This window comes from Brevundimonas sp. GW821-FHT02A10 (genome assembly GCF_059422025.1).
In genome coordinates this window covers 1-109499 of sequence record NZ_JBWKWC010000003.1, presented here as the reverse complement: position 1 = coordinate 109499, position 109499 = coordinate 1, and the positions used below count along the sequence as shown (strand labels likewise).

116 protein-coding genes and 1 tRNA gene (1 of these 117 running past the window's edge) are annotated in these 109499 nt (G+C 67.7%); 52 read left to right on the top strand and 65 right to left on the bottom strand.

From position 1 onward, the window contains the following. Together AC07U0_RS10085 and AC07U0_RS10080 are read right to left on the bottom strand one after the other, a co-directional pair. Positions 1-120 carry the 5' portion of a sel1 repeat family protein gene (locus AC07U0_RS10085; RefSeq protein WP_494719890.1) on the bottom strand. The gene continues 195 nt to the left of window position 1, outside the view, so 120 of the gene's 315 nt are visible here — the first part of the coding sequence; the start codon lies at positions 118-120; the stop codon falls past the left edge of the window. 209 nt (positions 121-329) lie between these two features. Continuing rightward, on the bottom strand, positions 330-1052 hold the full coding sequence (locus AC07U0_RS10080) for a glutathione binding-like protein (RefSeq protein WP_494719889.1): 723 nt from the start codon (positions 1050-1052) through the stop codon (positions 330-332). A gap of 190 nt (positions 1053-1242) precedes the next feature. Here AC07U0_RS10080 and AC07U0_RS10075 point away from each other — a divergent pair, with 190 nt between their 5' ends. The 3 genes from AC07U0_RS10075 to AC07U0_RS10065 all read left to right on the top strand — a co-directional run bounded on the left by AC07U0_RS10075 (position 1243) and on the right by AC07U0_RS10065 (position 3665). After that, the gene (locus AC07U0_RS10075; protein ID WP_494719888.1) at positions 1243-1764 is read left to right on the top strand and encodes an RcnB family protein; all 522 of its coding nucleotides are present in this window, start codon (positions 1243-1245) and stop codon (positions 1762-1764) included. A gap of 185 nt (positions 1765-1949) precedes the next feature. Beyond that, on the top strand, positions 1950-3062 hold the full coding sequence (locus tag AC07U0_RS10070) for an RcnB family protein (RefSeq protein ID WP_494719887.1): 1113 nt from the start codon (positions 1950-1952) through the stop codon (positions 3060-3062). A 177-nt stretch (positions 3063-3239) separates the two neighbouring features. Continuing rightward, positions 3240-3665: an RcnB family protein gene (locus AC07U0_RS10065; RefSeq protein WP_494719886.1), complete on the top strand. Its 426-nt coding sequence runs from the start codon at positions 3240-3242 to the stop codon at positions 3663-3665. An 87-nt stretch (positions 3666-3752) separates the two neighbouring features. On the opposite strand, the gene gatB is transcribed toward AC07U0_RS10065, so the two are convergent. Then, entirely contained in the window at positions 3753-5258 is a 1506-nt protein-coding gene (gene gatB, locus AC07U0_RS10060) for an Asp-tRNA(Asn)/Glu-tRNA(Gln) amidotransferase subunit GatB (protein ID WP_494719885.1), read from the bottom strand. Continuing rightward, complete coding sequence (locus tag AC07U0_RS10055; protein ID WP_494719884.1) at positions 5255-5860, bottom strand: hypothetical protein; 606 nt, start codon at positions 5858-5860, stop codon at positions 5255-5257. The genes gatB and AC07U0_RS10055 overlap by 4 nt, the downstream gene beginning before the upstream one ends. A gap of 138 nt (positions 5861-5998) precedes the next feature. Between AC07U0_RS10055 and AC07U0_RS10050 the strand changes: the two genes are divergently transcribed. Next, positions 5999-6328 (top strand): hypothetical protein, encoded by a 330-nt coding sequence (locus tag AC07U0_RS10050; protein ID WP_494719883.1) that lies wholly within the window; start codon positions 5999-6001, stop codon positions 6326-6328. 131 nt (positions 6329-6459) lie between these two features. Further along, positions 6460-7791, top strand: a complete 1332-nt coding sequence (locus AC07U0_RS10045) for a glycoside hydrolase family 1 protein (protein WP_494719882.1) — start codon at positions 6460-6462, stop codon at positions 7789-7791. Position 7792: 1 nt separating this feature from the next. Here the strand turns inward: AC07U0_RS10045 and gatA are convergent, their stop codons facing one another. Further along, entirely contained in the window at positions 7793-9271 is a 1479-nt protein-coding gene (gene gatA, locus AC07U0_RS10040; RefSeq protein ID WP_494719881.1) for an Asp-tRNA(Asn)/Glu-tRNA(Gln) amidotransferase subunit GatA, read from the bottom strand. A gap of 2 nt (positions 9272-9273) precedes the next feature. After that, positions 9274-9561: an Asp-tRNA(Asn)/Glu-tRNA(Gln) amidotransferase subunit GatC gene (gatC, locus tag AC07U0_RS10035; RefSeq protein ID WP_207931788.1), complete on the bottom strand. Its 288-nt coding sequence runs from the start codon at positions 9559-9561 to the stop codon at positions 9274-9276. Between the two features lie 142 nt (positions 9562-9703). On the opposite strand from gatC, the gene AC07U0_RS10030 reads away from it, so the two are divergent. Beyond that, entirely contained in the window at positions 9704-10306 is a 603-nt protein-coding gene (locus AC07U0_RS10030) for a hypothetical protein (protein ID WP_494719880.1), read from the top strand. Here the strand turns inward: AC07U0_RS10030 and AC07U0_RS10025 are convergent. Then, positions 10303-10866, bottom strand: a complete 564-nt coding sequence (locus tag AC07U0_RS10025; RefSeq protein WP_494719879.1) for a hypothetical protein — start codon at positions 10864-10866, stop codon at positions 10303-10305. The two genes, AC07U0_RS10030 and AC07U0_RS10025, sit on opposite strands and share 4 nt — an antisense overlap. A 71-nt stretch (positions 10867-10937) precedes the next feature. Next, positions 10938-11771, bottom strand: a complete 834-nt coding sequence (locus AC07U0_RS10020) for a flagellin (protein ID WP_494719878.1) — start codon at positions 11769-11771, stop codon at positions 10938-10940. A 139-nt stretch (positions 11772-11910) separates the two neighbouring features. Here AC07U0_RS10020 and ruvX point away from each other — a divergent pair, with 139 nt between their 5' ends. From ruvX to pyrC, 4 genes are read left to right on the top strand one after another with little or no spacing between them, the layout of a single operon-like run. Then, on the top strand, positions 11911-12390 hold the full coding sequence (gene ruvX / locus AC07U0_RS10015) for a Holliday junction resolvase RuvX (protein WP_494720275.1): 480 nt from the start codon (positions 11911-11913) through the stop codon (positions 12388-12390). Then, entirely contained in the window at positions 12381-13310 is a 930-nt protein-coding gene (locus AC07U0_RS10010) for an AEC family transporter (protein ID WP_494719877.1), read from the top strand. The genes ruvX and AC07U0_RS10010 overlap by 10 nt, the downstream gene beginning before the upstream one ends. Positions 13311-13333: 23 nt before the next feature. Continuing rightward, the gene (locus tag AC07U0_RS10005; protein WP_494719876.1) at positions 13334-14314 is read left to right on the top strand and encodes an aspartate carbamoyltransferase catalytic subunit; all 981 of its coding nucleotides are present in this window, start codon (positions 13334-13336) and stop codon (positions 14312-14314) included. Continuing rightward, positions 14311-15588 (top strand): dihydroorotase, encoded by a 1278-nt coding sequence (pyrC, locus tag AC07U0_RS10000; RefSeq protein WP_494719875.1) that lies wholly within the window; start codon positions 14311-14313, stop codon positions 15586-15588. The genes AC07U0_RS10005 and pyrC overlap by 4 nt, the downstream gene beginning before the upstream one ends. Here the strand turns inward: pyrC and AC07U0_RS09995 are convergent. Next, positions 15585-16499 carry a glycerophosphodiester phosphodiesterase family protein gene (locus AC07U0_RS09995; protein ID WP_494719874.1) on the bottom strand — a complete coding sequence of 305 codons (915 nt, stop codon included), beginning with the start codon at positions 16497-16499 and terminating at the stop codon, positions 15585-15587. The two genes, pyrC and AC07U0_RS09995, sit on opposite strands and share 4 nt — an antisense overlap. Positions 16500-16644: 145 nt before the next feature. Between AC07U0_RS09995 and plsY the strand changes: the two genes are divergently transcribed. From plsY to AC07U0_RS09980, 3 genes are read left to right on the top strand one after another with little or no spacing between them, the layout of a single operon-like run. Continuing rightward, positions 16645-17283 (top strand): glycerol-3-phosphate 1-O-acyltransferase PlsY, encoded by a 639-nt coding sequence (gene plsY, locus AC07U0_RS09990; protein ID WP_494719873.1) that lies wholly within the window; start codon positions 16645-16647, stop codon positions 17281-17283. Further along, on the top strand, positions 17280-18359 hold the full coding sequence (dprA, locus tag AC07U0_RS09985; RefSeq protein ID WP_494719872.1) for a DNA-processing protein DprA: 1080 nt from the start codon (positions 17280-17282) through the stop codon (positions 18357-18359). Before plsY ends, dprA begins: the two co-directional genes overlap by 4 nt. A 28-nt stretch (positions 18360-18387) precedes the next feature. Further along, positions 18388-18795, top strand: a complete 408-nt coding sequence (locus AC07U0_RS09980; protein WP_494719871.1) for a hypothetical protein — start codon at positions 18388-18390, stop codon at positions 18793-18795. Between the two features lie 3 nt (positions 18796-18798). On the opposite strand, the gene AC07U0_RS09975 is transcribed toward AC07U0_RS09980, so the two are convergent. The 7 genes from AC07U0_RS09975 to pyrE form a co-directional block, all read right to left on the bottom strand. Next, on the bottom strand, positions 18799-20061 hold the full coding sequence (locus tag AC07U0_RS09975) for a serine hydrolase domain-containing protein (protein WP_494719870.1): 1263 nt from the start codon (positions 20059-20061) through the stop codon (positions 18799-18801). Positions 20062-20089: 28 nt separating this feature from the next. Next, positions 20090-21040: a GTPase Era gene (gene era, locus AC07U0_RS09970; RefSeq protein WP_494720274.1), complete on the bottom strand. Its 951-nt coding sequence runs from the start codon at positions 21038-21040 to the stop codon at positions 20090-20092. A 5-nt stretch (positions 21041-21045) separates the two neighbouring features. Further along, entirely contained in the window at positions 21046-21759 is a 714-nt protein-coding gene (gene rnc, locus AC07U0_RS09965) for a ribonuclease III (RefSeq protein WP_494719869.1), read from the bottom strand. Further along, on the bottom strand, positions 21759-22538 hold the full coding sequence (lepB, locus tag AC07U0_RS09960) for a signal peptidase I (protein ID WP_494720273.1): 780 nt from the start codon (positions 22536-22538) through the stop codon (positions 21759-21761). The genes rnc and lepB overlap by 1 nt, the downstream gene beginning before the upstream one ends. A gap of 407 nt (positions 22539-22945) precedes the next feature. Then, positions 22946-23347 carry a holo-ACP synthase gene (gene acpS / locus AC07U0_RS09955; RefSeq protein ID WP_494719868.1) on the bottom strand — a complete coding sequence of 134 codons (402 nt, stop codon included), beginning with the start codon at positions 23345-23347 and terminating at the stop codon, positions 22946-22948. Next, on the bottom strand, positions 23344-24105 hold the full coding sequence (locus AC07U0_RS09950; RefSeq protein ID WP_494719867.1) for a pyridoxine 5'-phosphate synthase: 762 nt from the start codon (positions 24103-24105) through the stop codon (positions 23344-23346). Before AC07U0_RS09950 ends, acpS begins: the two co-directional genes overlap by 4 nt. Before the next feature lie 14 nt (positions 24106-24119). Further along, a complete protein-coding gene (gene pyrE, locus AC07U0_RS09945; RefSeq protein ID WP_492032938.1) occupies positions 24120-24704 on the bottom strand; it encodes an orotate phosphoribosyltransferase in 585 nt (194 codons plus the stop codon). Between the two features lie 95 nt (positions 24705-24799). On the opposite strand from pyrE, the gene AC07U0_RS09940 reads away from it, so the two are divergent. Further along, entirely contained in the window at positions 24800-25300 is a 501-nt protein-coding gene (locus AC07U0_RS09940) for a hypothetical protein (protein ID WP_494719866.1), read from the top strand. A gap of 19 nt (positions 25301-25319) precedes the next feature. Here the strand turns inward: AC07U0_RS09940 and AC07U0_RS09935 are convergent, their stop codons facing one another. From AC07U0_RS09935 to folK, 4 genes are all read right to left on the bottom strand, one after another. Continuing rightward, a complete protein-coding gene (locus AC07U0_RS09935; protein WP_494719865.1) occupies positions 25320-27416 on the bottom strand; it encodes a RelA/SpoT family protein in 2097 nt (698 codons plus the stop codon). Between the two features lie 194 nt (positions 27417-27610). Continuing rightward, positions 27611-27970: a DNA-directed RNA polymerase subunit omega gene (rpoZ, locus tag AC07U0_RS09930; protein ID WP_207931773.1), complete on the bottom strand. Its 360-nt coding sequence runs from the start codon at positions 27968-27970 to the stop codon at positions 27611-27613. Between the two features lie 146 nt (positions 27971-28116). After that, a complete protein-coding gene (locus tag AC07U0_RS09925) occupies positions 28117-28530 on the bottom strand; it encodes a hypothetical protein (RefSeq protein ID WP_494719864.1) in 414 nt (137 codons plus the stop codon). A gap of 113 nt (positions 28531-28643) precedes the next feature. Continuing rightward, positions 28644-29210 (bottom strand): 2-amino-4-hydroxy-6-hydroxymethyldihydropteridine diphosphokinase, encoded by a 567-nt coding sequence (folK, locus tag AC07U0_RS09920; RefSeq protein ID WP_494719863.1) that lies wholly within the window; start codon positions 29208-29210, stop codon positions 28644-28646. Between folK and AC07U0_RS09915 the strand changes: the two genes are divergently transcribed. After that, positions 29209-29772, top strand: a complete 564-nt coding sequence (locus AC07U0_RS09915) for a LabA-like NYN domain-containing protein (RefSeq protein ID WP_494719862.1) — start codon at positions 29209-29211, stop codon at positions 29770-29772. The two genes, folK and AC07U0_RS09915, sit on opposite strands and share 2 nt — an antisense overlap. A gap of 4 nt (positions 29773-29776) precedes the next feature. Here the strand turns inward: AC07U0_RS09915 and AC07U0_RS09910 are convergent, their stop codons facing one another. Then, positions 29777-30067, bottom strand: a complete 291-nt coding sequence (locus AC07U0_RS09910) for a hypothetical protein (protein WP_494719861.1) — start codon at positions 30065-30067, stop codon at positions 29777-29779. A gap of 315 nt (positions 30068-30382) precedes the next feature. On the opposite strand from AC07U0_RS09910, the gene AC07U0_RS09905 reads away from it, so the two are divergent. The 3 genes from AC07U0_RS09905 to AC07U0_RS09895 all read left to right on the top strand — a co-directional run bounded on the left by AC07U0_RS09905 (position 30383) and on the right by AC07U0_RS09895 (position 33935). Next, positions 30383-31957, top strand: coding sequence for a DEAD/DEAH box helicase (locus tag AC07U0_RS09905; RefSeq protein WP_494719860.1), 1575 nt, complete (start codon positions 30383-30385; stop codon positions 31955-31957). A 105-nt stretch (positions 31958-32062) separates the two neighbouring features. Next, a complete protein-coding gene (locus AC07U0_RS09900; protein ID WP_494719859.1) occupies positions 32063-33121 on the top strand; it encodes a GGDEF domain-containing protein in 1059 nt (352 codons plus the stop codon). Positions 33122-33164: 43 nt separating this feature from the next. Next, positions 33165-33935, top strand: coding sequence for a lysophospholipid acyltransferase family protein (locus AC07U0_RS09895; protein ID WP_494719858.1), 771 nt, complete (start codon positions 33165-33167; stop codon positions 33933-33935). Positions 33936-33946: 11 nt separating this feature from the next. Here the strand turns inward: AC07U0_RS09895 and AC07U0_RS09890 are convergent, their stop codons facing one another. The 9 genes from AC07U0_RS09890 to AC07U0_RS09850 are packed head-to-tail and all read right to left on the bottom strand — an operon-like array spanning position 33947 to position 41208. Then, complete coding sequence (locus AC07U0_RS09890; protein WP_494719857.1) at positions 33947-34312, bottom strand: TfoX/Sxy family protein; 366 nt, start codon at positions 34310-34312, stop codon at positions 33947-33949. Continuing rightward, on the bottom strand, positions 34312-34707 hold the full coding sequence (locus tag AC07U0_RS09885) for a HesB/IscA family protein (RefSeq protein ID WP_494719856.1): 396 nt from the start codon (positions 34705-34707) through the stop codon (positions 34312-34314). Before AC07U0_RS09885 ends, AC07U0_RS09890 begins: the two co-directional genes overlap by 1 nt. 10 nt (positions 34708-34717) lie before the next feature. After that, complete coding sequence (locus tag AC07U0_RS09880) at positions 34718-35107, bottom strand: SUF system Fe-S cluster assembly protein (RefSeq protein WP_494719855.1); 390 nt, start codon at positions 35105-35107, stop codon at positions 34718-34720. Then, entirely contained in the window at positions 35107-36351 is a 1245-nt protein-coding gene (locus tag AC07U0_RS09875) for an aminotransferase class V-fold PLP-dependent enzyme (RefSeq protein ID WP_494719854.1), read from the bottom strand. Before AC07U0_RS09875 ends, AC07U0_RS09880 begins: the two co-directional genes overlap by 1 nt. After that, the gene (gene sufD, locus AC07U0_RS09870; protein ID WP_494719853.1) at positions 36330-37352 is read right to left on the bottom strand and encodes a Fe-S cluster assembly protein SufD; all 1023 of its coding nucleotides are present in this window, start codon (positions 37350-37352) and stop codon (positions 36330-36332) included. The genes AC07U0_RS09875 and sufD overlap by 22 nt, the downstream gene beginning before the upstream one ends. A 2-nt stretch (positions 37353-37354) precedes the next feature. After that, positions 37355-38104 (bottom strand): Fe-S cluster assembly ATPase SufC, encoded by a 750-nt coding sequence (gene sufC, locus AC07U0_RS09865; protein WP_494719852.1) that lies wholly within the window; start codon positions 38102-38104, stop codon positions 37355-37357. Positions 38105-38117: 13 nt separating this feature from the next. Then, entirely contained in the window at positions 38118-39584 is a 1467-nt protein-coding gene (sufB, locus tag AC07U0_RS09860) for a Fe-S cluster assembly protein SufB (RefSeq protein WP_494719851.1), read from the bottom strand. After that, positions 39584-40723: a cysteine desulfurase family protein gene (locus AC07U0_RS09855; RefSeq protein WP_494719850.1), complete on the bottom strand. Its 1140-nt coding sequence runs from the start codon at positions 40721-40723 to the stop codon at positions 39584-39586. Before AC07U0_RS09855 ends, sufB begins: the two co-directional genes overlap by 1 nt. Next, on the bottom strand, positions 40720-41208 hold the full coding sequence (locus AC07U0_RS09850) for an Rrf2 family transcriptional regulator (RefSeq protein WP_494719849.1): 489 nt from the start codon (positions 41206-41208) through the stop codon (positions 40720-40722). The genes AC07U0_RS09855 and AC07U0_RS09850 overlap by 4 nt, the downstream gene beginning before the upstream one ends. 158 nt (positions 41209-41366) lie before the next feature. Between AC07U0_RS09850 and AC07U0_RS09845 the strand changes: the two genes are divergently transcribed. Then, the gene (locus AC07U0_RS09845; protein ID WP_207931755.1) at positions 41367-42017 is read left to right on the top strand and encodes an alpha/beta hydrolase; all 651 of its coding nucleotides are present in this window, start codon (positions 41367-41369) and stop codon (positions 42015-42017) included. Between the two features lie 300 nt (positions 42018-42317). Here the strand turns inward: AC07U0_RS09845 and AC07U0_RS09840 are convergent, their stop codons facing one another. From AC07U0_RS09840 to AC07U0_RS09830, 3 genes are read right to left on the bottom strand one after another with little or no spacing between them, the layout of a single operon-like run. Next, the gene (locus AC07U0_RS09840; protein WP_494719848.1) at positions 42318-43268 is read right to left on the bottom strand and encodes a DMT family transporter; all 951 of its coding nucleotides are present in this window, start codon (positions 43266-43268) and stop codon (positions 42318-42320) included. Positions 43269-43278: 10 nt separating this feature from the next. Then, a complete protein-coding gene (locus tag AC07U0_RS09835; RefSeq protein WP_494719847.1) occupies positions 43279-44481 on the bottom strand; it encodes an exo-beta-N-acetylmuramidase NamZ family protein in 1203 nt (400 codons plus the stop codon). Continuing rightward, positions 44478-45038, bottom strand: a complete 561-nt coding sequence (locus AC07U0_RS09830) for a DOMON-like domain-containing protein (protein ID WP_494719846.1) — start codon at positions 45036-45038, stop codon at positions 44478-44480. Before AC07U0_RS09830 ends, AC07U0_RS09835 begins: the two co-directional genes overlap by 4 nt. A 219-nt stretch (positions 45039-45257) precedes the next feature. On the opposite strand from AC07U0_RS09830, the gene tyrS reads away from it, so the two are divergent. The 6 genes from tyrS (at position 45258) to AC07U0_RS09800 (ending at position 50941) form a co-directional block, all read left to right on the top strand. Then, positions 45258-46526, top strand: a complete 1269-nt coding sequence (gene tyrS, locus AC07U0_RS09825; protein WP_494719845.1) for a tyrosine--tRNA ligase — start codon at positions 45258-45260, stop codon at positions 46524-46526. Between the two features lie 17 nt (positions 46527-46543). Further along, positions 46544-47020, top strand: a complete 477-nt coding sequence (gene bcp / locus AC07U0_RS09820; protein WP_494719844.1) for a thioredoxin-dependent thiol peroxidase — start codon at positions 46544-46546, stop codon at positions 47018-47020. A 181-nt stretch (positions 47021-47201) separates the two neighbouring features. Continuing rightward, positions 47202-48356 carry a M23 family metallopeptidase gene (locus tag AC07U0_RS09815; RefSeq protein ID WP_494719843.1) on the top strand — a complete coding sequence of 385 codons (1155 nt, stop codon included), beginning with the start codon at positions 47202-47204 and terminating at the stop codon, positions 48354-48356. Beyond that, positions 48340-48915, top strand: coding sequence for a bactofilin family protein (locus AC07U0_RS09810; protein ID WP_494719842.1), 576 nt, complete (start codon positions 48340-48342; stop codon positions 48913-48915). Before AC07U0_RS09815 ends, AC07U0_RS09810 begins: the two co-directional genes overlap by 17 nt. Positions 48916-49027: 112 nt before the next feature. Beyond that, positions 49028-49216: a hypothetical protein gene (locus tag AC07U0_RS09805; protein WP_494719841.1), complete on the top strand. Its 189-nt coding sequence runs from the start codon at positions 49028-49030 to the stop codon at positions 49214-49216. A gap of 66 nt (positions 49217-49282) precedes the next feature. Then, positions 49283-50941 carry a tetratricopeptide repeat protein gene (locus AC07U0_RS09800; protein WP_494719840.1) on the top strand — a complete coding sequence of 553 codons (1659 nt, stop codon included), beginning with the start codon at positions 49283-49285 and terminating at the stop codon, positions 50939-50941. On the opposite strand, the gene prfB is transcribed toward AC07U0_RS09800, so the two are convergent. The 6 genes from prfB to AC07U0_RS09770 all read right to left on the bottom strand — a co-directional run bounded on the left by prfB (position 50938) and on the right by AC07U0_RS09770 (position 59014). Continuing rightward, positions 50938-52060 (bottom strand): peptide chain release factor 2 gene (prfB, locus tag AC07U0_RS09795; protein WP_492947801.1). Its coding sequence is split into 2 segments (ribosomal slippage): positions 50938-51990 and positions 51992-52060, totalling 1122 coding nucleotides; the frame shifts between segments, so codons are not numbered across the junction. The two genes, AC07U0_RS09800 and prfB, sit on opposite strands and share 4 nt — an antisense overlap. A 73-nt stretch (positions 52061-52133) precedes the next feature. Beyond that, positions 52134-54551, bottom strand: a complete 2418-nt coding sequence (locus AC07U0_RS09790) for a penicillin-binding protein 1A (protein ID WP_494719839.1) — start codon at positions 54549-54551, stop codon at positions 52134-52136. A 90-nt stretch (positions 54552-54641) separates the two neighbouring features. Continuing rightward, on the bottom strand, positions 54642-56456 hold the full coding sequence (locus tag AC07U0_RS09785; protein WP_494719838.1) for a methyl-accepting chemotaxis protein: 1815 nt from the start codon (positions 56454-56456) through the stop codon (positions 54642-54644). 113 nt (positions 56457-56569) lie between these two features. Beyond that, positions 56570-57268: an exonuclease domain-containing protein gene (locus AC07U0_RS09780; RefSeq protein WP_494719837.1), complete on the bottom strand. Its 699-nt coding sequence runs from the start codon at positions 57266-57268 to the stop codon at positions 56570-56572. Between the two features lie 67 nt (positions 57269-57335). Next, on the bottom strand, positions 57336-57746 hold the full coding sequence (locus tag AC07U0_RS09775; RefSeq protein WP_494719836.1) for a hypothetical protein: 411 nt from the start codon (positions 57744-57746) through the stop codon (positions 57336-57338). 41 nt (positions 57747-57787) lie between these two features. Further along, complete coding sequence (locus AC07U0_RS09770; protein WP_494719835.1) at positions 57788-59014, bottom strand: N-acetylmuramoyl-L-alanine amidase family protein; 1227 nt, start codon at positions 59012-59014, stop codon at positions 57788-57790. 468 nt (positions 59015-59482) lie between these two features. Here AC07U0_RS09770 and AC07U0_RS09765 point away from each other — a divergent pair, with 468 nt between their 5' ends. The 3 genes from AC07U0_RS09765 (at position 59483) to AC07U0_RS09755 (ending at position 64552) form a co-directional block, all read left to right on the top strand. Beyond that, positions 59483-62149 (top strand): Rne/Rng family ribonuclease, encoded by a 2667-nt coding sequence (locus AC07U0_RS09765; RefSeq protein ID WP_494719834.1) that lies wholly within the window; start codon positions 59483-59485, stop codon positions 62147-62149. Between the two features lie 122 nt (positions 62150-62271). Continuing rightward, positions 62272-63750 carry a M48 family metalloprotease gene (locus AC07U0_RS09760; protein WP_494719833.1) on the top strand — a complete coding sequence of 493 codons (1479 nt, stop codon included), beginning with the start codon at positions 62272-62274 and terminating at the stop codon, positions 63748-63750. Positions 63751-63769: 19 nt separating this feature from the next. Then, positions 63770-64552 (top strand): thioredoxin domain-containing protein, encoded by a 783-nt coding sequence (locus tag AC07U0_RS09755; RefSeq protein WP_494719832.1) that lies wholly within the window; start codon positions 63770-63772, stop codon positions 64550-64552. A 3-nt stretch (positions 64553-64555) separates the two neighbouring features. On the opposite strand, the gene AC07U0_RS09750 is transcribed toward AC07U0_RS09755, so the two are convergent. Continuing rightward, positions 64556-66253 carry a tetratricopeptide repeat protein gene (locus tag AC07U0_RS09750; RefSeq protein ID WP_494719831.1) on the bottom strand — a complete coding sequence of 566 codons (1698 nt, stop codon included), beginning with the start codon at positions 66251-66253 and terminating at the stop codon, positions 64556-64558. A gap of 74 nt (positions 66254-66327) precedes the next feature. Further along, positions 66328-67119: a thiazole synthase gene (locus tag AC07U0_RS09745; RefSeq protein WP_494719830.1), complete on the bottom strand. Its 792-nt coding sequence runs from the start codon at positions 67117-67119 to the stop codon at positions 66328-66330. 135 nt (positions 67120-67254) lie between these two features. On the opposite strand from AC07U0_RS09745, the gene AC07U0_RS09740 reads away from it, so the two are divergent. Further along, a complete protein-coding gene (locus tag AC07U0_RS09740; protein WP_494719829.1) occupies positions 67255-68625 on the top strand; it encodes a vWA domain-containing protein in 1371 nt (456 codons plus the stop codon). Positions 68626-68664: 39 nt separating this feature from the next. Here AC07U0_RS09740 and thiS read toward each other — a convergent pair whose 3' ends face one another. After that, positions 68665-68862: a sulfur carrier protein ThiS gene (gene thiS, locus AC07U0_RS09735; protein ID WP_494719828.1), complete on the bottom strand. Its 198-nt coding sequence runs from the start codon at positions 68860-68862 to the stop codon at positions 68665-68667. A 107-nt stretch (positions 68863-68969) separates the two neighbouring features. On the opposite strand from thiS, the gene aroQ reads away from it, so the two are divergent. Genes aroQ through aat form a run of 4 tightly spaced genes read left to right on the top strand, consistent with a single transcriptional unit; the run spans position 68970 to position 72013 of the window. Continuing rightward, a complete protein-coding gene (gene aroQ / locus AC07U0_RS09730) occupies positions 68970-69437 on the top strand; it encodes a type II 3-dehydroquinate dehydratase (RefSeq protein ID WP_494719827.1) in 468 nt (155 codons plus the stop codon). A gap of 27 nt (positions 69438-69464) precedes the next feature. Further along, complete coding sequence (gene accB / locus AC07U0_RS09725; RefSeq protein ID WP_494719826.1) at positions 69465-69968, top strand: acetyl-CoA carboxylase biotin carboxyl carrier protein; 504 nt, start codon at positions 69465-69467, stop codon at positions 69966-69968. 3 nt (positions 69969-69971) lie between these two features. Continuing rightward, the gene (gene accC / locus AC07U0_RS09720; RefSeq protein WP_494719825.1) at positions 69972-71324 is read left to right on the top strand and encodes an acetyl-CoA carboxylase biotin carboxylase subunit; all 1353 of its coding nucleotides are present in this window, start codon (positions 69972-69974) and stop codon (positions 71322-71324) included. Beyond that, a complete protein-coding gene (gene aat / locus AC07U0_RS09715) occupies positions 71321-72013 on the top strand; it encodes a leucyl/phenylalanyl-tRNA--protein transferase (protein WP_494720272.1) in 693 nt (230 codons plus the stop codon). Before accC ends, aat begins: the two co-directional genes overlap by 4 nt. Here the strand turns inward: aat and AC07U0_RS09710 are convergent. Both AC07U0_RS09710 and AC07U0_RS09705 read right to left on the bottom strand, forming a co-directional pair. Then, a complete protein-coding gene (locus AC07U0_RS09710; protein WP_494719824.1) occupies positions 71980-72636 on the bottom strand; it encodes a DUF2155 domain-containing protein in 657 nt (218 codons plus the stop codon). The genes aat and AC07U0_RS09710 overlap by 34 nt on opposite strands. Next, the gene (locus tag AC07U0_RS09705; RefSeq protein ID WP_207931735.1) at positions 72636-73028 is read right to left on the bottom strand and encodes an NADH:ubiquinone oxidoreductase subunit NDUFA12; all 393 of its coding nucleotides are present in this window, start codon (positions 73026-73028) and stop codon (positions 72636-72638) included. Before AC07U0_RS09705 ends, AC07U0_RS09710 begins: the two co-directional genes overlap by 1 nt. 207 nt (positions 73029-73235) lie before the next feature. Between AC07U0_RS09705 and AC07U0_RS09700 the strand changes: the two genes are divergently transcribed. From AC07U0_RS09700 to AC07U0_RS09685, 4 genes are all read left to right on the top strand, one after another. Beyond that, on the top strand, positions 73236-75992 hold the full coding sequence (locus AC07U0_RS09700; RefSeq protein WP_494719823.1) for a TSCPD domain-containing protein: 2757 nt from the start codon (positions 73236-73238) through the stop codon (positions 75990-75992). Continuing rightward, positions 75989-76297 carry a hypothetical protein gene (locus tag AC07U0_RS09695; protein WP_494719822.1) on the top strand — a complete coding sequence of 103 codons (309 nt, stop codon included), beginning with the start codon at positions 75989-75991 and terminating at the stop codon, positions 76295-76297. The genes AC07U0_RS09700 and AC07U0_RS09695 overlap by 4 nt, the downstream gene beginning before the upstream one ends. Before the next feature lie 13 nt (positions 76298-76310). After that, entirely contained in the window at positions 76311-76847 is a 537-nt protein-coding gene (locus AC07U0_RS09690) for a pentapeptide repeat-containing protein (protein ID WP_494719821.1), read from the top strand. 62 nt (positions 76848-76909) lie between these two features. Then, a complete protein-coding gene (locus AC07U0_RS09685; RefSeq protein ID WP_494719820.1) occupies positions 76910-77803 on the top strand; it encodes a pentapeptide repeat-containing protein in 894 nt (297 codons plus the stop codon). A 76-nt stretch (positions 77804-77879) separates the two neighbouring features. On the opposite strand, the gene aspS is transcribed toward AC07U0_RS09685, so the two are convergent. Continuing rightward, complete coding sequence (aspS, locus tag AC07U0_RS09680) at positions 77880-79712, bottom strand: aspartate--tRNA ligase (RefSeq protein WP_494719819.1); 1833 nt, start codon at positions 79710-79712, stop codon at positions 77880-77882. Positions 79713-79874: 162 nt separating this feature from the next. On the opposite strand from aspS, the gene AC07U0_RS09675 reads away from it, so the two are divergent. From AC07U0_RS09675 to AC07U0_RS09655, 5 genes are all read left to right on the top strand, one after another. Beyond that, on the top strand, positions 79875-80162 hold the full coding sequence (locus AC07U0_RS09675; protein ID WP_494719818.1) for a YciI family protein: 288 nt from the start codon (positions 79875-79877) through the stop codon (positions 80160-80162). 114 nt (positions 80163-80276) lie between these two features. Continuing rightward, on the top strand, positions 80277-80942 hold the full coding sequence (locus AC07U0_RS09670; RefSeq protein WP_494719817.1) for a P-loop NTPase family protein: 666 nt from the start codon (positions 80277-80279) through the stop codon (positions 80940-80942). Between the two features lie 46 nt (positions 80943-80988). Beyond that, entirely contained in the window at positions 80989-83205 is a 2217-nt protein-coding gene (locus AC07U0_RS09665) for an RNA degradosome polyphosphate kinase (protein ID WP_494719816.1), read from the top strand. 11 nt (positions 83206-83216) lie between these two features. Then, a complete protein-coding gene (locus AC07U0_RS09660) occupies positions 83217-84704 on the top strand; it encodes a Ppx/GppA phosphatase family protein (RefSeq protein WP_494719815.1) in 1488 nt (495 codons plus the stop codon). Between the two features lie 45 nt (positions 84705-84749). Continuing rightward, on the top strand, positions 84750-85106 hold the full coding sequence (locus tag AC07U0_RS09655) for a VOC family protein (protein WP_494719814.1): 357 nt from the start codon (positions 84750-84752) through the stop codon (positions 85104-85106). Between the two features lie 12 nt (positions 85107-85118). Here AC07U0_RS09655 and rnd read toward each other — a convergent pair whose 3' ends face one another. Next, entirely contained in the window at positions 85119-86267 is a 1149-nt protein-coding gene (gene rnd / locus AC07U0_RS09650; protein ID WP_494719813.1) for a ribonuclease D, read from the bottom strand. 78 nt (positions 86268-86345) lie between these two features. Here rnd and purM point away from each other — a divergent pair, with 78 nt between their 5' ends. The 4 genes from purM (at position 86346) to AC07U0_RS09630 (ending at position 91501) form a co-directional block, all read left to right on the top strand. Next, the gene (gene purM, locus AC07U0_RS09645) at positions 86346-87377 is read left to right on the top strand and encodes a phosphoribosylformylglycinamidine cyclo-ligase (RefSeq protein ID WP_494719812.1); all 1032 of its coding nucleotides are present in this window, start codon (positions 86346-86348) and stop codon (positions 87375-87377) included. Between the two features lie 25 nt (positions 87378-87402). Further along, positions 87403-88788 (top strand): M20/M25/M40 family metallo-hydrolase, encoded by a 1386-nt coding sequence (locus AC07U0_RS09640; protein ID WP_494719811.1) that lies wholly within the window; start codon positions 87403-87405, stop codon positions 88786-88788. Beyond that, the gene (gene purN, locus AC07U0_RS09635) at positions 88788-89384 is read left to right on the top strand and encodes a phosphoribosylglycinamide formyltransferase (protein ID WP_494719810.1); all 597 of its coding nucleotides are present in this window, start codon (positions 88788-88790) and stop codon (positions 89382-89384) included. Before AC07U0_RS09640 ends, purN begins: the two co-directional genes overlap by 1 nt. Positions 89385-89467: 83 nt before the next feature. Then, positions 89468-91501 (top strand): M13 family metallopeptidase, encoded by a 2034-nt coding sequence (locus AC07U0_RS09630; protein ID WP_494719809.1) that lies wholly within the window; start codon positions 89468-89470, stop codon positions 91499-91501. A gap of 103 nt (positions 91502-91604) precedes the next feature. Here the strand turns inward: AC07U0_RS09630 and AC07U0_RS09625 are convergent, their stop codons facing one another. Next, positions 91605-91814 carry a YMGG-like glycine zipper-containing protein gene (locus AC07U0_RS09625; RefSeq protein ID WP_494719808.1) on the bottom strand — a complete coding sequence of 70 codons (210 nt, stop codon included), beginning with the start codon at positions 91812-91814 and terminating at the stop codon, positions 91605-91607. A 126-nt stretch (positions 91815-91940) separates the two neighbouring features. Next, positions 91941-92360 carry a nucleoside-diphosphate kinase gene (gene ndk / locus AC07U0_RS09620; protein WP_494719807.1) on the bottom strand — a complete coding sequence of 140 codons (420 nt, stop codon included), beginning with the start codon at positions 92358-92360 and terminating at the stop codon, positions 91941-91943. Between the two features lie 149 nt (positions 92361-92509). Here ndk and AC07U0_RS09615 point away from each other — a divergent pair, with 149 nt between their 5' ends. Together AC07U0_RS09615 and AC07U0_RS09610 are read left to right on the top strand one after the other, a co-directional pair. Continuing rightward, positions 92510-94411: an ABC-F family ATP-binding cassette domain-containing protein gene (locus AC07U0_RS09615; protein WP_494719806.1), complete on the top strand. Its 1902-nt coding sequence runs from the start codon at positions 92510-92512 to the stop codon at positions 94409-94411. Between the two features lies 1 nt (position 94412). After that, positions 94413-94673: a DUF2164 domain-containing protein gene (locus AC07U0_RS09610; protein ID WP_494719805.1), complete on the top strand. Its 261-nt coding sequence runs from the start codon at positions 94413-94415 to the stop codon at positions 94671-94673. 10 nt (positions 94674-94683) lie between these two features. Here AC07U0_RS09610 and AC07U0_RS09605 read toward each other — a convergent pair whose 3' ends face one another. After that, the gene (locus AC07U0_RS09605) at positions 94684-95151 is read right to left on the bottom strand and encodes a hypothetical protein (RefSeq protein WP_494719804.1); all 468 of its coding nucleotides are present in this window, start codon (positions 95149-95151) and stop codon (positions 94684-94686) included. A 60-nt stretch (positions 95152-95211) separates the two neighbouring features. After that, on the bottom strand, positions 95212-95943 hold the full coding sequence (locus AC07U0_RS09600; protein ID WP_494719803.1) for a 2OG-Fe(II) oxygenase: 732 nt from the start codon (positions 95941-95943) through the stop codon (positions 95212-95214). Between the two features lie 156 nt (positions 95944-96099). Between AC07U0_RS09600 and AC07U0_RS09595 the strand changes: the two genes are divergently transcribed. From AC07U0_RS09595 to AC07U0_RS09585, 3 genes are all read left to right on the top strand, one after another. Then, positions 96100-96897 carry a DUF4198 domain-containing protein gene (locus AC07U0_RS09595; RefSeq protein WP_494719802.1) on the top strand — a complete coding sequence of 266 codons (798 nt, stop codon included), beginning with the start codon at positions 96100-96102 and terminating at the stop codon, positions 96895-96897. A gap of 73 nt (positions 96898-96970) precedes the next feature. Beyond that, the gene (locus AC07U0_RS09590) at positions 96971-97387 is read left to right on the top strand and encodes a hypothetical protein (protein WP_494719801.1); all 417 of its coding nucleotides are present in this window, start codon (positions 96971-96973) and stop codon (positions 97385-97387) included. Positions 97388-97470: 83 nt separating this feature from the next. Beyond that, the gene (locus AC07U0_RS09585) at positions 97471-99447 is read left to right on the top strand and encodes a M61 family metallopeptidase (RefSeq protein ID WP_494719800.1); all 1977 of its coding nucleotides are present in this window, start codon (positions 97471-97473) and stop codon (positions 99445-99447) included. A gap of 39 nt (positions 99448-99486) precedes the next feature. On the opposite strand, the gene AC07U0_RS09580 is transcribed toward AC07U0_RS09585, so the two are convergent. From AC07U0_RS09580 to AC07U0_RS09550, 7 genes are all read right to left on the bottom strand, one after another. Continuing rightward, entirely contained in the window at positions 99487-100167 is a 681-nt protein-coding gene (locus AC07U0_RS09580) for a type 1 glutamine amidotransferase domain-containing protein (RefSeq protein ID WP_494719799.1), read from the bottom strand. A gap of 144 nt (positions 100168-100311) precedes the next feature. Next, a complete protein-coding gene (gene rplL, locus AC07U0_RS09575) occupies positions 100312-100698 on the bottom strand; it encodes a 50S ribosomal protein L7/L12 (RefSeq protein ID WP_207931712.1) in 387 nt (128 codons plus the stop codon). Positions 100699-100761: 63 nt separating this feature from the next. Beyond that, positions 100762-101277, bottom strand: a complete 516-nt coding sequence (gene rplJ, locus AC07U0_RS09570) for a 50S ribosomal protein L10 (protein WP_494719798.1) — start codon at positions 101275-101277, stop codon at positions 100762-100764. Positions 101278-101625: 348 nt separating this feature from the next. Further along, positions 101626-102084, bottom strand: a complete 459-nt coding sequence (locus AC07U0_RS09565) for an NUDIX hydrolase (protein WP_494719797.1) — start codon at positions 102082-102084, stop codon at positions 101626-101628. Continuing rightward, positions 102081-103082, bottom strand: a complete 1002-nt coding sequence (locus AC07U0_RS09560) for an inorganic phosphate transporter (RefSeq protein ID WP_494719796.1) — start codon at positions 103080-103082, stop codon at positions 102081-102083. Before AC07U0_RS09560 ends, AC07U0_RS09565 begins: the two co-directional genes overlap by 4 nt. A 1-nt stretch (position 103083) precedes the next feature. After that, entirely contained in the window at positions 103084-103731 is a 648-nt protein-coding gene (locus AC07U0_RS09555) for a DUF47 domain-containing protein (RefSeq protein ID WP_494719795.1), read from the bottom strand. Positions 103732-103822: 91 nt separating this feature from the next. After that, a complete protein-coding gene (locus tag AC07U0_RS09550) occupies positions 103823-104248 on the bottom strand; it encodes a winged helix-turn-helix transcriptional regulator (RefSeq protein ID WP_494719794.1) in 426 nt (141 codons plus the stop codon). Positions 104249-104301: 53 nt separating this feature from the next. Here AC07U0_RS09550 and AC07U0_RS09545 point away from each other — a divergent pair, with 53 nt between their 5' ends. Beyond that, the gene (locus tag AC07U0_RS09545; protein ID WP_494719793.1) at positions 104302-104910 is read left to right on the top strand and encodes an NAD(P)-dependent oxidoreductase; all 609 of its coding nucleotides are present in this window, start codon (positions 104302-104304) and stop codon (positions 104908-104910) included. A gap of 82 nt (positions 104911-104992) precedes the next feature. On the opposite strand, the gene rplA is transcribed toward AC07U0_RS09545, so the two are convergent. The 8 genes from rplA to AC07U0_RS09505 form a co-directional block, all read right to left on the bottom strand. After that, on the bottom strand, positions 104993-105679 hold the full coding sequence (rplA, locus tag AC07U0_RS09540; protein ID WP_494719792.1) for a 50S ribosomal protein L1: 687 nt from the start codon (positions 105677-105679) through the stop codon (positions 104993-104995). Positions 105680-105683: 4 nt separating this feature from the next. Beyond that, positions 105684-106115 (bottom strand): 50S ribosomal protein L11, encoded by a 432-nt coding sequence (gene rplK / locus AC07U0_RS09535; RefSeq protein WP_207931704.1) that lies wholly within the window; start codon positions 106113-106115, stop codon positions 105684-105686. A 184-nt stretch (positions 106116-106299) separates the two neighbouring features. Beyond that, the gene (gene nusG / locus AC07U0_RS09530; RefSeq protein ID WP_207931703.1) at positions 106300-106878 is read right to left on the bottom strand and encodes a transcription termination/antitermination protein NusG; all 579 of its coding nucleotides are present in this window, start codon (positions 106876-106878) and stop codon (positions 106300-106302) included. A 12-nt stretch (positions 106879-106890) separates the two neighbouring features. Then, positions 106891-107196, bottom strand: coding sequence for a preprotein translocase subunit SecE (secE, locus tag AC07U0_RS09525; RefSeq protein ID WP_494719791.1), 306 nt, complete (start codon positions 107194-107196; stop codon positions 106891-106893). Between the two features lie 73 nt (positions 107197-107269). Next, positions 107270-107345: transfer RNA gene (locus tag AC07U0_RS09520), tRNA-Trp, on the bottom strand. A 114-nt stretch (positions 107346-107459) separates the two neighbouring features. After that, on the bottom strand, positions 107460-108794 hold the full coding sequence (locus tag AC07U0_RS09515) for a hemolysin family protein (RefSeq protein WP_494719790.1): 1335 nt from the start codon (positions 108792-108794) through the stop codon (positions 107460-107462). Positions 108795-108952: 158 nt separating this feature from the next. Then, complete coding sequence (locus AC07U0_RS09510; RefSeq protein WP_492947752.1) at positions 108953-109087, bottom strand: hypothetical protein; 135 nt, start codon at positions 109085-109087, stop codon at positions 108953-108955. Between the two features lie 207 nt (positions 109088-109294). After that, positions 109295-109499 (bottom strand): EF-Tu C-terminal domain-related protein (locus AC07U0_RS09505; RefSeq protein WP_494719789.1); only part of this gene is annotated, 205 nt, incomplete at its 5' end.

Sequence of the window (109499 nt, the reverse complement as noted above, 5' to 3'; positions counted from 1 at the left end):
CGAATATTGCATGCCCAGACGGAACAGCATGTCGCCGTCCATGTCGGGGGTCGGCAGCGGCATCATCGCCTCTTCGGCGGCGGCCTCAACAAACTCGGGCGCGGTTTCTTGCGCGGTCATCGTCGTCTTCCTCTAGTGGCTGCCATTCTGGAGCCGTCCTTCGAGGTCACATCAAATACCGCCGGTTTGAAGTTAAAGTTAACAGCAACGGGCCCGAAAAGCCTTTTGTGTAAAGACTTTACCAAAGTTCAGTGACGCGTTCAGACATCATGAACTCGCTGGTAAGCATGCGTTTATCGAGATGCTTTCAAGGTTAACAAAACGGACCTTCAGCGGGCTTTCTGGCCGAACAGGATCTTGCGCGCCTCTTCGGCCGCCGCGCCCGAGGCCGCCAGATTCTTGCGCATCTCATCGCCCAGAGCGCGGCCGGCTTTCACCGCAGGACGCTCCCCGACCCGCTCGACCCAGGCCTTCAGGTTCGGGAAGTCGTCCAGGTTCTGCCCTTGCAGCGTCGGCAGGATCCACGGCCAGGCCGCCATGTCGGCGATCGAATAGTCATTGCCCGCCAGATAGGGCCGATCGGCCAGCCGTTTGTCCATGACGCCGTACAGACGGTTGGTCTCGTTGGTGTAGCGACGGACGCCATAGGCGATCTGGCGCTGGTCCTTGATCATGCTCGGCGCGTATTGCCGGAAATGGTGGGTCTGGCCGGCCATGGGCCCCAGACCGCCGACCTGCCAGAACAGCCACTGGTCGATCTCGGCCTTGTGGCGGCGGTCGGTGGCGTAGAACTGTCCGGTCTTGGCGCCGAGATACTGAAGGATGGCGCCGGACTCAAAGATCGACAGCGGCAGGCCGTCGGGGCCGTCCGGATCGATGATGGCGGGCATCCGGCCGTTGGGGCTGATGGCCTGGAACTGGGGCGTAAACTGCTCGCCCGCGCCGATGTTCACATATTTGACCTCATAGGGCAGGCCCATCTCCTCAAGGGCGATGGAGATCTTCCAGCCGTTGGGCGTGGGCCAGTACCAGAGCTCGATGGGACGGGTCATGCAGCGGCCTCCAGCGGGCCGGATCGCCCCCGAAACCGATCTGGGGCCTGCCGTCGCGAGGCGCAACTGTGTCGCTTCCGAAACCTGACACTCGCGTTCAGGGCGAGTTCATGCGCGCAGCGCGACCGTTAGCCATCTTCAACGGGCCAAGACGGAATGTCCGTCGCGACCCAGAGCAAGGAGCATGAAGATGAACCGACTGATGAAGGCGGCCGTCATGGCCCTGGCCGTCGCGACCACCGCCGCCCCCCTCGCCGCCCAGGCCCAGAGCTACGGCCGTCCGGACTATCGTCAGGATCGCCGTGACGACCGTCGCGATGGCCGCTATGACCGTCGCGACGACCGCCGGGACTGGCGCCAGGACAACCGCTACGACCGTCGCGACTATCGTCAGGACCAGCGCTGGGACCGCAACAATCGCGACTGGTATCGCGGCCGTCAGGACTTCTACGACTACCGCGGCTACCGCAGCGGCTACTGGTACGCGCCGAGCTATGGCTATTACCGCGTCGATCCGCGCTACGCCGGCTATCGCTGGCAGCGGGGCGGCTATCTGCCCTCGGCCTACCGCGGCTATTACGTGCGTGACCCGTACGTCTACGGCCTGCGTCCGGCCCCGCGCGGCTACGCCTATGTCCACGCCGGCAGTGATATCGTGATGATCGCGGTCGCCACCGGCCTGATCGCCAGCGTCCTGGCCAACGTCTACTAGACCTGCCGCCAGATCGAAGAAGAGCCCCGCAGGCCCATGGTCGGCGGGGCTTTTTCGTGTCCGTGAACCGGCGATACATTACGCAGACTTCACTTTGAGGTCCGTTTTCATTCAGACAGGGTTCATGGACGAAATAAGAAATTGACCACGAGCCGCCCATCAGGGGCGTGCGGGGAATAACGACCATGAAACGCACATTGATGGTGTTCGCCGCCATCTCCGCCTTCGCCGTCCCGGCGCTGGCGCCCGTGGCCACCCTGGCCCAGGACCGCGATCGCGGCCAGGAGGACGGCCCGCGGACGCCGCGCAACGACGGCGGCCGTGGCAACCGCGGCGGCGGCGGCGGCCAGAGCGGTGGACAGAGCGGAGCGCAGCAGCAATCCACGCCTCAGCGGGACTCCGGTGGCGATCGCGGCGGCGGTCGCAACGACGGCGGCCGGGGCCGTGACCGGCCTTCGCAGCCCGCGCCGCAGCAAGAGCAATCCCAACCCCAGCAGCAGCCCTCACGTCCTGACCGTCCCTCTGGCGGCCAGAACGGCGGCTGGAACGGCAACGGCCAGGGCGGCGGGCAGAACCGTCCGGACCGACCCGGCAATGGAAATGGCGGCTGGAACGGCGGCCAGAACGGTGGGCAGAACCGCCCGGATCGCCCGGACCAGGGCCGTCCCGACCGTCCGAACAACGGCGGTCAGAACGGGAACGGCGGCTGGAACCCCAACGGTGGCCGCCCCGACCAGGGTCGCCCCGGCAACGGGAACAACAACGGCGGCTGGAACCCCAACGGCGGCCGCCCCGATCAGGGTCGCCCGGATCAGGGCCGTCCCGGCAACGGGAACAACGGCGGCTGGAACGGAAACCAGGGCCGGCCCGGAAACGACGGCGGCTGGAACGGCAATCAGGGCCGTCCGGACAACCGTGACCGCGACCGCCAGCGTCAGGAGTACCGCAACCGCTTCGACTCCAACCGCTGGCAACAGAACTGGAGCCGCAGCCACCGCGACGACTGGTGGCGCAATGACAACCGCTTCCGCGGCTGGAACGGCGTCCGCTTCGGCTTCTATTTCGCCCCGGGCTACGGCTATTACAGCGTGCCGCGCAGCTATTACGGCGTGCAGTACTATGTCGGCCAGTACCTGCCGTCGATCTTCTGGCGCTATAGCATCAACGACTACCGGACCTATGGCCTCGGCTATCCGCCCGAAGGCACCCGCTGGGTCTATGTCGACAACTCGATCTATCTGATCGACGAGTATGACGGATACATCATCGACGTGATCCGCAGCGCCTGGCGTTGGTAGGCTTCACGACATGAGAATGACGACGGCCCCTCCTCTCGGAGGGGCCGTTTTCATATCGGGTAAAACCCTGAACCCTGACAGAGCCGTTCAGGCGCGGTTCAGGCTGGAAAGCCTAATCCTTCACCATGTCGGGTTTTCACGCCGCCCCCGCGGCCGTCTCATAAGGAGAGACACGTCATGACGAAGATCATCAAGCTGGCCGCCCTGGGCGCCGCCGCCCTCGCCGTCGTCGCCACCCCCATGGCCGCTTCCGCCCAGTCGTGGCGCGGCGGCGACCGCGACCACGACGGTCGCTACGAGCGCAACGAGCGCCGCGCCGACCGCAACCGCTACGACGGCGGCCGCTACACCCCGCGCGAACGCTATAACGACGACCGCCGCTACTACGCCGACCAGCGCCGGGACTATCGTCAGGACCAACGCCGCTATTACCGCGGCGGGACCCTGCCGTATCAGTACCGTTCGAACTGGTACATCCGCGACTACAACCGCTACGGCTACGCCCCTCCGCCGCGCGGTTACGGCTACTACCGGACCGACACGGGCGACATCGTCCTGGCGGCCCTGGCGACCGGCGTGATCATCTCGTTGCTCAACAACTAAGGCCTCACACGCCGCATAAGAAAGAGCCCGCCCGGAGCGATCCGGGCGGGCTTTTCATTGAGCCTCTGACTTTTAGTCAGAGGGTGTTCACAGCCCGAGTTTGGCCTTCAGGATCTCATTGACCGAGGCCGGGTTGGCCTTGCCGCCGGTGGCCTTCATGACCTGGCCGACGAACCAGCCGAGGGCTTGGGGCTTCTCGGCGACGGCGGCGGCCTTGTCGGGGTTGGCGGCGATCAGCTCGTCGACGGCCTTTTCGATGGCGCCGGTGTCGTTGACCTGGACCAGACCGCGCGCCTCGACGACAGCGCGGGGCGAACCCTCGCCGTTCCAGACGTGCTCGAACACCTCCTTGGCGATCTTGGAGGAAATGACCCCCTCCTCGATCAGGGCCACCAGTTCGGCGACATGGGCCGCCGGCAGCGGACTGGCGTCGAACTCGAGGTTATCGGCCGACAGACGGGCCGACAGCTCATTGGTCACCCAGTTGGCCACCAGCTTGGCGTCGCGGCCCTTCGCGGCTTCCTCGAAGTAATCCGCCTTGGCCTGATCCGAGATCAGGACCACGGCGTCGTACTGCGACAGGCCGTACTGGCTCATCAGGCGGCGGCGCTTGTCGTCGGGCAGCTCGGGCAGGGCCGACCTGATCTCGTCGATCCAGGCCTGTTCGATCTCCAGCGGCAGCAGGTCGGGGTCGGGGAAGTAGCGATAATCGTTGGCCTCCTCCTTGGACCGCATCGAGCGGGTCTCGTTCTTCGTCGGATCGTAGAGACGGGTCTCCTGATCGATCTTGCCGCCGTCCTCGAGGATCTCGATCTGACGGCGCGCCTCGACCCCGATGGCCTGGGAGATGAAGCGGAACGAGTTGACGTTCTTGATCTCGCAGCGCGTGCCCAGATGCGAGAAGTCGCCCGTCGCCTTGAATTTCTCGTACTGGCCGGGACGGCAGACCGAGACATTGACGTCGGCGCGCAGATTGCCCTTCTCCATGTCGCCGTCGCAGGTGCCCAGATAGATCAGGATGGTGCGGATCTTCTTGACGTAGGCGACCGCCTCTTCCGGCGAGCGGATGTCCGGGCGCGAGACGATCTCCATCAGGGCCGTGCCCGCCCGGTTCAGGTCGACGAAGCTCTCGGTCGGCGACAGGTCGTGGATCAGCTTGCCCGCGTCCTGCTCCAGATGCAGGCGCTCGATGCCGACGTTGAAGAAGGAGCCGTCCTCGGCCTCGACCTCGACCACGCCCTCGCCGACGATGGGGAAATAGAGCTGGGAGATCTGATAGCCGGTCGGCAGGTCGGGGTAGAAATAGTTCTTGCGGTCGAACTGGCTCTTCAGATTGATCTTCGCGCGCAGGCCCAGACCCGTCTTCACGGCCTGTTCGACGCAATAGCCGTTCAGGGTCGGCAGCATGCCGGGGAAGCCGGCGTCGACCAGCGACACCTGCTCGTTCGGGCCCGCGCCGAAGCCCACGGCGGCGCCGGAGAACAGCTTGGCCTTGGAGGCCACCTGGGCGTGGATCTCCAGCCCCATGACGAGTTCCCAGGGACCAGTCCGGCCCTGAATGGTTTTGGCGGTGGAAGTAGTCGTGTCGGTCATTTCGTTTTCTTGTTGAGCACCTGAGTGAGCTCACTGTCTGAAAAGGTCTTATGGAAGGCCTTCGGGGCGAGCGTGCTGGCCAGAAGGAACCTATAGTATCGACCCGGAAGCCGGAAGCCGACAGCATTGCCGATCATCGTCCCGTAGGCCGCGTGATAGCGCTTCTCGAGCGCCCGCACTTCCAGGCCAACCGGGTCGTTGAGCTTGATGTCGCGCTGGTAGGAATGCCAGACGCGGTCCGCCCATACCACGCCCTGCACGAAGTCCGACCGGGGGTCGCCCATCAAGGACACCCAGGCATCGTATTCGTCCTGCAGCCAGCGGCGGTCCATGCCGAAAACGGCGGGGACCGCATCAAGGAAATTGGCCTTCACCAATGCGTCCGTCGGGTAGCCGCGCTGCATCAAGCCCGACCAGTGCTCCATCTTGGCCTTCTCAAGACCCAGAAGCGCATGCCGGAAGATGAAGCCCATACCGAAGGGCGACCGCCAGCTTTCCTTATCCTTCAGCCCCAGACTCGCGGCGGTATCGCGAAGCTGGGTCAGGATGGCGTGTGAGAACTTCGGGGCGTTCTTGTCTCGACCGGCAACGAGGAAACTCACTGCTGCCCGCCCCCGCCGCTGAAGTTCAATTTGTCGGTCATCCGGTCGTCCTAGCGCCGTCGGGCGCGGGGAGAAAGAGCCTGTCTTGAGGTTGTCGCCAAACCGCGCTCAATCTGGCGCGCATTCATGGAGATTCCGATGCTCAAGACCTTCGCCGCCGCCTCTACGGCCGCCCTGCTGATCGCCGGCGGCGCCTCGGCCCAGACCGCCCCTGCCCCGGCTCCGGCGCCCGCCCCGGCGGCGCACGCCGCCCATCCGACCATCGAAAGCTCCATCGAGGCCCTGATGGCCGATCCGGAGACCAAGGCCGTGGTCGAGAAGCACCTGCCGGGCGTCGACAAACACCCCGCCTATGAGCAGTTCAAGACCATGACCTTCCGTCAGGTCGCCCCCTACTCCCAGGGCCACATCACCGATGAGCTGATCGCGGCCATCGACACCGACCTGAAGGCCCTGCCGGCCCACTGAGACCTTCCCCGAACGGTCCGGAGCCGCGACGTTTCGCGCTCCGGACCGGCTTCCGGACTGCTTTACTGACTCTTTGACCAGGATTATCGTCCCGCCTGAGCCGCCCGATCAGAGGCCGCCGGGAGGACGAAATGGACCACAACACCGGTATCGGGCGTCGCCGCCTGCTCAAGACCGGAGGCGCGGGCCTCGTCGCCGCGAGCGCCGCCCCCGCCGTCGCCCAGACCCCGCAGAGACGCCGCAAGCCCGCCCCGCCCGGCTTCCTCTGGGGCACGGCCATCTCGGCCTATCAGAGCGAGGGCAACAACACGAACGCCGACGCCTGGCTGATGGAGAACCTGCAGCCCAGCATGTTCCGCGAACGCTCCGGCGACGCCTGCGACAGCTATCACCGCTTCGACGACGACTTCGCCCTGGCCCAGGCGCTCGGCTTCAACTGCCATCGCTTCGGCGTGGAATGGGCGCGGATCGAGCCCAGTGAGGGCGTCTTCTCCAACGCCGAGCTGGACCACTATTCCCGCACGCTGGACGCCTGCGTGGCGCGCGGGCTGAAGCCGGTCATCACCCTGAACCACTTCACCACGCCGCTGTGGTTCGCGAAGCGCGGCGGGTTCGAGGCGGCGGATTCGCCAAATCTCTTCGCCCGCTATTGCGCGAAGGTGGTCGAGCGGCTGGGCGACCGGATGCACATCGTCACCACCTTCAACGAGGCCAATATCCGCCTGCTGGTGGATATGATGCCCTCGACCCGGGCGGCGAAGGAGACTGTGGCGGCGGCCATCGCGGCGGCGGCGAAGGCGACCGATTCCCCGCGCTTCTCCCGCCTGGCCTTCGCCGATGCGGCGGTGGCCGGGCCTCTGATGCAGGAGGCCCATCGCAAGGCCTATGACGCCATCAAGGCGATCCGCCCCGACCTGCCCGTCGGCATCACCCTGACCACCCAGGACATCCAGTCGCCCGGCCGGCCCGATCTGGTCGAGCGGTATCGTGAAAAGCTCTACGGCGACTGGATCGCCGTGGCGCGCAGCCACGCCGACGTCTTCGGGGTCCAGACCTATACCCGCTTCACGGTCGGCGAGGACGGCGTCCTGCCCCCGCCGCCGGGGGCGGAACTGACGATGTCAGGCTATGAATTCTATCCGCAAGCGCTGGCGAACACGATCCGCTGGGCCCACGCCGCCGTCGGCAAGCCCATCTATGTCACCGAGAGCGGCACGGCCGTCGCCGACGACGCCCGCCGCATCGCCTTCATCGACGCCGCCCTCGACGGGGTGCGCGACTGCCTCGACGAAGGCATCCCGGTGCACAGCTACCTCTACTGGTCGCTGATCGACAATTTCGAATGGACCTCGGGCTATTCCATGCCGTTCGGCCTGTCGGCGGTGGATCGTCAGACGTTCGAACGCAAACCCCGGCCGAGCGCGCTGCATCTCGGCCGGATCGCGAAGGCGAACGTGATCTAGCCTACCACCACTTCTCTGCCTTGCCGGTGAAGCCCGCGGCCTTTTCAAGCGCGGCGCCCACCTGGAAGACCGTGGCCTCGTCGAGCGCCTTGCCGATGACCTGAAGGCCGAGCGGCAGGCCGTTGGCGTCGATGCCCGCGGGCACCGACAGGCCCGGCAGGCCGGCCAGGTTGGTGGTCACGGTGAAGACGTCGTTCAGGTACATGCGGACCGGATCGACTTCCTTGTCGCCGATGGCGAAGGCGGCCGACGGGGTCGACGGCGTCACGATGGCGTCGACCTGACCCCAGACATTGTCGAAGTCCTCGGCGATACGACGGCGGACCTTCAGGGCCCGGACGTAATAGGCGTCGTAGAATCCGGCCGACAGCACATAGGCGCCGATGGTCAGGCGGCGCTGGACCTCCTGGCCGAAGCCCTCGGCGCGCGAGGTCTCATAGAGGTCGGTCAGGCTGGTCGTGTTTTCGGCGCGGTGGCCAAAGCGCATGCCGTCGTAGCGGGCCAGGTTCGAGGAGGCCTCGGCCGGGGCGACGATGTAATAGGCCGGCAGGGCGTACTTCGTGTGCGGCAGGCTGATCGGCACAATCTCGCAGCCGGCGTCCTTCAGCCAGGCGATGCCCTGGTCCCAGAGCGCCTGGATCTCGGCGGGCATGCCGTCGACGACGTATTCCTTTGGCACGCCGATGCGCAGGCCCTTGACCGACTTGCCGACCGACTGGGTCCAGTCGGGGGTCGGGACGTCGAGGCTGGTCGAATCCTTGAGGTCGAACGAGCACATGGAGTTGAGCAGCAGGGCCGCGTCTTCAACGTTTTTCGCGATGGGCCCGGCCTGATCCAGCGAGCTGGCGAAGGCCACCATGCCGAAGCGGCTGGCGCGGCCGTAGGTTGGCTTGATCCCGACCGTGCCGGTGAAGGCGGCGGGCTGGCGGATCGAGCCGCCGGTGTCGGAGGCCGTGGCGGCCAGGCACAGGTCGGCGGCGACGGCCGAGGCCGAACCGCCGGAGGACCCGCCCGGGGTCAGGTCGGCGTTCGAGCCCTTCGACTTCCACGGATTGACCACCGGACCGAAGGCCGAGGTCTCGTTCGACGAGCCCATGGCGAACTCGTCCATGTTCAGCTTGCCCAGCATGACCGCCCCGTCGCGCCACAGATTGGCGGTCACGGTCGATTCATACGGCGGCACGAAGCCGCGCAGCATGTTGGAGCCGGCGGTCGTCTGGACGCCGTCGGTGCAGAACAGGTCCTTGATGCCCAGCGGCGCGCCTTCCAGCACCCCGCCCTCGCCCGCCGCGAGCCGCGCGTCGGAGGCCCTGGCCATGCCGATGGCCTTCTCGCCCGTCACTTCGACATAGGCGTTCAGGGTCGGGTTGGCGGCCTCGATATTGGACAGGAAGGCGCGGGTGATTTCTTCGGACGAGAAGTCTTTGGCCTTCAGGCCGTCGACGGCGCCCTTGAGGGTCAGTTTGGTCAGGTCGCTCATGATTATTCGACCACCTTGGGCACGACATAGAAGCCGTCCGCCGACTTCGGGGCGTTCGACAGGACGGCGTCGACCTTGGCGCCGTCGGTGACGACGTCTTCGCGCAGACGCAGGGGCTGGGCGACGTTCGAGGTCATGGGCTCGACGCCCTCGACGTCGACCTCGTTCAGCTGGTCGATCCAGGCCATGATGCCGTTCAACTGCTGGGCCAGCGGCTCCAGCCGGTCTTCAGGGGTCTTGATGCGGGCGAGGTGGGCGACCTTGCGCACCGTCGCGGCGTCGATGGCCATGCGGCCCTCCGATAGTCAAAGTGCAAGGGGCGGTGACTAGCGGGCCACGGCCGGATGCACAAGGATTCAGGCGGCATCCAAAGGCCGCAAGGGCGCCGCAATCGCAAGCTTAGCCTTGGACGTCCCCACCGGAGTTCCGAGCATGCTGACCGCCCTCGCCTTCGCCGCCGTCCTCCAGACGACGCCCGCGCCTGCTGCGCCTGAGGCCTGCGCCTATGATCGAGAGGCGATGATGACCCTTTCGGCCGACGCCTTCGATCAGGACACCTCCGGCGGCTGGCGGCCTCTGGAGCAGAAGCCGGGCTGCGAGGCGGTCGCCGCCGACCTGCTGGCCGACTGGCGGGAAGCGCACCGCGGCACGCTGAACGCCGCCGAACTGCACATCAACTACTGGCACGAGGGTCAGGTCCGCGCGGGCATTGGCCAGACCGAGCGGGCCGTACGTCTGCTGATGGCGGGTGTGAACCCGACATCGACCGGTGATGGCTTTCAGGAATACGCCCTGGGCACCGTGGCCTTCCTGAACGACGACCGCCCCGCGCTGGAGGCCGCCCGCGCCCGGCTGGCCGCCACGCCCCCGCCTGCGACCTGGGACCAGACCGTCGCCGAGTTCCGCTCGAAATTCGGCGTCGAGGTCAAATGGCCGATGAACCTCGAGGTCCTCGACGGCCTGATCGCCTGTTTCGGCAAACCCTATGACGAGGCCTACAGCCGGGCTTGCCGACCGCAAGCCGCCGCCCATTAGGTCGCGGGCGTGATCCGCAGGATGACCGGCTGGTCGTCAGCTGGCCGGACGTCGAAGCCGAGGATCATGCGGCGGGTGCGGGTCCCGATGGTCCCGGTCGCGGGATCCATGGTGCTCTCCTCGACCTCCAGATCGACCCGTCCGGGCGACTGGTTCAGGACCTTGAACGAGAGGAAGTCGCCGATCTGATAGACCCACCAGCCCTCGGCTGGATTGCGATAGAAGGCGATGTAGGTCTGCAGCCCGTTCATGGCCGGGTCGCCGCCCGCCACGCCGAAGATTTTGCCGTCCATGCCGGTGGCCTGATCCAGCGCATGGACCTCCACGACAGAGGCCCAGGCCTGAAGATTATCGCCCGGCAGGGCCTTTACCGGTAGGCCGTGCCCGCTGGGGGTCAGGGCGGCGACGGTCGGCGCGGCAGGCTCCGCAGGTGCGGCCGGAGCTGCGACGGCCGGCGTCTTCGGGGCCTGAAAGGCCGTCCATGCGGCGCCCAGACGGTCGCAGCCGGACAGAGTCACGGCGACTGCGGCGACGACGAGTAGCGAGGCGTTGGTTTTCATTCTTGAGCCCTCCCAGGCCGACATTGGGCGCAACAACCCGCTGGCACAACACCGTTCGTTTGTTCGGCGATCTAGCGCTGGAACAGCTGGAGCAGCAGCGATGGCGTCCGGTTGGCGATGCCGAGGGCCTGTATCGCCAGTTGCTGCTTGACCTGCAGGGACTGAAGCCGCGCGCTTTCGACGGCCAGATCGGCGTCGACCAGCCGGCCGACCGAGATGTCGATGGCGTCCTGCACCTTGCGAACGAAGGTCAGATGGGTGTCCAGCGCCTTTGCGCCCGTCCCCAGCCGTCCGAGCGCGGCGTTCACCTTGTCCATGGCCGAGCTCAGGATCGGAAGATCGGTCGTGGCGTTCAAGGCGGTCAGATCGGCCGGCAGGCCCGCCAGCAGGGACCCGGTCGTCGACAGGTCGATGGCGTCGACATTGATGGTCGAGACGCCCCGGGTGTCGGCCAGGGCCCTGACCCCGTTGGCTACGGCTGCGGGCCCCACCAGATTGAGCCCGTTGAAGCCGGCGTTCCCCACCGTGCGGTCGATCTGGTCGCGCAACAAACGGTAGTCCTGATCGAGCGCGTTACGCGACGCCGTGGTCAGGGACGGATCGGACGCCGCCAGCATCTTCTCCTTCATCTGCATCAGCAGGTCTGAGACGGTCTCCCCGGCGGCCAGACCGACGTCGACGGCCGACTGCCCGCGCTGCAGGGAGGCGATGACCGCGTCATAGGCCTTGGACTCGGCCCGCTGCCCCTGGGCGATGGCCCAGACGGCGCCGTTGTCCTTGGGGCTGGCGATCTTCAGCCCGGTCGAAATGCGATTCTGGGTGACCGACAGCTCGCGGGTGATCGCCGCGAGGCTCTGCAGGGCGATCATCGCGCCCCCGTTCGTGTTGACGCTGAACAGCGACATCGAACTCGTCCAGATTTCCGGAGCGACGCCGATCGGCAACCGCAGGATGTTTTATCCCGACATCGGTTGTGCCGTCTTCGGGTTACCAAGGGCTGAACGGCGGCTTGCGTCGCCCCTGCCCTGCGCCTATCGCCTCCCCGTGCCCGTCCTCGACCTTCTCGACCTGCCCGCCGCCTGCCCGCCCGGAACGCCCTGGCTGGGGCTGGACCTTGGCGAGAACACCATCGGGGTCGCCGCCTCCGACACCTCGCGCATGATCGCCAGCCCGCTGGAGCTGATCCGCAAGACCAAATTCACCCAGGACGCCCAGCAGCTGCTCAAGCTGATGAACGGCAGGAACGTCTCGGCGCTGGTGATCGGCCTGCCGATGAACATGGACGGCACCGAGGGGCCGCGCGCCCAGTCCTGCCGCGCCTTCGCCCGCAATCTGGATCGCATCCAGCCGATCAACGTCGCCTTCTGGGACGAGCGGCTGTCGACCTCGGCCGTCGAGCGCTTCCTGATCGAGGACCTCGACCTCAGCCGCAAGCGCCGCGCCGGCGTCGTGGACCGCACCGCCGCCGCCTGGATCCTCCAGGGCGCGCTGGACCGCGTTCGGGATCAGGCCACATGGGTCTGACCGCCCTCATCTCCGGGGTCGTTCCGGTCTTCGTCATGATCGCGTTGGGCTACGGGCTGAAGAAGTCCAACTTCCTGCCCGACGAAACCTGGCGGCCGATCGAGAAGCTGTCGATCAACCTGCTGTATCCCGGCTTCCTGATCCCCTCGATCTGGGGCGCGGACCTGTCCAGCGGCAGCGCAGGCGCGGCGGCCGGGGCGGCAGTGGTCGCGGTACTGATTGTCTCGGCCTGCACCCTTCTGGCCAAGCCCCTGATGCGACTGGACGGCCCGGCCTACACCTCCGTCTATCAAGGGGTCATCCGCTGGAACAGTTTCGTCTTCCTGCCGGTGATCCAGGCCTCATTCGGAGCCGAAGGGCTGGCGCTGGCCGCGGTCATGATCGCCTGCATCATTCCCGTGACGAACATCGGCTGCGTCGCCGTCCTCGCCCGCTGGGGCGCCGACCAGCGCGGCGTGACGCCTGTGGCCCTGATCAAGGCCATGCTGGCCAATCCGATCCTGCTGGCCTGTCTGATCGGCCTGACGCTGAACCTGCTCGGCGTGCCCAGCATTCCCGGAGTGACAGACACCCTCAAACTGCTCGGCTCCGCCGCCCTGCCTCTGGGTCTGATCATCGCCGGGGCGGGCCTGAGCTTCGCCGAGGTGGCGCGCCGGAAGTACACCATCGCCGGGACCTCTTTCGTGAAGCTGGTGATCATGCCGCCCCTGATGTGGGGCCTGTGCATCGCCTTCGGCGGCGATCATCTGGCGCAGGGCGTGGCCATGCTGTGCGGCGCGGCGCCCGGCGCGGCGGCCTCCTACCTGTTGGCGCGGCAGATGGGCGGGGACGCGCCGATGATGGCCGGGGTGATCGCCCTGACCACAGTCATCAGCGCCCTGATGATCCCCCTCTTGCTGTTCATCTATCATCTGACCTGAGCAAGGGTTATAGCCCGGCCTCGATGACCGATTCAGCCACCGTCACCGACCTGATCTCCGAACGACTGATCCCGTTCCCGTCCCCGCATTTCCTGTCCGCCGGCGATCTCAACCCGCCCGCCGCGCTCGGATTGCTGGACCTCGCCGACGCCTTCGTCGACTTCAACCGCCAGTCGGCCAAGTCTCTGGACCTGATGCACGGCCGCACGGTCGTGAACATCTTCTTCGAGAACTCCACCCGGACCTCGTCCTCGTTCGAGATCGCGGCCAAGCGGCTCGGCGCCGACGTGGTCACCATGCCGGTCTCCGCCTCCTCCGTGGCCAAGGGCGAGACCCTGATCGACACGGCGGTGACCCTGAACGCCATGAAGCCGGACATTCTGGTCATCCGCCACGCCTCCTCCGGCGCTGCAGCGTTGCTTTCCCAGAAGGTCGGCTGCGCGGTGGTCAACGCCGGCGACGGCCGCCACGAGCATCCCACACAGGCTCTGCTGGATCTGCTCAGCCTGCGCCGCGCCTTCGGCGACGTCGGCGGCCTGACCATTGCGATTTGTGGGGACATCGCCCACAGCCGCGTCGCCCGCTCCAACGTCATCCTTCTGTCGATGATGGGCGCCCGCGTCCGCCTGATCGGCCCGCCGACCCTGGTGCCCGGCGACGCCGACCGCTGGGGCTGCGAGGTCTTCCACGACATGCGCGAGGGCCTTGCGGGCTGCGACGTCGTCATGATGCTGCGCCTGCAGCTGGAGCGGATGGAGGGGGCGCTGGTCCCCTCGACGCGCGAATACTTCCGTTTCTGGGGTCTGGACCGCGAGAAGCTGGCCTGGGCTGCGCCGAACGCGAAGGTCATGCACCCGGGGCCGATGAACCGGGGCGTCGAGATCGACTCCGACGTCGCTGACGACCTTACGGTCTCCCTCATTCAGGACCAGGTCGAGATGGGCGTCGCCGCCCGGATGGCCATCCTCGCCTCCCTCGCCAATCTGCGGGGAGCCGCCCGATGACCGCTCTCGCCGTTTTGAACGCCCGCCTGCTCGACCCGGCCACCGACTACGACGGTCCGGGCGCCCTGCTGATCGAGAACGGCAAGATCCTTGAGGTCGTGCGCGGCGGCGCCACCCAGGTCCCCTCGGGCGTGGAAGTCGTGGATGCGGGCGGCAAATGCCTGGCCCCCGGTCTGATCGACATCCGGGTCAAGACCGGCGAGCCGGGCGCCGAGCCCAAGGAGACCCTGAAGTCGGCCAGTCTCTCGGCGGCCGCGGGCGGGGTCTCGACCATCGTCATCCAGCCCGACACCGACCCGGCTGTCGACGATCCGGCCATGGTCGACTTCATCCAGCGGCGCGGCGCGGCCCTGAACCTCGTCAACGTCTTCGCGGCGGGCGCGGCGACGAAGAACCGCGACGGCCAGCGCATGGCCGAGATCGGCCTGATGGACGAGGCCGGCGCTCTCTACTTCACCGACGGCGACAAGGTCATCGCCAACAGCCGCACCCTGCAGCGGGTGATGAGCTACGCCGCCGCCTTCAACGCCCTGATCGCCTGCCGCCCGGCCGATCCCTGGCTGACCGAGGGCGCGGTCGCGACCTCCGGCGAGCTGGCCACGCGTCTGGGCCTGTCCGGCGCACCCGCCATCGCCGAACGCATCCAGCTGGAGCGCGACCTGGCCCTGGTCGAGCAGACCGGCGCGCGCTTCCTCGTCGATCAGATCTCGACCGCAGGCGCGCTTGAGACGCTGGCGCGCGCGCGAGCCAAGGGGCTGGAGGTCGCGGCCTCGGTCTCGATCAACCACCTGTGCTTCAACGAGATCGACATCGGCGACTACCGGACCTTCTACCGGCTCGACCCGCCGTTGCGGCCCGAGAGCGACCGTCAGGCCCTGATCGAGGCGGTGCGCGACGGCCTGATCGACGTCATCACCTCGGCCCACGCTCCCGCCCCCGCCGAGGACAAGCGCCGCCCGTTCGGCGAGGCCGCGCCCGGCGCCGTGGGTCTGGAGACCCTGCTGTCTGCAGCCCTGATGCTGCACCACGAGGACGGGCTGGAGCTGCTCGACATCCTGCGACCCCTGACCCACGGTCCGGCGTCGCTTCTGGGTCTGGACTCAGGCGTGCTGGCGGCCGGCGCCCCTGCCGACCTCGTCCTGTTCGACCTCAACGCTCCCGTGGTGGTGGATGCGGCGAAGCTGAAGTCCAAGTCCAAGAACTCGCCCTTCGATGGACGGATGCTTCAGGGCAAGGTGCTGGGGACCTGGGTCGGAGGCCGGAAGGTCTTCTAGCGCCGGCACGTCTCCGCCTTCGCCACTTCCGCGCCCAGCACCGACTTCACCGCCAGCGGCGTATCGGTGGCGATCACCGTCACGCCCTGATCGAACAGGCTGCGATATTCGCTGACGTCGCCGTCCGCCGCATAGACGCGGTCCAGCGCCCGGTCCGAGCCGCCCAGCGTCCCGAACTGCGCTTCCACGCCCAGAGCCTTCATGGCGCTCCACAGGGCCGGATCGGGACGGCCGGCCCCCGTCCAGGCGAGGATCTGCGGGCGGCGCAGGCCGTCCAGTTCGGCGACCGACTTGACCCCGGCGGAGATCATCATCTCCGGCGCCATGTCGGCGACGGCGCGGGCGGTCTCGGGGCTGTAGGTGATCAGGATGACCCGGTCGGCGGCGCCGACGCGGCGGACTTCGTCGATGACCGCGCGGGCCAGCGTCAGGGTCGCGGCTTCCGAGGCGGGCTTCAGGTCGATGCTGGCGATGGCGTGGACCTGTCCGGCGGCGGCCAGGGCCTCGGCCAGGGTCGGCGGCGCCTCATCGGTCAGATGGCCGTCGGGCGCGCGCAGCCGGGCCGCCTTGACCTCGGCGAGCGTGAGGTCGGCGACCTTGCCCTGACCCGTGGTGGTCCGCTCCATCGTATCGTCGTGCATCAGGGTCAGTTTGCCGTCGCTGGTCAGGACGGCGTCGATCTCGACGATCGCATTGGGAATGGCCAGGCCCGTGGCGCGGATGGCGGCCAGCGAGTTCTCCGGCTGGTCGTCCGCCGACTGGCCCCGGTGGGCCGAGATGACGATGCCGCCGTCACGCACGCAGTCGAACCAGGCGGCCAGATGCGGCCCGGACGATCCCGTGCGCGGCGTGGCGGCGCATCCGGTCAGCAGGGCAGTGACGGCGACAGCGGCGAAAAGGGAACGGATCATGCGCGAACTCCACAGGCGGGCGGACCAAATCCGCAACACCCGGCCAGGTCAAGACAAGGTTTGACGACCGGGAATGATCAGACGCTTGCCGTCACGTTAGTCGCGACGCATCGTCCGCGAAACACGACGTCGGGAGCGAATCACCGTGCAGGATCTTGTAGCGCCAGCTCTGGGCTCACTCGCCCTCGCAGCGGTCGGCGGCTATCTGCTGGGCTCGATTCCCTTCGGCGTGGTCATCACCCGGGCCGCGGGCGCGGGTGACGTGCGCAACATCGGCTCCGGCAATATCGGCGCGACCAACGTCCTTCGCACCGGCCGCAAGGATCTGGCCCTGGCCACCCTGCTGCTCGACGCCGGCAAGGGCGCCGTGGCCCTGCTGATCGCGCGCTGGCTGTTCGGGTCCGAGCTGGCGGGCGCCATCGCCGGCGGCGCGGCCTTCATCGGTCACCTGTTCCCGGTCTGGCTCAAGTTCAAGGGCGGCAAGGGGGTCGCGACCTTCTTCGGCCTGCTGATCGCCGCCCACTGGCCTCTGGGCCTGATGGCCGGGGCGACCTGGCTGATCGTCGCCTTCCTCCTGCGATATTCGTCGCTGGCCGCCCTGATCGCGGCCTTCATGGCGCCGATCTATGCCATCCTGCCCATCCCGGCCCTCGGCCTTCCGGTCGGGCAGCCGATCCTGGTCCTCGCCTTTGTCACGGCGGTGCTGATCTGGATCCGCCACCATGAGAACATCGCCCGCCTGCTCAAGGGGGCGGAACCCCGCATCGGCGCGAAGAAGGCGTGAGCCTTTCGGACGCAGAACGGTTCGCCCGCCTGCGTCTCGCCCGCGCCGACCGCGTCGGTCCGGTCTCCTTCCGTCAGTTGCTGGACCGCTTCGGCTCAGCCGGGCGCGCCCTCGAAGCCCTGCCCGATCTGGTGCGCAAGGGCGGGTCGAGCGGCTACGCCCTGCCCACCCTGGACCGCATCGAGGCCGAACTGGCCGCCGGTGAACGCAAGGGCGCGCAGCTGCTGGTCTTCGGCGACACCGACTATCCGCCCGTGCTGGCGGCGGTCGATCCGCCCCCGCCCCTGCTCTGGACCCTCGGTGACGCCGCCCTGCTGTCGAAGGAAGCGGTCGGCGTGGTCGGCGCCCGCATCGCCTCGGCCGGCGGCCAGAGGATCGCGCGGGGCCTGTCGCAGTCACTCGGTCAGGCGGGCTTCGTCGTGGTCTCGGGTCTGGCCCGCGGCATCGATGCGGCGGCCCACGCCGGATCGCTGGAGACGGGCACGGTGGCGGTGCTCGGCGGTGGCGTCGACGACGTCTATCCGCCCGACAACGCGGGCCTCTATGACCAGATCGTCGAGCGTGGCTGCGTGGTCTCCGAAAGCCCGATGGGCGCCCGGGCCCAGGCGCGCGACTTTCCGCGCCGCAACCGCATCATCTCCGGCCTGTCGCGCGGGATCATCGTGGTCGAGGCGGAGCTCAAGTCCGGCTCCCTGATCACTGCCCGGCTGGCGGCTGAACAGGGCCGCGACGTCTTCGCCGTGCCGGGCTCGCCGCTCGATCCGCGCTCGAGGGGCCCCAACGAGCTGCTGCGTCAGGGCGCCATTCTGTGCGAAGGCGTCGACGACGTCCGCCGCGCCTTCGAGACCCTGCGCACGCTGTCCGAACCACCCTCCGACGCCTTCGATGGCATGCCGGACGAGGTCGATCAGGCCCTCATCGACCGCGTCGCCGCCCTGCTCTCGCCCACCCCCACGCCCCGCGACGAACTGGCCCGCGCCTGCGGCGCGCCGGTCAGCCATGTGGCAGCGGCGTTGCTGGAGCTCAGTCTGGCGGGTAGAGCGACGCTGCTGCCGGGCGGGTTGGCGAGTTTGTAGGCTGACAGTCGAACACGAGGCTCGAGTGATGTTGTCCCTGATCTTCGGCGCCGCCCTCGTGGCCAGCGCCTCGAACGACACCCGCACCGCCTATCAGGACGGCCAGCTGTGGGCGGATAGCGGGCGCGCGACAGCCGCCTGCTTGACCGAGATCAACGCCGGTTCGCAGGAACCCTTGAATCTCGCCATTCCGGCCAATCGGGAGGCGGTCAGGGTTGTGGCCCAGACCCTCGCGGGGCAGGCCCAGGCTCTGGTTCGCCACCGCGACGTCTGGCTCGCCTACGTCAGCCGGCTGGAGTCTGCTCCGCCTCGCACGGAAGACGTCGTCAGCCTTGAAAAGGCGAAGGAGACCGCCGGCGCCGCCGAGACCCGAACCCGGGCGTTCCTCAGCCGCTATCCGGGCTGCCGTTTCGCGGAAGACGGCCCGGTCGCCTGACACCTACTCTTCCCGCTCCGGCGACCGTGTCGCCGCGCGAACCGGCGACCCCGTCCTCGGAAACTCACGCCCCAGAGCCTCGGCCATGGCCTGTTCGGCGATTAGGAAGACCTGGTCCCGCTGGTGGTAGTTGTTGGACAGGACGATCACCGTCACATCGGCGTCGGGCTGGTAGGTGATCAGGTTGCGGAAGCCCGACCAACTGCCCGTGTGATAGACCTGCAGGTCCTCGAACGACGGCGACACCATTTCGCCCAGCCGCTTGGTGAAGATGCCATAGCCCCAGGTGCGGCGCGTGCGGCCGCGTTCGTCGGGCGTATCGGCGGGGGCGTGGTCGGCCAGCATCTGGCCGTAGCTGAAGGGCGTCAGGACGTGGCCCCGGTGCAGGGCGCGCTCCCAGGCCAGCATGTCGTCCAGGGTCGAATAGATGGCGCCGGCGCCGATCACGATGCTGACGTTCGGAATGGTCTGGGCCGCGAGCCCCGACGGATAGTTGGCATAGCCCATGGCCACGTCGGGGGCGTCGCCGAGGCCGGTGCGATCCATGCCCAGAGGCGCGAAGATCGCCGTCTGCATATAGATTTCGTACGGCATGCCGCTGGCCTTCTCGACGATGGCGGCGGCCAGGTTGAAGCCGGCGTTATCGTAGGAGACCTTGGTCCCCGGCTCGAACCGCAGCGGGAAGCGTTTGGAGTCCTCGGTCAGCTCGGCCAGCGTCGCCGGCGTCACCCGGCGCATGCCCCAGTAGGGCCGCGCCATCAGGTCGGGAATGCCCGAGGTGTGCGACAGCAGGTGGTGGATCTTGATCCCCGCCCAGGCGGCCGGGCACGGCTGGATCCATTTGCAAACAGCGTCATTGATGGTCAGCTTGCCCTGATCCTGCAGCTTCAGGATGGCGGCGGCGGTGAACTGTTTGCTGATCGAGGCCAGCCGATAGCGGGTCTCGATGGTCGCGCGCTCGCCCTTCGATACCTCGGCGGGACCATAGGCCTGACGGAACAGGACGGTGTCGCCCTTCGCCACCAGAACGGCGCCCATGAAGCGCGGCTGGGCGTCCAGCGCGGCCTTCAGCTTGGGCAGGTCCTCGACCACGACCACCGGCGGGCGCAGCGGCAGCTGGGCGATCTGCTGATGGACGCGTTCGGGCTTGCCGTGGCCCCGGGCCAGCACCACGCCCCCGGTCACGAGCAGCGCCAGGACGATGACGGCCAGAATGCCGATCAGCAGCCGGGGCGGGCCGCCGGCGGTCTTTGGGACGATAAACAAACGCGAACCTTGAAAACCGGACGTCGGATCAGACGTCGTACTCCAGACCGAACTGGGCATAGAGGGCCCGGCTGTCCTGCCACTTGGGATCGACTTTCACCGTGACGAAAAGATGGACGGGCCGGTCCAGCAGCTCCGTCAGTTCCTCGCGCGACTTCTGGCCGATCCATTTCAGGGTCTGGCCGCCCTTGCCCAGGATGATCGGGCGCTGGCTCTCGCGCTCGACATAGATGGTCTGTTCGATACGGGCCGAGCCGTCGGCCTTTTCGTCGAAGGCCGTGGTCTCCACCGCCGCCGAATAGGGCAGCTCCTCGTGGACGCGCAGATAGACCTTCTCGCGGGTGATTTCGGCGGCCAGCACCCGGATCGGCACATCGGCGCTCTGGTCCTCGGGATAGAGCCACGGCCCCGCCGGCATCGACATGGCCAGACGCGACTTCAGGTCGTCCACGCCGTCGCCGGTCTCGGCGGAGATCATATAGACCTCGGAATAGACCCCGGTTTCGAACAGCTGGTGCGACAGGGCCAGCAGGGTGTCGCGGCGCATGCCGTCGATCTTGTTGAGGCCCAGGATGACCTTGGAGCCCGAGGCCTTCAGGTTCTCGATGATGGTCTCGGTGTCCTCGGCGGACTTGCGGTCGGCGGGCGTGCCGTCCTTGCCTTCCGAGGCGATGTGCGACGGGGCGTCGATCAGATGGACCACGACGTCGGCGTCCGAGGCCCCGCCCCAGGCCGAGGCGACCATGGCCCGGTCCAGACGGCGGCGCGGGGTGAAGATTCCGGGCGTGTCGACCAGCACGATCTGGGCGTCGCCCTGGATGGCGATGCCGCGGACCGGAAAGCGCGTCGTCTGCACCTTCTGGGTAACGATCGAGACCTTTGACCCCGTCAGCCGGTTGACCAGCGTCGACTTGCCCGCATTGGGCGCGCCGATGATGGCCGCAAAGCCGGCTTTGGAATTGGGGTTCAGTTCGGTGATATCGGTCAAATGACGCCTTCTCGTTGCAGCATGGCCGTCGCGGCGGCCTTTTCCGCATCCTGACGCGAGCGTCCGGGAGCGGATATGGGTTCTAACCCCGCCACCGACACCTGGACGGTGAAGGTGGGGGCATGGTCCGAGCCGGAACGGCCGGTGATCTCATAGGTCGGCAGGGGCCGTCCCTGCCCTTGCGACCATTCCTGGAGCGCGGACTTGGGATTGGCCGTGGCGCGTTCGGGCGGACGGGCCAGTTCCTCGGCCCAGGCGCGTTCGAAGACCTTGCGGGCGGCGTCCAGACCGCCGTCCAGATAGACGGCCGCCAGAACGGCCTCCATGGCGTCGGCGATGACGCCCTCCTTGCGGCGGCCGCCCGACTTGGTCTCGCCCGGCGACAGCCGCACGGCGTCGCCGATGCCCAGCGCAGCCCCGACGCGGCCGCAGGCGTGCTTGTCGACCAGGGTGTGCAGACGCGAGGACAACTGGCCCTCGTCGGCCTCGGGGAAGTCGGCGTGCAGCCGGTCGGCGACCAGCAGGCCAAGGACCCGGTCGCCCAGGAACTCCATCCGCTCGTTGTCGCGCGGGGCTTTCGAGGTCTGCGGGGCGACGCCCTCGCCCACGCTGGCGTGGGTCAGGGCCCGGTCAAGCAGACGCGGGTCGCGAAAATCGTGACCGAGCCGGCGGACCAGTTCGGCCACCGCCTCTGTCCTTGAATTCGCCATCAGTCGAGAAGGTGGAAGAAGCGGCTGGGCCGGATCTTCGAGAACCAGCTGACCGGGTTCCACAGGCTGGCGCCCGGCTTCCACGAGAACATGATGATCTGGGCCTTGCCGACGAGGTTCTCGGCCGGGACGAAGCCCACGCCGGAGGACTGTTCGACGCGGCTGTCGATCGAGTTGTCGCGGTTGTCGCCCATCATGAAGTAGTAGCCCGACGGCACCTCATAGACCGGGGTGTCGTCCAGATCGCCGCCCGGACCGAAGTCCTGGGTCATGAAGTTCTTGCCGTTGGGCAGGGTCTCGCGGGCCTCGGTAGCGGCGCGTGCGCCCCAGGCGTCGGCGACCTCGGTGCTGGACACCACGGCGTCCTGAACCGGCGTGCCGTTGATGTACAGCTTGTTGGCGATCATCTGGATCTTGTCGCCCGGCAGGCCGATCACCCGCTTGATGTAGTCGGTCTTGTTGTCGCGCGGCAGTTTGAACACGACGATATCGCCGCGGTTCGGCGCGCGGCCGAAGACCCGACCGTCCCCGATCGGAAGGTTGATCGGCAGGCCGCTGGAATATTTCGAATAGCCGTACGACCACTTGGACACGACGATGTAGTCGCCCTCGTAGAGGTTGGGCTCCATCGAGGCAGACGGGATGGTGAAGGGCTGGAACAGCAGCACCCGCAGGACGAAGGCGATCAGCAGGGCGAAGACGACCGTCTTGACGATCTCCACGCCTTCACTGCCGGCGGAGCGTTCTTCAGGGTCGTCGACGCGGGCGGCCTTGGGCATCTTTTCCTTCTTGGCGGCGATGGGATCGTCTTCGAACGGGGCGTCGCCGTGGTCGCTCCAGATCGGACGCTTTTCGGCGGCGGCGGCGGCGACCGGCATCACCGACAGGACGCCGGGGTCGGTCTCGCCCGGGGTCGGTTCGAGAATCACCGGCTCGTCGACGATCTGCGCGTCGACGGGCGCTTCGGTGGAGACGATTTCGTCCTCGGGGGCGGCGGCTTCGACGACGGCGTGAGAATCGGCTTCCGCCGCCGTTTCTTCAGCGGTTTCAACAGTCGGAGTCGCTTCGGCGTCCACACCGGCTTCCGGCGTTTCAGGCTCGTGCGGCTTGTGTTCTTCGCTCATCGTTGAGTAGGCCTGATCCCCGACCGCTTCGCGCGGCGCATGAAGGCCGCACTATAGCCTGATTACGACAGCGGCAAGGCCTCGATCACCACGAAGGCGAGTGCATACGGGTGTTCGTCGCTGAGCGTGAGGTGGATTTTCGCTGTGTGGCCCGGGGGCGTCAGCCGCACCAGATGATCGGCGGCCGGACCCGTCAGTTGGAGGGTCGGCTGGCCGCTGCGCTGGTTCACCACCCCCATGTCCTTCCAGTAGACATCGCGGCGCATCCCGGTGCCCAGCGCCTTGGCGCAGGCCTCCTTGGCCGCGAACCGTTTGGCGTAGCTCCAGGCCGCGTCCGGCTTGCGGTCCGAGCGGGTTCGTTCGATCTCGGTGAAGCAGCGGTTCTTGAACCGGTCGCCGAAGCGGTCGAGCGATTCCTGGATCCGGCGGATGTCGCAGAGGTCCGCGCCGACCCCGATGATCACGCGACCGCCCCAACCTCTGATCGGGCCTCATCCATCAGGGCGCGCATCCGGGCAATGGCGGGGCCCAGGCCGACGAAGATCGCCTCCCCGATCAGGAAGTGACCGATGTTCAGCTCCATGATCTGCGGAATGGCCGCGACCGGCTTGACCGTCTCATAGTCGATGCCGTGGCCCGCATGGACCTCCAGCCCCAGATCGGCGGCGAGCGCGGCGCCCGCCGTGAGCGCGGCCAGATGCTCGGCGGCCTCGGCCTCATGGCCATCGCGGAAGGCGTCGCAGAAAGCGCCGGTGTGCAGCTCGACCACCTGGGCGCCCGTGCGGTGCGCGGCCTCGATCTGCAGCGGATCGGCGCCGATGAACAGGGACACCCGCGATCCCGCCGCCTTCAGCTGGCCGACGAAGGGGGCGATCCAGTTGTGGCCGCCGGCCACATCCAGCCCGCCCTCGGTCGTGCGCTCCTCGCGCTTCTCGGGCACCAGACAGACGGCGTGAGGCCGGTGATGCAGGGCGATGTCGAGCATCTCCTGGGTCACCGCCATCTCGAGGTTCAACGGACGCGCCTCGTCGCGCAGCACCACGGCCAGGGCGTCGATGTCGGCGTCGGAGATATGGCGACGATCTTCACGCAGGTGGGCCGTGATGCCGTCGGCCCCGGCCGCCAGCGCCTCGCGCGCCGCCCGCACCGGATCGGGATACAGGCCGCCGCGCGCGTTCCGGACGGTCGCGACGTGGTCGATATTGACGCCGAGCCTGAGCACCTGCGCTGCGATCCCTACTTGGCCAGCCGCCGGCTGCCCGGGTCCTGCACCGGAATGGCGGCGAGGTCGGCGGGCAGTTCGTCGGCGTGATAGGCGGGCACGTCCAGGGTCGCCAGCGCGATCAGGGGCACGCCGACATCGGCGCGGCCGCCCGAACGGTCGACGATACAGGCCGCCGCGACCACGTCGCCGCCGGCTTCCTTGATGGCCGCGATGCATTCGCGCGAGCTCAGGCCGGTCGTGACGATGTCCTCGACCATCACCACCTTCTGTCCGGGCTCGATCTGGAAGCCGCGACGCAGTTTGAAGGCGCCCCCTTCGCGCTCGACGTACAGCGAGGCGACCTTCAGGTGCCGCGCCGTCTCATAGCCGGGAATGATGCCGCCCACGGCGGGCGAGATGGCCACGTCGACCGGGCCGACGGTGGCGACGATCTTCTCGGCCAGGGCCTTGCACAGCCGCTCGCAGCGGTCGGCGTGCATGAAGACCAGGTTCTTCTGCAGGAAGACCGGGCTGTGCAGGCCGGAGGACAGGACGAAATGCCCCTCGCGCAGTGCGCCGGCGGCTCGGAACTCGTTGAGGACGTCTTCGGTGTTCATAGCGGAGCGATTAATCCCTGCCCCCTGACGGTGCAACTCACCACTTGCCAAACGACGTTACATGGAGCCCAATTGATCCAAACGAGGAGACCGAGATGCGCGTGCCCAAATGGCTGCTGATCGTCGTCGGCGTCTATCTCATCGGATTGACGGTCTGGTCTTTCCTGCTGGCGACGGGACGCAATCCCCTGCCCTTTCCCGATCCGGGTTCGCGCATCTTCGCTGCGTCGTCCGTCGAGGGGCGCGACGCGGTTGTCGCCCTGCTGGAGCAACACGGATTGAAGGAACGGCTTCAGGCCAATACGCCCGGCGTCAGCCGCACGATCCTGATGGACGGGACCATCATCAACCATTCGTCGCCCGAGGTGGTGCGCAAGGTCGGCGGAGCCACCGGCTGCATCGGTCTGGTCGCCGACGATCCGGCGGCCGCGGCGCAAGACGCGGCGGCCTTCCTGAAGACGCGAGGATTCACCGCTGACGTGGTGCTGGACGTCGAGCCCGGCATGCCGATCGCCTTCGTCCTGACCAACGCCCTGAGCGGCAACTGCATCAATTTCCGACGGCACGTGATCCACATGCCCCGACCAGAGAGCTGACCGGAAAGCTGATCGACGCCTAGCCCCTCACCCGCTCCACCGTGTCGACGGACGGATTGGTGCGAAGGGCCGCCATGATCATGGTGGCGTGTTTGGCGTCCTCGACCTCGACGTCGAAATTCAGGTCGAAAAAGTCCTGCTGGCGATGGGTCAGGGACAGGTTGCGGATATTGCCGCCCGCCTCGCCGATCAGGGTGGTCACCTGGCCCAGCACGCCGACGCCGTTGCGGACCGTGGCGCGCAGACGGGCGACGCCGACCGCGCTCTGTTCAGCCTGGGGCGTCCACTGCAGGTCCTGCCAGACGCTGTCGTCATCGGCGAACTCGGCCAGCTTCTGACAGTCGATGGTGTGGACGGTCAGCCCCTTGTCCTTCTCCAGGATGCCGACGATGCGGTCGCCGGGCAGAGGGGTGCAGCACTGGCCGAAATGGACGCTGACGCCGGGGGTCAGGCCGCCGCCGCGCACGAACAGCCGGGCGCGGGCGTCCTGGATGGGCTTGCGCTGCTGGGCCGGCTTGATCTTGCCCATCAGGGCCGGGAACAGGGTCTCGGCGACCTTGACCGGCGAGATGCGACCCCGCCCGATGGCCTCGAACAGATCGGCCTCATTGGCCACGGCCAGCACTTCCAGCACCGGCTTCAACGAGACGTCCTCGATCGACTTGCCCGCCTTGGCGATGGTCTGTTCCAGGGTCACGCGGCCCAGACGCAGGAACTCCTCGCGCTCGGCCCCGCGGATATGGCGACGGATCGCCGACCGGGCCCGACCGGTGACCGTCAGGCTGCGCCAGTCGGCGGGCGCCTCGCGCTTGGCGCCGCGGATGATCTCGACCACGTCGCCGTTCTGCAGCGGCGTGCGCATCGGCTTCAGTTCGCCGTTGATCTTGACCCCGGCGGCCGTATCGCCGACCTCGGTGTGGACGGCATAGGCGAAGTCCAGGGCCATGCCGCCGCGCGGCAGGGTGATCAGCCGGCCCTTGGGCGTGAAGACGAAGACCTGATCCAGGTACATCTCCAGCTTGGCGTGCTCGACCCAGTCCTCGCCGCCCTCGCCGTGCTCGATCACCTGAACGAGGTGGCGCAGGTTCTGCAGCGGGTCGCGCCCGCCCTCGGCCTGCATGCCTTCCTTGTCGAAGCCGTAGGACTTGTTCTTGTAGGCCCAGTGCGCCGCGACCCCGTCCTCGGCGACCCGGTCCATGGCCTCGGTGCGGATCTGCATCTCGATGCGCAGACCCCCCGGCCCGACCACCGTGGTGTGCAGCGAGCGGTAGTTGTTCGACTTGGGCGTCGAGATGAAGTCCTTGAACCGCTCGGGCACCATCGGCCAGGCGCGGTGGATGACGCCCAGCGCGCGGTAGCAGTCGTCCTCGAACGGCACGATCACCCGGAAGCCGTAGATATCCGACAGGGACGAGAAGCCCACCGTCTTGCGCTGCAGCTTCCTCCAGATCGAATAGGGCGTCTTCTGGCGACCGAACACATGGGCGCCCGCGATGCCGGCCTCGGACAGCACCCGCTCGACCTCGGTCGAGACGCCCTCGATGGCGCGGCCGTGCTCCAGCTTGAGCGCTTCCAGACGGCGCTCGATGGCCGTGCGCGCGGTCGGATTGATGTGCTCGAACGCCAGCTCTTCCAGCTCGGAGGCGATCGAATGGATGCCGATCGACCGGCCCAGCGGCGCATAGACTTCGAGCGTCTCTCTGGAGATCCGCTCGCGCTTCTCCGGCTTCACATACTGGAGCGTCCGCATGTTGTGCAGACGGTCGGCCAGCTTGACCAGAAGCACGCGCACGTCGCGGCTGATGGCCAGAATGAATTTCCGCAGGTTCTCGGCCTGGCGGGTGTGCTCAGCCTGCAGCTCCAGCCGCGACAGCTTGGTCACGCCCTCGACCAGGACGGCGATCTCCTCGCCGAACATGGCCGCGATGTCGTCGCGCGTCGCCGAGGTGTCCTCGACCACGTCGTGCAGCAGGGCGGTGACGATGGTGGCCGTGTCCAGCCGGTAGTCGGTCAGGATGCCCGCGACCTGGATCGGATGGCCGAAATACGGGTCGCCCGAGGCCCGCAGCTGCGAGCCGTGCATCTTCATCGCATAGACATAGGCCTTGTTGAGCATCGCCTCGTCGGCGGTGGGGTCATAGGCCTTGACCGCCTCGATCAGCTCGAACTGGCGCAGGATCGGAACGCGTTTCGCCGCCGGAGCGGGCTCCGACGGCGAAACAGGGTCGTTGTTATTGGCGACATTCGTCTGCGGCGGGGACTTGCCGGCCCGCGCCGGGAGGATCGTGATACCGTTGGCGGGTTCCGCCGTCAGTACCGTTCCTCCTGCCCGCCGTCCCGGTCGCTCTGCAGAGCGCGGATCAGCTCCTGCTCGGCCATGTTCATGTGTTGCGGCTCAGCCAGCAGGCCGACGATTTCCGCTTCGTCCTCAGCTTCCGTACGCTCGTCGACGCGCTGCAGGGCGACCACGACGGTCTCCATCAGCTCGGCCGGCAGGACGGTTTCGTCCGCGATCTCGCGCAGGGCGACGACCGGGTTCTTGTCGTTGTCGCGATCCAGGGTCAGGGCGGCGCCGTTGGCGATGGCGCGGGCGCGGTTGCCGGCCAGCAGAACCAGACCAAAGCGGTTCGGCACCTTTTGGATGCAGTCTTCGACAGTGACGCGAGCCATCAAGAATCCTCGTGCGGCGGGAGAACCGCGCCCAATACAGCTATGCACGGATTTGTGCAACGCCAGAGGGGCGATTGTGAGGCGGCGGACGTCGCGGATCAACCCGGGCGACGATTGTCGTCCCGATCCCGACCCGCGCGAGGGTCTCAGGCGGTGGGCGCGGACCCCGAGGCGGGCGCCGCCTGAACGCTCGCCGCTGCCGTCCCGGTCTCCGGCGAGGACGGGTTCATCATCACGAGGACCGCGAACAGAATGCCCAGCACCGGCGCGACATAGGCCCAGTAGCGGGTCGGGATGAAGAACAGCGACCCGGCGCTCTTGCGCACCACGATGCGCTGCTGGGTCTTTTCATCGATGAAGGCGCGCGCTTCGCCGCTTTCGATCTTGCGGGCCAGGAAGAAGCTCCCCACCCCGGCCAACAGGCCGCTGGTGATGAAGGCCACACCCATGCCGATGTTCTGTTCGGGCGAGATCAGCCCACCCAGAGGAATGCCGACAAAGAAGCCGACGACGACAAACACGGCGACAAGCGCGCCCCAGCCCGACCAGACGATAATCATTGAAGTCCCCCCGCCACCATTTCCCCCAAATACCAAGGGTGGGCGACAAGCTTGACGTTATTCAGCGCGAACGGGAGTTGTCAAAGCCGATTTCCCGTCAGGCGAGTTGGCGCTCAGGACAGGGGCCGCGCATCCAGGCCCACGGTCGCCGTCATCGCCAGGGCCTTGGCGAAGCCGCCGCCCGGGTGACGCCAGTCCGGCGCGATCTCGGCCAGGGGCCCCATGACGAACAGCCGGTCGGCCGCGCGCGGATGCGGCACGATCAGGCCGTCGCAGTCGCCGCGCTCGCGTCCGTAGGCGATCAGGTCCAGATCCAGGGTGCGCGGCGCATTGGGCACGGTGCGCTGGCGGCCGAAACATTCCTCGATCCGCCCCAACGCCGACATCAGGGCGTGAGGATCCAGCGCTGTGGTGACGATCGCGACCCCGTTCAGGAACGGCGGATCGGTCGGGTCGGGCCAGGCCTGCGAACTCCACCAGGACGACTTCGCCACGACATCGATGCCCTCGGAGCGGAACCGCGTCAGCGCCGCTTCCAGCGCGTCGCGGCACGACGGCCAGACCCCCTTGTCATTGCACCCCAGGGCGACGATGACGGCTCCGTCCAGGTCGAGGTCGGCGTCCATATTGACGCTGACGCCTCTGCCGGCCGTGGTCGATATTGCGCTGGAGCCTTCCATGTACCCGTCCGATCGCATCGCCCTGTTCATCGACGGGGCCAATCTCTACTCGGCAGCCAGGGCGCTGAACGTCGATCTGGATTTCCGAAAACTTCTCGGGTCGTTCCGCGAAAAGGCCGTCCTTGTTCGGGCCTATTATTACACGGCCGTGGTCGAGGGCGAAGAGTTCTCTCCGATCCGCCCTCTTGTCGACTGGCTGGGCTACAACGGCTTCTCGGTCGTGACCAAGCCGGTCAAGCGGTTCACGGACGCCCAGGGGCACACGAAGACCAAGGGCAACATGGACATCGAGATCGCGGTGGACATGCTGGAGATGGCCCCGCACCTCGATCACATGGTGCTGTTCTCGGGCGACGGCGACTTCCGCCGGCTGGTCCAGGCGGTGCAGGCGAAAGGCGTGCGGGTCACCGTCGTCTCCACGACGAAAAGCCAGCCGCCGATGATCGCCGACGAGCTACGGCGTCAGGCCGACGACTATATCGACCTGACCGACAAGCTTGACGACTGGACCCGGCCGAAGAGCGCCTCGCCCTCCCCTTCGGTTCGCACGTTCGAGGACTAGGACCCTATCGCCCGCGCAGCAGCTCGTTCTGGACCCGGCGGCCCAGGGGGTCCCGGGACGCCCAGCGCTCGCCGACGCCGGCCTCGATCATCGGCGAACAGAAGCGCGAGATCATCATGAAGGATGGCCGGATGCCGTTCAGGCAGACCCGGTTGCCCTCGACCCGCCAGGTGGCGGTGATCCGCCGCCCGTCCGAGAATTCGGCCGAATAGCTGCCGTCGCGGTTGAACCAGTGCTTGACCCAGCCGCCGTCCGGATAGTGGGACACGACCGTATTGCCGAAAGCGGCGGCCACATCGGCTGAAGCCGGTGATGCGCACACGCAAGCCGCTGCTATTGCAGCGCACAAAAAGCGCTTCATTTCAAAGCCCTCGTACCTTCCCCGCGTTAACTATCGTCCATCGAACGGGATTTGCAACCTTCGTCCAGAGAACGCGCGGAAAGGCCCTGCGATCCCCGGAATACTTGACTCTGGCGAGGGGGCTTCTATATGCGGCCCACGTTCGGGACAGGTCTGGCGAATCCGCGCCGCCCGCTCGCCCACCGAGGGGCGGTTCCGCGCATCGCACGCACGCCCACGCTGGGCGTCCACCTGACTTCCCAAGGACCTATGACAGAATTCGCAAACCTGGGCCTTTCGCCCACGACCCTGCAGGCGGTCGCCGATACCGGCTATACGACCGCGACCCCCATTCAGGCGCAGGCCATCCCCGTGGCCCTCGCCGGCCGCGACGTGCTCGGCATCGCCCAGACGGGCACCGGCAAGACCGCCGCCTTCACCCTCCCCCTCATCGACAAGCTGTCCAAGGGCCGCGCCCGGGCCCGTATGCCCCGCGCCCTCGTCCTGGCCCCGACCCGCGAACTGGCCGACCAGGTCGCGATGAGCTTCGAGAAATACGCCAAGGGCACCAAACTGAGCTGGGTGCTGCTGATCGGCGGCGTCTCCATGGGCGACCAGGTCGCCGCGCTGAACAAGGGCGTGGACGTCCTGATCGCGACCCCCGGCCGCCTGCTGGACCTGTTCGAGCGCGGCAAGATGCTGCTGACCGGCGTCGAGCTGATGGTCGTCGACGAAGCCGACCGCATGCTGGACATGGGCTTCATCCCGGACATCGAGCGCATCTTCAAACTGACGCCGCCCAAGCGCCAGACCCTGTTCTTCTCGGCGACCATGCCGCCCGAGATCACCCGTCTGACCCAGGCCTTCCTGAAGGATCCGACCCGGATCGAGGCCTCGCGCCCGGCCCAGACCGCGGACACCATCACCCAGTATCTGGTCCGCATCCCGACCTCGGACCCGAAGGCCAAGCGCGCCGCCCTGCGCGAGCTGGTCGGTCGTGAGGACGTCCGCAACGGCATCGTCTTCTGCAACCGCAAATCCGAAGTCGACGTCGTCGCCAAGTCGCTTAAGTCGCACGGCTTCGACGCCGCCCCGATCCACGGCGATCTCGACCAGAGCCTTCGCATGAAGACCCTGGCGGACTTCCGCTCAGGCGCGCTCAAGATCCTGGTGGCCTCCGACGTCGCCGCGCGCGGTCTGGACATCCCGGACGTCAGCCACGTCTTCAACTACGACGTCTCGCACCACGCCGACGACTACGTCCACCGCATCGGCCGCACCGGCCGCGCCGGCAAGAAGGGTCAGGCCTTCATGATCGTGACCCCGGCCGACGACAAGGGCCTGGACAAGGTCCTGAAGCTGATCAAGATGGCTCCCGAAGAGCTGAAGCTGGACATCGACTGGTCCGCCCTCGGCGGCCGTCGCGACTCGAAGCCCGCCGATCGTTCGGAAGGCCGCTCGGAAGGCCGGGGCTCCAGCCGTGGCCGCGCGCCGCGTACTGAAAAGACCGCCGAGGCCGAGGTCGTCGAGACCGTCGCCGCCCCGGCCGTCGAAGCCGTCGCCTCCACCGACGAAGCCCCTGCCCGTCGCACCCGCAGCCGTCGCACCCGTGGCGGCGACAAGTCGGCTCCCGTCGAAACCGTCGCGGAAGCCGTCGCTCCGGTCGCGGCGCCCGCCGCTGCTGAGGCTCCTGCCGAGAGCCGCCCGGCCCGTGAACCCAAGCTGCGTCAGGCCGACCGCCCGGGCGCCTCGAAGGACCGCGAACTGCCGCCTGCCAAGGAAGGCTCCGGCTTCGGCGCCGACATTCCGGCCTTCCTGCGTCGCCCGGTTCCCGTCCGCGCCTGATTAATGGACGAACATCGGCGTTTTCCGGCTCCGCTTAACTCGCCGTTACGGAACCGCCGCTAACCTCTCTCCCGTCGGCGTCAGAAGACGTATCGGGGGATATCGATGGCCAGTCAGGTCGAAACAGCGCTTCGGGGCCCGGAGGCCTTCCAACTCGCCAGGCGCGCCCTGTCCGAGATGGAAACCGCCGGCGTCTGGCCGACGCCGCTGAATTTCGAGCTGTGGCTGCACTATGTCGGCGATCCCGAAGGCCCTCTCGGCCGTGAGATCACCCGCCTGCTGAGCGCCAAGGACGCCTTCACCGAAGGCACGGCCGAGATGTTGGCCGCCGAATATCTGCCGCGCGGCCGTCTGTCGGAAGAGATCCGCGACGCCGGCGCCGTGCTGAACCGCGAACTGTCCAGTGTCTCCGACGCCATCGCCAAGGCCCGTGAGTCCCAGGCCGCCTATGGCGAGACCCTGGCCGAGACCGGCGCCAAGATCGACAGCGTCGGCGCCGCGCCGGCCGACCTCAAACAACTGGTCACCGGCCTGACCGACGCGACCACGCGGGTCCAGCGCGAGAACGCGACCCTGGAACGCCGCCTCGAAACCTCGACCAAGGAAGTGGCCCGCCTGCGCGAACACCTGGAACAGGTGCGCCGCGACGCCATGACCGACGCCCTCACCAACCTCGCCAACCGCAAGGCCTTCGACGAAGAGCTGCTGCGCGCCTGCGATCAGGCCGAGGCCGACAACAGCGTCGTCACCCTGGCGGTGCTGGATATCGATCACTTCAAGCGGTTCAACGACACCTGGGGCCACCAGACCGGCGATCAGGTCCTGCGCTATGTCGCCAGCGTCATCGGCCGCATCTCCAAGAATCCGCGCGTCGCCGCCCGCTACGGCGGCGAGGAGTTTGCGGTCATCTTCCCGGGCGAAGGCGCCCTGCAGGTCGAGATGGCCCTGAACGCCATCCGCGAGGAAATCGGTTCTCGCGCCCTGCGCCGCCGCTCGACCAACGACGAACTCGGCGCCGTGACCATCTCTGCGGGTCTGGCCGAACGCCGCCCGGGCGAGACCGGCACCCTGCTGCTGGATCGCGCGGACGAGGCCCTCTACGCCTCCAAGCGTGGCGGCCGGAACATGGTCACCAACGCCGAACGGCTGCCCGCCGCCGCCTGATAAGTCGCGAGACGGACACGCAAACCGTGTCATAGTCACGCTTATGCGCAGCTTTCTCTTCAACGTCGCCTACTGGGTCCTGTCGATCTTCTACGGTCTGACGGCGGCCTTTGCGGCGCTCACACCGGGCCGCGAGGCCACAACCTGGGTCATCCGCCGCTATGTGAAGCGGATGGTTCAGGCCATGCGCGTCTTCGCCGGGATCACGATCCAGGTGCGCGGGCGTGAGCGGCTGCCCGCCGGCGCCTTCATCATCGCCTCCAAGCACCAGTCCTGGGGCGACGGCTTCGCCACCTATGACCAGTTCGACGACCTGGCCTTCGTCACCGGCGACCATCTGGAGAAGTTTCCGCTGCTGGGCGCCGTGCTCAACAAGCTGGGGGCCATCGTGGTCAACAGCTGCGGCGGCCGCGAGGCCCGCGATTCCCTCAAGCAACGCGGCGCCGACGCCCATGCCGAGGGCCGCAAGATCCTGATCTTCCCCGAGGGCCATCTGGCGAAGATCGGGACGAAGTACCGCTACCGCTCCGGCGTCTGGCACATGTACCGCGACTTCGACATGCAGGTGGTCCCGCTGGCCACCAACCTCGGCCTGTTCTGGCCCGAGGAGAAATACGAGAAGCACCCGGGCACGGCGACGCTCGAGTTCCTCGACCCCATCCCCACCGGCCTCGGCAAGGAGGAATTCCTCGCCCGCCTCGAAGGGGTGATCGAAGGCAAGACCGACGACCTCATCGCCGAGGCGACGGGCAAGCCGGTGGAGCCGGCCGTGCGGGTGCTGTCCGAGGATGAGGCGGCGAGAGCCAAAAACTGATCCGCTCTGGATCAGGCCTTCTTCTTCCGAACCGGCTTCGCCGCCGCCTTCCTGAGCGCCACCTCGAACGCCCCACGGCCCCAATCGGCCGCCTCGTCAGCGTCATCCGTCGCACTGTCCGGCAGGCTCCAGTAGCCGAGTTTCATCTCGACCCCGTCCTTGCCCGGATAGGTGAACTGGCGCGAGCCGGCCGCCTCGAGCGCGGGCACATTGCTCTCATCGCCCTTCAGCCAGACGACGCCGTCATCCAGCAGGGCGAAGATGATCCCCTGGCGATAAACCCCGGCGCCGCCGAACATCCGCTTGATCTCGAGCGGACCGAGCGCCGCGAAATGCTCGCGCACCCATTCCTCGAAGTCCGGATCCCTTGCGCCCATCAGGCGTCGAGGGCCTTGGCCGGAATGATGGTCACGCTCTCGCCGCAGCCGCAGGCGTCGGTCTGGTTCGGATTGCGGAACACGAATTTGGACGACAGCTTCGTCGTCTCGTAATCGATCTCCGACCCGATCAGGAACAGGATGGCCTTGGGGTCGATCAGGATGGTGACGCCCTTGTCCTCGACCACCTCATCCAGCGGCTCGATCTGTTCGGCATAGGCGAAGGTGTATTCCTGACCCGCGCAGCCGCCGTTCTTCACCCCGACGCGCAGGGCGACATAGGGCCTCTCCGCATTGGTCATGATCTCCTGCACCCGCCCGGCGGCGGCGTCGGTCAGGGTCACGGCCTTGGGGCGCGGCCGGCGTGGACGGGTGGTGGTCTGAAGCTCGGTCATCGTTGCGCTCTCAGAACATGTTCAAGGCCAGTTTGGCCTCGTCGCTCATCTTGGAGGAATCCCACGGCGGGTCGAACACCAGATTGGCCTTGGCCGATTTGACGCCGTCGACCTTGGTCACCGCATCCTCGACCCAGCCGGGCATCTCGCCGGCCACCGGACAGCCGGGCGCCGTCAGGGTCATGTCGATGATCACGTCGCGGTCGTCGTTGACGTCGACCTTGTAGATCAGCCCCAGCTCATAGATGTCGACCGGGATTTCCGGGTCATAGACGGTCTTCAGCGCCTCGATCAGGTCGTCGGTCAGCTTGTTCAGCTCGGCCTGCGACAGGGCGCTCTTCTGGGGCTCGTCCCAGGCGGCGGCGAAGGCGTCGGTTTCAGGGGGCGTCTGGTCGGTCATCACACAAAGAACTCGCGCGCCTTGATCAGCGCATCCACGAAGGCGTCTGTATCCTCCACGGTGTTATATAGGGCGAAGCTGGCGCGCGTGCTCGACGTCACGCCCATTCTTTTCGCCAGCGGCTCGGCGCAGTGCAGGCCCGCGCGGACGGCGACGCCGTAGCGGTCCATGATCTGGGCGATGTCGTGGGCGTGGGCGTCTTCCACGGTGAAGGCGAGGATGGCCCCCTTTCCTTCGGCCTGCCCCAGAATTCGCAGCCAGTTCAGCCCTTCCAGCCGCGAGACTGCATGCTGATAGAGGGCGTGCTCGTGGGCCGCGATCGCCGCCCGGTCGAAGCCCGACAGCCACTCCAGCGCCGCGCCCAGGCCGATGGCCTCGATGATCGGCGGGGTGCCGGCCTCGAACCGGTGCGGCGGCTTCGCATAGGTGATCCGGTCGCGCTCGACCGTCTCGATCATCTCGCCCCCGCCCTGATAGGGCGGCAGGCTCTCCAGCGCCTCGGCGGTCCCATACAGGGCGCCGATGCCGGTCGGGGCATAAAGCTTGTGGCCCGTGACCACATAGAAGTCGCAGCCGATGGCCTGAACGTCCGGCGCGGCGTGCACCGCCCCCTGACAGCCGTCGATCAGGACCCGGGCCCCGGCCGCGTGGGCCAGCCGGGTGATCTCGGCGACCGGATTGATGGTCCCCAGCACGTTCGACATATGGGTGACCGCGACCATCCTGGTCTTCGGCCCCAGCAGTTCGGCATAGGCCGCCATGTCCAGCGAACCGTCCGGCAGCACCGGGATCCATTTCAGCACCGCCCCGCGCCGCTCGCGCAGCAGATGCCAGGGCACGATGTTGGAGTGGTGCTCCATCTCCGAGACGATGATCTCGTCGCCCGGCTCGATCGACAGGCCCAGACCATTGGCCACCAGATTGATCGCCTCGGTCCCGCCCTTGGTCCAGACGATAGTCTCGGGGTTGGGCGCGTTCAGATACCGCGCCACGGTCTCGCGCGCCGCCTCGAAGGCGTCGGTCGCCTCGTTCGACAGGGTGTGCAGGCCGCGGTGGACGTTGGCGTAGCTGCCCTCCATCTGGGCGACCAGATTGTCGATCACCGCCCGCGGCTTCTGGGCCGAGGCGGCGTTGTCCAGATAGACCAGCGGCTTTCCGTTCACCGTCCGCGACAGGATCGGGAACTGGGCGCGCGCGGCATAGGGGTCGAAGGTTTTGGCCACTAGAGGCGTTCCGTCAGCCATGACCGTACCACCTCCCGCGCCTGTTCGTGTTCGATCCGGTCCACGACCTCGATCAGGAAGGCCTGGGTCAGAAGCGCCCGCGCCTCGTCGGCCGGAATGCCGCGCTGCTGCATGTAGAACAGGGCGCTTTCGTCCAGATTGCCGACCGTATTGCCGTGGGCGCACTGGACGTCGTCGGCATAGATGATCAGCTCGGGCTTGGCGTCGATCTCGGCCCGTTCGCCCAGGATCAGGGCGTGGTGGCCCATCCGCGCATCGGTGCCGTCCGCGCCGCGCTCGACGACGATCTTGCCCTGGAACACGCCCCGCGCCGTGTCGCGCACCACGCCCTTGGTCAGCTGCGAGGTCTGGCCGTCGGCGGCCAGATGGTCCACGACCGAGGTCAGGTCGGTATGCCGCGCGCCGGTCAGGGCATAGAGGCCGTCCAGACGCACATCGGCGCCCTCGGCCCCGTGGGCGACATGGGTCTCCAGCCGCTGCAGCTTCGCGCCCGTGGCGACGAGGGTCTGGCGATAGAGGCCGCCCGCCGCGACCTTGACCTGGGCCTCGGTCACCGAAATGGCGTCCTCCGGCTCCTCGACGAGGACGATGCGGGTGACCTCGGCGCCCTCGGCGACGTCGAGGGTCAGGCGATTATGGGCCACATAGGCGCCGCCGCGGCCCTCATGGGTTTCCAGCAGCAACAGCTTCGCTCCGGCGCGCGCGGCGATCTGAACCGCGGTCGCATGACCGGTCCCGACCTGCGCCGGATCGGTGGCGTCGGAGATGAAGCGCAGCCGCAGTGTCTGTTCGCCCGAGGCCACGAAGGCGTCCACACCCACCGCCACCCCGTTGACGAAGACGATGGCGTCGCCGTTCAGGGCGTCAAAGGCGCCCGGCCCGTTCAGGACCCCGCTCGGCGACGGCTGCGGCACGTCCTTCAGAACCCGGCGCAGGTCGCTGTATTTCCACGCCTCCGTCCGCCGCGAGGGGAAGGTTGAGGCGTCCGTGATGTCCAGCATGCTCACGCGGCAGCCGGCAGGTACTGGTCGTAGCCCTCCGCCTCCAGCTTGAGCGCCAGCTCCGGTCCGCCCGAGGCCACGATCCGGCCCGCGGCCAGGACGTGCACCCGGTCGGGTTTGATGTAGTCGAGCAGCCGCTGATAGTGGGTGATGACCAGCATGGAGCGGTCCGGCGAACGCAGGGCGTTCACCCCCTCCGACACGATGCGCAGGGCGTCGATGTCGAGGCCGGAATCGGTCTCGTCGAGGATCAGCAGCGACGGCTCCAGCAGAGCCATCTGCAGGATCTCCATCCGCTTCTTCTCACCGCCCGAGAAGCCGACGTTGAGCGGCCGCTTCAGCATGTCGAAATTCATCTTCAGCCTGGCCGAGGCCGCCTTGACCAGCTTCAGGAACTCTGGCGCCGAGACCTCGGCCTCGCCGCGCGCGCGCTTCTGGGCGTTCAGGGCCGTGCGCACGAAGGTCATGGCCGGCACGCCCGGAATCTCGACCGGATACTGGAAGGACAGGAAGACGCCTTTCGCGGCGCGCTCGGCCGGCTCCAGAGCCAGCATGTCGTCGCCGTTCCACTGGACCGAGCCTTCGGTCGCCTCATAGCCAGGCCGGCCCGACAGGGCGTAGCCCAGCGTCGACTTGCCAGCCCCGTTCGGCCCCATGATGGCGTGCACCTCCCCGGCGGGCACATCGAGCGTCAGCCCCTTGAGGATCGGCTTTTCGCCGACGGAGACGTGGAGGTTATTGATCTTGAGCATTGTTTCTTCTTGATTATCCGACCGAGCCTTCAAGGCTGATCGCTACGAGTTTTTGCGCCTCGACGGCGAACTCCATCGGCAGCTTCTGCATCACGTCGCGGACGAAGCCGTTGACCAGCAGGGCCACGGCCTCCTCCTGCGAAAGGCCGCGCTGCTGGGCGTAGAAGAGCTGATCGTCGGACAGGCGTGTCGTCGTCGCCTCATGCTCCAGCTGGGCCGAGCCGTTGCGGGCCTCGATATAGGGGACGGTGTGCGAGCCGCAGTCCTTGCCGATGAGCAGGCTGTCGCACTGGGTGAAGTTGCGCACCCCCGTCGCCTTCGGATGCACCGAGACCAGACCGCGATAGGTCGAGTCCGACTTGCCCGCCGACACCGCCTTGGCGATGATCCGCGACTTCGAGTTCTTGCCCAGATGGATCATCTTGGTGCCGGTGTCGGCCTGCTGATGTCCGTTGGTGATGGCGATCGAATAGAACTCGCCCGAGCTCTCCTCGCCCTTGAGGATGCAGGACGGGTATTTCCACGTCACCGCCGAGCCCGTCTCGACCTGGGTCCAGCTGACCTTCGACCGGTCGCCACGACAGTCGGCGCGCTTGGTCACGAAGTTGTAGATGCCGCCCTTGCCGTTGGCGTCGCCGGGGTACCAGTTCTGGACCGTCGAGTATTTCACCTCGGCGTCGTCCAGGGCCACGATCTCGACCACGGCCGCGTGCAGCTGGTTCTCGTCGCGCATCGGCGCCGTGCAGCCTTCGAGGTAGCTGACGTAGCTGCCCTTGTCGGCGATGATCAGGGTGCGTTCGAACTGGCCCGTCTGGCTCGCATTGATGCGGAAATAGGTCGACAGCTCCATCGGGCAGCGCACGCCCGGCGGAATGTAGACGAAGGACCCGTCCGAAAAGACCGCGCTGTTCAGGGCCGCGAAATAGTTGTCAGACACCGGCACGACCGATCCCAGATACTGACGCACCAGATCAGGATATTCGCGCAAAGCCTCGGAAATCGGCATGAAAATCACCCCGACCTTGGCCAGCTCGGCCTTGAAGGTGGTGACCACGCTGACGCTGTCGAAGACCGCGTCCACGGCGTATTTCGGCGCGCCCTCGACGCCCGCCAGCACCGCCTGTTCGTTCAGCGGAATGCCCAGTTTGGCGTAGACGGCCAGCAGTTCGGGATCGACCTCGTCCAGCGACTTGGGCCCGTCCTTCTTCTTCGGCGCGGCGTAGTAGAACAGCGACTGATAGTCGACCGGCTCGTATTTCACCGAGGCCCAGGTCGGTTCCTCCATGGCCTGCCAGCGCTCATAGGCGGCCAGACGCCATTCAAGCATCCACTCAGGTTCGCCCTTCTTCTCACTGATAAAGCGGACGATATCGGCATTCAGTCCGCGCGGCGCGAACTCGGTGTCGATCTCGGAGGTGAAGCCGTGCTCGTACTTCTCCAGTGCGGCGACCGCGTCGATGGTTTCCTGAACGGCGGCCATTACGCGACCTCCCTCTTGCTACGCTCGGCGATCCGTTCGCGCTGGGCGGCATAGGCCGTGGCCCAGGTCGTCGCGAAACGGATCCAGTCATCTTCGGTGGTGGTCCAGCCGCCCGAGGCGCGCACGCCCCCGGCCGCCAGATCGGCGCGTCCCGTCGCCAGGATGGCGCGCGAGGGTTTGGTCTTGCCCGACGAACAGGCCGACCCGCCCGAGGCCATGATCCCGGCCAGATCCAGGGTGATCACCTGCTGCGGGCTGTCCCAGTCGGCGACGGCCATGAACAGGGTGTTGGGCAGGCGTTCGACCGCCGCGCCGATGATCACGGCGCCGGCGGCGGTGACGGTCTTCTCGGCGGCGTCGCGCCAGGGCTTGTGCGCCTCGACATAGGGCAGGTCGCGCAGCGAACATTCCGCCGCCACACCGAATCCGGCGACGCCCGCGACATTCTCGGTGCCGCCGCGCATGCCACGCTCCTGACCGGCGCCGTGAACCACGGCGACCGCTGACCGGCCCGCGCCCATGATCAGGGCGCCGACGCCTTGGGGCCCGCCCAGCTTGTGCGCCGAAAGGGTCAGGCTGTCGGCGCCGAGGCTGCGCATCTCGACAGGAATCTTGCCCGCCGACTGGACCGCATCGACATGCAGCCAGCCGCCGGCCTCGCGCACGATCCGGGCGGCCGCGGCGATGGGCTGGACGACGCCGCTCTCATTGTTCGCATGGTGGATGGCCACAACAGCCTTGCCGGGCAAGCGCAGCAGTTCGGACAGCTTGCCCAGCTGGATCACGCCATTGGTGTCGACCGGCAGCATCTTGACCGGCTTGCCCGAGGCCACGGCGGCCTCGAGGATGCACGGGTGTTCGGTCGCGCTGACGATCAGCCGCTCGCAACCGGCGGCCAGAGCACTGGCCAGACCCTGACCGTTCGATTCCGTGCCGCCGGACGAGAAGATCACCGCCGTCGGATCGGCGCCGACCAGGGCGCCGACCTGGGCCCGCGCCGTTTCGATCCGCGCCCGCGCCTTGCGGCCCAGCGCATGCACGGCCGAGGCGTTGCCGCCCTCGGCCAGGATCGCGGTCATGACCTCCAGCACTTCCGGCCGGATCAGTCCGGAGGCATTGTAGTCGAGGTAGACGCTCATGCCGCCGCCTCCACCACGATCACGGCTTCCACTTCGGCCGCCCGGCGCCGCGCGCCCGTGCGGTTCATCACCACGTCTTCCAGCGAGACGCCGGCCAGATAGCGGTGGATCTCGTCGCCGAGGTCTTCCCACAGATTGTGGGTGATGCAGCGCTCGCCAGCCATCATGCAGCCCTTGGGCGAGGAATGGCCGACGCAGCGCGTGGCGCGGATCGGTTCGTCGACGGCCAGAACGATATCGGCGACCACCGTCTCATGCGCGCCCCGGGCCAGCCGGTAGCCGCCACCGGGGCCACGCACGCTCTGGACCAGCCCGCCCTTCCTCAGTCGAGCGAACAGCTGTTCCAGATAACTCAATGAAATCTCTTGGCGCTGCGCGATTTCGGCCAGCGAAACGGCGCGCGCGGCGCCGTCATCCGCCCGGCTGTTCTTCGCCAGATCGGCCATCGCCATCACGGCGTATCGTCCCTTGGTCGACAGACGCATCCCGCACCTTCAAAATTCTCGCGCTTTTCGGGGGTCCTGTGCTAAGACCCGCGCCTTCTGCAAGGCGGCGGCGCGCACGGGGGACTTAGAAAGTCCTACTGCAGCGGTCAAGTATTCATGCCGCTGAAACGACATATGTGAACGGATTCCAGAGCCTCATGCCTGAAGTCATCCTGCCCGGCGCCTCCGGTCGTATCGAAGGTCGCTATTCTCCGGGCAAGCGCGCCAACGCCCCGATCGCCCTGATCCTGCATCCGCACCCCAAGGCCGGCGGCCATATGAACAACCCGGTCGCGGTGACGCTGTACCAGCTGTTCGTGAAGCGCGGCTTCGCCACCCTGCGCTACAATTCGCGCGGCGTGGGCAAGTCCCAGGGCGAGTTCGATTCGGGCATCGGCGAGCTGGCCGACGCCGCCACAGCCCTGGACTGGCTGCAGGCCAACAACCCCGCCGCCACCCAGACCTGGGTCGCCGGCTATCAGTTCGGCGCCTATATCGGCATGCAGCTTCTGATGCGCCGTCCCGAGACCGACGGCTTCATCTCGGTCTCGCCGCCGTCGAACATGTACGACTTCTCCTTCCTCGCCCCCTGCCCGGCCTCGGGCCTGTTCCTGCACGGGACGGCCGACAGCATCGTGCCGCCGGTCGAGGTCGAGCGCGTGGTCAACAAGCTGCGCACCCAGAAGGGCATCGTCATCGACTATGAGCTGGAGGACGGCGCCAGCCACTTCTGGCAAAACCACATGGACGCCGTCGACCGCCGCGTCGGCGCCTACCTCGACAAGCGCCTGGAAGAAAAGCCGGCCTGATCAAAGATCACCCTCTCCCGCCGGGAGAGGGGTTCGAGCGCGCATACACCGCACGCAGAAGAGCCTGATCCCTCACGCCTTCTGCGCGCGCGAGGCCAATCGGCTCAGCACGTCCCAAATCCGGGTTAGACTTTCAGTCCCCGGTCTTTGACATCCCGCCACGCCCTGCACCCGGAGTGCAAGCCGAGTGCAAACCCTTCTCGCGAGATCGATCCTTCAGATTCAGCAACTTACAGGCCGAACCTGAACATCGACATTCAGCTTTGCACCTTTTGCACCCACTCTTTTCCGAGTGCAAACCTACCGCTCCGCCTCCACCTCCGGAGCATGGGCCCGGACGCTGAGCAGGACGCTGGCGACCATCAGGACGACAGCCAGCCCCTCCAGCAGGGTCGGGCCGCGCCGGGCCAGCAGGAAGCCATAGGCCAGGGCGAACAGGGTCTCGAAGACGATCATCTGACCCATCAGAGTCATGGGCAGCAGGCGGCTGGCGCGGTTCCAGAAGGCGTTGCCGACGATGGAGGCGCCGAAGGCCACGGCGGCCGAGACGCCCGCGAACAGGCCCCAGTCGGCGACCGCCCACTGCGGCGGATCGAACAGGACCAGCACCGCCAGCCCCAGCGACAGGCCGCCCGTCACTACCCCGGTCAGCAGCGACCAGTCATGGGCCGAGACTTGCGGCAGCCGGTCCAGCCAGCGGCTGTTGAAGACCGCATAGGCCGACCAGGACAGCAAGGCGGCGATGGCGCAGCCGATGCCGATCAGACTGCTCCACACGGTCTGCACGACTGCCCCGGTTCCCACGCCGTACGAGGCCTCATGGCCGATCAGGACCACGGCGACGACCGCCAGCGCCAGCGCCGGAGCGATCCGCCTCAGCGGCGCGGCGCCCGGCTCGCGCAGCCCCCACAGGGCCACCACCACCGGCACCATCCCCACGATCAGGGCGCTGGCCGAGACCCCGGCCCAGTGCACCGCCACCACCAGCAGGGCGTAGTAGAGCAGGTTACCGAGCACGCTCAGCAACACCAGCGCCCGCCAGGCCTCGCCGGTCAGCAGGGCCGTCAGCCGCCTCCAGCGTGGCGCGACCAGCACCGCCGCGATCAGGCCGTAGGCGAGGTAGCGCCCGGCCGCCATCAGGGCCGGAGAGGCGTCCGGCGTGGCCTTGGGCGCCAGGAAGACCATGCCCCACATGGCCCCGGCGCCGACCCCGCAGGCGACGCCGAGCCACCGGTTGGACAACCCGCTCACGAGGGGCCGCTCAATAGAGCAGGAAGGGCTTCCGCGCCTCTTCCCAGGCCGCCTCGTCCGGCAGGGTCAGGGCGTCGAGATCGGCGGCCGTGGCCTCCCGGTCATCCACCCACTCCCGCAGCGCCGGGCCGCCGTTGATGGTGTCGATCGGCAGCTTGCCGAAGGCGTACTCATAGGGGAAGTCGCGCCACAGGTCGTAGTCCGGATAGAGGTTCCGAACGGCCTTGAAGGCCAGGGCCTGGACCCGCCACGGCTTGAAGGCGGCGTGGTCATAGTGCGGGTCGTCGACGTGGATCTGGACCCCATTGCACAGCTTGCCGACGTGCTTGTGGAAGGTCGGCTGGAACCAGCAGTCCCTGAGGATACAGCCCTTCAGCCACTCGGGCGCGAGGCGCCGCATCTCGGCGATGACGTCGCGGGCCACGATGTCGGGCGCCCCGAACAGCTCGAGCGGACGGGTCGTGCCGCGTCCCTCGGACAGGGTCGCGCCCTCCAGCATGACGGTGCCGGCATAGGCCCGGACCATGGAGACATTGGGGGCGTTGGGGCTGGGGTTGATCCAGCTGCGCTCGCTCAGCGGCCAGCCGTAGCCGGGGCCCTGTTCGGGCTCCCAACCCTCCATCTCGATGACGCGGTAGTCGACCTTCAGGCCGAAGTGATCGATGAACCACAGCCCCATCTCGCCGAGCGTCATGCCGTGGCGCATGGGCATCGGACCGGCCCCGACGAAGCTCTCCCAGCCGGGCCGCAGCGTCAGCCCCTCGACCGGCCGCCCCGCCGGGTTGGGCCGGTCCAGCACCCAGACCGTCTTGCCGTGCTCGGCCGCGGCCTCCAGCACGTACAGCAGGGTCGTCACGAAGGTGTAGATGCGACAGCCCACGTCCTGCAGGTCGATCAGGATGACGTCGAAGGTGGTCATCGACTGACCCGACGGCCGCCGGACCTCGCCGTACAGGCTGAAGACGGGGATGCCGTGGACCGGATCGGTCTCGTCCGGCGTCTCCATCATATTGTCCTGCAGGTCGCCCTTCATCCCGTGCTGAGGCCCGAAGGCGGCCGTCAGTTTGATGTCCGGCAGGGCCGCCAGGGCGTCGATGGAGTGGGTCAGGTCTGCCGTCACCGAGGCCGGATGGGCCAGCAACGCCACGCGCCGCCCCTTCAGCTCGGCCTGAAGGGCGGGGTCGGACAGCAGGCGGTCGATGCCGGTTCTCATACGGGGTCTCTTCCTGCGGTCAGGAGGGCCGGCAGTGCGGCGATGAAGCTGGTCATGGCGTGGAAGTCGGGCTCGTCCGAGCCGTGGGTCAGGGCCCACCAGCCCTTGGCTCCGTCGCGATCCTCGACCACGGTCGTCAGGCCCAGCCGCCAGTCGCCGTCAAGGCGCGGCAGGCCGTCGAGCGACAGCGTGGTCTCAAGCACGACCTCATCGGTCCCGACCGTGAAGGCGATCACCGGCGCCGGGACCTCCAGATCGGTCATGTGGTCGCGGTAGCCGTCGAACCGGTAGGCGGCCCAGGCGGTCGAGGGCGACAGATTGAACTCGTAGTACCGCTCGCCATCCGGCCCGGCGATGAAGACCTCGCAACAGGTCGTCTGCCACAGGCCGTCGCGGCGCTCGGGCGACCCGGTCGGCGACAGCTTCAGACGGGCGATGTCGCCGCCCAGGACATAGCGCAGCCGCAGCCGGTCGCCCGCCTCACGCGTCGCCTCGACCGTGATCCGGTCAACGGAGGTCGCATGGGACCGGGGATGAGGCTGAAGCGACCACTGCATCCGCCCTCGATAGCGCGCGCCGCTCGCAGGTCAAACGCTTGACCGTCCGGCGGCCCTTGTCCTAGCCTGTCTGCATGTTCGCACGCCTCGCCCGCACCGGCCTCTATTACCGCTCGCTGAGCTAGCGAGCGGCCGCGAACCCACGCGCCGCCCTCGCCGGCGGCGCGACCCTTCCGGAAACGGATGACGCCCGTCGGCCTCCCTGCTAACGGAACCGCCATGACCGAGACCCCTGCCCCCACCGACTTCAAGTCCGCCTTCCTCACCACCCTGCGTGACCGCGGCTACATCCATCAGGTGACCCATCCGGCCGAGCTGGATGCGGCGGCCGCCGCCGGGATCGTGGTCGGCTATGTCGGCTTCGACGCGACGGCCAAGAGCCTCCACGTCGGCAACCTGATCTCGGTCATGATGCTGCGCCGGCTGCAGCAGGCGGGCGGCAAGCCCGTGGTCATCATCGGCGGCGGCACGACCAAGGTCGGCGACCCGACCGGCCGCGACGCCTCGCGCCCCCAACTGACCGACGCCGACATCGCCGCCAACATCGCCTCCATCAAATCGGTGTTCGAGGTCTTCCTGACCTTCGGCGACGGCCCCACCGACGCCATCCTGATCAACAACGACGACTGGCTGTCGCAGTACGGCTACATCCAGTTCCTGCGCGACTACGGGACCCACTTCACGGTCAACCGCATGCTGGCCTTCGACTCGGTCAAGCTGCGCCTTGAGCGCGAGCAGCCGATGAGCTTCCTCGAGTTCAACTATATGCTGATGCAGTCGGTGGACTTCCTCGAGCTGAACCGCCGCCATAACGTCACGCTTCAGATGGGCGGGTCGGACCAGTGGGGCAACATCGTCTCGGGCGTCGACCTGGTGCGCCGCGTGGACCAGAAGAGCGCCTTCGGCCTGACCACGCCCCTACTGACCACGGCCTCGGGCGGCAAGATGGGCAAGACGGCGCAAGGGGCCGTCTGGCTGAACGCTGAACAGCTGAGCCCCTACGACTACTGGCAGTTCTGGCGCAACGCCGAGGACGGCGACGTGGGCAAGTTCATGCGCCTGTTCACCGACCTGCCGCTGGACGAGATCGCCCGTCTGGAGGCGCTGGAAGGCGCCGCCATCAATGACGCCAAGAAGGCGCTCGCCGACGCCGCAACGACCCTGCTGCACGGGGCCGAGGCCGCCGCGACCGCCCGCGCGGCCGCCGAGAGCGCCTTCGAGAAGGGTCAGCTGTCGGCCGACCTGCCGACCGTCGAACTGCCGTCCGCCGAGGTTATCGGGGCGATGATCGCCGCCGTGGTGACCAAGGCCGGCCTGAGCGCCTCCAACGGCGAGGCCCGTCGTCTCGCCCAGGGCGGCGGCCTGCGTCTGAACGACGAGGCCATCGCCGACGGCGCCCGCCTGATCGAGGCCTCCGACGTCAATGCGGACGGGGTGATCAAGCTGGCCGCCGGCAAGAAGAAGATCGTCCTGGTCAAACCCGTCTGAGCCCGGAGCCGCCGCCGATGACCGACATCACCGAAGGCCAGCAAGCGCCTGCGTTCGACCTGCCTGTCGACGGCGGCGGCTCCGTCTCTCTGGCGGGGCTGAAGGGGAAGACCGTGGTCCTCTACTTCTACCCCAAGGCCGACACCCCCGGCTGCACGACCGAGGGCCAGGACTTCACCGCCCTTGGCGATGAGTTCGTCGCTGCGAACACCGTGGTCATCGGCGTCTCCCGCGACCCGGTGAAGAAGCTGGACCGGTTCAAGACCAAGGCCGCCCTCGGCGTCATCCTCGGCTCGGACGAGACCGGCGTGGTCACGGAAAGCTACGGCGTCTGGGGCGAGAAGACCCTCTACGGCCGCGTCTATATGGGCATCGAGCGCGCCACCTTCCTGATCGACGATCAAGGCGTTGTGCGCCGCACATGGCGCAAGGTCTCGGTCAAGGGCCACGCCGCCGCCGTGCTCGAGGCCGCCAAGGAACTGCGTTCGGCTTGATCTCGGCCCCGCAAGCAGATTACAGCGCCGAAACAATACCCCAACCGAGCGAATCTGGGCCTCCCCTAGATTCGTTTTGGGGTGTGCAGCGCACAATGATGGTTAACAATGCGTGAACGCTGTTGCCGTCCTGCCTCTGTTCCGGAATAAGTACGTCCGTAAGCGTGGGGGCGTGATTACAATGCAGGAAGATACAGGGGTGGTCAGGCGCTCCTTGATCGAACGCCTATTCCCAGAGCGTTGTCTCTATCTGCGTGAGAGCAACGGCGAGGTCCGGGGCTATGTGCTGACGACGGGCCGCCAGATGATCGTGGCCGGCGTCGCGGCGCTGGCGATCGGCTGGACCCTGGTCGCTTCGGGCGGCTTCCTCTTCGATGTCGTAGCCCAGACCCAGGCGGACAGCCAGGTCGTGCGCGCCCGCGCCGCCTCCGAACGCGCCAACGCCGACCTTCAGGCCCGGCTCGAGACGGCCGTGGTGCGGATGTCGGCGACCAACGGCTCGCTGGACGAGATGGCCCAGATGGTCGAGCACCGTCACGCGGCCCTGACCGGCGTCATGTCCATGTTCCACGGCGTGCCGGGAGCCCAGGGCGCGCTCAAGCCCGCCGAGGGCCTGAACCCCGCCACCCACACCCCGGTCCAGCGCGTCATGGCCGTGCGACTGGATCAGGACCGTCTGATCGCCCGCGCCGAGACCTTCGCGCAGAGCCGCGCCGAGCGGCTGCGTCTGGCCTTCCGCCTCGCCGGCCTGAACCCCGCCGCCTATGTCGTCCACGGCGCCGGCCTCGGCGGCCCGCTGGTCGAGGCCAAGGACCCGCGCGCCCTGGCCGCCATTCTGGACGTGGACGAAGGCTTCGCCATCCGCATCCGCAACGCCGCTGACAATCTGAACGACATGCGCCGACTGGCCGACGTCGCCGACGGCCTGCCCTTCGCCCGCCCGACCCAGGCCCGCACCACCTCGGGCTTCGGCGTCCGCTTCGATCCCTTCAACGGCCGCCCGGCCCTGCACCAGGGCCAGGACTTCGCCGCCCCGCTCAACACCCCCATCTATGCGACGGCGCCCGGCGTCATCTCTTTTACGGGTGTTCGTTCAGGGTATGGCAACACCGTTGAGATAGACCATGGGCACGGTTTCAAGACCCGGTTCGCCCATCTGAACTCCATCGCCGTCAAGCCCGGCCAGCCGATCGCGCTCGGCCAGCGGATCGGCGCGATGGGAACCACCGGCCGCTCCACGGGCGTTCATCTGCACTACGAAGTGTGGGTCAACGGCCGCGCCCAGAATCCAGCCCGCTTCCTCAGAGCAGGAGACCAACTTGTTCAACAAGACTAAGCCCGTCACCCCTTCCGCCGGCCAGGCCCGGCCGACCCCCGCGCCGATCCCGCCCCTGCCGGATCTGCCCTCGCCAGGACGTCCCATGACCAGCGCCCCCACTCCGGCTCCCGCCCCGTCGATCTCGTCGCGCGGCCTGTCGACCCTGTCGTCGGACCTCCAGTTCGAGGGTTCGATCACCGGCGGCGGCGATCTGCAGGTTGACGGCTCGGTCAAGGGCGACATCCGCGTCGGCCGTCTGATCGTCGGTGAGACCGGCGCCGTCGAGGGCAATGTCAGCGCCGACTATCTCGAAGTGCGCGGCCGCATCGTCGGCGGCGTCGCCGGCAAGCAGGTCAAGCTGGTCTCGACCGCCTATGTCGACGGCGACATCACCGCCGAACAGCTGTCGATCGACATCGGCGCCTACTTCCAGGGCCGCGTCCTGCAGAGCCGTCCGCAGGCGCCCGTCGCAGCTCCGACCCCGGTCGCGCCGGCTCCGACGCCCGCCCCGGCCGCCGACGCCTTCAGCGCCCCGCCGCTGCCGGCCGAAGAGAAGCCCCAGATCCCCAGCTTCTGAGGGCTGGCGACAAGCTAAACGATAGAAGGGCCCGGAGCGATCCGGGCCCTTTCTGTTTGGGCGCTGGCCCACACGGTGAGGAACGACGCCCCTCCCCAAGGGTTTGACGCCCATGACCAAGCCTGCCGAGCCGCCCCTCCCCGCCGAAACACCCCTCATCGTCGATCCGCTCGATCCCAAGGCCGTGGACGGCTACGTCGAGGCGATCGACCCGCCCGAAGCCAAGCTGAAGATGACGGCGGACGCCGCCGAGATCTCGGCCCTCCGCATGCTCGACGCCGCGGCCAAGGCCCGGGAGTAGCGGGTCGAGCGGCTTGTGGCTCGGGACAACAGCGTTATGGTCCTGCCGTCGAAGCAGGAAGCCGCCATGAAATCCGGGATCATTCTGGCTACAGCGCTCCTCACCGCAATGGGCGCGACCGAGGCGCCGGCGCAGACGCCGCCTCATGACGAGGCCCGCCATGACCACGCCGCCATGGAACGCCTCGGCAGCGTGAGCTTCGAGACCTCGTGCGACGCGGCCGCCCAGCCGCGTTTCGATCGCGCCGTCGCCCTGATGCATTCCTTCCAGTTCGGGCCCGCGATCGCCGGCTACCGGTCCGTGCTGGAGGCGGATCCCGATTGCGCCATGGCCTGGTGGGGCATCGCCCTGAGCAGCTGGAGCAACCCCTTCGCCGGCTTCAAATCGCCCGCCCAGCTGGCGCAGGGGTTGAACGCGGTCACGGCGGCGCGCGCGCTGGCGACCGGGACGCCGCGCGAGAAGGCCTATATCGAGGCCGTGGCCCGGCTGTATGTCGACGCCGACCGGCTGGACCAGTCCTCGCGAGCGCTTGCCTATGAGGAGGCGATGGAGCGGGTGGCGGCGGAGTGGCCCGCCGACGACGAGGCCAGCATCTTCTACGCCCTGGCGCTGGCCGCCGCCGCCGATCCCGCCGACAAGACCTATGCGAAGCAGTTGAAGGCCGGTGAGATCCTTGAGGGGCTGTTCGCCCGCTACCCGGATCATCCGGGCCTCGCCCACTACATCATCCACGCCTATGACGAGCCCGCCCTGGCGTCGCGCGCCGCCGAAGCCGCCCGCCGATATGGCGCGATCGCACCCTCGACACCGCATGCCCTGCATATGCCGTCGCACACCTTCACCCGGATCGGGGACTGGCAGGCGTCGATCGACACCAACCTCGCCTCGGCCGCCTCGGCGCGGGCCGCCAACCAGCCGGCAGATGAGCTGCACGCCAGCGACTACATGATCTACGGCTATCTTCAGACGGGTCAGGACAAGGCCGCGGCCCAACTGGCCGAAACCGCCGCCGAGGTGTTCACGCGCTTCGATCCGGCCGCCGCCAACGGGGCGGCTCCGGCCTCCGCGGCCTTCTACGCCCGCGCCGCGATACCCGCGCGCGACGCCCTGGAGCGCCGGGACTGGGCGCAGGCGGCGACGCTCGAGCCCGTGACGAGCCGCTTTCCCTACGCCGACTCGATCACCTGGTTCGCCCGGGGTCTGGGCGCCGCCCATCTGAACGACGGCGCCGGCGCGCGGGCGGCGATCGGGTCGCTGGACGAGATCCACGACCGGCTGTCCGGGCAGGGCGAGACCTATTGGGCGCAGCAGACCGATATCCAGCGGCGGGCGGTGACGGCGACCCTGGCCTTCGCGGAAGGGCATGTCCCGGAAGCGCTGGCCGGCATGCGGGCTGCGGCGAACCTCGAAGACAGCACCCAGCTGGCCTCGGTCACGCCCGGCGCGCTCGCCCCGGCGAGAGAGTTGCTGGGCCAGATGCTGCTGGAGCAGCACCGTCCGGTCGAGGCGCTGGAGGCGTTCGAGGCCTCGCTGGTTCAGGAGCCCAATCGCTTCTGGTCGCTGTACGGCGCGGCCTCTGCCGCCACGCAGACGGGCGACGCTGCGAAGGCGCACGGGTACTTCCGGCAGCTTGTCGCCATCAGCCCACGCGCCGATCAACCCGGTCGACCGGAACTGACCGAGGCGCGGGCTCAAGCCGGCGGCGAACCGGCCACGGCGCCTTAGTCCACCGACGATCCGCGGGTCTCGCCGACCCGCTGGGCCAGGGCCGCGCCCATGAAGGCGTCGAGGTCGCCGTCCAGAACGCCCGCGGTGTCCGAGGTCTCGACCTCGGTGCGCAGGTCCTTGACCATCTGATAGGGCTGCAGGACGTAGGAGCGGATCTGGTGCCCCCAGCCGATGTCGGTCTTGGCGTCGGCGAGGGCCTGGGCCGCGGCCTCGCGCTTCTGCAGCTCCAGTTCGTACAGGCGGCCGCGCAGCATCTTCCACGCCATTTCGCGGTTCTGATGCTGGGAGCGGCCGGCCTGACAGGCGACCACGGTGTTGGTCGGGATGTGGGTCAGGCGCACGGCCGAGTCGGTCTTGTTGATGTGCTGACCGCCCGCGCCGGACGCGCGATAGGTGTCGGTGCGCACGTCGGAGGGGTTGATGTCGATCTCGATCGCATCGTCCACGACCGGCGACACCCCGATCGAGGCGAAGGAGGTGTGACGCTTGGCGGCGGCGTCATAGGGGCTGATGCGGACCAGACGGTGGACGCCCGATTCCGACTTCAGCCAGCCATAGGCGTTGGGGCCGGTGATCAGGACCGTCGCCGATTTGACGCCCGCCTGTTCGCCGTCTTCCATGGCCTCGATCTCGACCTCATACCCGTGCGCCTTGGCCCAACGGGTGTACATGCGCAGCAGCATGCCGGCCCAGTCGTTGGATTCGGTGCCGCCGGCGCCGGAGTTCACTTCCAGATAGGCGTCGTTGCCGTCGGCCTCGCCGGACAGCAGCGCCTCCAGCTCGGCGCGGGCGGCGCGGTCCTTGATAGCCTTGAGCTGGGCGCGGGCCTCCTCGAGGGTGGCTTCGTCGCCTTCCTCGTCGGCCATTTCGGACAGCATGACGCCGTCCTCCAGGTCGCGGACCATCTCCTTGACGGTGTTGATCTTGCCTTCGAGCTGGGCGCGTTCACGACTGACGGCCTGGGCCTCGTCGGGCTTGTCCCACAGGGTCGGGTCCTCGACCCGGGCGTTCAGCTCATCGAGCTTTCTGACGGCGACATCCCAGTCAAAGACGCCTCCTGAGCAGAGCGACGCTCTGCTCGATGTCGGCCTTCATGGCCTCGACATCCGGTCTCATCGCAATCTCCGGCGATACAAAAAGGAACGGCGCGCCAGGACGGCGCGCCGTTGTGTGGTGTCTACCTAGAGCGTCAGTACAGTCCGCTCAAGTCCTCGGCCGGTGCCTTCTGTGGCGGCGGCGGGGCCGAGGGCGGCGGCAGGTTCGGGAGCGTCGGCCCCACGCCCGTCTGCTCCTGACGGATGACGTCATTGTAGTTCAGCGGGCCGACGGGTGCGTTCGGATCCGGCGCCTGGTCGTTGCGCGCGCGCTCGGTGCCGGGACGGAAGGCCTCCTCGATACCGTTGACGGTGCGGAAGACGGCGTTGCGCGGACGCACGAACGGCCGGGCCGGACGCTCACGCAGGGCCTTGGTCATGAAGTCGGTGAAGATCGGCACCGGGGTCGCCGCGCCGGTCTCGCCGGAACCCAGCGAGCGGTTGTCGTCGAAGCCGATGAAGACCCCGACCACGATGTCGGTCGAGAAGCCGACGAACCAGGCCGAACGGTAGTCGTTGGTCGTGCCGGTCTTGCCGCCGATCCAGCGGCCCAGGCCCCGGGCGCTGGCCGCGGTGCCGCGCTGGACCACGCCTTCCAGCATGGAAGAGATCTGATAGGCGGTGATCGGGTCGATGACCTGGGTCCCGCGCGGCTCCAGACGCGGCGACGGCTGGCCGCTGAAGCCGCGATCGCACTCGCGGCACGAGCGGCGGTCGGCGCGATAGACGGTCTCGCCGTTCCGGTCCTGGACCATCTCGATCAGATAGGGATCGACCCGGCGGCCGCCGTTGACGAAGGCGGCGTAGGCGGCGGTCAGGCGATAGGGGGTGGTCTCCCCTGCCCCCAGCGACACCGACAGATTGGGCTGCAGATTGTTCGAGACGCCCATCTTCTTGGCCAGATCGATGATGCGCGGCATGCCGATGGTCGACGCCAGGCGCACGGTCATGACGTTGCGCGACAGCTCCAGACCACGACGCAGGGTCGAGGGGCCGTAGTATTCTTTCGAATAGTTCTCCGGCGTCCAGCGGCCGCCGTTGGCGCCGCCCGCGAAGCTGATCGGGGCGTCCAGCACGACCGAGGCCGGGGTGAAGTCGCCGGTCTCCAGCGCCGTGGCGTAGACGATCGGCTTGAAGGCCGAACCGGGCTGGCGTTCGGCCTGGGTGGCGCGGTTGAAGCTGGACAGGGCGTAGGAATAGCCGCCGACCATGGCCAGGACCCGGCCCGACTGGGGTTCGATGGCCACCAGGGCGCCGTTGACGGCAGGGATCTGCTTCAGGGCGTACTGGCCGCCCTTCTTCTCGACGAAGATCAGGTCGCCGCGGTGCAGTTGGCGGTTGGCGTTGGCCCAGGCGGCGTCGGCGACGATCAGGCTGCCGGTGTCGCCGTCGCGGGCGGTGATGATCTGGACGCTGTTGCCGGAGACCGAGGTCACGGCGGCGGCCTGCCACGCCCGGCGTTCGGGCGGGGCGGTCTTCTTCAGGGCCTGGGCCTGCCAGCCCTCGGCGAAGTCGGTCTCGCCCCAGGCGCCGCGCCAGCCGTGGCGGCGGTCATAGTTCTCGAGACCCGTCATCAGGGCGTCGCGCGCGGCCGTCTGCAGCGTCGGGTCCAGCGTCGTGCGCATATAGAAGCCGCCGGCGTTCAGCTGGTCGCCGATGTCGGTGTTGGCCAGGGCCTGACGGCGGGCTTCCTCGACGAAGAAGTCGGCGTCGGCGTACTGGGCGCGCTTGGGGGCGTCCTGGGTGATCAGGGGCCGGGCGCGGCCGTCGATCATCTGCTGTTCGGTGATCCAGTGGTTCTGCGCCATCTCGCCCAGCACCCAGTCGCGCCGGCCCTTGGCCGCGCCGGGGTGGCGTTTCGGATGGTAGTTGTTCGGCCCCTTGGGCAGGGAGGCGAGGAAGGCCGCCTCGTCCGGCGTCAGCTGCTGCAGCGACTTGCCGAAGTAGTTGTAGGCGGCCGAGGCCACGCCATAGGACCGGTAGCCGAGGAAGATCTCGTTCAGATAGAGCTCGAGGATCTGCTCCTTGGTCAGGGTCGCTTCGAGGCGGCTGGAGAGGATGGCCTCCTTCAGCTTGCGGCCCACGGTCGATTCATTGGTCAGGAGGACGTTCTTGGCGACCTGCTGGGTGATGGTCGAGCCGCCCTCCAGACGCCGTCCGGAGACGAAGTTGAAGACGTTCTTGAACATGGCCCGGCCCAGACCGGACACGTCGATGCCGCCGTGCTGGAAGAAATTCTTGTCCTCGGCCGCCATGAAGGCGTGCACGACCTGCTGCGGGATCTGCTCATAGGGCACATAGATGCGCCGCTCGTCCGAGAACTCGCCGATCAGGGTGCCGTCGCCGGCATAGACGCGCGTTGCGGTCGGCGGCCGGTAGTCGGCCAGTTCGGAGGCGTCCGGCAGGTCATGGAACAGCCAGGCCGCATAGACGGCGACCACCAGTCCGGCCAGCGCAATAGCGCCCAGCAGGCCAATGCCCGCCCACACGAACCAGCGTTCCGCAACCTTCACCGCAAACTCCGACGGGAACTCCCCAAAGGTGGGTTTAGCCCGCGTCGCCGTCTGCGCAAACAGTCATCGACGAACCGGGCGCTAAAAGCCTCAGGCGGCTCGCGAATATCCCCGCCCTGTGGCGTGGGTGCTGTTCCGGGGCCGGTCCAGTTCGAAGCGGGCGACCAGATCGGCCAGCTCGCGCGATTGCTGGGCCAGCATGTGGCTGGCGGCGGTGGATTCCTCGACCATGGCCGCGTTCTGCTGGGTCACGCGGTCCATCTGGTTGATGGCGGTGTTGACCTCCTGCAGGCCGCTGGCCTGTTCGCGGGCCGAGGCGGCGATCTCGGCGGCCAGAACGCGGACCTGATCGACCTCGGCGGCGATGGCGCTCAGGGCCGAGCCGGTCTGGTCGACCAGCTTGACCCCGGCTTCGACCTGACGGCCGGATTCGGTCATCAGCGCCTTGATCTCGCGCGCGGCGTCGGCCGAACGCTGGGCCAGGGCCCGGACTTCCTGCGCGACGACGGCGAAGCCGCGGCCGCTGTCGCCGGCCCGCGCCGCCTCGACGCCCGCGTTCAGGGCCAGAAGGTTGGTCTGGAAGGCGATCTCGTCGATGACGCCGAGGATCTGGCTGATCTGCTGCGAGCTGGCGGCGATGGCCGTCATGGCGGTGTTGGCGTCGTGGGCCACCTCACCGCCCGCGCGGGCGGCGTCCATGGCGGTGTTCGACACGCCCGCGACCTTACCGGCGCTTTCGGCCGTGGAGCGAACGGTGGCGGTGATCTGGTCGAGGGCCGCGGCGGTCTCTTCCAGCGCGGCGGCCTGCTGCTCGGTGCGGCGCGACAGGTCGTCGGCGGCGGTGGTGATCTCGCCGGCGCCGTTCTGCATCTCGTCCACGGCGCCTGCGACGGCGCCCAGGGCCTCGCCGAGGGTCGCGGCGGCGGCGTTGAAGTCCTGCTTCAGTCGTTCAGCCTTGGGGGCGACGGGGGTCGAAATGCGCCAGGTCAGATTGCCGTCAGCCAGAGCGGCCAGACCCTCGGCCAGAACCTCGATCAGATGGTGGTCGTCGGCCGCCTCGCGGGCCTTGTCGGCGCTGACGGCGGCGCGCTCGGCCTCGGTCGCTGTGCGGGTTTCCTGCGCCTCGGCGGCGAGGCGCTCGCGGTCGAGGGCGGCGACACGGAAGCGTTCGACGGCCTGGGCCATCTGGCCGATGTCGTCGCGGCGGTCCGCCCAGGGCGTCTCGACGTCCATGGCGCCGCCGGCCAGCCGGTGCATGAAGGCGCCCAACCCTTCCAGCGGCTTGAGCAGCCGGCGCGTCGCCAGCAGGCAGATCAGGGTGGCCAGCAGGGTGAAGACGCCGCCGATGGCCATCAGGGCGTTTCGGGTGTCGGTGACCGACTTCATGAACTCGGCCTCGGGGATGCCGACATAGAGAATGCCGATCACATCGCCCCGGACGTTCTTGATCGGGTCGTAGGCGACGAAGAAGGGCTTGCCGAGGATGTCTGCCTGACCGCGATAGGACTGGCCCCTGGTCAGGACGGCGTCATAGACCGGGCCCTTGGCAAGAGCCGTACCGATGGCGCGACCGCCGCCGGGCTTGAGGACGTTGGTGGTGATCCGGGTGTCGCCCATGAAGACGGTGGCGGTGCCGCCGACCAGGGTCTTGATCTTGTCCACGGGAGCGAAAAAGTCGTTCAGCGTCGTCGAGCCGATGGTCATCCGGCCACCCGCGACGTCGAAGTCGGTGCCGTACTGGCCCAGCACGTCCCAGGCGACGCGCATATTGGATTCCTGACGCTCGGCGGCGCGGGCCATGGCGTCCTCGGTCATCAGCCAGGAGGTCGTCACGGTCAGCAGGATGCCCAGGGCGGCCAGCCCCGCCACGATCATCAGGGCGATCCGGCCCGACAGAGATCCCATTGCCTTGTGCATTGAACGCCCGACTCACTTGTTCGCTAGTGCAGCAAAGCTAGAGCCTGCCGCTGAAGCCAGACCTAAGCGAGGACTAGGTAATATTCCTTAACGCAGGGCCGTCAGGCCGCTTTTCTGCGTCCGATCTCCGCCTTCGCAGCTGCAACAGCGTCGACATCCATGTCGGTCTGGGCGGCCATCCAGCGCAGATAGTCGTCAGGCACCTCGGACCAGGGCTTCTTCCTGTGCTTGCCGAAGGGGACGGTGGCGATGTCGCGCGGGGCGTTGGACCACTCCAGCAGTTGTTCGACGCTGTGTTCTTTCAGCAGGTCCATCAGGATGTGGGCGGTGACCCAGGCGTCGGGGCCGGCCCTGTGCGCCGGATCGGCCAGGGCCGGATCCAGTCGGAAGCCCCGCCAGTAGCGCAGCACCTGGTTGGAATGGCCGGGCGCCTCGGGCCAGGCCTGTTTCGACGACCGCACGGTGCAGATCCACGGCAGACCGCCCGTCGCCGTGTCGGCGATGAAGGCGCGCTCGAACCGCATGGAATGGGCGACCATGACGTCCGCCGGCTCGGCGAACATCTCGCGCAGTTTGTATTCGTCGCAGTGCGGGTCGTCGGCGGTGAAGTGGTCAGGCGTCAGATGATGCACGGCCATGGCGTGAAAGGAGATCTCGCCACGCGGCCGGAACAGCTTCGACACCGGCGGCAGGGCTTTCCACCCCTCCCCGTCTCGCACCACGTCAACGAAGCCGACCTCGATGATCTCCGAGGTGCGGTCCCCGCCGGTGGTTTCCAGATCGACGACTCTCAGACGCATGGCGGCAATATAGGCCGTCCGGCGGTCATGCCCACGTCAGGAGCGGACGCGTCGTGTCGGGAGCAAGTCAGGCCCGCTCGCACTCCATACTTGTCCGGCTGTGGCCGGCGCCGCGCGGGGGACTGTGGGAGACCGACAACCGGACTTCGCCGCCGTCCCGCCTCGTCACAAGCCGGGCCTTACAGTCGAGCTTGTCAGGCGCGACTTCACCGAACGCGACGCCTTGCCCGCCGTCACGCAGCAGGGTGAAGGCGCAGTCGTAACCGCGATCCCGACTCTGGCAGCGGAGATCGAGGATATGGAGCTCCGGAACGCCTCCGGAGCTGGCGTTGTACCAGAGAGACGCATCCCAGGCGCCGTTCCCGATCATCGCGTTCAGCTCAAGGTCTTGCCAGATCGCACCCTGTATCGGTCCGACCAACTCGGGCGGAGGCGGAGCCAAAGGGCCAGAGGTCAGAACGACGAGAAGAACGATCATGACGGCAGCCTAATACCACCGGTTGTCGGACGCCATGCCCCTCAGGGTTGGCCGGCGGCCATGCTGGCCGAGGCCATCTGCAGCGGGGCCGAGGGCTCGCGGAAGTAGCGGTCGATGCCTTCGGCGACGGCGCGCATCAGGCGGCGGCGGCTGGTCGCGTCGCCGAGAGCCCGTTCGTCGTCGGGATTGGTGATGAAGCCCATTTCCAGCAGCACGGCGGGCACGTCGGGGGCCAGCAGGACGGCGAGACCGGCGTCGCGGTGGCTGCGGCGCAGGAGCGGCTGGTCGGCGGCCTCGATATGGGTCAGCAGGACGCGGGCGAATTGGGCCGAGCGGTTCTGGGTGGCGCGCTGGGTCATGTCCAGCAGGATGCGGTCGACCGAGGGGTCGCGGCCCGGCAGGTGCAGGTCGCGGTGCCAGTTGTCGCTGCGGGTGACCTCGCGCACGGCCCGGGTCGCCCCCTGTTCGGACAGGGTATAGACCGAGGCGCCGCGCGTGGCCGGGTCAGCCCCGGCGTCGGCGTGCAGGGAGATAAAGAGGTCGGCGTCGGCGTTCCGCGCGATGCGAACGCGCTGATACAGGTCGACATAGCTGTCGTTGGTGCGGGTCAGGAGCACGCGGTAGCGGCCCGTGGCCTCCAGCTCCGACTTCAGGGCCAGGGCGGCGGCGAGCGTCAGTTCGCTCTCGTGGCGGTTGGCGCCCGAGGCGCCGGGATCGTGACCGCCATGGCCGGCGTCGATGACCACCAGAGGCTTTTCGGCGCGGCGGGTCTCGGGACGCGGGGCCTGACGCGCAGCGCCGGGACGCGGACCGTTGGCGACGGCTCCGGTGCGGACCGGGCCGGTGGCGCGCAGGTCGATGACGTAGCGATAGTTGCTGACCCCGTCGCCGGGCGGCAGCAGGAAGCGGCGTTCGATCTGGGCGTTACGGGCCAGGACCAGCTCGACGCGCGAGGCGGTTCCGACCGGATTGACGGTGAAGGCGTTGACGAGGCCCGAACCGTCCCCATTTAGATTGGAGCGCGGGGCCACGCCGCTGAGGGTCAGGACCACCTGTCCGGCCGCGCCGGTCTCGACGACACGGCCCTGGGCCGAGGCGCCGAGGTCGATGACCACACGGGTCCGGTCGCCGTCGCCGCCGAAGCGCACGCCCAGCACATCGCCGACCGATCCGGCCGCCAGACCGCGTCCGCCGGCGAACAGCACAGCGCAGATGACGACGAAGGCCATCGCCGTCATCGCCCACTCACGCGCGCCCCACCGGGCCATTTGAGACATCCACCGACCGTGCATTCTGACGGGAAACCCACCTTCTTTGTTAAGCACAGGATGCCAGAGGTGAGTTTGGAATGGGTTAAGCCGCCCAAGCCTTTTCATTCCCGTCCGGGATGCCTATGCTTTGTCTGCTCGCGGAGTGTTCGCGCCGTCCGATCCGATCGGCCCCGGCGCGTCGACCTCGTCAGCAGTGACTTTCAACCTATCCGAGGGTCCCGGCGACGAGCCGCGGATTCGACGACCGGGCCCCCGTCGCAGCCTTTCTTCTGGCGCGTCCGGCCCAGGACCGACTGAACCCCATGGGCCTTTCCGCCTGCGCTCCCATCCGGCCCTCGATGGCCGTCGTCGAGTTTCTCGACGGGAAGACGCTCGCCCTGGCCTGCAATCCCATTCGGCGAGCCGCCACAGACCTGAAGGCCAAGGCCACAGGATCCGGCAGAGCGCGCCAGAGAGACTCCTTCAATGTCAAAGACCATGCTTATCGATGCGGCGCACGCGGAAGAAACCCGCGTCGCCATCGTGGACGGACGCCAGGTTGAGGAATTCGACTTCGAGTCGAAAACCAAGCGCCAGCTCCGCGGCAACATCTATCTCGCCAAGGTTACGCGCGTAGAGCCCAGCCTGCAGGCCGCCTTCGTCGAATACGGCGGCAATCGCCACGGCTTCCTGGCCTTCAACGAAATCCACCCCGACTACTACCAGATCCCGACCGCCGACCGCGAAGCCATCATGGCCGAAGCGAACTCGGACGAGGACGACGCCGACGACCACGCCCGCGACTCGGATGACGAGTCTGAAGGCGGCATGGCCGAGGAAGAGCGCCTGAAGCGCCGCCTGATGCGGCGCTACAAGATCCAGGACGTCATCCGCCGCCGTCAGATCCTGCTGGTCCAGGTCGTCAAGGACGAGCGCGGCGCCAAGGGCGCGGCCCTGACCACCTGGCTGTCGCTGGCCGGCCGCTACTGCGTGCTGATGCCCAACACCGGCAAGGGCGGCGGCATCTCGCGCAAGATCACCCAGGCCTCGGACCGCAAGCGCCTGAAGGCCGCGGCCGCCGCCCTGGAGGTGCCGCGCGGCATGGGCCTGATCATCCGCACGGCCGGCGCCAAGCGCACCAAGGCCGAGATCAAGCGCGACTACGAATATCTGCTGCGCCTGTGGGAGACGATCCGCGAGACGACGCTCGCCTCGAACGCGCCTTCGCTGATCTATGAGGAAGAGAACCTCGTCCGCCGCGCCGTGCGCGACATGTTCGACAAGGATTTCGACGGCATCCAGGTCGAGGGCGTCGAGGGCTTCAAGGAAGCGCGCGACTTCATGCGGGTGCTGATGCCTTCGCAGGCCAAGAAGGTGCACCTGTATCAGGGCTCCAAGCCCCTGTTCGCCGCCAACGGCATCGAGGAGGTCCTGACCGGCATCCACCAGCCGGTGGTGACGCTGAAGTCCGGCGGCTATCTGGTGATCAACCAGACCGAGGCCCTGGTGGCCATCGACGTCAACTCGGGCCGCGCGACCAAGGAACGCAACGTCGAGCAGACCGCGTTCAAGACCAACTGCGAGGCCGCCGTCGAGGCCGCCCGCCAGCTGCGCCTGCGCGACCTCGCCGGCCTGGTCGTCATCGATTTCATCGACATGGATGAATCGAAGAACAACCGCACGGTCGAGCGCATCCTGAAGGACGCCCTGTCCGAAGACCGCGCCCGCATCCAGATGGGCAAGATCTCCAGCTTCGGCCTGATGGAAATCAGCCGCCAGCGCCGCCGTCTGGGCGTACTGGAAGGCGCCACCGAGGTCTGCCCGCACTGCCAGGGCGCCGGCCGCGTCCGCTCTGCGGAATCGGCCGCCCTGATGGTGCTGCGCGCCGTCGACATCGAAGCCGGCAAGAACGGCGCGGGGTCGATCAACCTGCGCGTCTCGACCGGCGTCGCCCTCTACATCCTGAACCACAAGCGCGAGTATCTGCAGCGCCTGCAGGCCGCGCGTGGCCTGGCGGTGATCATCCAGATCGACGACAGCCTGGCCCAGGGCGAGAGCGCCATCGAGCGCACCGAGACCAATGAGGACTTCGTCGCCGCCGAACCGACCATCGCCCTGGCCGACCTGCTCAACGACGGCTTCGACGACAACGCCTTCGACGACGAAGACGAGGACGACGACGAAATCATCGACGACGAGGACGAGGACGACCTCGAGCGCGAGGACACCGACGACGACGAGCCGCGCACGCGTCTGGAAGTCGAGAACCGCGGCGGTCGCGGCCGCAAGCGCCGTCGTGGCGGTCGTCGCGACGAGGAGACCTCCGAAGCCGCCCCTGCCCCGTCGTCGGACGATGACGATGACGACAGCGAGGCCGGCCGTCGCCGCCGTCGTGGCCGTCGTGGCGGTCGCCGCGTGCGTGAGGACGGCGACGCCAATGGCGGCTCCGGCTCCTTCTTCTGGGTCCGTGGCCGTACGCCGTCGCTGGACGACCCCTACGTCTGGTTCGACCCGATCAACCCCGAGCCCCGCGCCCCGCGCGCGCCGGTCGCTGAAGGCGTTCGCGCCGAAGGCCTTGCGTCCGACGTCGAGGAACGCGTCGGCGAACGTCCCGAAGGCGAGACCGGCGGTGAGCGCGAGGGCGGGCGTTCGCGCCGCCGTCGTCGCGGTCGCGGCCGTGGCGGCGAACGGGGCGGCCTGACCCACGAGGTCAAGGTCGAGGCCCGCGCCACCAACGAAGGCATGCCCGCCGACGGCTCGCCGGACACCCCGATGGCCGTGATGGTCGAGGGCGAAGCGGTTGAAGCTGACGCTCCGGTCATCCCCGCCGAGCCGCAACGTCGTCGCGTCCGCCGCAAGCCGGCCGCGACCACGGACGTCGATCTCGACACCGGCGTCGAGCCGAACGAGGCCGAACCGGTCGGCGCACCCGTCGAACTGGACGTCACCCCGGTGGAGGCCGTCGAGGAGCGCGCCGCCGTCGAGGCCCTGATCGCCGAGCCCGAGCCGGAGACGACCCCCGTCCCCGCCGCGGTGGTCGAGCACACGTCCGCCCCGACGCCCGAGGCCGATCTGTCGGCGATCATCGCCGCGGATCCGAACCAGATCGCCGCCCCGCCCGAGAAGCCCAAGCGCGGATGGTGGCGCCGCTGAGGCGCAAGGCCTAGATGACAAGGACTGGAGTGCGTCAGCCGCAAAACGGACACCGATCCCGGCGACCGTCGCACTCCAGTCCAGCCATCCGGCCCGCTTACGCGGCCACGGGGGAGCTCATCTTGAACGGCCTTGCTCGCGTCGCCTCTGTCTTCCAGCCCTCTCGCAAGGCTGTTTCGCGTCTGATCGCGGCGGCGACTGCGGCCGTGTTCGCCTTTGGCGTCGCCGGCCCGGCCTCGGCCCAGAGCGCCATTCGCGACACCGAGATCGAGGGCATCATCCGCGGCTGGGCCGACCCGGTTTTCGCCGCCATGGGCCTGAACCCGGATGAGGTCGAGGTCCTGCTGATCAACGACCCGAGCCTGAACGCCTTCGCCCTCAAGGGGCGGATCATGGGCATCAACACCGGCCTGATCGAACAGACCACGACGCCCAACGAATTGCTGGGCGTGATGGCGCACGAGGCCGGGCACATCAAGAACCGCCACCTGCTGCGCGACGGCGTGCAGAACGCGGGCATGCAGCCCTTCCTGATGACCATGGCCCTGGGCGCCCTGGCCATAGCCGCGGGCCAGCCCGGCGCCGGCGCCGTGCTGATGGCCAACAGCCAGTATTTCGGCACCCTCGGCGCCCTGCGCTACATGCAGAGCCAGGAGGGCGAAGCCGATATCTCGGGCGCCCGGGCGCTGGAGGCCGCCGGCGAAAGCGGCAAGGGCCTGGTCGACTTCTTCGAGAATTTCCGCTCGCAGGAGGTCTTCTCCGACGCCCGCCGCTATCCCTATTTCCGCAGCCACCCCCTGTCGGGCGAGCGGATCGAGGCCCTGCGCCGCCCGGTCGAAGCCGCCCCTCACTATGGCCACCAGGATAGCCCCGAGCGTCTGGCCGACCACGCCCTGATCGTGGCCAAGATCCACGCCTTCATGGATCCGCCCAGCCAGACCTTGCGCGACTATCCGGCCTCGGCGACCGACTTCCCCAGCCGCTACGCCCGGGCCATCGGCTATTACCGCGATGGACAGACCGACAAGGCCATCCAGGGCGTCGACGCCCTGCTGGCCGAGAAGCCGACCGATCCTTACCTGTGGGAGCTGAAGGGTCAGATCCTGTTCGAGGACGGCCGCCCCGGCGATTCCCTGTCGGCGCACCAGCGCTCGGTGGAGCTCAAGCCGGACGCGCCTCTGCTGCGCATCAACCTGGCCCACGCCCTGATCGAGACCAATGATCCGGCCAATCTGGACCCGGCTATCGACCAGCTGAAGCGGGCCGTGGCGCGCGAGCCGGACAACACCATGGCCTGGCGTCTGCTGTCCCAGGCTTATTCCAGCCAGGGCAAGGAGGGTCAGGCCCGTCTGGCCTCGGCGGAATACTGGTTCGCCGCCGGCGATACTGAACAGGCCACCCAGTTCGCCCTGCGCGCCCGGCCCATGCTGGACCGCAGCTCGCCCGAATGGCGTCGCGCCGTCGACATCGTCCTGGCCTCGGGCGCGACCGATCAGGACCTCCAGGACCTGGACCGGCGCCAGCAGCGCCGCCAAGGCCCGATCATCGAGCCGCCGGCCTCCACGGCGACCCTGCCCGGCAGCGCCCGGCCGACCTCCTGACTTTCAAAGACGAGACTGTATGACCGACGCCCCCGAGCCCGCCGTGGCGCCTGAAACCGCACCTGCGCCGACGCTGAAGCAACGCTGGCTGACCGGCCGCAGCATGCTGGCGCTCGGCGTCTCGGTGGTCGCCCTCGGCTTCGCGGCCGCGCCCTACGTCGTGCCGGGCCTGTTCGGGTCCCAGGTGCGCGCCTATCTTCTGAACCACCCCGAGGTGCTGGCCGAGGCCCAGGTCGCCTATCAGGTCCAGCAGCAGAACGATCAGCAGGCCCGGGTCAACGCCGCCGCCGCCGCCCACCCCGGCGCCCTGCGCGCCGCGCCCGGCGAGCCCGCCTTCGGCCCCGTCGATGCGAAGGTCACGGTAGTGCAGTTCTTCGATTACCAGTGCCCCTACTGCAAGGCGGTGGCGCCGGACTTCCTGCGCCTGATGCAGGCCAATCCGGACGTGCGCTTCATCTTCAAGGAATGGCCGATCCTCGACCACGGCGAAGGCATCACCTCGCGCTACGCGGCTCAGGCCGCCCTGGCCGCACAGGCCCAAGGCAAGTATCTGGCCGTGCATCAGGCCCTGATGGCCGAGCGCGCCCTGACGCCCCAGGCGGTGGACCGGATCCTGGCCGCCAACGGCGTGACCGGCCCGGTCGGCAGCCCCGAGGCCGCCCGGATCGTGACCAATGTCCGGATCGACGCGACCAACCTGACCATCGAAGGCACCCCGACCTTCTTCATCAACGGCAAGGCCTCGCCCACCCACGATCCGGCCGGTCTGGCCCAGATCATCAACGCGGAGAAGGCGAAGTAGGGCTTACGCCAGCGCCAGATACATGCGGCCGCCGATCCACTGGACCCGCGACTGGCTGAGTGCGGCATCCATGGCGGCGGTGTTCCCCAGCGCTTTCTCGGCCTCGGAGAGGACGAAGTAGCTGTAGGGGTCGGCGGGCCAGTCCTTGAGCAGGTCCTCGATCTTCGCCTTCGCCCCGGCGGCGTCGCCGTTGGCCAGCATGGCGGCGGCGAGGCTGCGGCGGGTCGGATACCAGATGGCGGGCGGATCGCCGCCCTCGTCGTCCTGGGCCTGGATGGCGGCGGCGCGGGTGAAGGCGGTGATGGCGGCGGCGTGGTCGCCGGTGATCATGGCCGCCCGGCCCTCCAGCACCCGCTGGAACAGCTCGACGAAGTCCTTCACATCCTTCGCCTGGGGCGCGTTGTCCGGAATGGCCTGACGCAGTTCGGCGATGGCGGCGGCCTCGACCGCGATGGCCTCGGCGTCGCCCCGGCGCGCGGCGGCCTCGCCGCGGGCGTAGCGCCAGCTCATGCGCAGCAAGGGGTTCGAGGCCGGCGGCTCCTTCAGGGCCGCGACAGTCTCCTGCGACGCGAACCGGCCGTAGAGGGCATAGGCGTCATTGGCCATGATCTGACGCCAGGCGTTGGACGCCGGAATATCGGGATAGGTGGCCAGGAAGCCGTCGGCGAGGGCGATCCCCTCCTCCGCCCCGCCGGCCATCAGGGCGCCGCCCATGCCGAAATGCAGGTTGTGGCCGTGCAGGGGCATGCCGCCCGCGATCCCGCCCGGACGCGGCGCGATCTGCTCGTAACGCTTGTCCAGGGCCACGGCGCTCACATTGGCCCGCATCGCGTCGATGTAGCGGCCGACGCGGTAATAGGTGTGGGACGGCATATGGACGAGGTGGCTGGCGTTGGGCGCCAGCAGGGCCAGCTTCTCGCCGTAGGGAATGGCCTTGTGCGGGTCCGCCGACCACTCGGTCATGTGGATGTAAAGGTGGATATTGCCCGGATCGTCGGGCTTGACCGCCAGGGCGTGCTCCAGGATTTCCATGGTGCGGGTCGTCGCCGGATAGGCCGCCGTGCCGTCCTTGTTCCACGGATCGCCCTCGACGCTCAGCATCCAGGCGTCGGCGGTGATGGCGGCGATGGCGATGTCGTCGGGATGGGCGCGGGCGATGCGGTCCATGCCGCGCGCGAACCGGGTGGCGCGCGTGGCCTCGCGGCCCGAATAGCGCTGGATCAGGGCGTCGATCATCTGCTTCTGCATCGGCGAGGCGTCGCGGGCCAGCCGTCGGGCCTCGCGCGCCGCCGTCAGGGCCGCGGCGATCGAGGCGTCATCATTGCCGCCGCCGTTGAGATTAGGCCCCAGAGCCCAGGCTTCGCCCCAGGCGCACATGCCGCATTCGGGATCGAGGGCACGGGCCTTGCGGAAGGCGCGGACGGCCTCGGTGTGTTCGAAGGCCCAGCGCAGGCGGACGCCCTGGTTGAACCAGACCTGGGCCTCGGGCGTCGCGTCGACGACGTAGCCCTCGTCCCCGAAGCCATCGACCAGCACCATGTCGGCGACGGGCGCCGTGGTCATGGCCGAACCGACCTTGCCGCACCGGGGTCCGTTGTCGATGGCGTCCAGCATGGCCTTGTCGGCCGTGGCGTCGGCGACGGCGGCCGGGCCGATCAGGGCCAGGGTCGCGACCGTGAACGCCAGAAGTTTCAAACGCATCGTCGTCTCCCCGAACAGCCGGGAGTGACCTTGGCCGAAAAAGCCCGTCAGGCCAATGCGGCGGATCGAGCGGCCTAGATCAGGCCGGCCAGCGGCGACGACGGATCGGCGTACATCCGGCGGGGCATGCGGCCGGCCAAATAGCCCTGACGCCCGGCGATGACGGCATGCTTCATGGCGCTGGCCATCAGGATGGGATCCTTCGCCCCGGCGATGGCGGTGTTCATCAGGACGGCGTCGCAGCCCAGCTCCATGGCCAGAACGGCGTCGGATGGTGTGCCCACGCCCGCATCGACCAGCACCGGCACCCTGGCCTGTTCCACGATCAGGCGGACGTTGACGGCGTTCTGGAGCCCCAGGCCCGAGCCGATGGGCGCGGCGGCGGGCATGATGGCGGCGGCGCCCGCCTCCTCCAGCCGCTGGGCCATGACCACGTCGTCGGTGCAGTAGACCATGACGTCGAAGCCGTCCTTGACCAGCATATCGAGCGCCCGCAGCGTCTCGACCATGTCGGGATAGAGGTGGGCGGTGTTCGACAGCACCTCCAGCTTGACCAGGTTCCAGCCCCCGGCCTCGCGCGCCAGACGAAGGGTCCGCACCGCGTCCTCGCCGGTGAAACAGCCGGCGGTGTTGGGCAGGAAGGTGAAGCGGTCGGGCTTCACATAGTCGACCAGCATCGGCTGGCTCGGATCAGACAGGTTCACCCGGCGCAGGGCCACGGTGACGATCTCGGCGCCCGCGGCCTCGGCGGCGGCGGCGTTCTGGGCGTAGTCGGCGTATTTGCCGGTGCCCACGATCAGCCGCGAGGAGAAGGTGCGGCCGGCGACGGTCCAGGAATCGGCGGCGGGAGAAGCGATCTCGGTCATGGCCGGTTCCCTACGCCTTCGCGCCCACGGAAGGAACAGCTCAGCCGTCAGAAGTCGTCAGGGATTTCGCGCCCAATTCGGCCACGATCGGGCGGCGATCTGGAGAACGTCGATTCACCGACAGGGAGGCCCGCCATGTCGAACCCCAAGATGTCGAACCGCCAGATCCTGACCACCGTCGCGCTCGCGGCCCTGACCCTGATGGCCGGTTGCGCCCCGGGCGTGGACGGCGTCCCGGCCCCGCCCATGGCGATTGAAGCTCCGCCGCCGCCTGCCCCGCCCCCACCGCCGCCGCCGCCTCTCGCCATGGCGCCGGCCGAGGCCTCCGGAGAGGTCGCCGACCTGGTTGTTACGGGTTCGCGGATTCCGGGGTCCTCCGCCGACCGCGCGCCCGAACCCGCCAGCCCCGTCCGCCCGCGACAGCAATCCCAGGCCGGAATTCTGACGGCGGGCGACTACGACGACCTGCTCAATCCCCAGGCCTACGCCCGCTATGTCGCCTCCAAGGCCCAGGAATTCGAGGCCCTGCCGTATGTCGACACCCGCGCGGCCATCACCGTCACCATCACCGACCCCGACGGCCGTCCCAAGCCTTTCGTGCCGGTCCGCATCAGCCGTCCGCAGGGCGGAACGCTGGAGCTGACGACCCTGGCCGACGGCAATGTGGTGCTCTTCCCCGCACTGGACCGTCTGGGCCGCACGGCCGAGATCAGCGTGCCCGGCCCGCGCGGCCAGATGACCCGCCGGACGCTCAGCGTCGGGGCGGATCGACGTCTGGAGATTGCGACGCCCGGCGCCCCGGCGACGGTCCGCGCCCTGGACCTGATGCTGGTGATCGACGCCACGGGCAGCATGGGCGACGAGATCAACTATCTGAAGGTCGAGCTGGACAGCATCGTCACCGCCCTGAAGGAACGCCACCCCGGTCTGGACCTGCGGCTGGGCCTGATCGTCTATCGCGACGTCGGCGACGACTATGTGGTTCGCCAATACGCCTTCACCGGCAATACGGAGGCCGTCCAGACCCTCTTGTCCAAACAGTCGGCGGGCGGCGGCGGCGATTATCCTGAAGCCGTCGATCAGGCGATGGCCGCAGCCGTAGGCGCCTCATGGCGCGATGACGCCGCCAAGGCCCTGGTTCTGGTCGCCGACGCCCCGCCTCACGACCAGAACATCGGCGCCACCTGGGCGACCACCCTTCAGGCCCGCGACAAGCGCATCCAGATCGTGCCCGTGGCGGCGAGCGGCGTGGCCGAGAAGGCCGAGTTCGTCATGCGCGCCATGGCTGCGGTGACCCAGAGCCGCTATCTGTTCCTGACCGACGACAGCGGCGTGGGCAATCCGCACGCCGCGCCCGAGGTCAAATGCTACGTCGTCACCCGCCTCGACGCCCTCTTGCGCCGCGTCCTCGACGGCATCGTCTCCGGCCGGCGGATCGAACCCCAGGGCAACGAGATCATCCGCCGCGTGGGCGACTATGACGACGGCGTCTGCGAGCCTCGCTGACCCATCCGGCGGGACGGCTGGCTGACGCAAAGGCGCCGGTCAGCCTCCGCCGACGAAGATCACCATCTCGATGCGGTCGCCTTCCGCGAGGGCGGTTTCGGCGTGGAGCGAGCGCGGCACGATCTCGAGATTGCGCTCGACGGCGACCTTGCGCGGGTCCAGACCCAGTTCTCCGACGAGATCCAGAATCGTCCGGGCGGAGACGTCTTTCGTATCTCCGTTGACTTGAATGCGCATACCGCTACGTCAGCCTTTCGCGCGGGTCGCTTTGACCTGCGCCGTCAGTCAGTTAAAAGGCCGCCCGATTCATGGGCGTTCCCGCGCCCGGAGCCTCACCGCAGGTAATGCCCGAAACGCCCGTCATCTACGTCCTGAACGGTCCCAATCTCAACCTCCTCGGGGTTCGTGAGCCGGATATCTATGGGTATGAGACGCTGGCTGACGTTCAGGCGCTGTGCGAACAGGCTGCGGGCGACGCCCGGGTGGTCTTCCGCCAGTCCAATCACGAAGGCCAGCTGATCGACTGGATCCATGAGGCCCGCACCGAAGGTTCGGCCCTGGTCATCAACCCCGCCGGTTACGGCCACACCTCCGTGGCCCTGCTGGATGCGCTGAAGGCCCTGGCGATCCCGGTGATCGAATGTCACCTGTCCAACCCGGCGTCCCGCGAGGAATTCCGGCACAAGACCTATGTTTCGCTGGTTGCGACCGGCGTCGTCGCGGGCTTCGGCCCGCAAAGTTACGAACTGGCCGTCAAGGCCGCGGTGAAGCTGGCTGCGGAACGCGCAGCGGCCGCCGCCCGTTCGTCCTGAGATCAAGAAGAAGGCTCGAGAGAACCCATGGCCGATCCGAAATCGTCCCCTGCCAAGATCAAGAACGAAGAGATCGACGCGACCCTGGTCCGCCAGCTCGCCGACATCCTGAACGACACCTCCCTGACGGAGATCGAGGTCGAGCGCGGCGAACTGCGCATCCGGGTGGCGCGTGAGATCGTCTCCGCCCCGGTGATGCAGTACGCCGCCGCCCCGGCTCACGCTCACGCTCCGGCTCCGGTCGCCGCCGCCCCCGCCGCCGCGGCTCCGGCCGCCGCTCCCGCCGCCAAGGCGGGCGAGACCGTGAAGTCGCCGATGGTCGGCACCGCCTATCTGCAGGCCTCGCCCGAGGCTCCGCCGTTCGTGAAGGTCGGCGACAAGGTCAAGAAGGGCCAGACCCTGATCATCGTCGAGGCGATGAAGACCATGAACCCCATCCAGGCCCCGCGCGACGGCGTTGTCGCCGAAGTCCTGGTCGGCGACGCCCAGCCCGTCGAATACGGCGAACCCCTCGTCCTGCTCGAGGCGTAAGCCATGTTCACCAAAGTCCTGATCGCCAACCGCGGCGAAATCGCCCTGCGTATCCACCGGGCGTGCAAGGAGATGGGCATCTCCACCGTCGCCGTGCACTCCGAGGCCGACCGCGGCGCCATGTGGGTGCGACTGGCGGACGAAAGCGTCTGCATCGGTCCGGCCCCGGCGGCCAAGAGCTATCTGAACATCCCGTCGATCATCGCAGCGGCCGAGATCACCGGCGCCCAGGCGATCCACCCGGGCTACGGCTTCCTGTCCGAAAACGCCCGCTTCGCCGAGATCGTCGAAGCCCACGGCATGACCTTCATCGGTCCCAAGCCGGACCACATCCGGGTCATGGGCGACAAGATCAGCGCCAAACAGACCGTCAAGGACGCCGGCATTCCGGTGGTTCCCGGCTCTGACGGCGAGGTCGAGACCGTCGAGGCCGCCATCGCGGCGTCCAAGACCATCGGCTTCCCCCTGATCGTCAAGGCCGCCGCCGGCGGCGGCGGACGCGGCATGAAGGTCGCCCTGACCGCCGACGACCTGGTCGAGGCCGTCCAGACCGCCCAGACCGAGGCCAAGGCCGCCTTCGGCAACGGCGCCGTCTACATGGAGCGCTACCTCCAGAAGCCACGCCACATCGAAATCCAGGTCGTCGCCGACAGCCACGGCAACGTCGTCCACCTGGGCGAACGCGATTGCTCCCTGCAGCGCCGCCACCAGAAGGTGCTGGAAGAGGCCCCCTCGCCCGCCCTGTCGGCGGCCCAGCGCACCGAAATCGGCAAGACGGTCAACAAGGCCATCGCCGCCATCGGCTATCTGGGCGTCGGCACCATCGAGTTCCTGTGGGAGGACGGCGAGTTCTTCTTCATCGAGATGAACACCCGCCTGCAGGTCGAACACCCGGTCACGGAAGCCATCACCGGCGTCGATCTGGTGCGCGAACAGATCCGCATCGCCGCGGGCCTGCCGCTGTCCTTCACGCAAGAGGACATCCATTTCGAGGGCCACGCCATCGAGGTGCGGATCAACGCCGAGAACGCCGAGACCTTCACCCCGTCGCCCGGCACCATCACCGACTTCCACGCCCCCGGCGGTCTGGGCGTGCGGCTGGATAGCGCCATCTACGCCGGCTATTCGATCCCGCCCTACTACGACAGTCTGATCGGCAAGCTGATCGTGCACGGGCGCGACCGGGCCGAGTGCGTGGCGCGGCTGAAGCGGAGCCTCGGCGAGATCGTGGTCGGCGGCGTCGACACGACCATCCCCCTGTTCCAGCGCCTGCTGGCCGAGCCTGACATCCTCAGTGGCGACTACGACATCCACTGGCTGGAGAAGTGGGCGGCCAAACGGGCGCCGGCAGCCTGAGCGACCCGGGCTTCAGCGCCAGTCCCTTCGGCGGCTTCGGCCCCGAAGAGCTGCTGAACTGCTATGCGACGGGCGTCTTCCCCATGGGCGAGGCGCGCGACGATCCGCGCATATTCCTCGTCGAACCGGACCAGCGGGGCGTCATCCCGCTGGACGGCTTCCATATCCCGACGCGGCTGAAGCGGACCGTCAGGGGCGAGCCGTTCGAGGTGAGGGTTTCCACCGCCTTCGACGCCGTGCTGGACGCCTGCGCGGCCCCGGGGCCGGGGCGTGAGGACACCTGGATCAACCGTCCGATCCGCCGGCTCTATCTGGCGCTCCAGGCCATGGGCCACGCCCACTCCATCGAATGCTGGAAGGACGAGCGGCTGGTCGGCGGCCTGTACGGCGTGACCCTGGGCGGCGCCTTCTTCGGCGAGAGCATGTTCAGCCGCGAGCGGGACGCTTCGAAGATCGCCCTCGTGCATCTGGTGGCGCGGCTGAAGCGGGGCGGCTGGCGGCTGCTGGACGCCCAGTTCCTGACCGAGCATCTGAGCCAGTTCGGGGCGGTGGAAACCCCGCAGGGCGCCTATCTGAAGCTGCTCAAGGCGGCGCGCCCCCTCAAGCCCAACTCCCGGTCGTTATACGAACCGATGACCGGCGAGGCGGCGGTCTTCTACGCCTTGCAGCCCACGACCCAGGCGTCATAGATCGGGTGCTGCAGGCCGCTGATCGCCGGCGTCGAGGCGAACATCCAGCCGCGGAAGATCTGCCGCGGCTCGCGGACGGTGGTTGTGCCCTTGGGCTCCAGGCTGACGTCCACATAGGCGATGGCGTCGGACACCAGTTCGTTGTCGGCCGAGACCTCGCAGGCGCGGACGCTGAAAATCAGGCTGTCGTTGAATCGTACGGCGCGACCGCCAACCACGACCTCGAACCGCATCCGCTCGGCGGTAATCTTGTCGATCGCCTCGATAATCGCGACGCGACGACGCTGGCGCGGCAGCGGGGTGTCGGCTTCCTGGATCTTCTCGTCGGCGGGGACCTTGGCGTCTTCCTTGGCCTCGGCGGCGTCGGCGACGGTCTCCTGCGGGGCGCCGGCCATGTCGACCGGCGTGGTGGGGACGATGGCCACCGGGGCCGCGGGCGCCGGAGCGCCGGCCGGAGCCGTCTCGACCGGCGGGGCGTTCCTCAGGATGTCGCCGACCGGATCGTTCGTCGGGCGCGCGTCCTGCGGCGGGCTGTTCTGCAGACCGCCGGCGACGACGACGCTCCCCGCCCCGACGACCGTCAGGGCGGCGACAGCGATGCCGATCAGGCGGGCGCGGTTCACTATTCGGGCTTCCAGGCTTCGTAGTCGCCCGTGGCGGCCGGGCGCACGCCCTCGGCGGCCAGCGAACCCGGCGGACGCCAGGCCAGCGGCGTGCCGGTCAGGTTCGGCTGGTGGTCCAGCTCCCAGGCGCGGCGCTTGAGCGGCTCGGCGGTCGGCGGCTCGTCGAAGGTGTAGTGCAGCCAGCCGTGCCAGTCGGGCGAGACCTTCGAGGCCTCGGCATAGCCGTTGTAGACGACCCAGCGGCGCTTGCGGCCGTCATAGCTCTTGTTGTCACGGCTCTCGTAGTAGCGGTTGCCCATCTCGTCCGTGCCGATCAGGTTCGCGCGCTTGGCGATCGTGAACAGGGTGCCGATGGTGGCGCCGTTCCACCAGGTGAAAATCTGAGCAAGCACTGAGTGGGAGTCCCATCGAATCCGTGGCGCCGGTCGGTCCGGCGACGCTGGCGCGATCATAGAAACCGGGAGGCTCCGCGTCCAGCGCGACGGCCTTTTCGCGCACATCAACATCTTGGGGGTAACCCCTGCCTGGCCCGCAACATCTATTGATGGCTGTGTCCCGCCTGCCTAGTCTGGGGAACCTTTCGGCGGAAAGAGACCCGCATGCGCTTCGCCTCCCGCTTCGTTCAGCCCGCGAGCCTGATCGCGACCGGCCCTCGCTGGGTCGAGCGGAGCGATTCGGTGGTCGAGATGATCGCGCCGGACGGCTGGTCCGACGCCCGCGTCGAGGCCTGGATGGACTGGGCCGACGGCCTGCCCCAGGATCTGCCCACGGGCATGGCGACGGAGACGGTTTCCCTCGGGCTCGAGGTTCTGGGCGGCCGGATTTCGGGCTGGGCCGCGCGACTGGCCGTCTGGGGCCGGTCGACGGGCGTCTTCGCCGGAGCCGCCGACGCCCGCACCTTCGCCGAGGAGCTGACCGCCAGCGTCCTGCTGGGACTGGCCGCCCCCGCCCGGGGTCTGAAGGACGGGGTGCGCCTGCCCGCCAGCATCGGCGCCCCGCCCGCCGCTACGGTTCTCGATCTGGAAGAGGCGTCGGACCTCAAGACCCTGACCGCGGCGCTGGACGCCCGGCGCGCCGCAAAGCTGGCCGAAAGCGCCGCCGAGGCCGCAGCCCGCGCCCTGTCGGCCGTCGCCGACGTCGTGGACCGCTGCGAAGGGCCGCGCGGCGACTGCGGCGATCCCGCCCGCAACCCCGCCCTTGCCCGCGCCGCCGGGGCCGCGCGCCGCGCCGGGGCGAGCGACCTCGACATCCTGCGCGCCATCGACGGCGAGCGGATCGTGATCGACTTCCCGCCGGCCCCGGCGGAGCGGATCGTCGCCGTCACCGACCGCGAGCCGTTCGGCTCGACGGAAGCGCCCGCCCGTCTGGCGGGACGCGCCGCCCTGACCGGCGACCTGATCCTGGCGTTCGACGCCGCCGACGCCCGGGCCGTGGCGGATCAGCCGCTGGCCGCCGCCTGCGCCCTGAACCTCCCCGCCCTCGCCGCGCTGGCTGAGGCTTCCGACTTCGCGCCCGCGCTGGAGGCCCTGACCCGGCTGTGGACCACGGCGCTGGAGATCGAGCTGACTTCCGGCTTCTCCGCCACCGTCGATCAGGCCCGTCGGCGTCAGGCGGTGCGGCCCGTCGCGCTCGGCCTGTCCGGCGCGGCCGAATGGCTGCTGACCCAGGGGCTCGTGCCGGACGAAGCCGGTCAGGCGGCCCTCGCGGCCGTGGCCGGCGTGGTCGCGGCCAGCGCGGCCCTGACCGCCTGCGAGCTGACCGAGGCTCTGGGCGCCTGCCCCGAAGGCCCGGCCCTGGCCGGAGAAGCGCTGGACTCCCTGCAACGCCGTCAGGGCCTGCTGGCCGCCTTCGACGCCCGCCAGTCGACGCCTCTCGCCGCCCATGCCGCCAAACTCACCGCCGCCGCCCGCAAGGCGATGAAGCGCGACGGCCGCCGTCATGGCTCCATCTCCCTGCTGATCGACGACGCCGAATTGGGCTTGCGGCTCGGCGCCCCCGCCTTCGCCCACGCCGCCCTGTTCGAGACCGCCGACGGCGCCGTGGAGCGGCATCTGTCGCCCGCCCTGATCGCCGCCATGGACGAGACGGACGCCGCCGCCGCCGAGCGCCGCCTGCTGGGCCGCCGCACCCTCGTCGAGGCGCCGGGCATGGACCACGAGGTCCTGCGCAACCTCGGCTTCACCGACGCAGAGCTGGAGTCCGTCGAAATCGCCCTGGCCGAGGTCGAGCGGCTGGAGGACGCCTTCGGGCCTCTGGTGCTGGACCCCGGCTATGTCCGCGACGTGCTGGGCATCGAGGGGGCCGGCCCCCTGTTGCCGCGTCTGGGTCTGTCCGCCGACGCCCTCGCCACCGCCGAGGCCTATGCGCTGGGCCATGCGGACCTGTCAGGCTGGGACGACGCGCCCGCCGCCCTCGCCGGGACCCTGAACCGCGCGCCCGCCGAAATCGAACGCGACCTGCGCCGCGCGGTCGAGCCGTTCAGCGATACGCCCGACGTCACGCCTGACGCCGTCAGCTGGCGCGCCACCGCCGCCGAGGCCACGGCGCTGCTGGCCACGGCCGCGAGCGAGGGCCGCCGCGCCATCCGCCTGCTGCCCGACACGGCTCCCTCCGGCCCCCTGCTCGACCTGCCCGAGCTCGAAGCCGCTCCGCGCCGTCCGGAGGCCGCCGCCGAAGCCCCGCCGACCGAGAAGATCGTCGAGCGCGTGGTCGAGCGCGACCGCACCCGCCGCAAACTTCCCGACCGCCGCAAGGGCTATATCCAGAAGGCGGCCGTCGGGGGCCACAAGGTCTATATCCACACCGGCGAGTATGACGACGGCGAGCTGGGCGAGATCTTCATCGACATGCACAAGGAAGGCGCCGCTTTCCGCAGTCTTATGAATAACTTCGCGATCGCGATTTCCATCGGGCTTCAATACGGCGTGCCGCTGGACGAGTTCGTGGACGCCTTCGTCTTCACCCGGTTCGAACCCGCCGGCCGGGTCACGGGCAATGACCGCGTCGGCTCGGCGACCTCGATCCTGGACTACATCTTCCGCGAACTGGGCGTCTCCTATCTGGACCGGACCGAGTTGGCCAACGCCGACGCCGAGCCGCTGGACGCCGACGGCCTGGGCGCGGGCAAGGCCGATGAACTGGTGCCCGCCGCCCACTTCATCTCCAAGGGTTTCGCCCGGGGCGCGGCGCCCGACAATCTGGTGGTCCTGCCCTTCGGCAAGCGCGAGCCGGAACAACGCACCGTCGCGGTCGCCAACGCCGACGCCTGCCCGGCCTGCGGCGACTTCACCCTGCAGCAGCGCGGCGCGGTCCGGGTCTGCGACAGCTGCGGCGCGGCGGAATCGAAGAAGGGATGATGCCGGGCGGCGGGCTCTACGATCAGTTCGCACTGAAACTCGGTCGCCCGCTCCCCAAGGCGGTCGACGCTCTGCTGCGCATACTCTGGTGGCCCCTGTTCCTTCTCAGCATGGCCTCGCTCTGGCCGCCGACCTATCCCCTCATCGAGACATGGCTCGCGGGTCACGGTGTTGATGTCGTTCTGCCTCCGGGCCGGGTAGTGATTCCGGTCATGACACTGCTGACCGTCTTCCTTCTGGGACACGCCGAACTGATCCGACGCCGCACTACGCTGATGACCGGCGTCGCAGGCCACGGATCGTAAACACCTCTGCGGTATGGGTCTTTCAAAGATCACAGAACCGGCCTCGCCGGTCCGGAGCCTGTCCGTGAAGAAAGCCCTCGCCCTGATCGCCGCCGTCGCGGCCGTCGCTACTCCGGTTCTGGCCCAGAACGCCGGACAGATCGCCAGCGTCCGCTCGGGCCACGACTGCCGCGGCTGCAACCTGTTCCAGGGTGATTTCTCGAACTTCGAGAAGCGCGGGCTGAACCTGACCGGCTCACGCCTGCGTCAGGCCGACTTCAGCCTGGCGGTCATGAACCGCACCCGCTTCGCCAATACCGACATGCGCGACGTCGAGGCCTATGGGGCGGTCTTCTCCAGTTCGAACTTCTCGGGCGCCAACCTGACGAACGCGAGCTTCGTCGGCGCCTATCTCGAAGGCGGGTCCTTCGCCGGGGCCACCCTGACCGGCGCCAACTTCTCGGGCGCCCAGCTGAACCGGGCCACCGGCCTGACCCAGCGCCAGCTCAACCAGGCCTGCGGCGACGAGGCGACTGTGCTGCCCGGCGGTCTGCATATTCCCGCCTGCTGAGCGGCCCGACTGTTACCGCGATTTAAGTAGGCTTTCAGGGGCTTCCGCTTCATTGAGGCGATGTGAAACAGATCGCAGCACTAATCCGTAACGCCTCCGCCGCCGCCCTCGGGATGGCCGCCGTGGCCTGCGCGACCCAGGCCGCCGCCGAGGTCCGCTTCAGCCTTCAGGAAGGCGGGGTTTCCCGCACCGTGACCCTGGGCGGATCCTGCAATCGCTGCGACCTTTCGGGCCGGAACCTGTCGGGGGCGACCCTGACCGGCGCCACCTTCACCAGCGCCACCCTGATCGGCGCCAATCTGCGCGGCGCCGAACTGACCGGCGGTAACTTCACCAACAGCGATTTCAGCCGCGCCAATATGACCGGCGTCGAGATGAACGGCGCCAACTTCACCTCCGCCGTCTTCGTCGATGTGACGATGAACGGGGCCGAGGCCACCGGCGGCGTCTTCGCCAACGCCAATATGGCCCGTGTCGTCCTGACCGGTGCGGAGATGAACGGCGTCAATATGAACAGCGCGGTTCTGCAGGATGCCCGCCTGGACGGCGCCGAGATGTTCGGCGCCACCCTGGCCAACGTCAACGCACGCAGCGCCTCGTTCCAGCATGTCGAGATGCAGGCCTCGAACATGACCTCCGGCGACTTCTCGGGCGCCAATTTCCGTGGAGCCACCCTGGACGGCGCCCGGTTGCGGGACGGCAATTTCGCCCGCGCCAACTTCACCGAGGCCTCCCTGCGCCGGACCGATATTCGCGGCGCCGACCTGTCGCGCGCCGTGGGCCTGACCCAGGACCAGGTCGGCGAGGCCTGCGCAGACGACAGCACCCGCCTGCCGCGCGGCCTGCAGATCGGCAACTGCCGCAGCCGGGTCTTCGTCCGGGTGTCCCCGCCGGCCCCGCCACGCCCGCCGGCGGTCCCGACTCCGCCCGTGCGCCACTACGCCTCGAACGACTGAGGCGCAGGACAGCCCGAACAGCAAAAAAGGCGGCCCTCGCAGGCCACCTTTTTCTTTTTCATACAACTGTTTCCGATCAGACCTTGATAGGAACCGCCGTGCGGATGTGGACGTCCTTGAGCTGACGCTCCTGCGCCTCGGTCGGGGCGTTCATCAGAAGATCCTCGCCCTGCTGGTTCAGCGGGAAGGCGATGACCTCGCGGATGGCGGTCTCGCCGGCCAGCAGCATGACGATGCGGTCGATGCCGGGGGCCAGACCCCCGTGCGGCGGCGCGCCGTAGCGGAAGGCGTTCAGCATGCCGCCGAACTGCTCCTCGACCACCGAGCTGTCATAGCCGGCGAGGTTGAAGGCCTTGAGCATGATCTCGGCCTTGTGGTTCCGGATCGCGCCCGAGCACAGCTCATAGCCGTTGCAGACGATGTCGTACTGATAGGCGCGGATGGTCAGGGGATCCTGGGTCTCCAGCGCTTCCAGCCCGCCCTGCGGCATCGAGAACGGGTTGTGCGAGAAGTCGACCTTCTTCTCTTCCTCCGACCATTCGAACATCGGGAAGTCGACGATCCAGCAGAATTTGAACTGGTCTTCGGCGACCAGCTTCAGCTCCGTGCCGACGCGCGTGCGGGCCAGACCCGCGAACTTGGCGAAGGTCGTCGGCAAGCCGGCGACGAAGAAGGCCGCGTCGCCCTGGCCCAGACCCAGCGAAGTCATCAGGGCCTCGGTCGGCTCCTGACCGAGGTTCTTGGCGATCGGGCCGCCCCAGGCGTTCTGGTCGTCCGACCAGAAGATATAGCCGAGGCCGGGCTGACCCTCGCCCTGGGCCCAGGAGTTCATCCGGTCGCAGAAGGCGCGCGAGCCGCCGGTCGGTGCCGGGATGGCCCAGACAGCGTTCTTCTCGTCAGCGCCCAGGATCTTGGCGAACAGGCCGAAACCGCCGTCGCGGAAGTGATCCGAGACGACCTGCATCTTGATCGGGTTGCGGGTGTCCGGCTTGTCGGTGCCGTACCACTTCATCGACTGGGCGAAGGTCAGGCGTTCGAAACCGGCGTGCTCGAACTGCTCTCCGAAGTCGTTGGTGAAGGTATGTTTGCCGTCGATCGGCGACACCGGCAGGCCGTTCGAGAACTCCTCGAAGACGCCGTGCATGACGGGCTCGATCGCCGCGAAAACATCCTCTTGCGTGACGAAGCTCATCTCGACGTCGAGCTGGTAAAACTCCAGCGAACGGTCGGCGCGCAGGTCTTCATCGCGGAAGCAGGGCGCGATCTGGAAGTAGCGGTCGAAGCCCGAGACCATCAGCAGCTGCTTGAACTGCTGCGGAGCCTGCGGCAGGGCGTAGAACTTGCCGGGGTGCAGACGCGACGGCACCAGGAAGTCGCGCGCGCCTTCGGGCGACGAGGCCGTCAGGATCGGCGTCTGGTACTCCAGGAAGCCCTGACCGACCATGCGTTGACGGATCGAGGAGATGACCTTCGACCGCAGGACGATGTTCTTGTGCAGACGCTCGCGACGCAGGTCGAGGAACCGGTTCTGCAGGCGGATTTCTTCCGGGTATTCCTGGTCGCCGAAGACCGGCATGGGCAGTTCAGCGGCTTCCGACAGGACTTCCAGGCCGGCGACGCGGACCTCGACCTCGCCGGTCGGCAGAAGGGGGTTCACGGTCGAGGGGTCGCGCATGACCGCCTCGCCATCGATCCTGATGACGCTTTCGGCGCGCAGACGCTCGACGATCTCGAAGCCCGGGGTCGACGGGTGCAGCACCAGCTGGGTGATGCCGTAGTGGTCGCGCAGGTCGACGAACAGCAGGCCGCCGAGGTCGCGCTTGCGGTGGACCCAGCCCGAAAGACGCACATTGGCGCCCGCGTCCGAAGACCGGAGGGCGCCGCAGGTGTGGGAGCGATAGGCGTGCATGGGGAAATTTCGTCTGAATCGGCCGGAAATCGGCGGGAATTGGAAGGCGCGGAAGGGCGCATCATCGCCCTTGAAAGTCAAGGTCGGAGCCGATCTTGCGACCTTGTCCACAGGGCGCCGAATCCACATATCAACGGGCGTCCAGTCCTTCGGAAGCCGCACATGTTCCTGATCGAGATCACCTACACCCGCCCCATCGAGGAGATCGAGGCGAAGACGGCCGAGCACCGCGCCTGGCTGGACGAGCAGATCGCCGACGGCCTGCTGATCCTGACCGGCCCCAAGGTGCCGCGCACGGGCGGCTTCCTGATCGCCCGCGGCGGCAAGTCGCTGGAAGAGGTCACCGCCATCATGAAGGAAGATCCCTTCGCGGCCCACGGCCTGGCCGATTATCGCATCGTCGAGTTCGCGGCGGGCCGCATCAATCCTGCTTTGGCCGAATTCGTCTGAAGCCACCCACAGGACGACCGTCTTGTCCCCGATGTCCCCCGTTTCCGTCGCCCCGCCGTTAACTGCGTTTCCGACGCGGGGTGGTAGGATGACACCATGCCGGGACGTCTCGCCATGACCGATCAACTCCGCCTGCCGCTGCAGAGCGACGTGCCCCAGGGCGCGTCGACCTTCGTGCGTTCGGCCTCCAACGAAGAGGCCGTGCGGGTGCTGGAGCGCTGGCCCGACGCGGCGGGTCAGGTCATGGCCATCTGCGGCCCCGCCGGCTGCGGCAAGAGCCATCTGGCGGCGATCTGGGCCGAACGGGTCGGCGCCGTCGCCCTGAACGGCGCTGAGGCCGCCCACCACGACCCGCTGGAGCTGGAGGGCCGCCCGGTTCTGCTGGACATCGCCCAGGACGCCGACGACGAGACCCTGTTCCACCTGATCAACCTGGCCCAGGCCGACGGCGGCGCCCTGCTGCTGGTCTCGCGCCCCTCCCCGCGCTTCTGGAAGGTTCAGGTGCCCGACCTCCGCTCGCGGCTCGACTCGATCCGGGTCACGGCAATGGAAGAGCCCGACGACGTGGTGCTGGCCGCCATCCTGCGCGCCCGATTCGCCGAACGCAGCATCACCCCGACCGATGAGCTGATCGACTATCTGGTGCGGCGTATCGACCGGTCCGCGGCCGCCGTCGAGGACGTCGTCGCACGGCTGGACGAGCAGCATCGCCCCGTCACCCGAGCCCTGGCGCGTCAGGTGCTGGAAGCCGTCGGCGCCGAAGACGACGAAGAGAACTGAACAGCGAGGTTGCAGCCGTCACGAACGCGCTCCACAACCTGTATCCATGTCCGACGCCGTGATTGCCGACACCACCACCGGAGAAGAGGTCCCCTCTTCCCGCGCGCCGCAGCTGGCCCTGTCCGAAGAGCTGATGGCCTCGCCCGAACGGTTCTTCAACCGCGAGATCAGCTGGCTGAAGTTTAACGCCCGGGTGCTGGAGGAAGCCGCCAACCCCACGCACCCGCTGCTGGAGCGGCTGCGGTTCCTGTCGATCTCGGCCAACAATCTGGATGAGTTCTTCATGACCCGGGTCGCGGGCCTGAAGGGTCAGGTGCGCGAACGGGTCCGGGTGCTGTCCTCCGACGGCCTGACGCCCGCCGAGCAGCTGGAAAAGGTCAATCTGGCCGCCGGTGAGCTGATGGCCGAGCAGCAGTCGCGCTGGGCCCAACTGCGCAAGGAGCTGACCGAGGCCGGCATCGAGGTCATCCATTCGGCCAAGATCACCCGGACCGAGCGCGACCGGCTGGAGCCGGAGTTCCTGAACCAGCTGTTCGCGGTCCTCACGCCCCTGGCGATCGACCCGGCCCACCCCTTCCCCTTCCTGCCCAACCTCGGCTTCTCGCTGGTGCTCAAGCTGCGCCGCCACGCCGACAACCGGGTGCTCTACGCCCTGGTGCCCGTCCCGACCCAGGTGCGCCGCTTCTGGGAGCTGCCGGTCGACGGCCGCTCCAAGCCGGGCCGCCGCCGGTTCGTGACGCTGGAAAGCCTGCTGCTGTTGTTCATCGACCACCTGTTCCCGGGCTGCGAGGTGCTGGAACGCGGGCTGATCCGCCTGATCCGCGACTCGGACATCGAGATCGAGGAAGAGGCCGAGGATCTGGTTCTCGAATACGAGGAGGCGCTCAAGCAGCGCCGTCTCGGCGAGGTGGTGCGGGTCAAGATCGAGGCCTCGACCCCCGATGACCTGCGCGACTTCATCGTCACCGAGCTGAAGGCCGCCCCGCAGGACGTGGTCATGGTCCAGGGCATGCTGGGTCTGGCCCAGCTGTCCGAGCTGATCCCGCCGGGCCACCCGGACCTGAAGTTCCCGGGCTATGAGCCCCGCTATCCCGAACGCGTCCGCGACCAGGGCGGCGACGTCTTCGCTGCCGTGCGCGAGAAGGACATCCTGATCCACCACCCGTTCGAGAGCTTCGACGTCGTGGTCCAATTCCTGCGTCAGGCCGCGCGCGACCCCAACGTCATCGCGATCAAACAGACGCTGTACCGCACCTCCAAGGACAGCCCGATCGTCGCGGCCCTGATCGAGGCGGCCGAGAACGGCAAGAACGTCGTGGCACTGGTCGAGATCAAGGCCCGCTTCGACGAGGAGGCCAACCTGCGCTGGGCCCGGGCCATGGAACGGGCCGGTGTCCACGTCGTCTTCGGCTTCGTCGAGTACAAGACCCACGCCAAGGTCAGCGTCGTGGTCCGGCGCGAGGGCGATGCCCTCAAGACCTACTGCCACTTCGGAACCGGCAACTATCACCCGGTCACGGCCAAGGTTTACACCGACCTCAGCCTGTTCAGCTCCGACCCCGTCCTGGCCCGCGACGCCGGCCGGGTGTTCAACTACATCACCGGTTATGCCGAGCCTGAGGAGTTGGAGGCCCTGGTCGTCTCCCCCATCAATATGAAGGCGACCCTGATCGAGCTGATCGGCAAGGAGATGTCGGCGGCGGCTATGGGCAAGCCCGCGGCCATCTGGGTCAAGCTGAACGCCCTGGTCGATCCCGAGATCATCGACGCCCTGTATCGCGCCAGCCAGTGGGGCGTGCGTATCGAGCTGGTCGTGCGCGGCATCTGCTGCCTGCGTCCGGGCGTGCCCGGCCTGTCGGACAATATCCGGGTCAAGTCGATCGTCGGCCGCTTCCTCGAGCACAGCCGGATCATCTGTTTCGCCAACGGCAAGGATCTGCCGCACGACAAGGCCAAGGTCTTCATCTCCTCGGCCGACTGGATGGAGCGGAACCTCAATCGCCGGGTCGAGCTGATGACCCCGATCCGCAACGCCACCGTCCACGATCAGGTGCTGGACCAGATCATGGTCGCCAACCTCAAGGACGACGCCCAGAGCTGGACACTGGACGCGGACGGGAACTATGTGCGCGTGACCCCGGCCGATCCGGAACGGCCCTTCTCGGCTCACAAGTATTTCATGACCAACCCCAGCCTCTCTGGCCGCGGCCGCAAGGTGAAGAACAAGCCCGAAGCCCTGCGCTACGTGCGTCCCTCGCGTTGAGCCCGACCTAGGTGATCGAATCCTACATCGCCCCGCGTGAGGCGGCGGTCGTCGATATCGGCTCCAACTCCGTGCGTCTGGTCCTGTACCGGCTTGAGGGGCGCGCCATCTGGACCGTATTCAACGAAAAGGTCCTGGCGGGTCTGGGCCGCGACCTTCCGGAGACCGGCAAGCTTTCGCCCGCCGGCGTCGAGATGGCCCTGACGGCGCTGCGCCGGTTCGCGGCGGTGCTGGAGGGCGTACGACCGGCCTATCTCCACGTCGCCGCCACCGCCGCCGTGCGCGAGGCCATCGACGGTCCGGAGTTCTGCAGCCGCGTGGCCGCCGAGACCGGGCTTCAGGTCCGCGTCCTGTCGGGCGAAGAAGAGGCCCGCTATTCGGCGCTCGGCGTGCTGGCGGGCGACCCGACGGCAGAGGGCGTCGCGGCCGACATGGGCGGCTCCAGCCTCGAACTCATCCGGCTGGAAGGCCAGACGCTCAAGCCCGGGATCACCCTGCCGCTGGGTCCGTTCAGCCTGGCCGACCCCGCAGGCTTCGACACCGCTCGTCTGCGCGCCACCATCGCCGAACGCCTCAAGCCCGCGGCCAGGCCCTTCGCCACCGACAGTCTGCACGCGGTCGGCGGCGGCTGGCGCTCGCTGGCCCAGCTGCACATGGCCATGAACGGCTATCCGATCCGGATCGTCCACCAGTACGCCATGAACGCCGAGGACGCGCGCGGCGTGGCCCGGCTGGTGGCACAGCAGTCGCGCGCCTCGCTGGACCGCCTGCCCGGCCTGTCCAAGAAGCGCGCCGAGACCCTGCCCTACTCCGCCCTGGTGCTGGAGGGGCTGATCGATCGTCTCGGGCTCAAGACCATCCATTTCTCGGCCTGGGGTCTGCGCGAGGGGCTGTTGTTCGAGGCCCTCGACCGCGACGAGGCCGTCCAGGACCCGCTGATCGCCGGTTGCGCGGCCCTGGGCGGCCGTCAGGGCATCTCGCCGACCCTGCCCGGCGCCCTGCGCGGCTGGCTGGAGGAGGTCATCACGGCCCTGCCCCCGGCGTTCGGCCGACAACGCGACGACGTCCTCGCCTCGGCCGCCTGCCAACTGGCCGACCTCGGCGCCCGGCTGCATCCCGACCACCGGCTGGAACTGGTCTTCGATCAGGTGCTGCGCGCCCCGATCCCGGGACAGAGCCACGCCGAGCGCGTCTTCCTGGCCTGTGTGCTCAACGCCCGCTACGGCGGGTCTGCGGCGACGCCGGATCCCGACGTGGTCGAAAAGCTGCTGGACGAGCCCGCCCGCCAGCGCGCCCGCGCCCTTGGTCTGGCCATGCGCCTCGGCTGCGACCTCTCGGGCCGCTCGCCCCAGTTGCTGGCCAATGCCTCGGTCACCGTCGATCGCGGCCTGCTGCGCCTGACGGCGTCCGAGGGCTATGCCGACGTCCTGATCGGCGAACAAACCCGCCGCCGCGCCAAGGCCCTGGCCGAGGCCATGAAGCTCAAGCTGGACATCTAACGAGCGCCGGTATCATTCTCCCCGCGAAATCAGGGGGAGATGACCATGGCGGTCACCGGCATCGGCGGATTGTTCTTCAGGGCAAAAGACCCCAAGGCGCTCGGCGCCTGGTATCTGGAACACTTGGGCGTCGGGGCGCCCGAGGGTCAGTTCGTCTGGGACCAGCAGGCCGGCCCAACCGTCTTCGCCCCGTTCAAGGCCGACACCGACTACTTCCCGGCCGAGAAGCAGTGGATGCTGAACCTGCGCGTCGAAGGGCTCGACGAGATGATGGCCAGCCTCCGGGCGGCTGGCGTCGAGATCATCACCAAAGCCGAATGGGACAGCCCGGAGGTCGGCCGCTTCTGCCGCCTGCAGGATCCCGAAGGCAACCAGATCGAACTCTGGGAACCGTCGAAATAGGCCCTTTCGGGCCTATTCGATCTCGACGACCTCGACCCGGGGGCCATTCAGGACCAGGGCGATCTCGCCGCGCTTGAGCTTGAGCGCGTCCTCGCCGAACAGCTGACGCCGCCAGCCGTGCAGGGCCTCGACCTCGGCGGTGTCCGACAGGGCGATCTTCTCGAGGTCCGCGACCGTGGCGATCAGCTTGGAGGCCACGCCCGCATTGTCGCTCTTGGCCTTGAGCAGGACCTTGAGCAGCTCGACCACCGACGGCGGCGCCGGCTGATTGTGCGACGGCCGGTCCAGCTTGGGCGCATGGGCCTCCGGGTCGGCCATGACCCGCTTCAGCTCCTCGATCAGCTCCAGACCCAGCCGCGAGCCGCCGAAGCCCTTGGGCACCGAGCGCAGGCGGTTGAAGGCCTCGATGTCGGTCGGGGCCTGGGTGGCGATCTCGTCGATGGCCTCGTCCTTGAGGATACGGCCGCGCGGCTGGTCGCGATCCTGCGCCGCCGTCTCGCGCCACACCGCCGTCGCCTTGAAGGCCGCAAGGTATTTGGCCGAGTATTTCTTGGGCCGCAGACGCTTCCAGGCGTTGTCGGGCGTGGTGTCATAGAGGGCGGGATCGACCAGATCCTCCATCTCCGACGTCACCCAGTCCAGACGGCCTTCCTTGGCCAGCCGGTCGCGCAGCTTGGGATAGAGCGCGGCCAGATGGGTCACGTCGCCGATGGCGTAGGTCAGCTGGGCCTCCGACAGCGGGCGCCGGGCCCAGTCGGTAAAGCGGCTGCCCTTGTCGAGATCGACCTTCAGCATCTGGCGCACGAGCGAATCGTAGCTGACCTGATCGCCGAACCCGGCGGCCATGGCGGCGACCTGGGTGTCGAACATCGGCTTGGGCATGGCCCCCAGCTTGACGAAGATCTCGGTGTCCTGACGCGCTGCGTGGAAGACCTTGATCACGGCCGGATCGCGCAGGATGTCCAGGAAGGGCTCAAGATCCAGACCGTCCGCCAGCGGATCGATGATCGCCTCATGCGTCGGCGTCGCCGCCTGGATCAGGCACAGCTTGGGCCAATAGGTTGTCTCGCGCATGAACTCGGTGTCCACGGCGATGAACGGGGCCTGCGCTACGGCCTCACAGAATGCAACGAGCGCGTCATTGGTGGTGATTGGCGTCATTCGGATGCTATAGCCCCGCGCGACGCCTTTGTGGCAAGAGCCGCAACACATTTCAGCACCGATTCAGGCCCCCCGACCATGACTGACAGCCCCGAAACGCTGAAAAACGGCCTGACCTACGCCGATGCGGGCGTGGATATCGACGCCGGCGAACAGCTTGTGGACGCCATCAAGCCTCTGGCGAAGTCGACTCGCCGCCCCGGAGCCGAGGCTTCGCTGGGGGGATTCGGCGCCCTGTTCGACCTCAAGGCCGCCGGATTCGAGGATCCGCTGATCGTCGCCACCACCGACGGCGTCGGCACCAAGCTGAAAATCGCCATCGAGACGGGCCGTCATGACGGCGTCGGCGTCGATCTGGTCGCCATGTGCGTCAACGATCTGCTGGCCCAGGGCGCCGAGCCCCTGCTGTTCCTCGACTACTACGCCACCGGCAAGCTCGAGATCGACGCGGCCCGTCGCGTGGTCGCCGGCATCGCTGAAGGCTGCCGTCAGGCCGGCTGTGCCCTCGTCGGCGGCGAAACGGCCGAGATGCCCGGCATGTATGCGGGCGGCGACTACGACCTGGCAGGCTTCTCGCTCGGCGCCGTCGAGCGCGGCCAGGCCCTGCCCTACCTTGATCGCCAGTTCGCCGGCGATGTCATCATCGGCCTGGCCTCCTCGGGCCCGCACTCCAACGGCTATTCCCTGATCCGCAAGGTGGTCGAGAAGTCCGGCCTGTCGTGGGGCGACGACGCGCCGTTCGCCAAGGACCGCTCGCTGGCCCAGGCCCTGATGGAGCCTACCCGCATCTACATCAAGCCGGTCCTGCCGCTCATGAAGGCCGGTCTGGTCAAAGGCGCGGCCCACATCACCGGCGGCGGCCTGATCGAAAACCCGCCGCGCTGCATCGCCGAGGGCCTGAGCGCCGAGTTCGACTGGGACGCCTGGCCCGTGCCGCCCGTCTTCCAGTGGCTGGGCGAGGTCGGGGGCATTTCCGACCACGAACTGCGCCGCACCTTCAACTGCGGCGTCGGCTTCATCCTCATCGTCGCGCCGGAAAACGTCGAGACGGTGCTGGAAGGCCTGCTGGAGGCCGGCGAAACGGCCTTCGTCTGCGGCCAGTTGGTCTAGTTCAAACCGAGTTCGAGGAGGTCCGATGCGCAACCTGATCCTGGCCGCGACGGCCGCCTTCCTCGCTCTCCCCGCCGCCGCTCAGGCCCAGACCCCGGTCGCGGCCGAGCAGCCGCTGCTGCATGAGATTGCGGGCCAGATCCAGCCCGAGCGGATGCGCGCCGACATCACCAGCCTGGTCGGCTTCGGCACGCGCCATACGATGTCCGAGACCCGCTCCGAGACGCGCGGCATCGGCGCGGCCCGCCGCTGGACCGAGCGTCAGTTCCGCGCCATGAGCGCCGACTGTGGCGGCTGCCTCGAGATCGCCCTGCCCGCCGACACCGTGACCGGCCGCCGTGTGCCCACGCCCACCGAGGTCGTCGACGTCCTGGCCATCCAGCGCGGAACCGGCGATCCAAACCGCGTCATCGTCATCTCCGGCCATATCGACAGCCGTGTCACCGACGTCATGAACTTCACCGCCGACGCGCCCGGCGCCAATGACGACGCCTCGGGCGTCGCCGCCGTGCTGGAGGCCGCCCGCGTCCTGTCGAAACAGAAGTTCGAGGCGACGCTCGTCTATGCCGTCCTGTCCGGCGAGGAACAGGGCCTCCTGGGCGGCAAGATTTTGGCCGACTACGCCAAAGCCCAGGGCTGGACCGTCGAGGCCAATCTGAACAACGACATCGTCGGCAACTCCCAGGGCATGTCGGGCGTGCGCGACACCACCCGCATCCGCGTCTTCTCCGAAGGCACCAAGTCGGTCGAGACCCCGGAACAAGCCGCCCAGCGCCGCTACAACGGCGGCGAGGTCGACAGTTCCTCGCGCAACCTCGCCCGCTTCATCGACTCGATCGCCGACCGCTACCTGACCAATTTCGACGTCGAGATGATCTATCGCACCGACCGCTTCGGCCGCGGCGGCGACCAGACGGAAATGCTCAAGGCCGGCTTCCCCGCCGTGCGCATCACCGAAGGCGCCGAAAACTACAACCACCAGCACCAGGACCTGCGTACCGAGAACGGCATCGTCTATGGCGACACCATCGACGGCGTGGACTTCGGCTATCTGGGTCAGGTGGCGCGTCTGAACATCGTGACCATGGCGGCCCTGGCCAAGGCGCCGACCGTGCCAACCGGAGTCGCCATCTCCGGCAATGTCTCGCCCGACACCACGGTCAAATGGACCGCCGTCCCCGGCGCGGCCGGCTACCGCGTCTGGTGGCGCACGACCACCGCCCCGCAGTGGACGAACAGCCGCTGGGCTGGGTCGGCGACGGAGCTGGTGCTCAAGGATATTCCGATCGACGACTATTTCTTCGGCGTCTCCGCGGTTTCGGCCGACGGCTATGAGAGCCCGGTCGTCTTCCCCGGCCCGGCCGGCGCCTTCGTCTCGGAAACGCCTCCCCCGGCGGCGCCCGCTTCCTGATGCCCGAGACTGCGAAGGACCGGGTGAAGGTCGGGATCCTGATCTCCGGCGCCGGGTCGAACATGGCCGCCCTGATCGACGCCTCACAGGCCGGGGACTGCCCCTATGAGATCGCCCTGGTGGTCTCCAACAAGCCGGACGCGGGCGGCCTTCACGTCGCCCAGGCCAAAGGGATCGCGACCGACGTCGTCGATCACCGCGACTTTGGCAAGGACCGCGAGGCCCACGAACGCGTCGTCAACGCTGTCCTCATGGCCGAGGGCGTTCAGGTCGTGGCCCTGGCCGGCTATATGCGCATCCTGACGCCCTGGCTGGTGGAACGCTGGGCGGGGCGGATGCTGAACGTCCACCCGTCGCTCCTGCCCCTGTATCCAGGCCTCGACACCCACGCCCGGGCCATCGAGGCGGGCGACGCCGAGGCCGGCTGCACCCTGCATATCGTCACCGACGGCGTCGACGAGGGTCCCATCCTCGGTCAGGCCCGGGTGCCGATCATCAAGGGCGACACGTCCCACAGCCTGGCCGAGCGCGTCCATGTGGCCGAACACCAGCTCTATCCGCGCGTGCTCGCCGACTTCTGCCGGGATCTGCATTAGATTTTTGTAATGTAGGCGTTTCCGCCGCGACAAAACGCCTCGCCGGGACCAGTCTCCGCCCCAAATTTCAAGATGGGGCTTCCATGAAACGACACGCTTCCCTCCTGGCCACGGCGGCTATCGCCCTGACCCTGTCCACGCCCGCGTTCGCCCAGACGGCCGGCCACGCCGTCATCGGGACCTGGGGCTTCGATCCGTCGACGATGGACACCTCGGTCAAGCCCGGCGACGACTTCAACCGCTACGCCTCGGGCGGCTGGACGGACGCCACCACCATCCCGGCCGACCGTCCGTCCTGGAGCCCTTGGGACGTCATCTATGATCAGACCCAGGAACAGCTGAAGGCGATCATCGAGACCAGCGCCGCCCACCCCGAGGGCTCGCCCGAGGCCCAGCGCATCGGCGACTTCTATGCCAGCTATATGGACGAGGCCCGCGCCAACGCCCTCGGCGCCAAGCCGCTGGAACAGGGTCTGGCCACGATCCGCGCCGCCCACGACCGTTCGGACATCGCCCGCATCATGGGCCGCAGCTTCGGCGGCGCCGGCAAGAGCCTGTTCGCCCTGCAAATCTTCGAGGACCTGAAGGACCCGAACACCAACAGCGCCTACATCGCCCAGGACGGCCTCGGCCTGCCCGACCGCGACTACTATCTGGAAGCCTCCTTCGCCGAGAAGAAGACCGCCTATCAGGCCTATGTCGCCCAGATGCTGGGCAAGATCGGCTGGGCCAATCCGGAACAGGCCGCCGCCAACATCGTCGCCTTCGAGACCAAGGTCGCCGAGAAGTCCTGGACCAAGGTCGAGTCCCGCCAGATGGACAAGATCTACAACCCCATGACCCTTGCCGAGGTCGCGGCCTATGCGCCGGGCTTCGACTGGGCCGCCTGGGCCGAGGCGGCCAATCTGCCGGCCGCCGCCCACACCGTGGTCAATGAGAAGACCGCCCTGCCCGAGCTGGCCGCCATCTTCGCCGCGACCGATCTCGACACCCTCAAGGCCTATGCCGCCTTCCACTTCGCCGATCAGGCTGCCCCGGTCCTGTCGCAGGACTTCGTCGACGCCAGCTTCGCCTTCCACGGAACGGTTCTGAACGGCGTCGCCCAGAACCGGCCCCGCTGGAATCGCGCGGTCCGCACCGTGAACGGCTCGCTCGGCGAGGCTCTGGGCAAGGAATACGTCCGCCTGCACTTCCCCGCCTCGTCCAAGACGGCGATGGAGGCCCTGGTCCAGAACCTGCTCGCCGCCATGACCGAGCGCCTCAAGCGCCTGGAATGGATGAGCCCGGAGACCAAGGAGCAGGCGCTCTACAAGATCGCCCACTTCGGCGTGAAGGTCGGCTATCCCGACGAATGGCGCAGCTATGACGGCCTGGAAATCAGCAAGGACGACCTGTTCGGCAACACCGAGCGGGCGGCGGCCTTCGAATGGGCGTTCCAGATGTCCAAGACGACCAAACCGGTGAACCCCAAGGAATGGGGGATGACGCCCCAGACCATCAACGCCTACTACAACCCGCCGCGCAACGAGATCGTCTTCCCGGCGGCCATCCTGCAGGCGCCCTTCTTCGATCCGAACGCCGACATGGCCGTCAACTACGGCGGCATCGGCGCGGTCATCGGCCATGAGATCACCCACGGCTTCGACGATCAGGGCCGCAAGGTCGATGGCGACGGCGTGCTGCGCGACTGGTGGACCGCCGAGGACGCCACCAAGTTCGAGGCCCAGGCCAAGATCTTCGGCGCTGAATACGACGCCACCTTCCCCCTGCCGGGCATGCATGTGAACGGCGACCTGACCATGGGTGAGAACATCGCCGACTTCGGCGGCCTGCTGATGGCGCTCGACGCCTATCACCTGGCCCTCAACGGCCAGCCGGCGCCGGTGATCAACGGCCTGACCGGCGACCAGCGCCTGTTCCTCGGCTGGGCCCAGGTCTGGCGTGAGAAGGCCCGTGAGGCGGCTATCCAGCAGCAGCTGGCGACCGACCCCCACTCGCCCGCCGAGGTCCGCGCCTCCGTGCCGATCCGCAACATCCAGGCCTGGTACGACGCCTTCGGGGTCAAGCCCGGCGACGAGAAGTACATCGCCCCGGCCAATCGGGCGGTGATCTGGTAGGGCTCGCCGCCCCGGGCTCAAGCAGGCCGACCGGCCGGTAGCCCGAAAAGAAGAACGGCCCCGGGATCGCTCCCGGGGCCGTTTTCATGCGTACGCCTGATGTTTAGTGCGGACGGCGCGGGGTCGTCGCAGCGCCCACGGCCGCGCCGGCGACAGCGCCGCCCACGGTGGCGGTGGTGTTGCCGCCCAGAACCTGACCGGCGACGGCGCCGCCCAGGGCGCCGGTCGCGGCGCGCTGCTCCATGGTCGAGCCACAGGCGGCGAGCAGGCCGACGACGGCGACGATCGGGGTGAGCTTGAGAATGGTCTTCATGGTGAAATCTCCTGAACGTCTCGGGGGAACGACGTGTGGAGACAAAACGAAACGACCCCCGCCCGGTTCCCCGGACGAGGGTCGTAATGTCGGATACCGCGCCGTTTCCGGCGTGGAACCAGAGCCTTAGCCGACGATCTGGTCGTCGGTGAAGAACTGGGCGATTTCGATGCCGGCGTTTTCCAGCGAGTCCGAACCGTGGACCGAGTTCTCGCCGATCGACAGGGCGAACTGCTTGCGGATGGTGCCTTCGGCAGCCTGTTCCGGGTTCGTGGCGCCCATGACTTCACGGTAGGCGGCGACGGCGTTCGGGCCTTCCAGCACCTGAACGACGACCGGCTCGGCGGTCATCTGGCCGACCAGCTCGCCGTAGAACGGGCGCTCGGCGTGGACTTCATAGAATTTCTTGGCCTGGGCCTCGGTCAGCTTGATGCGGCGTTGCGCGACGATGCGCAGGCCGGCGGCTTCGATCACGGCGTTGACGGCGCCGGTCAGGTTGCGGCGGGTCGCGTCAGGCTTGATGATCGAGAACGTACGTTCGGTCATGGGAAGACTTCTTGTTTGGGAATGTGGAGGTGGGGGCTTATAGACGCGCCCTCAGTCATTTCCAAGGCGTCCCCGCCGCTTCCGGTCCCCTCCCCGAAAAGGGCCGTTCGCGTGTGTCGCAGGACGCCCAGCTCAAGTCCGTCAGAACCATGCTCCAGATCACCGACCTGACGTTCAACGCCTGGGGCCGCAAATTCCTCATCGACGCCTCCGTCAGCCTGCCGCCGGGCTCCAAGGTCGGACTGGTCGGCCGCAACGGCATCGGCAAGTCGACCCTGTTCAAGCTGATCCTCGGCGAACTCAACGCCAACGGCGACGAGATCAGCCTGCCCAAGACCGCCCGCATCGGCTCGGTCGATCAGGAACACCCGGCGACCCCGGTCAGCGTCCTCGACACCATCCTTGAGGCCGATGTCGAACGGCACACCCTGCTGGGCCGGCTGGAGACCGCCGAGCCCGAGGAGATGGGCGAGATCTGGGCCCGGCTGATCGAGATCGACGCCGACGCCGCCCCGGCCCGCGCCGCCGAAATCCTCGTCGGCCTCGGCTTCGATCAGGAGAACCAGCAGCGGCCAATGTCCGAGTTCTCGGGCGGCTGGCGCATGCGCGTCGCCCTGGCCGCGGCCCTGTTCGCCGAGCCGGACATGCTGCTGCTCGACGAACCGACCAACTATCTCGACCTCGAAGGCGCCCTGTGGCTCGAGGCGCGGCTGAAGAAGTATCCGCACACCGCCCTGATCATCTCCCACGACCGGGAGATGCTGAACGAGGTCTGCACCCACATCCTGCACCTCGCGAACCACAATCTGACCCTCTACACGGGCAACTACGACCAGTTCGAAAAGGCGCGCGCCGAGAAGGCTCGTCTGCAGCTCTCGGCCAAGGCCAAGCAGGACGCCGAGCGCGCCCACCTTCAGGCCTTCGTCGACCGCTTCAAGGCCAAGGCCTCCAAGGCCGCCCAGGCCCAGTCGCGCATGAAGCGGCTTGAGAAGATGCAGCCGGTCGCGACGACCATCGAGGAGCGGGTCGCCCCGTTCACCCTGCCTTCGCCGCCGCGCCCCCTAGCGCCGCCGCTGATCCGGCTGGAGCGCGCCAATGTCGGCTATGAAGCCGGCAAGCCGATCTTGCGCAATCTCAACCTCCGCATGGATCTGGACGACCGGATCGGCCTGCTGGGCGTCAACGGCGCCGGCAAGTCGACCTTCGCCAAGATGATCGCAGGCGCACTGAACGTCTCGGACGGCGAACTGCACCGCGACAAGAAGATGAGGGTCGGCTGGTTCCACCAGCACCAGATCGAGGCCATGGACCCGACCGACACCCCGCTGGAGATCATCCGCCGGGCCATGCCGGACGGCTCTGAAAGCGCCCGTCGGTCGAAACTGGCCCAGTTCGGTCTCGGCTATGAGAAGCAGGAGACAACCGTCGACAGCCTGTCGGGCGGCGAGCGCGCGCGCCTGCTGCTCAACATGGTGGCCATGGACGCGCCCCACGTCCTGATCCTCGACGAACCGACCAACCACCTGGACATCGACAGCCGCCGCGCCCTGCTGGACGCCCTGAACGACTACTCGGGCGCCGTCATCCTGATCACCCACGACCGTTCGCTGATGGAGATGGTGGCCGACCGGCTGTGGCTGGCCGCCGACGGCACAGTGAAGCCCTACGAGGGCGACATGGACGACTACGCCAAATTCGTCCTCGACCGCGCCAAGGCCGCCATCGCCAAGCCCAGCCAGATCAAGAAGGAAGAGGCGGCTCTTGCCTCTACGGCTCAGGTTGTCGGCGGAAATGCCGGAGCCAAGGGAAACAACAAGAAATCAGGCCCCTCGCCCTCGACCCTGCGTCACGCTGTGAAAAAGGCCGAGGAACGGATGAGCCAGCTGACGGCCGAGATCGCTCGCATCGACGACGACATGGCCAACGCCTCGGTCAGCAACCCCAAGGCCCTCGAAGGCCTGTCCCGCGCCCGGGCCAAGACCCAGACCGACCTCGACGCCGCCGAAGCCGCCTGGGTCGCCGCCGAGGAAGCCCTGGCTGAGGTGAGCTGACATGAAAGCCGTCGAACCCATCGAATTCTCGAAAGAAGAGATGCGCGACATGGTCCGGCGGGTGCAGGCGTATTTCGAGACCGAGCTGGATCAGGAGTTGGGCGCCCTGCCCGCCGAAATGCTGATCGCCTTCTTCGGTCGGGAGGTCGGAAGCTTCTTCTACAACCGCGGACTCCGCGACGCCCAGGCCGTCTTCACCGCCCGGGCGGAGGACGTCGCCGACCAGATCTACGGTCTGGAGCAGAAGACCGGCGGACGCTGAGACCCGGGCGTCAGGCCCGGATGGCGCGTCCCACGAGGGTCAGCCGCTCGGGGGCGCCGGGGGCCAATTCGGTCAGTTCGGGGTCTTCACCGCTCCAGAGGGTCAGGGCTCCGCGCTCCGCGCGCCAGCCCGACACCCGATCCGTCCCGTCCGCGAACAGCAGCAAACCGCCGTCCAGCGTTCGCCGGGCATCCGTCAGGTCGATCGTGAAACCGTATCCCGCGCCCTTCGTAGTCGCTGGAAGACCACGCCCTCCGGCCATGTGACGCACGAGGATGACCTCGCCCACCGGGGCCAGACCCCTCGCTTTCAGATGATCCACGGCGAAGTCGAGGAGGATGACGGGCGGGTCAGCCCGATCAAAGGTCTTGCCCGGGGTCCAGCCGACACCCTCGAAAACCGGCGGCTGGCCGAGAGCGAAGCGCTGTGGCGCGCGGGCTGGCGGCGTCTCGTCTCTGTCGATCTGGCTGGATCCCATGAGCGAAGCTTACCGTCCTGTAAGTCTTCGCCGCAAGATCGTCACAATCGGCGACGGGCGCTAATCCCTCGCGTGTATCCATCCGGTGACGGACAGTCGCGGCGTCTGCGCCAGCCGGGTGACCATGGACACCGCATGGGTCTGGGGGACGGAAAAGATGTTCAGGGCGTTGTAGGCGGGCACATAGCCCTCTGCGACGTGGCCGTCGTCGTCCAGGAACATCAACACCCCGCCCCAGTCGGCGCGCCAACGTGGGGTCAGGTTGAGCACATAGGCGTAGAGCCGGCGCTCGGCGGGGTTCTCATCCCCGTGAGCCGTCAGGAAATGGCCGGGCAGATAACGCGTGGCCATGACGTCGGCAAAGGCCAGCCGGTCGTCGCCTGTCAGGGCCGCCACGAATTGGAGGAAGTCGCGCCCGTTGATGAAGTCGTGGATCGACCGCAAGGGATCGGCGACAGGGCGGGCAGCCTTGAGCTCTGACGAAATGCGGATCGTATCGAACATGTACTGCAGATTGTCGGTGCTGGAATCCGCCAGTCCCCGCTCGAACTGCGCCCGCTCTTGCGCCGACAGGGCGTCCAGATCGACGACAGGGATATCGTAGTCCTTGCCCGCCTCGACATGGATGGATCGGGTCCAGCCTTCGGCCCCGGCCAGAACACCGTGAAGCGCAGAGGCCGAGCCAGGGTCGAGAATGTCGGGAACATGAAGCCGGCCATGCGCCTGAAAGACGGGCCGGTAGGCGACAGGTCGAAGCGCCGGATTGAGGCGCGGAGATAGCGAACCGGTCACTGAACAGCCTCGTCGAACGGCTGTGCAGAAACCCGATCCCCTGTCCTTGCGGCAAGTTAAACTTTGGAAACAAGACAGCCGCCATAGCGCCGCAATTGGAGCTATTGCAAATCGTTTGCAGTCAGGGCAATCCCGTCTGCGAACCGGAGACAGACCATGCGGACCCTGCGCAACGCCGCCCTCACCAGCTTCATCATGGCCCTGACGGCCGGTCAGGCGCTGGCCCACGTCCCCTATGTGCGGCCAAACGTCATGGACGCCACCGGGCGCGATCACGTCACGGTCGAGGCCAGCTTCACCGAAGACGTCTTCGCCGCCGAGGTGGTGATGCGCTCCGACGCCTGGCACGTCGTCGGCCCCAATGGCGACACGCCCATCACCGCCGTCACCTATCTGCGCGATCTGGCGGTGTTCGAGGCCGCGACGCCGGTCGACGGGACCTACCGCATCTCTTCCGGTCCCCGCACCGGCCGCATGGGCCAGATGTACAAGGCCGCCGACGGCAGCTGGAAGATGGTCGGCGAGGAGGACGGTCCCGCTCCTGCCGGCGCCGAGATCGTGCCGGTCCAGAGCATCACCACCGCCGACGTCTATGTGACCAGGGGCGAGCCCACCGCCGCCGCCATCACCCCCTCGGGTCACGGCCTTGAGGTCGTTCCCCTGATCCAGCCGACCGACGTCGTCGCGGGCGAGGACCTGCCGCTGCAGGTGCTGTTCGACGGCCGACCGCTGGCGAACACTCCCCTCGTCGTCTACCGCGAGGCCGGCCTCTATGACGGCAAGAAGGTCGAGGCCGAACTGACCAGCGACGCCGAGGGCAAGGTCAGCGTCCGCGTCGGCGATCCGGGCGCCTATATGACCCTGGTCCGCTACCGCGCCGAGGCCCCCGCCGATTCCGGCGTCCGCTTCCGCAGCTACAGCCACAGCCTGACCTTCGCGGCCCAAGGGGGCTGACGCGGGCCGGGCGCATTCTCACGCGGTTAACGGAATCGCCGAACACTGACCTTCCAACTTCAAGAGAGGCGTCATGGCGTTCCGGATCATCCCCCTCGCGGCTGTTCTCGCCGCCCTTCCCGCCCTCGCCTTGGCAGCCGAGCCGTCGGAACGCTACGCCCTGAACCTCTCGGTCATGCGCGAGGGGGTCGAGGTGGTCGCCGCCCGCACCCTGATCGTCGAGGACGGCACGGCGGAGATTTCCGTCTCCGATGGCGACCAGGTCTATCAGGTCAACGCCGAGCTCAGCCCGGTCCAGGGCGATGGCGACGACACCGTCCTGGCCCTCTACGCCAATATCAGCCACGCCGACGAGCAGCCGCAGGAGCCGCGCCTCCTCATCAAACGCGGCGGCACGGCCCGGTTCGAGAGCGGTCGCGAGGACGCCTCGGGCGCCATGACCGACGGCCTGAAGCTGACCCTGACGCCGGCGCCTGCCGCGGCCCGTTGACGCCTGTCCGACGCTTGGCTTGACGGGACGGCGGGGGCGGTCGAGGGTTCGCCTCCCCCGGCTGTTCCCGAGAATCCCTGCCTATGTCGCGTCTGCTCCTGTCCGCCTGCGCCGCCGCCCTCGCCTTCGCCGCCTCGGCCCGCGCCCAAGAATTCCCGCAGACCGGCACCCCCATCATCGCCGACGCGACCCAGGCGCCGCTGGCCCTGCCCCGCGCCCAGCCCGCGATCCCCGCGCCGGTGGATACGCCCTACCCCGGCGTGATCCGCTACAAGGCCGACGTCACCGATCTGGAACGCAAGATCGTCACCGTAACGGAAAACATCCCCGTCGCCGCCGGCCCCCTGACCCTGCTCTATCCGGAATATCTGCCGGGCAACCACGCGGCGACCGGTCCGATCCAGCTGATCTCGGGCGTCACGGTCACCGGCGGGGGCAAGCGCATCGAATGGCTGCGCGACACGATTCAGCCCTACGCCTTCCACCTCGACATCCCCGAGGGCGTCACCGAGATCGAGGTCACCTTCCAGTGGCTGACCCAGCCGGACAACGCCAACTGGCGCGTCACCATAACGCCGTCGATCGTCAACATGCAGTGGGAGAAGGCCCTGCTCTATCCGGCTGGCCACTATTCGCGCCGGATCACCTTCGCCCCCTCGGTCCAGCTGCCCGCGGGCTGGGGTTACGGTACGGCGCTGGAGACCGAGAGCTTCGAGAACGGTCTCGCGACCTTCAAGCCGACCGACCTCTACACCCTGGTCGACAGCCCCATGTATGCGGGCGCCAATCACCGCCGCGTCGACATCGATCCGAACGGCGAGGCCGTCCACATGGAGATCGTCGCCGACAAGGCCGCCAACCTCGCCATAACGGACGAGCAGATCGGCCTCTACCAGAACATGGTCACCCAGGCCGACCGCCTGTTCGGCGCGCGCCACTTCGACCACTACGACGTCCTGATGGCCCTGTCGGACCAGCTGGGCGGCATCGGGCTGGAGCATCACCGCTCGTCCGAGAATACCGGCAATCCGGGCTTCTTCACCGAGTGGGACAAGAACGCCGGCGGCCGGGCCACCATTCCGCACGAGTTCACCCACTCCTGGAACGGCAAATTCATGCGGCCGGCGGATGAGCTGACCGCCAACTACAACGTCCCGACCCAGAACACCCTGCTGTGGGTCTATGAGGGCCAGACCGAATACTGGGGCCACGTCCTCGCCGCCCGCTCGGGCATCCACACCATCGAGGAAGAGAAGATCCTGCTGGCCGGGGTCGCCGCCTTCTACGAGAACCAGCCCGGCCGCGAGTGGCGCGCGCTTCAGGACACCGACAACCACAACCTGCTGGGCTATCGCGTGCCCGGCCTGTGGACCTCATGGATGCGCGGCACCGGCGACTACTACCGCGAGAGCCAGCTGATGTGGCTGGATGCCGACACCCTGATCCGCGAAGGCACCGACAACAGGAAGTCACTCGACGACTTCGCCAGGGCCTTCTTCGGTGTCGAGGACGGCCGCTACACCCCGCGGGGCTATACGTTCGAGGAGGTCGTGGCGGCCCTGAACGGCGTCTATGCCCACGACTGGTCGACCTTCCTGCGCGGACGGCTGGATGCGGTCGGCCCCGATGCGAAGGCCCCGACCGACGGCATCACCCGCGCCGGCTATTTCCTGACCTACACCGACACCCTGACGGCGCTGGAGAAGAAGGTCATGTCCGGCTGGGCGACCGACTTCCAGTATTCGCTCGGCTTCACCCTTTCAGGTCCGACCAGCCGCCTGTCCAACATCCGTTGGGGCAGCCCGGCCTTCAACGCCCCCCTGGGCGCCGGCTGGGACCTGATCGCGGTCAATGAGGTGGCGGCGACGCCCGATGTGCTGCGTGACGCCGTCACGGCCGCCAAGACCTCGACCGACCCCATCGTCCTGCTGCTCAGGAACGGTACGCGCTACCGGACCGTCAGCTTCGACTACCACGAGGGCCTGCGCTATCCGCGTCTGGAGCGGAATGCGGGCACGCCGGACCGTCTGGCCGACATCTGGGCGCCGCGCAGGCGGTAAAGCGACGGCCCCGACGGTTCGCCGGGGCCGCCTGTCTTCCTAGGCCTTGAGCGCGGTCAGCAGGGCTTCTGCCGCCTCTCGCGACGACCCCGGGTTCTGGCCGGTGATCAGCTTGCCGTCGACCTGAACGAAGGACGCCCAGTCCGGCCCCTTGGCGTAGAGACCGCCATTGGCCTTGAGCATGTCCTCGACCAGGAACGGCACCACCTCGGTCAGGCCCACAGCCTCTTCCTCGGAGTTGGTGAAGCCGGCGACTGCACGGCCCTTCACCAGCGGCTCGCCGTTTGCGGCCTTGACGTTCTTGAACACGCCGGGGGCATGACAGACGGCGGCGACGGGCTTGTCGGCCCCGGCGAAGGCCTCGATCAGGGCGATGGACTTCGTATCCTCCGCCAGATCCCACAGTGGGCCGTGGCCGCCCGGATAGAAGACCGCGTCGAAATCGGCGGCGTCCACACTGGCCAGGGTCACAGTATGGGCCAGCAGCTTTTGAGCCTCGGCGTCGCCCTTGAATCGACGCGTGTCGTCTGTCTGGGCGTCGGCGTCGTCACTCTTGGGGTCCAGCGGCGGCTGACCACCCTTGGGCGAGGCCAGGACGATGTCCGCCCCGGCGTCCTTGAGCGCGTAATAGGGCGCCGCGAACTCCTCCATCCAGAAGCCGGTCTTCTTTCCGGTGTCGCCGAGTTCATCGTGCGACGTCAGAACCATCAGAATCTTCATGGAGGTCGTCCTTCCTGTCTTGGAGAGGACAGATGGTGACCCGCTCCGCCCGACGCCACCCGCGCAAATGCAAACGGGCCCGGCGATCGCTCGCCGGGCCCGCTGAAGTCTGAGCCCTCCCGAAGGAGGGACCAAAGTCCGATCTTACTTGATCTGGATCTTGGCGCCGGCTTCTTCCAGCTTCTTCTTGATTTCGTCGGCGGTCTGCTTGGAGACGTTCTCGACGACGTTGGCCGGAGCAGCTTCGACCAGGTCCTTGGCTTCCTTCAGACCGAGGTCCGAACGCACGCCACGGACTTCCTTGATGACGTTGATCTTCTTGTCGCCACCGTCCAGCAGGACGACGGTGAACTCGGTTTGCTCTTCAGCAGCTTCGGCGGGGGCGGCAGCGCCACCACCGGCGGGCATGGCCATGGCGACCGGAGCGGCGGCGGAGACGCCCCACTTTTCTTCCAGCAGCTTGGACAGTTCGGCGGCTTCGAGGACGGTCAGCGAGGACAGGTCTTCGACGATCTTGGACAGGTCGGCCATTTCAGTATTTCCTTCGGAGGATTGGGTTGGTTTGGATTTTTGCAGAGATGGAAGCGGGGTCGCTTACGCGGCGTCCTTGGTGGCGTACGCGTTGAACACGCGGGCCAGTTGGGCAGCCGGGGCTTGAACGACGCCGGCGACCTTGGTCGCGGGGGCGTTGAGCAGGCCGAGCAGCGAAGCGCGGATCTGGTCCAGCGACGGCAGCTTCGACAGGGTCGAAACGCCATTGGCGTCCAGAACGGTCTCGCCCATGAAACCGCCCAGGACGACGAACTTGTCGTTGGCCTTGGCGTAATCGGCGGTGACCTTGGCGGCGGTGACGGCGTCGGGGGCGTAGGCGATGCCCACCGGACCCTTGAACAGGCCGTGGTAGGCGGAGCCTTCCTCGACGTTCAGGGCCTTCAGCGCCAGGCGGTTCTTGACCACCTTGAACGCGCCGCCGGCAGTGCGCAGCTTGCCACGCAGGTCTTCCATTTCCGCAACGGTCAGACCCAGGTTGTGGGTCACGACCACGGCGCCGGCGTCAGCGAAAACGCCCTTCAGCGTTTCGATCGACTCGGCCTTTTGTGCGCGGTCCATTGCGGTCTCCAGTCTTGGTGTTGCCGCCCGGGCTTATTCCCGGACGACGTTTGGCCAAAGCGTTCCGCATCGCTGCGAGACGTTGTGGCCGGTCGTATTGTCCGAAGGATGCGACTGAGGCCGTCATCCCGACAGGCGGGCCGACAGCAATCCAGATTTCGCGTCCCCATCTCCCCACGGCGTCAGAGGGCTCTCTGACAGTTACGGCATGGGTGGCCCCCACGCCCCGAAGTTCTCGGACAGGACCGCCGAAACCACCCCAATTCAGGAAGGGTCTCGACGGAGAAGGCGCGCTCATACAGGCGATGGCGGGAAAGATCAACCGCTTCCGCCACTATCCGCCCAGGATCAGATCTGGTCGTCGAGCTCCGCGCTCGCGAAGCCACGGATCAGATCGGCCAGGTCCGGCTCCATCACCGAACCCGCCGCCGCCTCCAGCGACATCCAGCGCCGCTCGCGCTCGGCCGCCTCGGGCCAGGCGCCCAGCTGGATCAGGACCTTCATCGGATAGACCGCGACCACGCAGATCTTGGAGTCCCCGCCGCGCAGGCGTTTGGCGTAGCGGAAGGCGCCGATGGGCGTCTGGGCGATCTCGCCCTGCACCCCTGCCTCCTCCATCGCCTCGACGGCGGCGGCCTGGGGATCGGTCTTGCCGACCATCCGCCCGCCCTTGGGAATGACCCAGCGCCGCGTCTCGCGCGAGGTGATCATCAGGACTTCGCGGCCGCTCGCGCCGATGCGCCACGGCAGGGCGGCGACCTGTCGGGTTTCGGATCGGGCGGACCGTTTGACCGCCTTGCCGCTCAAGTCAGGAAGAGCCCGCCGAAATAGTAGGCGACCGCGGCGACGGCTGCGGCCGCCGGAATGGTCACGAACCAGGCGAAGACGATGCTGCGGGCCACGCCCCAGCGCACGGCCGATACCCGACGCGCCGCGCCCACGCCGATGATGGCGCCGGTGATGGTGTGGGTGGTCGACACAGGGATGCCCAGACCCGTCGCCAGGAACAGGGTGATGGCCCCGCCCGTCTCGGCGCAGAAGCCCTGCTGGGGCGTCAGGCGGGTGATCTTGGACCCCATGGTGTGAACGATCCTCCAGCCCCCGGTCAGGGTGCCCAGCGCGATGGCCGAATGGCAGGACAGGACGACCCACAGCGGCACGCTGAACTCGGTACCCGCCGGGGCGCGCGACAGCAACAGGACCGCGATGATTCCCATGGTCTTTTGCGCATCATTTCCTCCGTGTCCCAACGAATAGGCTGAGGCGGAGAAGAACTGCAGGACGCGGAAAACCTTGTCGGCGACCGCCGGATTGGTCCGCACGAACAGCCAGGACACGATCAGCACCAGCAGCAGGGCCAGCAGGAAGCCCAGCGCCGGCGACAGGAAGATGGCGCCGACGGTCTTCAGCGTGCCCGACAGGACGATGACGCCCGGCCCCGCCTTGGCCACGCCCGCGCCGAGCAGGCCGCCGACCAGGGCGTGGGAGCTCGACGAGGGAATGCCCGCCAGCCAGGTCACCACGTTCCAGGTGATCGCCCCCATCAGGGCGCCGAAGATGACCTGATCCGAGATGATGTGCGGATCGATGATCCCCTTGCCGATGGTCCCGGCCACATGCAGGCCGAAGAACAGGAAGGCGATGAAGTTGAAGAAGGCGGCCCAGCCCACGGCGAAGGCCGGCGGCAGGACGCGGGTGGCGACGATGGTCGCGATCGAGTTCGCCGCGTCGTGCAGGCCGTTCAGGAAGTCGAACAGCAGGGCGACGCCGATCAGGAAGACCAGGATCAGGAGCGCGTGGTCCACCTTAGAGGTGCTCGACCAGGATGCCGCTGATGCGGTCGGCCACGTCCTCGAAGCGGTCGATCACCTTCTCCAGATGGTCGTAGATGTCGGCGCCGATGACGAAGTCCAGCGCCGTCGGCGCGGCCTTTTGCGCCGCGTACAGCGCCTTCATCCCCTGGTCGTAGAGGATGTCGCTTTCGTTCTCGAGCTGGGACAGCTGTTCGGTCAGGCTGTTCACCCGGTCCTGATGCTTCTGCATGGTCGGCAGCAGGGAGACCGCCTCGACCGTCAGGGCGGCGCAGCGCACGGCGATGTCGCCCAGTTCGCGCATCTGCGGCGAGAACTCGCGCAGTTCGTACAGGGTCACGCTTTTGGCGGTCTTCTGCATCTGGTCGATGGCGTCATCCAGCGACTCGGTCAGGCCGCGGATGTCGGAGCGGTCGAAGGGGGTGATGAAGCTGCGGCGCACCGCCAGCAGCACCTCGGCGGCGATCTTGTCGGCCTCGTCCTCATGGTCGACGATCTTCGCCGTCCAGGCCGGAACCTCGTTCCCGCCGTCCAGCATGTGCCGCATCGCGTCGGCGCCCTTGGTCAGGGTCGCCGCATGGGCGTTGAACAGACGGAAGAAATTGTCTTCCTTCGGCATCAGCGCCTGGAACCAGCTCAGCATCGGCATCCCCTGTTACGTCAGGTCGCCTGCGACCTTTCGCCTCGAAACGTCTCTCACCTAACCCAGGTCTCGCCACCGTAGTGCGAAGGTTTCACGTCAGTGAGGCCCGCCGGTCGAAGGCGACCTGGGCCTCGACAACCTCGGGCATGCGGCTCTCGGCCCAGTCGACCATGGGCTGCAGCGCCGCGACCAGGGTGTGGCCCAGCGGCGTGATCGCATAGGTGACCGAGATCGGCACCGTGGCCTCCACCGACCGGCTGACCAGACCGTCGCGCTCCAGTTGGCGAAGGGTCTGGCTCAGCATCTTCTGCGACACCCCTTCGACCCGCCGCTTCAGGGCGTTGAACCGCATCGGACCGCCCTTCAGCGTGGTCAGCAGCAGCACGGTCCATTTGTCGGCGATCCGGTCCAGCAGGACCCGGGTCGGACAGTTCTTCGCATAGACGTCCCACGCCAACCCAGGTTCGGGACGGGTTTCCTGCGGGTGACCAGATGAGGTTTCGGTGCCTTCTTGCATGGTCGATCTCCATATCTCACTTGGTCACTATTGGAAACCACGGAGTTCATTCCATGAAGATCGCAGTCCTCGGCGCCAGCGGTCGCGCCGGATCGGAAATCACCAAAGAGCTGGCCTCGCGCGGCCATTCGGTCACCGCTATCGCCCGCAAGCCCGAGGCCATCCCGGTCGCTGACGGCGTCACCGCCGTTCAGGGTGACGCCTCCGACGCCACCGCCCTCGCCTCCCTGATCAAAGGCTCGGACGCCGTGGTCAGCGCCCTGCATTTCGACGTGCCCGCCGCCACCCTCCTGTCGGCCCTGACGACGGCGGGGGTCCCTCGCCTGCTGGTCACCGGCGGCGCCGCCAGCCTTGAGGTCGCGCCCGGCGTCCGTCTGATCGACACGCCCGAGTTCCCCGAGGAATGGAAGGTCTTCGCCCAGGGCGGCATCGTCTTCCTCGACGCGCTGAAGGCCGGGACGGATATCGACTGGACCTTCTTCTCGCCCGCCGCCGTCATCGAGGAAGGCCCGCGCCTCGGCCATTTCCGCCTCGGGACCGACCAGCTGGTCACTGACGACAAGGGCGAGAGCCGCATCAGCTTCGCCGACTACGCCATCGCCATGGCGGATGAGGTCGAGCAGCACAAACACCCGAAGGCGCGCTTCACGGCCGCCTGGTGATCGGCGGCCTTCAGCCCCAAACGAAAACGGCGGCGGAGATTGCTCTCCGCCGCCGTAATCAGTTCTGAGCTGGAAGCTCGACTTAAGCCAGCGAGGCCGGGTCGATCTTGAAGCCCGGGCCCATCGTCGAGGACAGGCTGATGCGCTTGATGTAGGTGCCCTTGGCGCCGGCCGGCTTGGCGCGGTTCAGGGCGTCCACATAGGCCTTCACGTTGGCTTCGAGGGCTTCCTGGGTGAAGGAGACCTTGCCGATGCCGCCGTGAGCGATACCGGCCTTCTCGACGCGGAACTCGACGGCGCCGCCCTTGGCGTCCTTGACGGCCTGGGCGACGTTCGGGGTGACGGTGCCGACCTTGGGGTTCGGCATCAGGCCGCGCGGACCCAGCACCTTACCCAGACGGCCGACGAGGGCCATCATGTCGGGCGAGGCGATGACGCGGTCGAAGTCCATCAGGCCGCCGTTGATCTGCTCGTACAGATCCTCGGCGCCGACGTATTCAGCGCCGGCGGCGCGGGCTTCGTCAGCCTTGGCGTCCTTGGCGAAGACGGCGACGCGGACGTCACGGCCGGTGCCCGACGGCAGGTTGACGACGCCACGGACCTGTTGGTCGGCGTGACGCGGGTCGACGCCCAGGTTGACGGCGATCTCGATCGACTCGTCGAACTTGGCCTTGGCGTTGTCCTTGACGGCCTTGATCGCGTCCGAGAACGAGATCGGGGTCAGGGTATCGCCGGTGCGGGCTTTGAAAGCCTTGGTTTGCTTGGCCATGTGCTTAGCCCTCCACCACGTTGAGGCCCATGGCGCGAGCCGAGCCTTCGATGATCTTCGTCGCGGCGTCCAGGTCGTTCGCGTTCAGATCCTTCATCTTCTTTTCGGCGATCTCACGCAGCTGGCTGCGCTTGATCTTGCCGGCCACTTCACGGCCCGGCAGCTTCGACGCCGAGGTGATGCCGGCGGCCTGCTTGATGTAGTGGGTCGCGGGCGGGGTCTTGGTGACGAAGGTGAACGACTTGTCCTGATAGACCGTGATCACGGTCGGCAGGGGGGTGCCCTTCACTTCCTTCTCGGTGCGCGCGTTGAACTCCTTGACGAAGCCCATGATGTTCACGCCGCGTTGACCCAGAGCCGGGCCGATCGGGGGCGAAGGCGTGGCCGAACCGGCCGGCACCTGCAGTTTGATATAGCCGAGGATCTTCTTGGCCATTGGTCTCTCCTGTGAATGACCCCGGAACGTGATCCGGAGCCGGTGAGCCGTGGTCTGGCATGGCTGCCTCCCACGGATTTGCCCCTGCTACGCAAGGGAGGCGCGCGTGTAGCAAACACGGGGCCCAAATGCAAACGGCGGCTCCGGGGAGCCGCCGCCGCAAATCTCGAAGTCGGACCGGAGCTTAGGCCGCGGTCTTCTCGACCTGATTGTATTCCAGATCCACCGGGGTCGGGCGGCCGAAGATCGACACGGCGACGCGCAGGCGGGCGGCGTCTTCGTCGACGCTCTCGACCTGGCCGTCGAAGCTGGCGAACGGGCCGTCGATGACCTTGACGGTCTCGCCGATGTCGAAGCGGATGGTGGGCTTCGGACGCTCGACGCCCTCTTCCACGGCGCCGATAATGGCCTGGACTTCACGCTCGGTGACCGGCAGGGGCTTGGTGCCGCCCGCGGCGCCGAGGAAGCCCGTGACCTTCGGGGTGTCCTTGACCAGGTGGTAGGCGTCGTCGGTCATCTCCATCTTCGCCAGGACGTAGCCCGGGAAGAATTTGCGTTCCGAGTTCACCTTGCGGCCGCGACGGATCTCGATGACATCCTCGGTCGGAACCAGGATTTCAGAGAAATTGTCTTCCAGGCCGCGCTGCTTGGCCTGGTCGCGGATGTGCTGCGCGACCTTCTTCTCGAAGTTCGAATAGGCGTGGATGATGTACCACTTGTGCCGCGGGTTGGCGGGCTTGGTGTCGGGCGCTGCATCAGTCATGTGCGCGTCTCCTTATTGGCCAATGGCGAGAATGACCTGCGACAGGAACGTCAGGCCGGAATCCACGATCCAGAAGAACAGCGTGGCGATGAGAACCATGATGAAGACCATTACCGAGGTGATCCAGGTCTCCTTGCGGCTGGGCCACACGATCTTGCGGGCCTCGGCGCGAACCTGGCTGGCGAACTGCGGCAGCGAGGTCGCCTTCTTCTTCGGAGCCGCAGAATCGATCGTCACGGTCGCCGGAGCGCCCGCAGCAACCGGCGCCTTGCCGGGACGGAAGCCGGGGCGTGTAGGCTTGCCGGGGGACTTGGCCATCAATGGTCTCTTCAAACGTTTTTACCCTGTCGCACCAGATGGGGATGCCCATCCGGCGGCGACAGGGGGGAAATGGCAGGAGCTGGGGGATTCGAACCCACGACCCCCGGTTTTGGAGACCGGTGCTCTACCAGCTGAGCTAAGCTCCTCTATGAAAGACAGCGCGCCGTGGGTTTCCCCGGCGGCGCTTGCCTTCGCCAGACCGCGGCGTATGCCCCACCGGTAGAGCGTTTTCAAGGACAATCCGCCTTATTCGGACAGGATCAGCCCTCGTAGTGCTCGGCGACCGCCTTCTTCTCGTCCTCGGCGTTCACGACCTGCTTGAAGATCAGCTTGTCGATGCGGCGATCGTCCATATCGACGACCTCAACCTCGAATCGACCGAGCTGCAGCACCTCGCCCTCATCGGGCACGCGCGACAGCTGGTGCAGCACCAGACCCGCGACGGTATGGAAGCTTTCGTTCTCGCCGAAATCCTCGCCCAGCAGGTCGCACAGCTCGTCCAGATCGGTGCGGCCGTCCACCAGCCAGCTGCCGTCGGCGCGCTCGACCACGAAGGAATGATCGTCGTCGTGGCCTTCGTTGAAGTCGCCGGCGATCATTTCCAGGATGTCGGTGGCCGTCACCACGCCTTCGAAGGCGCCGTATTCATCGACGATGAAGGCCATGTGGACATGGGTGCCCTTCAGGATCTCCAGCGCCTTGAGCACCGAGGTCGACTGCGGGATGAAGGCGGGCTCGGCGACATGATCGCCCAGGGCCATCTCCCCCGTCGTCAGCAGACTGTCCAGCAGGTCCTTCTTGTGAACCACGCCGATGGGGTGATCCAGATCGCCGTCGCGGGCTACCACGATACGCGAATAGGGGCAGACGCGAATCTCTTCGCGCAGCACGGCCGGATCGTCGTCGATGGCCACCCAGTAGACGTCGGTGCGCGGCGTCATCGCCACACGGACCGGACGGTCTCCGAGGCGCAGGATTTCCTCGATCATCACCTGCTCTTCAGGCTCGATCAGACCGGCCGAGGTGCCCTCGGCGATCATGGTCTCGACCTCCTCCTGGGTGACGTCCGAACCGTCCCGGTCCTTGACGCCCAGAAGCTTGAGGATGCCGGAGGTCGAAGCCGTCAGCAGCAGGACGAACGGCTTGAGAATGATAGCCAGCGTCGAGATCGGCGCCGCCATCTTGGACGCGACCGCTTCAGGGAAGATCAGGGCGATTCGCTTGGGCACCAGTTCGCCGACGATCAGCGAGACATAGGTGATGCAGACGACGACCACGGCCGTAGCGAAGAATTCGGTATAGGCGACGAGGGCCGGGAAGGCCTTCTCGAGGATCTTGTCCAGCTCGCCCGCGATGGTCGCCTGACCATAGGCGCCCGCCAGAATCCCGATCAGGGTGATGCCGACCTGGACCGCAGACAGGAAGTGGGTGGGTTCCTCGGCCAGTTTCAGGGCCGCCCGGGAGCCCCGATCCCCCTTCTCCGCCCGGCTCTGCAGCTTGGATTTGCGCGAAGACACGACCGCGAGTTCGGTCATGGCGAACAGGCCGTTGAGCACCACAAGGAGCAGAACGACGACGATGGCGATGAGTAACATCTAGGGGGAGGAGAACCAGCGCGGCGCAACAGTCGGCGTCCGCTGTTCGTTCCTAGCCGATGTCGGCCGTTTCCGCCACGTTTTCCTTGAACGGCGCCCCGAACGGCGATCCGAAGACGGAGGGCTTGTCTCCCCTGCCCGCCCGTTCCGGAATCGCGTCAGCCGCCGGTACGGCCCGCCTCGACGCTTCCATAGGCGCCCGTCCGGCCCGTGTCGGCCCCGTCGACGGCCGCGCAGGCGCACATTCCGATCAGGGTGCCGATGAACAGGCCAATATGAAGCGCGCGCCGCATGATGCTTACCAAAACATTAACGTCCGATAAGCAGACATGCCTGCAAGGGTCGGGCCCGCGCAAGGTCCCGCTCCAGGACAGACGCCCCTTAACCGCGGTTATCCCCTGTCAGGCGTGATCCTTCTCCCCTTGCGGGAGAAGGACAAACAGAAACGGCCCCCGGATTGCTCCGGGGGCCGCTCTGTAAGCTACTGTGTCTTGTATCTTTTAGGCGATGATCTTGGCGACGACGCCGGCGCCGACGGTGCGGCCGCCTTCACGGATGGCGAAGCGGAGCTTCTCTTCCATGGCGATCGGGGTGATCAGCTCGACGTTCAGCTCGGCGTTGTCGCCGGGCATGATCATTTCGACGCCTTCCTTCAGGTGAACGATGCCGGTCACGTCCGTGGTGCGGAAGTAGAACTGCGGGCGA

Bases quoted from the DNA above. Each gene is read 5' to 3' on its own strand.
- AC07U0_RS09935 (WP_494719865.1), bottom strand. From the start codon at position 27,416: ATGCTCAACAAGGCCTATGTCTATGCGATGAAGATGCACGGCTCGCAG.
- AC07U0_RS10010 (WP_494719877.1), top strand. From the start codon at position 12,381: ATGGGTCTGACCGCCCTCATCTCCGGGGTCGTTCCGGTCTTCGTCATG.
- AC07U0_RS10005 (WP_494719876.1), top strand. From the start codon at position 13,334: ATGACCGATTCAGCCACCGTCACCGACCTGATCTCCGAACGACTGATC.
- AC07U0_RS09915 (WP_494719862.1), top strand. From the start codon at position 29,209: ATGTACCCGTCCGATCGCATCGCCCTGTTCATCGACGGGGCCAATCTC.
- purN (WP_494719810.1), top strand. From the start codon at position 88,788: ATGCCCGAGACTGCGAAGGACCGGGTGAAGGTCGGGATCCTGATCTCC.
- accC (WP_494719825.1), top strand. From the start codon at position 69,972: ATGTTCACCAAAGTCCTGATCGCCAACCGCGGCGAAATCGCCCTGCGT.
- AC07U0_RS10030 (WP_494719880.1), top strand. From the start codon at position 9,704: ATGCTGACCGCCCTCGCCTTCGCCGCCGTCCTCCAGACGACGCCCGCG.
- AC07U0_RS09665 (WP_494719816.1), top strand. From the start codon at position 80,989: ATGTCCGACGCCGTGATTGCCGACACCACCACCGGAGAAGAGGTCCCC.
- AC07U0_RS09555 (WP_494719795.1), bottom strand. From the start codon at position 103,731: ATGCTGAGCTGGTTCCAGGCGCTGATGCCGAAGGAAGACAATTTCTTC.
- AC07U0_RS09625 (WP_494719808.1), bottom strand. From the start codon at position 91,814: ATGAAGACCATTCTCAAGCTCACCCCGATCGTCGCCGTCGTCGGCCTG.
- AC07U0_RS09510 (WP_492947752.1), bottom strand. From the start codon at position 109,087: ATGCGGCGCGCGCTTCATATTGGCCTGTTCATCGGCACCCTGATCGGA.
- AC07U0_RS09815 (WP_494719843.1), top strand. From the start codon at position 47,202: ATGCAGGAAGATACAGGGGTGGTCAGGCGCTCCTTGATCGAACGCCTA.
- AC07U0_RS09610 (WP_494719805.1), top strand. From the start codon at position 94,413: ATGAAAGCCGTCGAACCCATCGAATTCTCGAAAGAAGAGATGCGCGAC.
- rplL (WP_207931712.1), bottom strand. From the start codon at position 100,698: ATGGCCGACCTGTCCAAGATCGTCGAAGACCTGTCCTCGCTGACCGTC.
- AC07U0_RS09670 (WP_494719817.1), top strand. From the start codon at position 80,277: ATGACCGATCAACTCCGCCTGCCGCTGCAGAGCGACGTGCCCCAGGGC.
- AC07U0_RS09595 (WP_494719802.1), top strand. From the start codon at position 96,100: ATGCGGACCCTGCGCAACGCCGCCCTCACCAGCTTCATCATGGCCCTG.
- AC07U0_RS09640 (WP_494719811.1), top strand. From the start codon at position 87,403: ATGCGCAACCTGATCCTGGCCGCGACGGCCGCCTTCCTCGCTCTCCCC.
- AC07U0_RS09850 (WP_494719849.1), bottom strand. From the start codon at position 41,208: ATGCGTCTGTCGACCAAGGGACGATACGCCGTGATGGCGATGGCCGAT.
- AC07U0_RS10070 (WP_494719887.1), top strand. From the start codon at position 1,950: ATGAAACGCACATTGATGGTGTTCGCCGCCATCTCCGCCTTCGCCGTC.
- AC07U0_RS09770 (WP_494719835.1), bottom strand. From the start codon at position 59,014: ATGGCCCGGTGGGGCGCGCGTGAGTGGGCGATGACGGCGATGGCCTTC.
- folK (WP_494719863.1), bottom strand. From the start codon at position 29,210: ATGGAAGGCTCCAGCGCAATATCGACCACGGCCGGCAGAGGCGTCAGC.
- AC07U0_RS09845 (WP_207931755.1), top strand. From the start codon at position 41,367: ATGCCTGAAGTCATCCTGCCCGGCGCCTCCGGTCGTATCGAAGGTCGC.
- AC07U0_RS09775 (WP_494719836.1), bottom strand. From the start codon at position 57,746: ATGATCGTTCTTCTCGTCGTTCTGACCTCTGGCCCTTTGGCTCCGCCT.
- aspS (WP_494719819.1), bottom strand. From the start codon at position 79,712: ATGCACGCCTATCGCTCCCACACCTGCGGCGCCCTCCGGTCTTCGGAC.
- gatC (WP_207931788.1), bottom strand. From the start codon at position 9,561: ATGGCCATCGACGCCGCGACGGTGCGCAAGGTCGCCCACCTCGCCCGC.
- AC07U0_RS09995 (WP_494719874.1), bottom strand. From the start codon at position 16,499: ATGATCCGTTCCCTTTTCGCCGCTGTCGCCGTCACTGCCCTGCTGACC.
- AC07U0_RS09980 (WP_494719871.1), top strand. From the start codon at position 18,388: ATGTTGTCCCTGATCTTCGGCGCCGCCCTCGTGGCCAGCGCCTCGAAC.
- AC07U0_RS09590 (WP_494719801.1), top strand. From the start codon at position 96,971: ATGGCGTTCCGGATCATCCCCCTCGCGGCTGTTCTCGCCGCCCTTCCC.
- rplJ (WP_494719798.1), bottom strand. From the start codon at position 101,277: ATGGACCGCGCACAAAAGGCCGAGTCGATCGAAACGCTGAAGGGCGTT.
- AC07U0_RS09785 (WP_494719838.1), bottom strand. From the start codon at position 56,456: ATGGGATCTCTGTCGGGCCGGATCGCCCTGATGATCGTGGCGGGGCTG.
- sufC (WP_494719852.1), bottom strand. From the start codon at position 38,104: ATGCTCAAGATCAATAACCTCCACGTCTCCGTCGGCGAAAAGCCGATC.
- AC07U0_RS09550 (WP_494719794.1), bottom strand. From the start codon at position 104,248: ATGCAAGAAGGCACCGAAACCTCATCTGGTCACCCGCAGGAAACCCGT.
- secE (WP_494719791.1), bottom strand. From the start codon at position 107,196: ATGGCCAAGTCCCCCGGCAAGCCTACACGCCCCGGCTTCCGTCCCGGC.
- AC07U0_RS09740 (WP_494719829.1), top strand. From the start codon at position 67,255: ATGTCGAACCCCAAGATGTCGAACCGCCAGATCCTGACCACCGTCGCG.
- AC07U0_RS09905 (WP_494719860.1), top strand. From the start codon at position 30,383: ATGACAGAATTCGCAAACCTGGGCCTTTCGCCCACGACCCTGCAGGCG.
- AC07U0_RS09755 (WP_494719832.1), top strand. From the start codon at position 63,770: ATGACCGACGCCCCCGAGCCCGCCGTGGCGCCTGAAACCGCACCTGCG.
- AC07U0_RS09545 (WP_494719793.1), top strand. From the start codon at position 104,302: ATGAAGATCGCAGTCCTCGGCGCCAGCGGTCGCGCCGGATCGGAAATC.
- AC07U0_RS09875 (WP_494719854.1), bottom strand. From the start codon at position 36,351: ATGGCTGACGGAACGCCTCTAGTGGCCAAAACCTTCGACCCCTATGCC.
- AC07U0_RS09885 (WP_494719856.1), bottom strand. From the start codon at position 34,707: ATGACCGAGCTTCAGACCACCACCCGTCCACGCCGGCCGCGCCCCAAG.
- AC07U0_RS09925 (WP_494719864.1), bottom strand. From the start codon at position 28,530: ATGATTATCGTCTGGTCGGGCTGGGGCGCGCTTGTCGCCGTGTTTGTC.
- AC07U0_RS10080 (WP_494719889.1), bottom strand. From the start codon at position 1,052: ATGACCCGTCCCATCGAGCTCTGGTACTGGCCCACGCCCAACGGCTGG.
- rnd (WP_494719813.1), bottom strand. From the start codon at position 86,267: ATGACGCCAATCACCACCAATGACGCGCTCGTTGCATTCTGTGAGGCC.
- gatB (WP_494719885.1), bottom strand. From the start codon at position 5,258: ATGACCGACACGACTACTTCCACCGCCAAAACCATTCAGGGCCGGACT.
- purM (WP_494719812.1), top strand. From the start codon at position 86,346: ATGACTGACAGCCCCGAAACGCTGAAAAACGGCCTGACCTACGCCGAT.
- AC07U0_RS09800 (WP_494719840.1), top strand. From the start codon at position 49,283: ATGAAATCCGGGATCATTCTGGCTACAGCGCTCCTCACCGCAATGGGC.
- thiS (WP_494719828.1), bottom strand. From the start codon at position 68,862: ATGCGCATTCAAGTCAACGGAGATACGAAAGACGTCTCCGCCCGGACG.
- AC07U0_RS09895 (WP_494719858.1), top strand. From the start codon at position 33,165: ATGCGCAGCTTTCTCTTCAACGTCGCCTACTGGGTCCTGTCGATCTTC.
- AC07U0_RS09605 (WP_494719804.1), bottom strand. From the start codon at position 95,151: ATGGGATCCAGCCAGATCGACAGAGACGAGACGCCGCCAGCCCGCGCG.
- rnc (WP_494719869.1), bottom strand. From the start codon at position 21,759: ATGGCGAATTCAAGGACAGAGGCGGTGGCCGAACTGGTCCGCCGGCTC.
- AC07U0_RS09805 (WP_494719841.1), top strand. From the start codon at position 49,028: ATGACCAAGCCTGCCGAGCCGCCCCTCCCCGCCGAAACACCCCTCATC.
- AC07U0_RS10020 (WP_494719878.1), bottom strand. From the start codon at position 11,771: ATGTCGCTGTTCAGCGTCAACACGAACGGGGGCGCGATGATCGCCCTG.
- AC07U0_RS09780 (WP_494719837.1), bottom strand. From the start codon at position 57,268: ATGCGTCTGAGAGTCGTCGATCTGGAAACCACCGGCGGGGACCGCACC.
- AC07U0_RS09855 (WP_494719850.1), bottom strand. From the start codon at position 40,723: ATGAGCGTCTACCTCGACTACAATGCCTCCGGACTGATCCGGCCGGAA.
- AC07U0_RS09585 (WP_494719800.1), top strand. From the start codon at position 97,471: ATGTCGCGTCTGCTCCTGTCCGCCTGCGCCGCCGCCCTCGCCTTCGCC.
- AC07U0_RS09690 (WP_494719821.1), top strand. From the start codon at position 76,311: ATGGGTCTTTCAAAGATCACAGAACCGGCCTCGCCGGTCCGGAGCCTG.
- AC07U0_RS09900 (WP_494719859.1), top strand. From the start codon at position 32,063: ATGGCCAGTCAGGTCGAAACAGCGCTTCGGGGCCCGGAGGCCTTCCAA.
- AC07U0_RS09515 (WP_494719790.1), bottom strand. From the start codon at position 108,794: ATGTTACTCATCGCCATCGTCGTCGTTCTGCTCCTTGTGGTGCTCAAC.
- sufB (WP_494719851.1), bottom strand. From the start codon at position 39,584: ATGGCCGCCGTTCAGGAAACCATCGACGCGGTCGCCGCACTGGAGAAG.
- accB (WP_494719826.1), top strand. From the start codon at position 69,465: ATGGCCGATCCGAAATCGTCCCCTGCCAAGATCAAGAACGAAGAGATC.
- AC07U0_RS09580 (WP_494719799.1), bottom strand. From the start codon at position 100,167: ATGAAGATTCTGATGGTTCTGACGTCGCACGATGAACTCGGCGACACC.
- rpoZ (WP_207931773.1), bottom strand. From the start codon at position 27,970: ATGGCTCGCGTCACTGTCGAAGACTGCATCCAAAAGGTGCCGAACCGC.
- AC07U0_RS09765 (WP_494719834.1), top strand. From the start codon at position 59,483: ATGTCAAAGACCATGCTTATCGATGCGGCGCACGCGGAAGAAACCCGC.
- rplA (WP_494719792.1), bottom strand. From the start codon at position 105,679: ATGGCCAAGCAAACCAAGGCTTTCAAAGCCCGCACCGGCGATACCCTG.
- AC07U0_RS09630 (WP_494719809.1), top strand. From the start codon at position 89,468: ATGAAACGACACGCTTCCCTCCTGGCCACGGCGGCTATCGCCCTGACC.
- AC07U0_RS09745 (WP_494719830.1), bottom strand. From the start codon at position 67,119: ATGACCGAGATCGCTTCTCCCGCCGCCGATTCCTGGACCGTCGCCGGC.
- rplK (WP_207931704.1), bottom strand. From the start codon at position 106,115: ATGGCCAAGAAGATCCTCGGCTATATCAAACTGCAGGTGCCGGCCGGT.
- bcp (WP_494719844.1), top strand. From the start codon at position 46,544: ATGACCGACATCACCGAAGGCCAGCAAGCGCCTGCGTTCGACCTGCCT.
- AC07U0_RS09835 (WP_494719847.1), bottom strand. From the start codon at position 44,481: ATGAGAACCGGCATCGACCGCCTGCTGTCCGACCCCGCCCTTCAGGCC.
- ndk (WP_494719807.1), bottom strand. From the start codon at position 92,360: ATGACCGAACGTACGTTCTCGATCATCAAGCCTGACGCGACCCGCCGC.
- aroQ (WP_494719827.1), top strand. From the start codon at position 68,970: ATGCCCGAAACGCCCGTCATCTACGTCCTGAACGGTCCCAATCTCAAC.
- gatA (WP_494719881.1), bottom strand. From the start codon at position 9,271: ATGAGCGACCTGACCAAACTGACCCTCAAGGGCGCCGTCGACGGCCTG.
- tyrS (WP_494719845.1), top strand. From the start codon at position 45,258: ATGACCGAGACCCCTGCCCCCACCGACTTCAAGTCCGCCTTCCTCACC.
- nusG (WP_207931703.1), bottom strand. From the start codon at position 106,878: ATGACTGATGCAGCGCCCGACACCAAGCCCGCCAACCCGCGGCACAAG.
- AC07U0_RS09675 (WP_494719818.1), top strand. From the start codon at position 79,875: ATGTTCCTGATCGAGATCACCTACACCCGCCCCATCGAGGAGATCGAG.
- AC07U0_RS10065 (WP_494719886.1), top strand. From the start codon at position 3,240: ATGACGAAGATCATCAAGCTGGCCGCCCTGGGCGCCGCCGCCCTCGCC.
- AC07U0_RS09750 (WP_494719831.1), bottom strand. From the start codon at position 66,253: ATGCGTTTGAAACTTCTGGCGTTCACGGTCGCGACCCTGGCCCTGATC.
- AC07U0_RS10025 (WP_494719879.1), bottom strand. From the start codon at position 10,866: ATGAAAACCAACGCCTCGCTACTCGTCGTCGCCGCAGTCGCCGTGACT.
- AC07U0_RS09890 (WP_494719857.1), bottom strand. From the start codon at position 34,312: ATGGGCGCAAGGGATCCGGACTTCGAGGAATGGGTGCGCGAGCATTTC.
- lepB (WP_494720273.1), bottom strand. From the start codon at position 22,538: ATGCCCAAGGCCGCCCGCGTCGACGACCCTGAAGAACGCTCCGCCGGC.
- AC07U0_RS09655 (WP_494719814.1), top strand. From the start codon at position 84,750: ATGGCGGTCACCGGCATCGGCGGATTGTTCTTCAGGGCAAAAGACCCC.
- sufD (WP_494719853.1), bottom strand. From the start codon at position 37,352: ATGCTGGACATCACGGACGCCTCAACCTTCCCCTCGCGGCGGACGGAG.
- AC07U0_RS09830 (WP_494719846.1), bottom strand. From the start codon at position 45,038: ATGCAGTGGTCGCTTCAGCCTCATCCCCGGTCCCATGCGACCTCCGTT.
- pyrE (WP_492032938.1), bottom strand. From the start codon at position 24,704: ATGAACACCGAAGACGTCCTCAACGAGTTCCGAGCCGCCGGCGCACTG.
- AC07U0_RS09695 (WP_494719822.1), top strand. From the start codon at position 75,989: ATGATGCCGGGCGGCGGGCTCTACGATCAGTTCGCACTGAAACTCGGT.
- AC07U0_RS10045 (WP_494719882.1), top strand. From the start codon at position 6,460: ATGGACCACAACACCGGTATCGGGCGTCGCCGCCTGCTCAAGACCGGA.
- pyrC (WP_494719875.1), top strand. From the start codon at position 14,311: ATGACCGCTCTCGCCGTTTTGAACGCCCGCCTGCTCGACCCGGCCACC.
- AC07U0_RS10050 (WP_494719883.1), top strand. From the start codon at position 5,999: ATGCTCAAGACCTTCGCCGCCGCCTCTACGGCCGCCCTGCTGATCGCC.
- AC07U0_RS09615 (WP_494719806.1), top strand. From the start codon at position 92,510: ATGCTCCAGATCACCGACCTGACGTTCAACGCCTGGGGCCGCAAATTC.
- AC07U0_RS09880 (WP_494719855.1), bottom strand. From the start codon at position 35,107: ATGACCGACCAGACGCCCCCTGAAACCGACGCCTTCGCCGCCGCCTGG.
- AC07U0_RS09700 (WP_494719823.1), top strand. From the start codon at position 73,236: ATGCGCTTCGCCTCCCGCTTCGTTCAGCCCGCGAGCCTGATCGCGACC.
- AC07U0_RS09940 (WP_494719866.1), top strand. From the start codon at position 24,800: ATGCGCGTGCCCAAATGGCTGCTGATCGTCGTCGGCGTCTATCTCATC.
- AC07U0_RS10075 (WP_494719888.1), top strand. From the start codon at position 1,243: ATGAACCGACTGATGAAGGCGGCCGTCATGGCCCTGGCCGTCGCGACC.